The organism is Exiguobacterium alkaliphilum (assembly GCF_018138125.1).
Lineage (GTDB): Bacteria > Bacillota > Bacilli > Exiguobacteriales > Exiguobacteriaceae > Exiguobacterium > Exiguobacterium alkaliphilum.
Genome location: NZ_CP073101.1, coordinates 1,388,125 through 1,503,467 on the forward strand (window position 1 = coordinate 1,388,125; position 115,343 = coordinate 1,503,467).

Here is a 115,343-nt window from a genome sequence, read left to right on the forward strand (position 1 = left end):
GATTATACCGACTTCGACAGGGGCCGCGAAAGCGATAGGCCTCGTACTGCCAGAGCTTCAAGGTAAGTTGAACGGGATGGCGCTCCGGGTGCCGACCCCGAACGTCTCACTCGTCGACCTCGTCGTCGAATTGCGCCGGGACGTGACGGTCGATGAAGTGAACGAAGCGTTCGAACGTGCGGCCCATGGGGAGATGACGGGCATTCTCGGTGTATCGACCGAACCGCTCGTCTCAATCGATTTCAATGGCGATGAGCGCTCGTCCATCATCGATGCGGATTCGACGATGGTGATTGGAGGGAACCATGTCAAAGTACTCGCGTGGTATGACAACGAATGGGGCTATTCATGCCGTGTCGTCGACTTGTTGGACATGGTCGCGAGCTACCTTCAAATCGGGCAACAAGAAACCCACGCCTAAAAAAATATATTTAACGAAAAATATTTTTAAAGAAATGAAACAAATGTCTTGTAACGACGTCCCAAACACGATACACTCTAACTCGTGAACTTCAATTGGTCTGACAAACGCAACTTAAAGGGTTAGGACCTCTCTGGACTAACTTGCCCCCGTGGTTGTGGGCGATTCAGGCACAAAGTGAGTGATCATCAACTACTTTGAGACCATTGATGTAAAGGGGGATCCACTAATATGGATACTATGGGACGTCACATTATTACAGAACTTTGGGAGTGCAATCCCGACAAATTGAACGATATCGACTACATCGAGCGCTTGTTCGTCGATGCAGCACTTCGCTCGGGCGCTGAAGTCCGTGAAGTTGCTTTCCACAAATTCGCGCCGCACGGTGTGAGTGGAGTCGTGATCATCTCAGAATCGCACTTGACGATTCACAGCTTCCCGGAGCATGGCTACGCATCAGTCGATGTGTTCACATGTGGGGACCGCATCGATCCGGCTACAGCGTCGCAGTATATCGCTGAAGGTTTGGACGCGAAAGTGCGTGAAGACGTCAAACTTGATCGTGGAATGGGACCAATCCGTGTTCCTGAAGCGCAAGTGGCAATCAGCAAATAATCAGATTGACCTTTTGAGGCTGGCCGATTTTCGGTCAGCCCTTTTAATTGTTTTGTTAACGCCTTAATTTTGATATGCTTAACGTATATAAATGAGTTGTTGAGGTGGAAAATGGGAGTATTCGATAAGTTTCAAACACATATCCAGACAGATGATTCGCATAAACAGGAAGCGTTGCGCACCCGTTACTATGCCGCGTCTCCGAACGCCGTCATGAAGTGGCTCGAGGAAACAATCAAGAAAGAAGGGCAGACGGTTCGCCGTGTCGATGCAGACCGAGGCGAACTCGCGTTTCAAGGTGACGGATGGGACGCACTCGCGACTGTCATTCAAGTCGACGGGGGACGGACAGCGGTCGACTTCACGTTGAACCGGGATAGCCGCTTCGGTCCAGACCTTCGTCAAATCGTGGTGACGTATTATGAGGCGTTACAACAAAAATTCCCGCTCCGAGCCATCGGAAACAAAACTGTTGAATGATAAGGAGGCTTGAGCATGCGTTGTCCTAAATGTGATCATAACGGAACGAGGGTGCTCGACTCCCGTCCAGTTCAGGATTTTTATTCGATTCGCCGTCGCCGCGAGTGTGAGCAGTGCGGCTATCGGTTCACAACGTTCGAGACGGTTGAACAGACGCCGCTCATCATCGTCAAGAAAGATGGGAATCGAGAAGAGTTCAGTCGCGAGAAAGTGCTTCGCGGGATCATTCGCGCCTGTGAGAAACGTCCGGTCACGCTCGAACAGCTTGAAGGTGTCGTCACGAAAGTCGAACAACAGTTACGTGCGCTCGGCCAGTCCGAGATTCCGAGTGAACAAGTCGGCGAACTCGTCATGAACGAACTCGCCCGCGTCGACGAAGTGGCGTACGTCCGCTTCGCCTCGGTGTATCGCCAATTCAAAGATATTTCCGTGTTCTTTAAAGAACTAGAAGATTTAATGAAGCAAGAAAAATCGACCAACTAAGGGCGGCCTTCTGGTCGCCTTTTTTCAGGGGAGAATCACTATGGAAAAAGAACGGACCATCTTTGGGACCGATGAACTGCTCATCATGAGCACGGGGCTCGTCGATCGCGAGTCCTATCAATCGCTCTATCATCTGTATCAACCGGTCATCGGGGTAAAAGCGCTCGCGCTCTATCAGACGCTTTGGAGTGAACTGAAACCTGGGAAAATGAAATCGAATTATATGTCACACAGCGCCTTATGTGAAATGCTCGAGTATTCGATTAACGAGCTGACGGACAGCCTGTTCCGGCTCGAAGCGATTGGACTCGTGCGAACGTATAAGACGAAAGACGCGCGCGTCACGCAGTACGTGTATCAGTTGCGGGTCCCGCTCGCGCCGCACACGTTCTTGAACGACGGCCTGTTGTCGAGTTTTCTCTTCTATAAGGTAGGTGAGGTCCGCTTCAAACAGTTGCAAGGTCGATTCACGATCGACCCGCTTCCGGCCGGCATCGTCGAAGTGACGAAAGATTTTAACGAGGTGTTCGACGTCAAAGGCGTCAACCATATGGCGTTCACGCAAAAAAACTATGAGAAACCGGATCGTGCGAAAATCGAGATCAACTATACGTTCGATATGGACATCGTCAAAAAGTTGACGAACTTCCCGGTCGGCTTTTTCACGAAAAAGTTGGATGAGACCATCACGAAACTCGCCTACGTCTCTCAAATCGATGAAGAGTTGATGGCCGAAATGTTGAAAGAGTATTTCGTCCATGAAGCGTACCTGCCGCTCAGCGAACAAGAGAAGCGAGACGGCTGTCGCCAGATGGTGCTCCAGCTGAAGAAGAAGCAGACAAGGCATCGAAAAGCGAAGGCGAACGAGTTGACGAAGACCGAACTCGGGGACTTGGACGATCCGAACGTGATGGAGACGGCGCATCCGCATCAATACGTCTCGACGCTTCGGAAGACGCCGCAATTATCGAAGAGCGACGAACAACTCATCATCGAGATGGTCGATACGCTCGGACTCGCCCCAGGCGTCATCAACGCACTGTTCTATTACTGCATCGAAGTGAAGAAGCAGACGCGGCTTAGTGAGAATTACGTGATGCGCATCGCCACGAGCTGGAAGACGGCCGGATATGTGCATGCGAAAGATGCGCTCGACCAAGAAGCGACACAAGACGCGTTGATTGAGAAGAAACAACAGAAGCGCGAGAACGTGCAACGGACGACGGTCGGCTCACGCCGCAAGACGCCGCAGACGGAACTGCCGAAGTGGCTTGAAGAGGACGCGAAAGAGCAACGCTCGTACGACCAGAAACGAAAACAAGAGCTCGAGGCGTCGGTGCCAGATGACGCTGAACTCGTCAAGTTGCTCAATGAGTTGAAAGAGAAAGGATGAGGGACATGGAACGTATCAATCAGACGCTCGCCCAGATGATGAATCGGAAAGAAGTTCGGGAAGCGTACGAGTCGATTCGTCGGCGTACCCTCGACCATCCTGGCGTGATCGCCTTCTTAAAGGCACATCCGGAGCTAGATGAGGCGGCAATCGAGCTCGGCTTCACGAAACTGAGCGAGTATGCCGAACAGATGGACGGAAAGGTGCTCATCGAGGCGAACGCCGTCATTCCGGGCCATCAGCCCGTCCTCTATGTCGACCTCGGACAAGTCGCCATCCGTTACGAGGAAACGGTCAAACATCGTCAAGCGCGTCGGCAAAAAGAGATGGACCGAAAGTTCAAGAGTCTGTTCTTGCCGGAAGAAGTGCGTGAAGCGAGCTTTGAATCGTTCGATTGGTCGGATGACGCCCGTAAAATCGCACTCCGTGAGGCGATGCGGTTCGTCTCCGGGATGAAGACGAGACAGAAAGTGAACGGTCTGTATCTGCACGGCAGCTTCGGCGTCGGGAAGACGTATCTGCTCGCAGCCATCGCCAACGAGTTGAAAGTGGCCGACATCGAGACGATTCTCGTCCACGCCCCTGGCTTCGTTTCGGAAGCGAAACGGAAAATCCGGACCGACTCGTTCGATTCGTTTTTGACGTCGTTCCAACACGTGCCCGTGCTGTTGATTGATGACATCGGGGCCGAGGCGATTAGCCCGTGGGTGCGCGACGAGCTGTTCGGCATCATCTTGCAGTACCGGATGATGCACCGGTTACCGACGCTATACAGTTCGAACTTCAGTGGCGAAGAGCTCGAGACCCATTTCTCGATTGACGGATCCCCGCAAAATAAGATGAAAGCGCAACGGCTCATGCAGCGCATCTCGACGACGACGACACAAATCGAGTTGAAAGGTGAAAATCGTCGCCGGTAAGGATTGTATTTCTCGAACGGGTTGACTATACTAATAGCATATAATGGATGCAATGACAGAGGACATGAGACGTCGTCACGGGTTTCAAAGCGAGGGAAGGTTGGTGAGAGCTTCCTAGACACGCCGAACGTTTTACTCCCTCCGAGCACCGCACGGGTCAATCGTGCGGCGAGTCACACTCGTTATCGTGTGTTCGAGCCAAGCGTCTGCTTGGGAACGAGGGTGGTACCACGAGAATCAAAGCTCGTCCCTTTCATAGGGATGGGCTTTTTTTATTTTTTTTGAAAAGAGAGGGGAAGTTACATGATTCATTTGACATTTCCAGACGGTGCCGTCAAGGAGTTCGAAGCCGGCATCACAGCAGAAGAAGTAGCAGGTTCGATTAGCCCGGGCCTCCGTAAAAAAGCGCTCGCCGCAAAAATTGACGGGGAATTGATCGATTATCGTCGCCCGATCGAACAAGACGGTCGCATCGAACTCGTCATGCCGGACTCCGAGGACGGCCTCGACTTGATGCGCCACTCGACGGCTCACTTGATGGCGCAAGCAATCAAGCGCCTTTACGGTGATGAAGGCTCGATTTACCTCGGGATTGGACCGACAATCGAGAACGGCTTCTATTACGACATCGAGATGGACCGTCGTATCAACGAAGAGGATTTGCCTGAAATCGAGAAGATGATGAAACGCATCGTCGATGAGAACCTCGACATCACACGTGAAGTCGTTTCGCGTGACGAGGCGCTCGCCCGCTATCAGGCACTCGGTGACCCACTCAAAATCGAATTGCTCGAAGACATCCCGGCCGACCAGACGCTCACGATGTATCATCAAGGCGAATTTTTCGACTTGTGCCGTGGACCGCACGTCGCATCGACATCGAAATTGAAAGTGTTCAAATTGATGAGCGTCGCCGGGGCCTACTGGCGTGGCGATTCCGACAACAAAATGTTGCAACGCATCTACGGGACAGCATGGGCGACGAAAGAACAGCTCGCAGAACACTTGCGTCTCCTTGAAGAGGCGAAAGAGCGTGACCATCGTAAACTCGGGAAAGAGCTCGATCTCTTCTTCGTCTCGCAAGAGGTCGGTCAAGGTCTGCCGATGTGGCTCCCGAAAGGCGCCTCGATTCGTCGCACGGTCGAGCGCTATATCGTCGACAAAGAACTCGAACTCGGTTATCAGCACGTCTATACGCCGGTGCTCGGTTCGGTCGATTTGTATAAGACGTCTGGACACTGGGACCACTATCAAGACGACATGTTCCCGAAAATGGAGATGGACAACGAAGAACTCGTCCTGCGTCCGATGAACTGTCCGCACCATATGACAATCTACAAACACGAGCCACGTTCGTACCGTGAACTCCCACTTCGGATCGCCGAACTCGGCGGCATGCACCGTTATGAGATGTCTGGGGCGCTCACAGGCTTGCAGCGCGTCCGTTACATGGTGCTCAATGACGGGCACACGTTCGTCACACCGGAACAGATGAAGCAAGAGTTCAAAGACATCGTCCACTTGATTCAAGAAGTGTACGCTGACTTCGGGATTAAAGATTATCGTTTCCGCTTGTCGTACCGTGACCCGGCGGACAAGGAGAAGTACTTCGACAACGATGCGATTTGGGAGACGGCCCAGCGTCAATTGAAAGAGACGATGGACGAGCTCGGCCTCCCGTATTTCGAGGCCGAAGGCGAAGCGGCGTTCTACGGACCGAAGCTTGACGTCCAAGTCCGGACGGCGCTCGGCAAAGAAGAGACGCTCTCGACGGTGCAACTCGACTTCTTGCTCCCAGAGCGGTTCGACTTGACGTACACAGGACCGGACGGGAAAGACCATCGCCCGATCGTCCTTCACCGTGGGGTCGTCTCGACGATGGAGCGTTTCGTCGCTTACTTGATTGAGGAGTATAAAGGCGCATTCCCGACATGGCTCGCACCGGTTCAAGTGAAATTGATTCCGGTCTCGCATGTCCACGATGACTATGTCGCGGAAGTGAAAGCGGAGCTCGTCAAGCGCGGCGTCCGCGTCGAGACGGATCTCCGTGACGAGAAGCTCGGCTATAAGATTCGCGAAGCACAGATGAAGAAAATCCCGATGACGCTCGTGCTCGGCGATAAAGAGCGCGATGAGCGGGCGGTCAACATTCGCCGTTACGGCCAACAAGAACAAGTTTCGGCTTCACTTGACGAATTTATCGCGTCATTGACTGCGGAAATCGCCAACCGTTCACGTTAACTGAGGAGACCGTCCTTCGACGAAGGATGGTCTCCTTTTCGGTCTAAAGACGGATGCGGAATAGGTGTGAGAACACTTAAGGTAGAAGAAAGGAGTGATCATTTTGAATTTTATGAAACCATTCGTAGCGCTGACGGTCGGTTCGGTCGTCGCGACGAGCATGATACCAAAAGTAAACGCAGAAGCCATCGTGGACGATACAATCGTCACGCTCGGGGAGTCGCTTTCCTCGAACCAGCAGCAGTGGGTGCTCGAACGTGTCGAGGCACCGGCCGGAATCGACCCGATTATCACGACAGTGGCCGATGAAGAGAAGTATTTAGGTGACGCGGTTCCACAAGCCCAGCGCGGGGGTGGCATGTACTCGTCAGCCCGCATCAAATTGATGGAGGAAGGCAGCGGATTGAACATTAAGACAGAGAACGTCACATGGGTGACAGAAGACATGTATGCGAACGCACTCGTCACGGCCGGCGTGACCGATGCGGACATTTACATCACGTCACCGATTCGCGTGACCGGTACGTCCGCTCTCACAGGCATCATGAAGGCGTATGACGTCACCGCCAGTGAGACGGGCATCGAGCTGACAGAAGAACGTAAGGCGCTCGCCCAAGAAGAGCTCGCCGTCACGTCGGAGATCGGCAAAGCGGTCGGACAAGAGGATGTCGCCGGGCTCATGAACGACATCAAGGCGGCGATCGCCAACCAGAAACCAGAGACGAACATCGAGATTCGTGACATCGTCATTCAAGTGCTCAATCAAAACAACGTCCAACTGTCAGACACGCAGTTGAACCAATTGACGGGGCTATTTGAAAACATGCAACAAGCGAACCTTGACTGGGCATCGATCAGTGACGGGTTGAAAGGGGCCGGACAAAACGTTCAAGCGTTCCTCGAGCAAGAAGAAGTGAAAGGCTTCTTCGCCCGGTTGTTCGCCGCACTGAGTAACTTCTTCAAATCGTTGACGAACTAACTATACAAAAAAAGGGCGCGATAGACTGACCTAGCTATATGAGACACTAATAAAAACACCTTATTAGGCTGCCACCACACCATATTTTATCGGTGTGAGGTAGCCTAATTTTTCTTGGATACGCTCTTCGTTATAGTAAGTTAAGTAATGGTCCACCCGCTCACGCACTTCATGGTCACTTAACGAGTTGAACTTGACGTACTGGAACTCCTCAGACTTCAAATTCGAATGAAACGATTCAATCACCGCATTATCCCAACAGTTGCCTCTTCGGGACATGCTGCTCGTCAGATGGTTCCTCTTGACCAAATCTTGAAAGGCATATGATGTATAGACACTTCCTTGATCCGAATGGATGATGATCCCTTCGGGATTGTTCCGACTCTCCAACGCCATCTTTAACGTATCGATGACGAGGGGCGTCTGTTGATGCTCGTATAGCTTATAGGCAACGATTTCATTGTTGAATAGGTCGATGATTGTGGAGAGGTACTTCGTCGTGCTCCCGTATTGGATATAGGTGATGTCCGTCACCCACTTCTTATTTGGTTCACTGGCCGTGAAGTCTCGCTTGAGAAGGTCAGGTGCGATGATGATGCTCTCGCCCTGAGACTTCCATTTCCGTTTAGGCTTGATCCGACACTGGAGATGGTGCTTCTGCATGATTCTTTGTACGGTGTTCCGGTTAGCCGCCAATTCATAGGTTTGCTCTAACAGGGCTTTTATCTTTCGATGTCCATATCGATACTTCGTAAGCTTACACACTTCGATGACTGTTTGCTCCAGCACCGAAGGTTGCTTCACCGGTTCTTTGACCCAACGGTAATAGGTTGCCCGTGGCACGTCTAGGACACGTAGGATGGTCGTGACCGTATATTTGCTCTTCAGGCGCTCTACAGTCTTTAACGCTATTTCTTTTTCAACTCTCTTTCGATCTCCATGAATTTTTTTAAGATGTCGTTCTCCGTCTTCAGGTGGGATAGTTGACGCTCTCTCTTGTCATCCTCACTGGCGGAATCAGGACCGAGTCCGTAGGTGTATTGCTTCCCGATGGGCTGGTCAAATCGATAGATTTCACTGGACCGATACCATCTCATCCATGTGTGGATCTGTGATTCGTTTTTGATCCCGTGTTTCTCCATGATCTCTCTAGTCGTCAACTCACCGCTCAGTTTGTCTTTCACCACTGCCCATTTCACTTCACTTGAATATACGTTTTTGCCCACGCAAAAACACCTCCGATGCTAGCACTTTTTTTAAGTGTACCACTGCGAAGGTGTTTTTATATTGTCTCAAAAATTTAGGTTAGCCCACGAGCCCTTTTTTAATACCAGCGTTTATAAATGTAGTCGCGGGCGCTCTTGTTGTCATCGACGATCTTAAGGGTGATGCGGTTCATCTCTTCTAATAAATCGGTCAGTACGGCTTTTAACTTTTCATCTTCTAACCCATGGTGTCGCATCGTCTCGGTGACGATGCGTTCGACTTGGTCATGATAATCGTGATCGCTGCCTACATCTTTACGCCAATTCATGGCCATCCCTCCCTTTTTTATTTTTATTCCCTCGCAAAAGGTATTGCGAAACGATGGAATGACTGTTATCATCATAAAAGTGTGAGCTACCAATTATTCATGCGCGAATTCTTGACATCTTTTCCTGCTAGTGTTAAGATGACATAGTGATTAAATACAACAAAGCAGAAGCGCCCGCTTCTCACCTCGTCCGAACAGATTCGGTCAGGTCCATCATGTACGTGAAGCAGCCGAGCATTCGTCTCTGTTGACTCCGAAATGATGTGTGGGCGGGAAACTGCCGACGCTTTTTTTATTGCCATGTTGTCTTATCAATCTAAAACTCGTGCATTCGCACGATGGAGGTGCTAACCATTAGCAAAGAGCTCTTTATCAACGAAAACATTCGTGCCCGTGAAGTTCGCCTAATTGGAGCGGACGGTGCACAACTCGGTGTGCAATCGCGCAATGAGGCATTGCGTTTAGCGGAAGAGGCTGAACTTGACCTTGTCTTGGTCGCCGACAAAGCTAACCCACCGGTCGCCAAAATCATGGACTATGGGAAATACCGTTTCGAACTTCAAAAGAAGGAAAAAGAAGCGCGTAAAAACCAAAAAGTCATCCAGATGAAAGAAGTGCGTCTCAGCCCAACGATCGAGGAAAACGATTTCCAGACGAAGTTGCGTAACGCGCGTAAGTTCCTCGAGAACGGAAACAAAGTGAAGGCGTCAATCCGCTTCCGCGGACGTGCCATCACGCACTCTGAAATCGGGAAACGCGTCATGGAGAAATTGGCGGCGGAATGTGCCGATTTGGCAACTGTTGAGCAAAAGCCGAAGATGGAAGGACGCAGCATGTTCTTAGTGCTGGCTCCGAAGAAAGAAGATTAATCATCGAGTCATAGTGGGGAGGAAATACTCATGCCGAAAATGAAATCGCACCGTGGTGCTTCAAAACGTTTCAAACGTACTGCATCAGGTAAACTCAAGCGTTCGCACGCTTACACAAGTCACTTGTTCGCTAACAAATCGACAAAAGCAAAACGTAAGCTCCGTAAAGGCGCTATCGTATCAGCTGGAGACTTCAAACGCATTCGCAACATGATCGCGAAGTAATACAGAAAGAATTTAGGAGGGAAACCATATGCCACGCGTAAAAGGCGGATATACGACTCGTCAACGTCGTAAAAAGCAAATCAAATTGGCCAAAGGTTACTTTGGCTCGAAACACATTCTCTTTAAAGTAGCAAAACAACAAGTCATGAAGTCACTCATGTACGCATACCGTGACCGTCGTCAGAAGAAACGTGATTTCCGTCGTCTTTGGATCACACGTATCAATGCGGCAGCACGTACAAACGGCCTCTCATACAGCCGTATGATGCACGGCCTCAAGCTTGCAGGGATCGACATCAACCGTAAGATGCTTGCTGAGCTTGCTGTGACGGATGCACAAGCGTTCGCGTCACTCGCTGACACAGCTAAATCAAAATTGAACGCTTAAGTTCAAACGAAAGCGCCGAGACCTTATCTCGGCGCTTTCTTTTTTCTCGTGAATTTCTTAAGATGAAGAGAAGGAGGGGAACGCATGGATCAATCGGTTCTGGCCATCGTCGCGTTAGCGCTCATCGTCTTGAACGTCTTCACGTACGTCCAAGCGAAAAACTATACGCACGGCAACGGTGAATTCAACATACTATACGCCTATGCGGGCGGCGCGATTGGTGCGCTGTTCGGGCTTCATTTGACACGGAAAAAGTCCGTTCATGCCCCAAAAAGCGTCCAATTACAAGTATTGATTTTAGCAGTGGGCTGGTCTTTAATGATTTTAGTACTGCTTTAAGTGGAGAATAGGAGGAGCAACCGGTGAACTGGACAACATTATTTGATCAGCAACGTCGTTTGGACGAACGGATCAAAGAAGAACATCAATTATCCGGGAACCAATTTGATGAGCGGTTACTCGCTTTGCTCGTCGAACTGGGGGAACTCGCCAATGAGACCCGTAGTTTTAAATTTTGGTCGACGAAAGGCCCGTCGCCTCAAGACGTGATCTTAGAGGAGTATGTCGACGGCATTCACTTCTTACTGTCGCTCGGCCTCGCCCTCGGATACGAACGGGAGTCGTTCCCGGCCGGTAGCTCGTATCTTGATGCGACTGATGCTTTTTTAGACGTATTCCGAAAAGTGACGAACTTTGGTTTGTCGAAAACGGAAGCGATGTACGAGACGCTGATGGCGGCATATCTCGAACTCGGATATACGTTAGGCTTCAATGAAGAATTGATTATGTTGGCGTATGTCTCGAAAAATAAACAAAACCATGAGCGACAAGATCAAGGCTATTAATCGGACAAGGGAGCGATCTAGAGATGAATGAATCCTTACATATGTTGAAACGATTGACTGATGCGACAGGCGTACCAGGGAACGAAGGGGAAGTGCGAAGTCTCATGCGCGAATACCTCGAACCGCACGTCGAGTCGTTCGAACAAGACGGCCTCGGTAGCTTGTTCGGTCGTGTGACCGGAGACGCCGATGGCCCACGTGTCATGATTGCCGGCCACATGGATGAAGTCGGTTTCATGGTCACACGGATTGAAGAAGGCGGGTTCCTTCGCTTCCAAGCGCTCGGGGGCTGGTGGAATCAAGTGCTCCTCGCCCAGCGGATGGACGTCGTGACGCGCTCTGGGGAAAAGATTCCTGGCGTCATTGGGGCGAAACCACCGCACGTCTTGCCGATGGAAGCCCGGAAGAAACCGGTCGAGATCAAAGACATGTTCTTAGATATCGGGGCGACGTCAAAAGAGCAAGTCGCGGAATGGGGCATTCGTCCGGGTGATACGGTCGTGCCGCATTGCGAGTTCACGGTCATGAAGAATGAAGACTTCTTGATGGCCAAGGCGTGGGATAACCGAATCGGCTGTGCCATCGCCATTGAGGCGGCGAAGCGATTAAAAGAAGATCAGGCCCCAGGTGTCGTCTTCACCGGCGCGACCGTTCAAGAAGAAGTCGGATTGCGTGGTGCCGTCACGGCAGCCAACATGCTCAAGCCGGACGTCGCCATCGCGGTCGACACGGGTATCCCGGGTGACACGCCAGGCATGACGGCTGCCGAAGGATTGTCGAAGCTAGGCGAAGGGGTTCAAGTGATTTTCTTTGATGCGACGACCATCACGAACCCACGACTCATCGACTTGATTGTAGATGTCGCGAAGGAAAACGACATCAAGTATCAACTCGACTTGACGCCAGGCGGCGGAACGGACGCAGGCCGTTTCCACTTATCTGGAATCGGGATGCCTGCGGTCGCGCTCACGGTACCGGTCCGTTACTTGCATACGAACGTCTCGATTATCCATAAAGCGGATTATGAGGCGGCCGTCGAACTCGTCGTCGCACTCACAAAACGGTTGGACGACAAGACGGTCCAATGGCTGAAAGAGGGATAATATGACGAAAATCACGTCAACGAAGAGCGAGACGATTAAACGATTGAAACGCTTGATGACGAAAAAAGGCAGACAAGAGTCCGGCCAGTTCCTTGTCGAAGGCGAGCATTTGGTTGACGAGGCGATTCGTGCAGGTCGGCTCGTGCAGCTCATTGTCGGCGAATCATACACGCCGAAGCGTTCGTGGCGTCTTGATCAGATGCCCGTCCTCGAGCTCTCTGATCACGTGGCGGACATCTTGTCTGAGACGGAGAAGACGCAAGGCGTGTTCGCGGTCGTCAACATGTCTCCGGTCGAACGGAAGATGAAACACGTGCTCGTCCTCGATCGGATTCAAGACCCCGGTAACCTCGGGACGATGATTCGGACGGCAGACGCCGCCGGGTTCGATACGGTATTGCTCGGCAAAGGGACGGTCGACCCCTACAACGCCAAGGCGGTCCGGGCGACGCAAGGTTCACTGTTCCACGTGAACGTGCGCACGGTCGATTTACTTGAGACGTTACCGGAATTGAAAAGTGACGGGTTCCACGTATACGGGACGGCGCTCGAAAAAGCCAAGTCGTACGACCAAATCGATTTTGGGGACCGCGTCGCGCTTGTCATCGGGAACGAAGCTCAAGGCGTTCATGCGGACGTCCTTGCCCTCTGTGACACCCGGGTGCACATTCCGATGCTCGGCGACGCCGAGTCGCTGAACGCGGCGGTCGCGGCTGGGATTCTCATGTACCGGATCGCCTTACGTTAATCTTGTCAGCAATTCTGTTTCATGATAGGTTAATTATATTGAACGATATACGATAGACGTTGAAAGAGCATAGTACGCGAACTACCGAACGAGTACAGGGAGCATCGGCCGTGATTGGAAGCCGACGCCTCGGGCGGCGCCGAATTCACTCTGGAGTCGTGTTGGAGACAACACCGGATTGGCATCTCGATACCGATGCTCTCAAGTGGGCCTTCGGGCCAAGTAGGGTGGTACCGCGATGATTCGTCCCTTCAGTCAATGACTGAAGGGACTTTTTTTGTAGAGGAGGAATTATTAATGAAAGAACAATTACAAGCGTTACAACAGGAAGCCCTTCAAGAGATTGAGGTCGCCTCGACACAAAAGGCGTTGAACGAAGTCCGCATCAAGTACTTAGGAAAGAAAGGACCAATGACCGAGGTGTTACGCGGCATGGGCAAGCTCTCACCGGAAGAACGCCCGGTCGTCGGCGACCTTGCGAACACGGTACGCGCCGCAATCCAAGAAGCGCTCGAGACACGCATCGAGTCGGTGAAGGCGACAGAGCTTGAAGCAAAACTCGCCGCTGAGGCCATCGATGTGACGTTACCAGGACGTACATCGCTCCCGGGGCATACGCATCTACTCCAGCAAATCGTCGACGAGATGGAAGACTTGTTCGTCGGGCTCGGCTATACGATTGCCGAAGGACCAGAAGTCGAGACGGACTTGTATAACTTCGAGATGCTCAATCTTCCAAAAGACCATCCGGCCCGCGACATGCAAGACTCGTTCTACATCACGGACGAGACGTTACTCCGGACGCATACGTCTCCGGTTCAGGCACGGACGATGTTACTCGCAAACGGTGAACCGATTCGCATCATCTGCCCGGGGAAAGTGTATCGTCGGGATGAGGACGACGCGACCCATTCGCACCAATTCTTGCAAATCGAAGGGCTCGTCGTCGATGAACACATCTCGATGGCCGACTTGAAAGGGACGCTCGAGGCGTTCGTCAAACAACTGTTCGGTGAGACGCGTGAGATTCGTCTCCGTCCAAGCTTCTTCCCGTTCACAGAGCCGTCGGTCGAAGTCGATATTTCGTGTTTCAAGTGTGGCGGAAAAGGCTGTAACGTCTGCAAAGGGACTGGCTGGATTGAAATCTTGGGCGCCGGCATGGTACATCCACGCGTGCTCGAAATGGCGGGCTACGATTCGACGAAAATGTCAGGTTTCGCGTTCGGCATCGGTGTCGAGCGGATGGCGATGCTCAAACACGGCGTCGACGACATTCGTCACTTCTATACAAACGACTTACGCTTCATCGAGCAATTCTAAGGGGGACCACACATGTTACTATCAAAAAAATGGTTGAATCAATATATCGACGTCTCGGATTTGAGCGGGCAACAGCTCGCCGATTTGATTACAAAGAATGGGATTGAAGTGGAAGGCGTGACGAATCGGGCCGAGGGATTGAGCGGTCTCGTCGTCGGACGCGTCTTGACGTGCGAAAAGCATCCGGAAGCGGATAAGTTGAACGTGACGACAGTCGACATCGGTGGTGACACGGCTCAAATCGTCTGTGGCGCCCCGAACGTCGCGGCCGGTCAACACGTCATCGTCGCAACGGTCGGCGCGACGCTACCTGGCTTGAAAATCAAGAAGGCCAAACTGCGCGGCGTCGAGTCACACGGAATGATTTGTTCGCTCGAGGAACTCGGATTCGAGAAGAAGCAAATCCGCGAAGACGAACAAGACGGAATCCATACGTTCCGTGAAGCGGTCGAAGTCGGTGCGGACGTCGTCAGTCTCCTTGACCTCGATGATGAGGTGCTCGAACTCGGCTTGACGCCGAACCGTTCGGACTGTCTCAGCCTCTATGGCATCATTCACGAAGTCGCAGCGATTTTGGAGCGTCCGTACACGTTACCGGACACGGACGTCGCGGCAACTGGTCAAAATGACGTCACGGTCTCACTTGAGACAGACAACTGCCCGTATTACGCGACGCGACGCGTGGATGGGGTCAAAATCGAGGACTCGCCGCAATGGTTGAAGAACGTCTTGATCGCAGAGGGCGTGCGCCCGATCAACAACGTCGTCGACGTGACGAACTATGTCATGCTCGAACTCGGTCAGCCGCTCCACGCGTTCGATGCGTCGAAGCTCGGCCGAGCCATCGACGTCCGTCAAGCACACGACGGCGAGACGATTGTGACGCTTGACGATGTGACACGGACGCTCGATGAATCGATGATGGTCATCACGGACGGGAATGCGCCGGTCGCCATCGCCGGTGTCATGGGTGGTGCGAGCACCGAAGTCGACGCGACGACGACGAGTGTCGTGCTCGAATCCGCTTATTTCGTTCCAGCCTCGGTGCGGAAGACGAGTCGTGTGCTCGGGCTTCGTTCCGATTCGAGCGCTCGTTTCGAGAAAGGCGTCGACCCTGAGCGTGTCATGCGTGCGCTCGACCGGGCTGCGCAATTGATTCAGTCGATCAGCGGTGGGACCGTCAGTGACGCCGTGACGTCCGGGGATATCCTGTCGGCCGAACGGACGATTGACGTATCGGTTGCCTACATCAATGAACGTCTCGGTATGGAGCTCGACCGGGAGACGATCGTCTCGATTTTGAACCGCCTCGGCCTCGACGTCGAAGGCGACGAACTGTTGACGGTACGCGTCCCGTCCCGTCGTCCCGACCTCGAGCTACCGGCGGACGTGACAGAAGAAGTTGCTCGTCTGTTCGGTTACGACAGCCTACCGTCGAAACTGCCGGCCTCGACGACGAAAGGTTACTTGCCGCATGTCAACGTCTTGCGCCGTCGTGTGCGCCGCATCCTCCAAGGTGCAGGGCTATCGCAAGCGATTACGTACTCGTTGACGAGTGAGGCACACGCATCACGCTTCGGCGGCGAATCGGCGACAAAAGTACAATTGGCGATGCCGATGAGTGAAGAACGTACCGTGCTTCGGACATCACTCGTCCCAGGACTCCTTGAAGCGGTGCGACATAACACGGCCCGTCAACAAGCGAACGTTGGCTTGTACGAAACGGGACGCGTATATGTGAACGTCGGGGAGACGTTACCGCTCGAGACAGAACGTGTGGCCGCTGTCGTGACAGGCCTTTGGTACGACCATCGTTCGCAAGGCACACGCGTCCCGGTCGACTATTTCGTCGCGAAAGGGATTGTCGACACGTTGGCACAGACGCTTCGCACCGAAGTCACGTATGAAGCCGCTTCGATTCCGGACATGCATCCGGGCCGCACGGCGAACGTCCTCGTCGACGGAGAGGTCGTCGGCTATGTCGGTCAAGTGCATCCAGGTGTATCGAAAGACATCTACGGTTTAAAAGAAGTCTATGTCTTCGAACTCGATGTCCAAGCGTTCGATACGGAAGCGACAGCGATTTATGAAGACGTGCCACGTTACCCGTCCATCACGCGAGACTTGGCACTCGTCTTAAACCGAGACATCCCAGCCGGTCACGTTGAGGCGACGATGAAACAAGCGGCCGGTCCGCTCTTGATTGACCTCGCCTTGTTCGATGTCTATACAGGTGAAAACGTCGGGGAAGACGAGAAATCGCTCGCCTTTTCACTTAAATATCAAGATCCGACGCGCACGCTTCAAGATGAAGAAGTGACAGCGTCGTATGAGGCGATCATCGCCGCCGTCAAAGCGACACACGGCGCCGACGTTCGCGCTTAACGCAAAAACTGCGATTCCTAAGCTTAGGAATCGCAGTTTTTTATTGCACTTCGAGCGCCAAGTCACCGAACTTCGTCCAACCGACGAGGCAAGTCACTTTATAAAGAAGGAACGTGATGACAGCAGGGAGCACGACGCCTGTGCCGACGAAGATGGCGAATGCCTCGGCGCCTTGAGCCGCCAAGATATTGAGTGGGGCGATCATCGAGTTCAAACCGAGACCGGCAATCTCGTACGGGACTTCGAGCGAGAACCAGAGCGTCGCAATCGGGGCGCTGATCATCGCCGCGATAAAGGGTGGCATGACGACGCGCGGATTTTTGACGACGTTCGGGAACTGGACTTTCGGTGTGACGAAGAATGATGCGACCAAACCGCCTGGGTCGGTTTGACGATAAGCCATGAGCGTGAACCCGACGAACTGGGCGGTACATCCAATCAAGGCGGCCGCACTCGCGACAGGGTCGAGTTGAAGCGCGATGGCGAGCGCAGCAGATGATGCCGGCGACATGAGCATGACACTAAAGACGAGCGCGATGACGAGTGATGTGGCAATCGGCGACGTGTTGACCGATGCGGTGATGCTCGCACTGATGGAGTTGATGAGCGGTGTCGTAACGGCAGCTGCACCGACTCCGACGATTCCACCACCGAGAACGGCGGAAACCGGGACGACCATCATGTCAAACTTCGTCTTGCCGAGAACGCGTTTTCCAATCCAGACAGCCGCAGCCGCTGCAATCAAAGCGCTGATCGGTTGACCCGGGACGAGCACGAGTCCACTTTCGGTCGGTTGGAGCGCGGCCCCGCCGACGGTTGCCGCAATCATCGAACTGAATAAAATGAGCGTGTTGCCGCCGAGTTGATAGGCCACACCTGCGCCGAGGGCCGGGGCGAGAAGTGACTTGGCGACTTGCCCGATCGTGACGAGCATGTCGAGCCCTGCCATTTTCCCAATCGTCTCAATCAAGAGTCCGACCCCGAGCGTGACGAGGACGGCGCTTGCCATCCCGGCTGAAATTTTAATCATTCGATCCATTGCGTACTGTTTCACTTCCATCATCTCCTCTGTCTGTTTTCCAATAAAAAAACCTATCCGAATGGGATAGGCGCAAATGGTTCACGGTGAGCGCCTCGTCCGAATCCATCGAAACAAGGGCCCAAAAATTCGTCTCGGTTACGAGTCGATTTTCAGTCCCTTCGTCGAATAATAATCAGCAGGCCGTGTTGTGTCTGTGTATGCATGGCGTTTCGCTCCTCCGTTTTGCTAAGATTTGTCTTAGAGTAACATGACAATTTTCAATAATCAATATTTTCTGAAAATTTATTTAAAAAAATTGGAACGATAAAATAAAAAGAGGTAGCAGCTCCCAAATTGAGAGCGCTACCATTCGCCATACATAGCGTTATGAGGTGCTAGCCGTGAGCAAGCCAACTTGTTCATCAATAAAATTCATCGAGACGGTGTTAAAGATATCCGGCTGATCGACGTTGACGACGTGACCAGAATCCTCGACGACATGAACGTTCGCCGTCGGTTGGTGTTTCGCCGTCCGTTCGACCGCTTCGAGAAACATGTAATCCTCATCACCCATCACATAAAGAATCGGGACGGCCGTTTGAATCGATGAGAAATGTCGAAGCAACGGATTCATGTTCTCGGTCATCTTGAACCAACGAATGAACTCGCGTTGGCATAGGTTAGCCGCATCGCGGACAAACATCATCCGTGACTTCTTATGGCGTTTTTTCGGCAATAAAATCCATGCGAACAGTTGATAGAGCCACATGTACGGCACGAAGCTTTGCACGAGACTACCGAGACGAATCAACAACGTCGATCGAACGTTGAATTTGACGATCGCGCCCCCGAGCACGACCGATGCGATACGTTCCGGGTGATGTTCGAACATCGCTTGAATGACGATCGTTCCAAGCGATAGGCCGACCATATGGCCTTTTTCGATGTTCAAGTGGTCCATCACTTCGACCACGTCTTCGACGACGACGTCGAGCGTATACGCGTTGAGCGGTTGCGTCAACGACTGCTCGGCATCATAAGATCCGCCGTGGCCACGCAAGTCGAGCAACAGGACATTATATTTCTTTTTAAACGGTCGGATTTGACGATACCAGTGAGACAGGCTCCCCCCGGCGCCATGAATGAAGATGACCCAAGGATGATCGTCGCTTAATGTGTACGTTTTATAATGCAACATGAACGCTATCCTCCAAAAATTTTAAGTTCATTAAACCATAAAAATAATATACCATATGTCGCTTGGAAGCACTATCGTTTCAACTCACTCAAGCGTATGGCTTTCTTCGTATTGGCGAAGTGGACTTTGGCGATGCCGTTCAATCGATCGACGCCATCGCGACGGATTAACGTGGCGGCCGCTTGATCGACTTTGGTGCCCGCACCTTTTGGCAAGGTGAGGCCGACAGTTTGACTCAATTTGTCCATTTCCTTCAAAAAGAACGCACGTGCCAAAATCGAGGCGGCTGCCACGGCGACGTGCAGCCCTTCCGCTTTCGTCGAGAAATAGACGTCGTCTTTGACGATGTGACGCTCTTGACTCAGGTGCTTATAATAGACGGCCTTTTCTGCGAACTGATCAATCAAAATCGCATCCGGTTTCTCCTCGAGTTTGTCGAGAAGGGCCGATAAGGCGGCGTTATGGGCGATGGCGGTCATCTTTCCTTGCGTCATCGTCTTTTGCATCTTATTGTACATCGGGTTATGAAGCGTCGCTTTCTGATACGGGATCGTCACGTGCAAATCACGGGCGATGCGTTTAATCTCAGGGTCAGACAACAACTTCGAATCTTTGACGCCTAATTCTTTGACGAGTTCGATTTTTTCTTTTGGGACGTAGGCGGCGACGATGACGAGCGGACCGAAGTAATCGCCTTTACCGACTTCATCACTGCCGACGACCGACCAATCCGAAAATCCTTCCGGTAGCATCGAAGTGGCGGCCACTTTTTTTGCTACTGGCGTTCCCCATTTCGCCGCCTCCGTCTCAGCCGCTTGACCTTGGAACATGACTTTACCCGAATTGTAAACGGTAATCACACAGGAAGGTGTTTTCGCGCTAAATTTCGCATAAGGTGGCGGTTTGACCGCGTGAGGTGCGTAGCGCTCGATCAAGGCGTTCTGCGCCTCGGTCGATAATTGAATGACTTGATTGCCCAACAGGAGCACTTCCTTTCTATCTCGCAAATTAATTTTACATTTTTTTTGTATATTTTGAAACCAGCACACTGGCTTTTCCGTATGAAACAGTGAGACGAGTAAAAGTGAAATGAGGTGAGGCAAAAATGTGGTGGCGCGAGGACACGGAGCAAGGCGAGGCGGAATTCCTCTATAAACAAATTCTCGAGCTCGAATCGAGAATCGCTAAGCTAGTTGCCCATCAAGTACGGGTGCGTCGCCTACTCATGCAAGAGTCGTCAGAAGCGACGACAGAGCAAATCATCACGCTGCAAGCAGAAGTCGATCATTATTTGACGTTGTTGCGGCAAGAGAGAGTAGAAGCTGTCGATCGTTATGATCGATTGACATTCGAGAAGACGTTAGGGCGCGTCCGGCAATCCATGGAACAACCGACCCGTCCGCTCACAGAATGGGATACGATTGAACGGGCGCTCGCGCTTGAAGTCGAGCATCTGCGTCGCGTGCTCGCCTACGAACATGAACGCCGAAGCGAGGAGGGGTGGTAATGGAGTCACTCGATCAATTATATTGGTGGGTCCTCATCATTGCGGGACTCGGAACGTTCGTGTATATGCTATTTTCAGACGCGTTCGACATGTTTGAAGGCTGGTTCAACCCAGCCGTCATCCTTTCGTTCTTGGCACTCGGGGCGGGAATTGGTCTCATTTTAAATGCGCTCGCGCACGTCTCGCCGATGATTGGGCTCGCCGTCGCCCTTGTCGGTTCGTTCGCCTTGACGACGCTTCTTTACTTATTCGTCTTATTGCCGCTCTCGAATGCGGAGGAATCTATCGGGATGACCGATGAGTCACTCATCGGCCTCGTCGGCCGGTTGACCGTCCCTGTGCCCGAAGGTGGATATGGAGAAGTGCTCGTCGAATCGGTGACCGGCTCCGTATTAAAGACGGCGCAAAGCATTGACGGGAAAGCCATCTCGGCAGACCGTCGCGTTGTCATCATTGAAGTAGAACGAAACATTGCGGTCGTCATGGAATACGACGAACCGACAATCCGGAAGGAGAATGGATAGATGGATACAGTCATCCTTGCAAGTATTATCGTCGGGGTTATCATTCTTTCCCTGATTTTTGTATTCGTATTAAAGTACCGTACGGTCGGACCGGATGAGGCGCTAATCGTCACCGGAAGTTACTTAGGAAAGAAAAATGTCCATAGCGACGCCTCGGGCAACCGGGTCAAAATCATCCGTGGTGGCGGTACGTTCGTGTTACCTGTCTTCCAACAGGCAGAACCGCTCAGCCTTCTCTCGAGCAAGCTTGAAGTCACAACACCGGAAGTTTATACGGAACAAGGTGTCCCGGTCATGGCGGACGGAACGGCCATCATTAAAATCGGTGGCTCAATCAGTGAAATCGCCACGGCGGCCGAGCAATTCCTCGGCAAACCAAAAATCGAGCGTGAGAACGAGGCGAAAGAAGTACTCGAAGGTCACCTCCGCTCCATCCTTGGTTCGATGACGGTCGAAGAGATTTACAAGAACCGGGACAAGTTCTCACAAGAAGTCCAACGTGTCGCTTCACAAGACTTAGCGAAGATGGGTCTCGTCATCGTCTCGTTCACGATTAAAGACGTTCGTGACAAGAACGGCTATCTCGAGTCACTCGGAAAACCGCGAATCGCCCAAGTTAAACGGGATGCAGACATCGCGACAGCCGAGGCAGATAAAGAGACGCGCATCAAGCAAGCCGAAGCGATGAAAGACGCGAAGAAAGCCGAGCTCGAGCGGGCCTCAGAAATCGCAGAAGCCGAGAAAGAGAACCAGCTTCGCATCGCGGCGTACCGTCGTGAGCAAGACGTCGCCAAAGCCCGTGCCGACCAAGCGTATGAGCTTGAAGAAGCGCGAGCGAAACAAGAAGTCACCGAGCAACAAATGCAAGTTCAAATCATCGAGCGTCAGAAGCAAATCGAACTCGAAGAAAAAGAAATTATGCGTCGTGAGAAACAATATGACTCGGAAGTGAAGAAAAAAGCCGACGCCGATCGCTATGCGATCGAGCAGTCAGCGGAAGCGGATAAAGCCCGTCAAATTGCCTCAGCCGATGCCGAGAAGTACCGCATCGAGGCCGAAGCGAAAGCCGACGCAGAACGCGTTCGACTCGCCGGTGTCGCCGAAGCCGACTCGGAGCGGGCGAAAGGGGAAGCGGAAGCCGAAATCATCCGCTTGACAGGTCTCGCCGAAGCGGAAGCGAAACAAAAAATCGCCGAAGCATTCGAACAATATGGCCAAGCAGCCATTCTCGATATGGTCGTCAAGATGCTCCCGGATTACGCGAAGCAGATTGCAGCGCCGCTTGGGAACATCGATCACATCACCGTTGTTGATACTGGAAGTGGAAAAGACGGAGGCGCCGGCAAAGTGACCGGTTATGCGACCGACTTGATGGCGTCGCTCCAACAGACGCTTAAAGCCTCGTCAGGAATCGACATGAAAGATCTGCTCGACAACTTCGTCGGAAAGGGCAACGTGCCGACCGGAGAGGTGCCGGAGCGCAAACTCACTGAGACCATTGGCGCGACAGAAGAATAAGACAAAAGGTTGCAGACGAAATCGTCTGCAACCTTTTTTCATGGTTTGTAAGATTTCCCTAACTTTCAAACAGATTAACTTCAAGCCGAGTCGAATTGTGTCGATAAGGGAGATGTCAGACCAATAGAGAGAGGAAGAGTCATATGAAAAAAGGAGTCATACTCGGTTTGATGACCGCAAGCGTCTTGTGGTTGTCGGCCTGTCAATCTGTCATCGACAAACCAGAGGCCGCCATTGAGGAGCGACAGTCAATGGGTGTCGTCTTATCAGACGTCGGTCTCGGGGACCAATCGTTTAGCGACGCCGCCATGCGAGGCATGGGCCAATTGCGAGAAACAGGGGAATGGTACGTCGATTACCGTGAGCTTGAAGAAACAAAAACATATGAAGCTGGTTTTGAACAGCTTGTCGCTGCAGGGCACGATGTCATCATCGGGCTCGGCTTCGCATGCCAAGAAGATTTAGAGAAAGTGGCTGCCAATCATCCAGACCAACAGTTCGCCTTGATTGACGCCGTTTCGACGTTACCGAACGTGATGTCCGTAACGTTTGAAGAAGTAGAAGGGAGCGCGTTGGCCGGTGCGGTGGCAGGTCTTGAGACAGAGACAGGAAAAATCGGATTTGTCGGCGGCGTGGACAACGAGTTGATTCAAAAGTTCTCGACCGGCTTCCTACTCGGAGCGAAAGCGGTAAACGCCGACGTCGAACTCATTGTCGATTATGCGAATGACTTTGCCTCGCCTGAAATCGGAGAGCAGTTGGCCGAGAAACAGATCGAGGCAGGAGCCGACGTCTTATATGCGGCGGCAGGATTGACCGGTGTCGGTGTCTTACAGACCGCGCAAGCGAACGGCGTGAAGGCCATCGGGGTCGATAGCGATCAATCGATGATTGCCCCGGATGCGGTCATCACGTCGATGTTAAAACAAGTGGACTTAGCCATCGTCGCCATCGCGGATAACGTTCAAGAGGAAGCCTTCAGCGAACATCTCACGCTTGGTCTCGAGGAGGGCGGGGTCGGTCTTGCCGCACTTCGTCGTGTCCAGTGGAGCGACGAGGAACGGGAACGCTTTGACGCATTCGAGAAACGGCTACTGGAGGGCAAACAACAATGAGTTTACGAAAACGATTTATTGTGTCAACGGTGTTTACGGTCGTTTTGATCGTCTTGATGATGAGTTACGTCTTGGCGACGTTAAATCGATTGCAAACGTATAACGAACAGTACGGCTCACAAATGATTGAGTTGTCTCAACTCGAGACGTCCCTCCTTCAAGAACAGTCACTTTGGACATCACTTGGCGAGCAGATGAGCCCGGCGACGTTGAATCAGTTAACACGCATCCGCGAAAACAACGTGGCCACGTTTGAGACGCTAGAACGTACGTACTTGATTCCGACCTTCAATGAACATTTGGAGCGGGCGACGGAGAAGTATACACGCATCGGTGAAAACGTCGAGGCCGAGTCGGGTGGGATTGCGGCCCGAATTCAAGCCGCCAAGCTTGAAGGATTGCTGAACGACGTGAATACGCTACTCGTAAAGAATGGTTCGTTCTACGAAGCACTCCAACAGGAGGCGGCAGGGGAGACGAAACGGTTGTTTGTCATTTCCATCGTGCTCACGGCGTTCGTGATTGGCGCGCTCGCGGTGTACAACTTCTTCTTTGCCCGTTCCATCACGCGTCCGCTCGAGCAGACCGTCGAGGCAGCCGAAGCCATCGCTTCTGGTCGACTGATTTCATTGCCCGAGTCGACGAGACGAGACGAGATCGGGCGTCTTGAACGAGCGATGCAACATATGACGGTCTCCCTTCAAACGATGATCGGGTCAATCCGGGTCACCTCGATGCAAGTCAACGCGATGACCGAGACGGCCGCGACCGAGAACGAGGCGGTCGTCAGCACGACGTCAAACATCACGAACGCGGTCGATGAGATGGCGAACGGTGCCCAATCGATTGCGACCGAACTACAGGAGACGCTCGAGTCGGTCGGTATCATGGCGGCCTCGTTCGAGACGAGCCTCCAACAGACGCGCCAGACGACAGAAGAGACGAGCGCGATGACGCGCGAAGTCCAAGACGGGATTGAGACGTTGACCGACCAGGAACGGATCTTGCAACGCTCGAGCGAACGAAATACGACCCTCGTCAAGCGAATGGATGCGTTCGCGCGAAATACGGACGAGATTGAACGGATGGCGAAGCTCGTCGAAGACGTGGCAGCCCAAACGAACTTACTCGCGTTGAACGCGGCGATTGAAGCGGCCCGTGCCGGCGAAGCAGGACGCGGTTTCGCCGTCGTCGCGAGCGAAGTGAAGAAGTTAGCTGAAGAGAGTAACGTGGCGACACGCTCGATCTTTAGTGTCGTCCAATCGATTCATGAAGAAGTGGAGCGATTGAAACAGACGGTCGAAGAAGCGAGTCAAGAACAGACGGCCCAACTCCAAGCGTTCGGCTTGACGAAACAAGCGTTCACGCGGATTCATGATCGGACAGACCATGTCGCCGCATTCGTCCATACGATCGAGCGAGAAATGCTGGCCTCGAGTAGCGAAGTGACGAACGTGTTGAAGCGGGTCGAAGAAGTGAGCGGGGTGACTGAAGAGCTTGCCGCCGGAAATGAAGAAGTGGCCGCCTCGATGAAAGAACAACAGGCGAGCTTTGACCAAATTTTCGCTTTGATGCAAGAACTCGAAGGACAGGCAGCGGCACTTGCCGATCAAGTCCAACATTTTCAAAACGATTGAGACAAGTTTCGGCTTGTCTCTTTTTTTTATGGGAAAACAGGACGAGTCGGACGGTACAACGGACAAGCAAGCGACTGAATCGAGGAGATAGCCCTAGATGAGCGGTAGATGATTCGGGCGCATACTATAGACCAGAAGGTGTCGATAGGAGGAAGCGAGATGGAAAAATGGAAACGTTACGTCATCGGGCTGGTTGTGGCTTTATTCATGGCGGTCGGCTACATGTTCGCGTCGAAACAGCCGGAGACACCGATGGTCGAACAATTCGAACTGAAAGCGGAAGAGTCGGTTCAAGCAGAGCCGGCAACAGGAAGAGTCGTCGTCTATGTGACAGGTGCCGTCGTCTCACCGGATGTATATGAGATGCCGCCTGGGGCAAGGGTCGGTGACGTCCTGACGCTTGCCGTGTTGACTGCTGACGCCGAGCCCGAACAGTTGAACTTGGCCCAACTGCTCGTCGATGGGTCAAAGATCACGGTGCCGAAAAAAGGCGAGCTTCTCGAGGTCGCACCGGAGACGACCGAGACTGAAACGAACGGGGTCCACGTCAACAGTGCGACGAAAGAGGAATTGATGACGGTCCCGGGGATCGGACCGGCTAAAGCCGAGGCGATATTAAATTATTTGAAAGAACATGGTCCGTTCAAGTCCTATGAAGAACTTCGGAACGTGAAAGGTTTCGGTGAGAAGACGTTAGAAAACATGAAGGGCTACCTGCTGGTCCCTTAAGATGCCGATTTTTCCGCTACTTCCAATCAGTGTCCTCATCGCTTGTACCCAAGGCTTCGTCCTCGTCGGCTTCGTGCTGTTCCTCTTTTTGCTTGCGACATGTCGAGGCCAGTCAGTTGGCACGTATATCGGCGCAGGTTGTCTCGCCTTGATCATTTTTTGGCATGACGAGCCACCGGTCATCTCAGGAGGAGAAGACGTGTTGTTCTCAATCGAGAGCCGGCGTGACAATGGTCGTTCCGTCCGATTGTATGGCGAGACGTCAGGGGCGAACGGGGTTTTAGTCGGACGTGATGTGGCGCTCGGCCGTCCGGGAGAGACGTGTCTCGTCACGTTCGAGCCGGATGCGTTCGCACCGCTCCGAAACGTCGGCGGGTTCGATGAAATGGCGTGGGCGACAGGTGCCGGCCTCTCGTTCAAGGGAAGACAAGTCACCGTTCACGCCTGTCGTCCGACGGCAGGCGTGGACGGGGCGATGCTTCGGTTCAAAGAGAGACAATTGGCACGCATCGAGGCGACGTATCGGGCCGATGTTGCGTTGTATATGGAGGCGCTTTTGTTTGGAGAAGGACGATTGTTGGATGAAGAAACCTCGTTTTCGTATCGGGTCACGGGGCTGTTGCATCTGCTCGTCATTTCGGGGTCACACATCGCCATGCTAGTCCTCGCGTTCAAATGGCTCCTTGTGCCATTCCCCTTTCATCGTGAAACAAAAATGATCCTCATTGTATTGATTGTGACCGCATTCGGGTGGCTGACCGGATTCTCTCCGCCTGTCGCGCGCGCCGTCCTCGTCGCCGACATGGTGCTGATTCTTTCCTTGTTCGGCTATTCGGTCCGTGACCCGATGCGTCTCCTCAGCTGGTGTGGGGCGGGACTGCTCGCACTTCAACCTTACTTGTTGTTCAATCTTGGCTTCCAGCTTACCGTTGGGATGACGCTCTTTTTGATTGTGACGCGTGCGCTATGGACGAACGTCCTCAGTCTGGCGATTTACGCGCAATGGGTCGGATTGATTTTGTTATGGCACGTTCAACCGGTCATCTCGATCGCGGCTCCGTTCTATAACGTAATTGTGGCCATTCTCTTCTCGTGGGTGATGATTCCTCTCGGTTTTTTGGCGTATCTCGTACCGTTATATGAACCGTTACTTCATCCGGTACTCGACGGGCTACATGGAACGTTCACGCTACACAATCAGGTCAAACCGTGGCTCCCGCTCCATGAGCTGACCGTTTGGGGCTCGTTCCTTCTCGCCATCGGATTATGGATTGGACTTCTCTTTCTCGAGCGGCGCCAATTGATTGGTTGGGGTGTCGCCTTGCTCACACTCAGTGCTGTCGCCTTGGCGTCCGAATTGAAAGAAGAAGGGCGCGTCACGTTTTTAGACGTCGGGCAAGGAGATGCGATCGTCGTCGAGACGCACGGCCTCACCGGTTTGATTGATGTCGGTGGGGTGTATCATGACCCTTCGGAGAAAAAACGCTCGACGTTTGACCCAGGCGCAGATGTCGTCGCGCCGTACTTATGGAAGCGTGGCGAACGAGAAATCGACTTTTTATTGCTCACCCATGCCGATCACGATCACATTGGCGGGTTGGACGGGTTACTTGATTTGATTCAAGTAAAAGAAGTGTGGTTAGCGGCCGAAGCGGCCGATATGGAGAAACGAGGCGAATTGTTATCTAAACTTGCGCGTAAAAATGTCCCGGTCCGTTTCGTCCGGGCCGGGGACCGTCCCTATCCATGGTTTTGGATCGTCAGTCCTTCGGAGCGTAAGGCAGATGAGAATGCCAATTCTGTCTCGGCCTATTTAACGGTCGGTGGGATGACGTACTTGTTGACGGGTGACTTACCGGAAGCGGGGGAAGCCGCTCTCCCGACTGTCGACGTTGATGTGTTCAAACTCGGCCATCATGGCTCGGACACGTCGTCGAGCGAGGCACTAGTAAACCGGATCGATCCGGAATGGGTCGTGGCGAGCGTCGGCAGGAACAACCGTTACGGGCATCCGCATCCAGACGTCTTGGCGCGACTTGTCGGCAGGCGCGTGCTACGGACGGATGAGGACGGGATGATCGTATGTGAACGTGACGCTTGCCGAGGGATCATGGAAACGAAGGTCAGTCGATGAAATGTATGATAAACTAAAAAACGATTGCTCCCCCGGGGCAATCGTTTCGTAGCTTATAAGCTTAAGAACTTGATGAGGACGCCAATCGCGAATAGCGTGAAGAAAAAGCCGAACGGTACGATGAAGCCGATCGCTGAATCGATGGCATCGTTTCGTTTGCATTGGACATCGTTCTCAAACGGGTTTTCGCTTGGTGGGCGAACAGAGTTAATATGCATAGTGAGTCCCTCCTTGAAATGGTTCCGTCCTAAGTATAGCGAATCGTTGAAGGATAATCTATGTTTTAGATAAGAATAAATTGTGAAAGTGGTGTGTGTTTTGAATGAACCCTGGCTCCATAACGGCAAAGTAGCCAACGTGTACGTCTTGTTCGGGACGGAGAAGTATCTGCTCGATTCGTGGGAGAAAGAAATCGTCAAGGCGGCCAACCCGTCCGGCGACCAGTTCGACGTGATGCGACTCGACTTACAAGAGACGGCGCTCGATACGGCACTCGACGAGGCGGAGACGGTCCCGTTCTTCAGCGATTATCGGACGGTCGTCGTGAAAAACGCCCAGTTTTTGACCGGCGCGAAAGAGAAACAAAAGCAAAATGTCGAACGGTTGACGGAATATTTGTTGCAGCCGGCACCGTACGCCGTGCTCGTCTTCATCATCGAGACAGAAAAACTCGATGAGCGTAAAAAAGTCGTCAAGCGCTTAAAAGAACGGGCCATCGTCCTCGAGGCGAAAAAGCCGAGCCAGACGGAGTTGATGCGTTACGTCGGTGACGAACTGAATCGACGTGGGCAAAAGATGGACCGCTCGACCGTCGAGCGACTTTTGTTCTTATGCCATGATGATTGGGGGAAACTCGTACGCGAGCTCGAGAAGTTGCAACTGTATGCGAGTGATGGTAGCGAGATCCCGCTCGAAATCGTCAACGATCTCGTCCCTCGAACGCTTGAAGACAATGTGTTCCAACTGTCCGAATTTTTAGTCGCCCGGCGTGCCGACGCGGCGCTACGGCTCGTCCGTGATTTAGAGAAACAAGGTCAGGAGTTGATTGGGCTCTTGTCGCTTCTCGCCCGTCAGTACCGGAACATGTATTTGACGAAGCAGCTGACGGAAAAAGGATATGGGGAAAAACAAATCGCGTCAAAGATTGGGGCGCATCCGTACACAGTGAAGCTGGCCGGGCAAGCGAGCCGGAACTTCACGGAGGCGCAGCTCGCCGCGGCGCTGACGATGATTGCCGATGCAGATGAGTCGATGAAGACCGGTCGTGGCGATAAACAAATCGTCTTCGATACGCTCGTCTGTCAGTTGACGCTCGTGTGAGGTGAGAAAATGAGTTTACGACAAGTGGAACTTGAAGATGTGATTCCGCTCAGGCATGAAGTGCTCAGACCGGGTCAGATGCGGGAGACGTGTTATTTTGAAGGGGATGACAACGAGACGACACGCCATTTCGCTTGGGTCGAGGACGGTCAGGTGTTGTCGATCGCGACCGTGATGGAAGCAGGGCGTGACGTCGACGGGAAGACAGTGCCGTACCAACTGCGGGGGATGGCGACCGACCCGGCCTCCGCCGGGCAAGGGATCGGCTCGTCGTTTTTACAGGCGCTGCACGAAACGGTCAACGACTCGTGGTGGTGCAACGCCCGCGAAGTCGCCGTGCGCTTCTATGAACGGAACGGCCTCGTCGTCGTCGGTGAGCCGTTCGAAATTCCCGGGATTGGGACGCATTACGTCATGGTATACGAAAAAACAGCCGGCTCCTGATGGAGGCGGCTGTTCCGGTTTGATCTCTAATTAGAGAGCTGCGATGCGAGCTGCGAGACGTGATTTGTCACGGCCAGCTTTGTTTTGGTGGATAAGACCTTTTGCTGCAGCTTTGTCGATTTTCTTCGTAGCGAGGACGAAAGCTTCTTGAGCAGCTTCTTTGTTTCCTTCGAGTACGAGAGCGTCAACACGTTTTACTGCTGTACGCATTGCTGCTTTCTCTTGCGAGTTTGCGACGCGACGCTTTTCAGAAGTTTTTGCACGTTTGATTGCTGATTTGATGTTTGCCATTGTTTGTCACCTCCTGAAACAAGAAAGTGTATGTTCTCATTACTTCAAGTAATCATTCAACAGAACAAGCACAATTGTAGCAAACGCTTATTTGAAAAGCAACCACTTGATGATTATTCTGAAAACTATATGTGGTATTGTTGTAGTAGGTCGTACACATACACTTAAGATTTTGATATAATGACACGGTATGCATGAGAAGGATAGGTGAACCCATATATGAACAACAAAGAATTAGAGAATCGTCAGAAGAAGATTCGCAACTTTTCCATCATCGCTCACATCGATCATGGAAAGTCGACGCTCGCTGACCGGATTCTTGAGAAGACGGGTGCGCTCACGGCGCGCGAGATGAAAGAACAGACGCTTGATGCGATGGACCTTGAACGTGAGCGCGGTATCACGATCAAGTTAAACGCCGTCAAGTTGAACTATACGGCTAAAGACGGGGAAGAGTATATCCTTCATTTGATCGATACACCGGGCCACGTCGATTTCACGTATGAGGTATCACGCTCGCTCGCGGCGTGTGAAGGGGCCGTCCTCGTCGTGGACGCGGCCCAAGGAATCGAAGCACAGACGCTCGCGAACGTCTACCTCGCATTAGATAACGACCTTGAAATCATCCCGGTCATCAACAAAATTGATTTGCCGTCAGCCGACGTCGAGCGCGTGCGCCAAGAGATTGAGGATGTGATTGGTCTTGACGCGAGTGATGCCGTACCGGCTTCAGCGAAAGCCGGGATCGGGATTGAAGAGATTCTCGAGCAAATTGTCGAGCTCGTCCCTGCACCGACGGGCGATCCGTCCGCGCCGCTTCAAGCCCTCATCTTCGACTCGTACTATGACGCCTATCGCGGTGTCGTCGCCTCGATTCGAATCGTCAACGGTTCGGTCAAAGTCGGAGACAAGGTGCAAATGATGTCGACCGGTAAATCGTTCGAAGTCACAGACCTCGGCGTCTCGACCCCAAAACCGGTGTCGGTGAAAGAGTTGAACGTCGGAGACGTTGGGACATTGTCAGCGTCGATCAAGACGGTCGGCGACGTTCGCGTCGGTGACACGATCACACTCGCGAAAAACCCAGCGACGGATCAACTCCCAGGTTATCGGAAGATGAACCCGATGGTGTACTGCGGTCTTTATCCGATCGATGCGGCGAAGTATAACGATTTACGTGAAGCGCTCGAGCGCCTCCAATTGTCGGATGCGGCACTCGAATTTGAGCCCGAGACGTCACAGGCACTCGGTTTCGGTTTCCGTAGCGGTTTCCTTGGCATGCTCCACATGGAAATCATCCAAGAGCGGATTGAGCGAGAGTTCGGGATTGACTTGATTACGACGGCACCGTCGGTTATTTATCACGTCACGACGACGTCAGGCGACGTCATCCACGTCGATAACCCATCGAAGATGCCAGAACAACAAAAGATCGAGACGATTGAAGAGCCGTACGTCAAAGCGGCCATCATGACGCCGAACGACTATGTCGGCGCCATCATGGAGCTCTGCCAGAAGAAACGTGGGACGTTCATCGATATGCAGTATATCGACACGACACGCGTCAAAATCACGTACGAGATTCCATTGAGTGAAATTGTCTACGACTTCTTCGATCAGTTGAAGTCGAGCACGAAAGGCTATGCCTCGCTCGATTACGAGTTGATCGGCTATCGTCCGTCACGCCTCGTCAAGATGGACATCCTTTTGAACAACGAAGTCGTCGATGCACTCAGCTTTATCGTTCACCGCGATTTCGCGTACGAGCGTGGGAAAGTCATCGTCGAGAAGTTGAAGGCGCTCATCCCGCGGATGCAGTTCGAGGTACCGGTCCAAGCAGCGGTCGGGACGAAGATTGTCGCCCGTTCGACAATCAAGGCGCTCCGCAAGAACGTCCTCGCGAAATGTTACGGCGGGGACATCTCGCGGAAGCGGAAGCTTCTTGAGAAGCAAAAAGAAGGTAAAAAGCGCATGAAGATGGTTGGATCTGTCGAAGTGCCGCAAGAAGCGTTCATGTCTGTCTTGTCGATGGACGAAGAATAACCGTTCGCCCTTATCAAACGATAAGGGCGATTTTTTTGATTTGGCAGGATATGGGGAAGGCGATACGGAATAGTACCCACTTACAGAAAAATAGAGGAGGAGAAGCAGTGCCGACTTATAATTTTTCAGCCGGTCCGGGGATGTTGCCCGCACCGGTGTTGGAAGAAGTACAATCACAACTTCTTTCCTATAAAGAAAGCGGCGTCTCGATCGTCGAGATGAGCCATCGTTCTTCGGCATTCATCGAAGTGGCAAGGGAACTCGAGCACCGGCTTCGCCGTTTGATGCACATTCCAGACACGTACGCCGTCCTGTTCCTTCAAGGTGGGGCGACGCTCCAGTTCTCGATGGTCCCGATGAATCTGGGCAAATCGGGCCGCTTCGCCTATCTCGACAGCGGGACGTGGTCGAAGAAGGCGATTCAAGACGCAAGCCGGTTCGGTGATGTCGTCCTTGCGGGTAGTTCGGCGGCAACAACGTATGGGACGATTCCAGTTTGGCCGGAATCGATTCAAGACGTCGACTATCTTCATTTAACGTTGAACAACACGATTGAAGGTACCCGCTACACCGCGCTTCCTGAGACGAACGTCCCGCTTGTCGCCGACGTCTCGTCCAATATTCTGGCGGAAGCGATTGACGTCGAGCGCTTCGGCCTCATCTACGCCGGTGCCCAGAAGAACATCGGGCCGGCCGGGTTGACGCTCGTCGTCATCCGTCGCGATTTGATTGTCGAACGTGACCTGCCGTCATATCTCGCTTACAGCAAACACGTCGATACGCTCTTGAACACCCCGGCGACGTTCAGTCTCTATGTCGCCGAACGGGTCCTCGCTTGGATTGAAGCGGAGGGGGGCGTTTCGGAGATGGAGCGCCGCAACCGCGAGAAGAGCGAGCGATTGTATCACGCGCTCGATACGTCATCGTTGTTCCGTCCGATTGTGACCGATACGACGTGCCGCTCGTTGACGAACATCCCGTTCACGACGGGGGATGACGTCACGGACGAGGCGTTCCGGAAGTTTGCAGAAATGCGCGGGTTGATTGAACTCGGCGGCCACCGGTCGGTCGGCGGGTTGCGGGCGAGCCTATACAATGCGATGCCGCTCGAAGGCGTCAATCGCTTGATTGAAACGATGCAAGAGTTTGAACAGGGGGGACACGATGTTTCACATTAAAACGTATAATCAAATCGCACAGGAAGGACTCAATCGCTTCGAACCGAGCGAATATGCCCTCAATGCGTCGGAGCAGGCGGACGCCTGGGTCATCCGGAGCCATGACGTGCACGAGGCGGAGATTCCGCCTTACCTGCTCGCTATCGCCCGCGCTGGAGCCGGGGTGAACAACTTGCCGCTCGAACGGCTGGCCCGTCAAGGCGTCGTCGTGTTTCACACCCCGGGAGCGAATGCGAACGCGGTGAAAGAACTCGTGCTCGCGAGCATGCTTTTGTCGGTCCGGCCAATTTTACAAGGCGTGCGTTGGGTCAACGAGCATACGTTCAACAGCCAGACGCTCCTAGAGCGGGCGATGGAAGACGAAAAACGTAAGTTCGTCGGGGCGGAGCTTCGAGGTAAGAAAGTCGGCATCGTCGGCCTCGGGGCAATCGGCTCGGCGCTCGCGAGCGACTTGATTCAGCTCGGTGTCGACGTCGTCGGATACGACCCGCATCTATCGGTCGATGGGGCGTGGAACGTCTCGAAGCAAGTGAAACGGGCGCGGCACGTGAGCGAACTGCTCGCCGATATCGACCTGTTGTCCATCCATATGCCGCTCACGGCAGATACACGTGGCATCATCGACGCCTCATGGTTCAATCAAATGAAGCCGAGAACGACCGTGTTGAACTTTGCGCGCGGTGAGCTCGTGAACGATTCCGACTTGTTGGACGCGCTCGATGGGAACGTCGAGACGTACATCACCGACTTCCCGAAACAACAGCTTCTCGGACATCCGCGGATTGTCGCATTCCCACATCTCGGGGCGTCGACGAAAGAGTCGGAAGTGAACTGTGCCGTCCAGGCGGTCGACACGTTGAAATCGTATTTGGAGACCGGCAACATCCGCCACTCGGCGAACTTTCCGGACACCGAACTGCCGTACATCGGCAAGCGCCGTCTGGCCGTCCTCCATCTAAACGTCCCGAACATGGTCGGCCAAATCGCGAGCCGACTCGCTGAGAACGGAATCAACATCGACAACATGGTGAACCGGAGTCGAGGGGACGTGGCATATACGTTAATTGATATCGATAATCACCAGAACGAGAAACTGTCGGTCCACACGCTTTATGAGATCGAGGACGTCATGCGCGTCCGTGAATTTTGAGGAGGAATGACCATGGTCGTATTCAAACCGTTTGCCCCATACATGCCGAAACATCCCGAGGACGTCGCCGCCGACCCGTACGATATCGTCAGCGTCGAACAGGCGCGTCTTGACGTCGAACAGCGTCCCAATTCGTTCCTCGCGGTCGATAAGCCAGAAGTATTCATGGCGGACATGCCGCTCGAGGCGTGGGGACAACGAGCCCGTCATGAGCTCGAGCGGCTTTACGAGAGCGAGTTGACCGAACGGACGAACGGATTTTACGTGTATCGGCTCACCGATCAAGGGCGTGTCCAGACAGGGCTCGTCGCCACGTTCTCAGTGGCAGATTATGAGGCAGGTCGCATCAAGATTCATGAGCACACGCGTGCCGTGAAAGAACGCGAACGCGTCGAACACGTCTCGGCGACGAAAGCGCACACCGGACCGATTTTGATGAGCCACGCGCCGGATGAAGGGTTGCGTCGCATCCTAGACGACGCGACGACAGGGGAGCCGTTGTTTGCCTTCACGGACAGTCAAGGTGTCGTCCATGAAGGCTACGCCGTGCCATCGAAGCATCAAGCACGCGTCATCATGCTCGGGGCCAACATTCCGGCCATCTATATCGCCGATGGGCATCACCGTGCCAAGGCTGCAGCCGTCGTCGCCCGGAGCCCGCTTCATGAAGGAGAGTCCAAACAAGAACGGGACCACTTCCTCGGCGTCTTGTTCCCGAGCGATGAGCTGACGATTTTGCCGTACCATCGCGTTTTGCAAGATGTGGCACCTGAAGAAGTCGCGGCGCTACTAGACGGCCTCTCCTTTAGTTACGAGATTGAAGCCGCAGAAAATGTATTCGTCCCGACCGAGAGGGCGATGTTCGGTTTGGCTTTTCGAGACAAGCATTACAAGCTGACGAAGCGACAAGACGTCGAGGCGTTAGCCGTCGCGACGCTTCAACGAGACATCCTCGAGCCGTACTTCCGAGTCGAGGATGTCCGGACGGATGAACGCATCGATTTTGTCGGTGGAAAAGACGCGATTGAGCGCCTCGAAGCGTTAGCTAGGCGACAGGACGTCGTCATCCTGACGTGCCACGCCACGGCGATGGAAGAACTGATGCGCGTCGCGGACGAAGCGGGCCAAATGCCGCCGAAATCGACGTGGTTCGAGCCGAAACTGAAGAGCGGGCTATTCATCCATCGCTTTGACTGAACACGCATAGTGGCATCGCGGCGCAAAAAACGTTATAAATGGAAAGAGAAGAAAGGGGTGGCCGCTCATGGCTAAAGCCGTATATCTTCACATTCCATTTTGTGAACATATTTGTTATTACTGCGATTTCAACAAGGTGTTCTTAAAGAACCAACCGGTTGATGACTATTTAGATGCACTTGAACGAGAGATCGAACTATCGCTCGAACAATATCCGACCGATACGATCGAGACGATTTTTATCGGCGGCGGGACACCGACCGCGCTCAATGAGGCGCAGATGAAACGACTCATGGACATGGTCGCACGTCATCTGCTCCCGCTCGCGTCTCCGAATCTTGAATACTCGGTCGAGGCGAACCCGAACTTCGTCAGTACCGAGAAACTCGATACGATGAAGCGAGGCGGCGTCAATCGCCTCAGTTTCGGCGTCCAGACGTTCGATGACGGCGGGTTGGAACGGATCGGCCGGACGCATCGGGCCGATGACGTGTTCCACACCGTCAACGAAGCGGCGAAACGGTTCGATAACATATCCATCGACCTCATGTTCGGGCTCCCGGAACAGACGCTCGAACAAATCGAGCGCGACCTCGACTTGACGTTCCAGCTGCCGATTCAACACGTCTCTTCCTACTCGCTCATTTTAGAGCCACATACCGTGTTCGCGATTCAAGAGCGAAAAGGGAAGCTGCGCCTTCCGGGTGAGGATATCGAAGTCGCGATGTATTTGAAAGTGATGGAGACGCTCGAACGACGCGGGTTGAAACAATATGAGATTTCAAACTATAGCCTCGAAGGACGGGAGAGCCGGCACAACCAAGTGTATTGGCGCAATGAAGAGTATTATGGCTTCGGTGCCGGGGCGCACAGTTATTTGAACGGGGAACGGCGGGCGAACATCGCACCCATCCCGCACTATATTAAAGCGGAAGGGTTACCGGTCCGCAGTACGACGCCGCTCGAGACGGTCGAGAAGATGGAAGAGGAGCTTTTCCTCGGTCTTCGCATGCGTTCCGGTGTAGCGTTCGAGACGTTTGAAGCGAAGTACGGCCAATCGATGGAAGCCGTGTTCGGTCACGTCTTGGCCGACCTCGAGGCGAAGCGGTTAATCGAACGGACGGACACGCACGTCCGGCTGACCGAGTCCGGTCTGCCGCTCGCGAACGAGGCGTTCGCCGCCTTTATCGGCGAGGCCCGTGTCGACTCTGATGCGGTTCAGTAAATTGCGCATACAAAAAGGGAATCCACGATGGATTCCCTTTTACGTTATAAGACGAGGTCGCGATAAATCGGCGTGAGCCGGCTGAACGTGTCCTCGACGAGCGCGAGGAAGGCCGCCTCGTTTTGGAGGATCGACGCATCGGCCGGAAGTTGGCGACCGATTAAAAAGTCGGCTTTTTTCACGTCTTTGAACCGGTGTAAAATTGTGTCGATTGCTTCTTCGGACATGTCGTCGAGCAAGAACGCCTCTTTCTTCATATGGTCGCCGGCGATATGGAAGTCCGGGAACGCCGATTTGACGTCAACCTGCATGAGACGCTCGGCAATCGCCGCCTTGTTTGGCATTTCATAGATGAAAGCGAGCCAGATGAAGACGCGGTCGTCGAACAGGCCGACCTGGAAGTGCGGGTGTTTCTTATAGCCACGTTTGTCGTGACAGATGGCCATCCACGTATCTTTCGGCGGATTGACCGTACGACGCGCATGTTTGGCGACGTGCAAGTAGAGCGGGATTCCGACGTCCGCTTCGAGTTGTGGACCGACTTCCTCATAGATTTGATGGAAGAGCGGTTGGATGGTCGAACGAATCCCTTCCATCCGTACATCGAGACCGTCTTGTGTGAATACGTCAAATTGTTGTGTTGTAAACATTTAATCACCTCACCTCGTATGATACCGAAATGAGTCGTAAGATGCATCGGCGGCGACTTCGGAACAACTGGAAAAAATGAAGCGAATGAATTGACAAATATGGAGAACGTGATAATATTTGAAGTGTGATTAGCACTCAGTAAATATGAGTGCTAATAAAGCGAGGCCAATCATTCAGAGAGGAGTGAAAACGTGCTGACGGAGAGACAATTGCTCATTTTACGAGCCATCATTGATGACTATATTCAGACGGCACAACCGGTCGGATCGCGTACGTTATCGAAACGAGATGATCTTTCGTTCAGTTCGGCGACGATTCGAAACGATATGGCTGATTTGGAAGATTTGGGTCTCATCGAGAAACCGCATACTTCAGCCGGGCGCATTCCTTCTGAGGTCGGCTATCGCTATTATGTCGATCACCTCGTCGAGAAACGAGTGATTGACGAACGGGAGACGCACCATCTCGGTGAACGGTTGCGGGCGTCGGCGCAAGAGTCGGATCTGCTCATTCGTCAAGCCGCTGACCTCCTCTCTGACTTGACCAACTATACGACGGTGGCACTCGGCCCCAATAGCCAAATGAATCGTCTGGCCCGCATCGATTTGATGCCACTCGATGAACGGCGCGGTGTCGTGTTGATTTTGACGGACCAGGGCCACGTCGAACATCGGACGCTTGTCTTCGAATCTCCGATGGCGCCGGACATGGTCGAGGAGACGATTCGGTTTTTAAACGATCGGTTGAAAGGGACACCGATCGGGCAGTTGAAGCAGCGCCTTGGCGAAGAAGTGTCAAAGCTTCAACTCGCGAATCGAGAACAGTATGAGAATATGTTGCAACTGATTCAATCGACTGCCGGACTGCAACATCCGACCTCGCTCTATTTAGGCGGGAAGAAGAACATCTTCAATCAACCGGAGTTTCAATCGCTCGATACGCTCCGCCCGTTCCTCGAATGGATCGATGAACAGGAGCGCTTGACCGATTGGCTCGAATCGTTGCCAAACCGCGAGATTTATGTGAGCATTGGGAGCGAGAACGGGATCCTCGCGCTTCAAAACTGTAGCGTCATCACGTCGGATTATACGCTCGACGGAAAAACGTTCGGAACGATTGCGATGATCGGTCCGACGCGGATGGACTATCGGCACGGCGTCCAAATGATGGGACAGTTGATTGAAGCGCTCAGGCGAACGAAATTAGAAGAGTGACGGAAAGGAGCCTCAACATGACAGTTGACAACCAGAACGGTCCAGACAAGGACGAAGTGCTCGAAGAGAAAGATTTTGAGCCGAAACAAGAAGCGACAGAAGTCGAAGCGGACGAGGTTTCAAATGCTCAGATTGTGGAAGAAACTTCTGAGGGGACGGATTATGAAAAAGAAATCGAAGCACTGCGAGCGAGCGAGCTTCGCATTCGCGCCGATTTTGACAACTTCCGTCGTCGGACGAATGAAGAGAACGCGAAACGCATTAAGTTCGCGTCCCAGTCAGTCATCGAGAAATTGATTCCGCTCATCGATAACTTCGAGCGGGCACTTCAAGTCGAAGCGACGTCTGACGATGCGAAACAGATTCAGGCGGGCGTCGACATGATTCACCGTCAGCTTCTCGATGTGTTGAACGGGGAACAAGTCGAAGCGATCGACGCGGTCGGTCAGCCGTTTGACCCGAATTTTCATCAAGCGGTCATGCAAGAGCCGAGCGACGAGTTCGATTCAGGCGTCGTGACGATGGAGCTTCAAAAAGGGTACACGATGCATGGGCGTGTCATTCGTCCGAGCATGGTAAAAGTCGCAGAATAACATTACTTAACTAGATGGAGGAATCGACAATGGGTAAAATTATCGGAATTGACTTAGGTACAACGAACTCATGTGTAGCAGTGATGGAAGGTGGCGAAGCAGTCGTCATCTCGAACGCGGAAGGGAACCGGACGACACCTTCTGTCGTCGCCTTCAAAGGGGAAGAACGTCAAGTCGGTGAAGTCGCTAAACGTCAAGCGATCACGAACCCGAACACGATCCAATCAATCAAGCGTCACATGGGTACGTCACATACAGTAGAAGTCGATGGCAAGAAGTTCACGCCACAAGAAATCTCGGCCATCATCTTGCAAAAACTCAAAAAAGACGCAGAAGACTACCTCGGTGAGTCTGTCACAGAAGCGGTCATCACGGTGCCTGCCTACTTCAACGACGCCGAACGTCAAGCGACGAAAGACGCTGGGAAAATCGCCGGACTCGAAGTCAAACGAATCATCAACGAGCCGACAGCAGCGGCACTCGCTTACGGCCTCGACAAAGGTGAAGACCATACGATTTTGATTTATGACCTCGGTGGCGGTACGTTCGACGTCTCGATTCTTGAGCTCGGCGACGGCGTCTTCGAAGTTGTGGCGACAGCCGGTGACAACCGTCTCGGTGGCGACGACTTCGACCAAAAAGTCATCGACTACCTCGTCCAAGAGTTCAAAAAAGAGAACGGCATCGACCTCGCCCAAGACAAGATGGCGCTCCAACGCTTGAAAGATGCGGCCGAGAAAGCGAAAAAAGACCTCTCGGGCGTGACAAGCGCGCACATCAGCCTCCCGTTCATCACGGCCGGAGCGGCTGGCCCACTTCACTTGGAGACGACGCTTACGCGTGCGAAATTTGACGAATTGACAGCCGACCTCGTCGAGCGCACGATGGAACCGACGCGTCGCGCCTTGAAAGACTCAGGTCTCACACCGTCTGACCTCGACAAGATTATCCTCGTCGGTGGTTCGACGCGTATTCCTGCAGTCCAAAAAGCGATTCATGATTTCACGAAGAAAGAGCCGTTCAAAGGCGTGAACCCGGATGAAGTCGTTGCCCTCGGAGCTGCGATTCAAGGCGGCGTCCTTGCCGGTGACGTGAAAGATGTTGTCCTTCTCGACGTCACACCACTTTCGCTCGGAATTGAGACGATGGGCGGCGTCATGACGAAGTTGATCGATCGCAACACGACAATCCCGACATCGAAGTCACAAGTGTTCTCGACAGCGGCGGACAACCAGCCAGCCGTCGATATCCACGTTCTTCAAGGGGAGCGTCCGATGGCGCCGGATAACAAGACGCTCGGTCGTTTCCAATTGACGGACATCCCGCCGGCACCACGTGGCGTCCCGCAAATCGAAGTCAAATTCGATATCGACGCGAACGGGATTGTACACGTTTCGGCGAAAGACCTCGGCACGAACAAAGAACAATCGATCACAATTCAATCGTCTTCAGGAATCGATGAGGCTGAAATCGAGCGGATGGTAAAAGAAGCCGAAGCGAACGCCGAAGCGGACAAACAGCGCAAAGAAGAAGCAGAACTCCGTAACGAGACAGACCAGCTCGTCTTCGCGACAGACAAGGCGATTAAAGACCTTGGCGACAAAGTGGATGCGGCCGACAAAGAGCGCGCGGAAGCAGCGAAAGAGAAAGCGAAGTCTGCGCTCGAAGGCACAGACCTTGAAGCAATTCGTACGGCGAAAGACGAATTGTCGAACGTCGTTCAAGAGTTGACGCAAAAAGTATATGCGAGCATGGCTGAAGAGCAAGGTGCTGAAGGCGCCGAGACACAGACGGAAGCGAAAGACGACAACGTCGTCGACGCCGAGTTTGAAGATCTCGACGACCGTAAATAATAAAACGGATGGGAGGGCGCCAAAGCAGGTTTCTGCTTTGGCTCTTTCTATGTTAAGGTAGAATCGGTAAATTCGAACTTTAAAGACGAGATAGGAGAGACTGACGTGGCGAAACGAGATTATTATGAAGTGCTTGGCCTAGATAAATCGGCCTCGGTGCAAGACATTAAACGAGCGTATCGGAAGCTCGCGCGAGAATATCATCCAGACATTAACCAAGAGCCGGATGCAGCAGATAAATTCAAAGAGATCGGCGAGGCGTATGAAGTATTGTCCGATGAGCAGAAACGGGCCCAATACGACCGATTTGGTTTTGAAGGGGCGAGCCAGTTCGGTGGCGGCGACTTCCAAGGTGGATTTGGTGACATTTTCGACATGTTCTTCGGTGGCGGCGGACGCCGTCAAGATCCGAACGCGCCGCGTCGAGGGGAAGACTATCAATATGTCGTCGACCTCGACTTCATGGAAAGCGTGACGGGTAAGACGGAGACGATCGAACTCGAGATTGAAGTCGAATGTGACACGTGTATGGGCAGTGGTGCCAAACCGGGGACGAAACCAGAGACGTGCGGCCGTTGTGGTGGTAGTGGGGTCGAGACAGTTGAACAGAATACGATTCTCGGCCGGATGGTCAACCAACGGCCATGTAGTCAATGTCACGGGACAGGGAAGACGATTAAAGAAAAGTGTCCGACGTGTCACGGTTCAGGCCACGTCAAGAAGACGCAGCGCGTCGAAGTGAAAATTCCAGCGGGGATTGACAACGGCCAACAGATTCGGATGTCTGGAAAAGGCGGTCCTGGTTTTAATGGGGGACCGGCTGGAGATTTATACGTCGTCGTCCGTGTCCGCGGTCATGAGATTTTTGAGCGCGTCGACCAACATATCGCAATGGAGATGCCGGTCACGTTCGCTCAGGCAGCACTTGGCGCTGAAATCGAAGTGCCGACCGTCCACGGAAAAGTCAGCTTGAAAGTCCCGGCCGGCACACAGACCGGATCGAAATTTCGTCTTCGCGGAAAAGGGATGCCGAGCGTTCGTGGCGGTGGTCACGGGGACCAATACGTCACCATCGTCGTCATGACACCGACGAACATGACGGACCGTCAAAAAGAGTTGCTCCGCGAGTTCGAAGAGATTGGCGGCGAAGCGGGCGTCGAAGAACAACACGGGTTGTTCCAAAAAATGAAAAAGTTTTTTAGTCACTAAAAGGAGCGTGTTCAAACGATGAAATGGTCTGAAATTTGTGTCCACACGACACAGCAGGCGGTCGAGGCCGTATCGAATTTATTACATGAAGTGGGGGCACAAGGGGTCGTCATCGAGGACGTCGAAGACTATGACCAGATGATGGCTGAAGACCATTTCGGAGAGATTTGGGACGTCTCGGGACGTGAATCGTATCCGACCTCAGGCGTTTACGTCAAAGCGTACGTGCCGGCGTCGAGCGACTTTCAGGACACGCTCGCCGCGTTCCGAAAGGAAGTCGACCGGCTACGGGACATCTTGGACATCGGTAGCGGAGACGTAACCGTCGCCGAGCTCGACGAAGAGGACTGGGCCCACTCGTGGAAACAATACTATAAGCCCGTCAAAATCTCACAACAGCTCACGATCGTCCCGCTCTGGGAGGACTATGAGCCGCAACCGGAAGAGAACGTCATTCTCCTCGATCCGGGCATGGCCTTCGGGACGGGCACGCATCCGACGACGATGTTATGCATTCAAGCGATCGAGAATTACATTCAGCCGGGTGACCGCTTGATTGACGTCGGGACCGGTTCAGGCGTACTTGCCATCGCGGCGGCGAAACTCGGGGCGTCACACGTCGAGGCGCTCGATTTGGATACCGTCGCCGTCGAATCGGCGCGACAAAACGTCGAGACGAACGGGGTCGAAGCGCTCGTCGCCGTCAACACGGGTGACCTGTTGAAAGGAATGGACGGCACGTATGACCTCGTCGTCGCGAACATCCTCGCGGACGTCATCTTGCTCTTTATCGACGATGCGTACGACCGCGTCGAACAAGGCGGTTACTTCATCACATCCGGCATCATCGGTCAGAAGCGGGCGGAAGTTGCCGAAGCGCTCCAAACGGCCGGCTTTGTCATTGAAGAGACGCGTGTCATGGAAGATTGGGTTGCCATCATCGCGAAGAAGGGGTGAGCGCATGCAACGATACTTTCTGAACAGAGACGCGCTCGCGAATGACCACGTCGTACTACCGGCGGATATCGCCCATCATATCGGGACCGTGCTCCGCGGACAGCCCGGCTATCGGCTCGTCCTTCTCGACGGGGAAGGATACGAGTACGAGGCCGAGGTCGTGACACTCGAGAAGAAGTCAGGGACGGTACGTGTGATCGAGAAACGCCCGGCGACAACGGAACTGCCGATTGAGGTGACGCTCGCCTATGCGCTCCCGAAAGGTGACAAAGTCGAACTCGTCGCCCAAAAGGCGACCGAGCTCGGCGTGCACCAGTTGCTTCTCTTCGAGTCGAAACGGTCGGTCGCGAAGTGGGACGCGAAAAAAGCGCCGAAAAAAGTCGAGCGTCTTCAAAAGATCATGCAGGAGGCGGCCGAACAGTCGTATCGTGCCATCGTCCCGACGTGTTCGTACATCAGTTCACGAGAGTTGTCACGACAGCTCGAGACGTACGATGCCGTCGTGGTCGCCTATGAGGAAGAAGCGAAGCAAGGAGAGAAAGCGGCCTTTGCGACCGTGCTCCAGACACTTCGACCTGGGGCCAAGCTACTGCTCATCGTCGGGCCGGAAGGTGGCTTTGATGAGGGGGAAGTGATCGAGTGGACGGAACGTGGGGCACAGGCCTGTGCGTTCGGACCACGCATCTTGCGTTCTGAGACGGCGCCGCTCTACGCGCTCGCTGCCATCTCTTATGCGCTCGAATTGACGTAAAAAAAGCTCTCGCCGCGTGATATGCTCCCCAATAGGTAGACAGATGAAATAACAAATCTGTTTATTCTTATCGGGGAGTGTTTTTTATGGCGAGAAGTCGGCATTCGATTGAACAAAAACTGAGTGCGCTACGTATGATGGAAGAAGGGACATACACCTGGAAGGAAATCGAGGAGGCCCATCACGTCTCTGAGAATACCCTCCGGGTGTGGAAAGTGAAATTCGATACCGGTGGGATCGATGCGTTGAAGGAGTCGAAGACATGGAAACATTACACCAAGGAACAGAAGATCGCGGCCGTACGTGACTATCTCGATGGGTTCACTAAAATGGAGGTTCTCTCCAAATATCATATTAGTAGTTGGTCGGTTCTATATCGGTGGATCAAGAAGTATACTGGTCATAGCGAGTTAACAGATTCGAGAAAAGGGATGGATCGAGCTATGGCCAAAGGGAGAAAGACAACATTCGAGGAACGCATGGAGATCGTCAGGTATTGCCTGGACAACGGACGGAACTATCAAAGGACGGCCGAGATATTCGCCGTGTCGTACCAGCAGGTCTACGGCTGGACGAAAAAATATGACACCGACGGCGTGCACGGGCTCGAGGACCGGCGCGGACGGACAAAGCAAGAAGAGGAACTGACCAACGAGGAGAAGCTCGAACGTCGCATCCAACAGATTGAACGGGAGAATGAGCGCCTTCGGGCCGAGAATCTGTTCCTAAAAAAGTTAGAGGAGATCGAGAGGAGAGGTTGATCAGCCAGATCCGGCTACAATTGCGGTACATGGCCATCAAGGAAATGTCGACAAGCGACACGTTCCCGGTCGTGCTCCTATGCGAGATCGCGCAGGTCTCACGGGCCGCCTATTATAAATGGTTAAAACGTACCGTCTCGGTACGCGAGGAAGAAAACTCGAGTCTACTGGAGGACATCCGTCTCCTCTACGACCAGGTGAATGGGACCTACGGGTATCGACGGATCACCATGACGGTCAATCGCAGACGACGCCAGCATGGCCTGCCGGCATACAACGAGAAGCGCATCTATCGTCTCATGCGCATCCATGAGATCCGTTCGGTCATCCGCCAGAAACGAAAGCGGTACAAAAAGTCGTCACCGCAGCATGTGGCCGAGAACCTGATGAACCGGGAATTCAGCGCGTCACGACCGGACGAGAAATGGTGCACCGACGTCACCGAGTTCAAATATGGCGCCGGGAGGAAGGCGTATCTGAGCGCGATCATCGACCTGTATGACGGCTCAATCGTCGCCTATCGCATCGGGAAATCCAACAACAACGCGCTCGTCTTCCAGACGATGATGCCAGCGATCGCGGGGCTCCGTACAGGAGCGAGTCCGATGATCCATAGTGACCGAGGATATCAATACACATCGAGAGGGTTCAAACGCATGGTGGAAGACGCGGGGCTGACCCACAGCATGTCCCGGGTCGGACGTTGCATCGACAACGCCCCGATCGAGGGCTTTTGGGGCACCCTGAAAGTCGAGATGTACTACCTGCGTGAGTTCCAGGCCTATAACGAACTCACATCGGCCATCGAGGCCTACATATCGTTCTACAACCATGACCGTTTCCAGAAACGGCTAAACGGCTTGAGCCCTGTCGAATACAGGACTCAAGCCGCCTAGTTTGGTTTTCATTATTTGCCCTGTCTACTTGACGGGGAGCAGTTCAGCGTGCGGCAAGAGCTTTTTTCATTTCTTCGTCAATGTGATTGTCTCTTTTGTGACGTTCCCCGCGAGGTCGACCGCCTCGAACGTGAACGTGTTCTCACCAGAGACGACAGGTAGCGTGAGCGTCTCGGTCCGAGAGAACGGGCGCATCTCATATGGCGCCTTGAGCGTTTGGCTGAACTTCAAGTCTCCGTTGACGAGTAACTTCACTTCGTCAAAGTTGTCTTTCACCGTCACATCCAAGCGGACGGACTGCTGGTTTTTATTAATCGTTCTTGGAAGCTTCCCGAACGAGATCGTCGCTGGTGTCGCATCAACAAAGATCGTTCGTTGGAAGTTCGCGACGTTACCGGCCGCATCTTCAGCGACAAAACGTAACTTGTGCACGCCGTCGGCGAACGTCCGCGTCGTGTTGAAGTCATAGCGCTTCGTCGTCTCGTTCCACGTGAGTGGGACGTCCGTGCCATCGACTTGGAACGATTGAATCGAAGAGGCGTCTTGAATCGAACCGGCGATCGGGATGACCGAAGTTGCGTACGGTGCGAGCGCGAGCGGGGCCGTCAAGAAGACGCCTGGCTTGTCGGCGTCGTTCGAATACGCCACTGCTTTCGTCGTCGCGTTACCGGCATGGTCCGTGACGCGGACGCTGATAGAGTCGCTCTCGGCGAGCGAGGCGAACGTATGCGTCGCTGTCGTGTCAGCAGATGTCGCAACGGCTTTTCCGTTGACGAGGTACTCGACCGAACGGACGCCGGCGAAGTCGTCTTTCGCTTGGACCGTCAAGCTGTCACCTTGCCATTTCGCTGTGAACGTCGGATCCGTGTAGTCGACTTTGACCGGGAAACGAAGCGTCTGTGCTTCTTTTTTCATGTAATCGATGCTCGCTTCAATCTCGTAGAAGTACTTGCCGGCAGGTGCCGGTTTCCCGTTCAACTGGCCGTCCCACTTGTAGGCTGCCGAGTAGTAGTACGGTGTGTTGCGTCCGCCATCAAAGTAATTCTTCCGCAACTCATCGTCTTGGCGGAGGGTACGGACGACGTTTCCGGCTTCATCGACGATGCGGTACTTCACATCTTTCGCGTTTCGGAGCAACGAGAAGACTGGTGTCGCGGCGTCTTTCACGCCGTCACCGTCTGGCGAGAAGGCGATGGCATCAAAGTTTAACGACTTGTCTAACTTAGCGCCTAGGTAGTTCCCGGCCTGGTCGACCATGCCGGCAGTCTCATAGAATGAGCCCGACTCATAAACCGAAGCGTCGAAGATTGGTGCCTTGCCCCAGTCCCCTTCGAAACCGACGAACGGTACGACGAGATCTGGGTTTCCTTCAGACCCGTTCGAATCAGACAGGCGGATGAAGCCGTCGACGAAGTACCCGTTCTCGAACACGTCTTTCGCTGCCACGAGGCCGCTCAACGTTTTCGGATTCAATACTTGTGCTTTCGAGACATCGACAGCGACTTTAACTTCTGTCTTTTGATTCGGTTTCAACTTCACCGAGTTGACTGCCTTCCCGTTGACGGTCACCGTCGCGTTTTGAAGCGGTTGGGCTTCCATCGCGTTTTGGACGAGGCCTGGTGTGCGCTCGATGGCGAGGTCTGTCTGGAGCGATGATGAGACGTCATACGAGACGGCTTCGTTCGACAAGTTCTCGACGACGAGCGTGAACGTCGCTTTGCTGCGGTTCAATTCCTTCAAGGCAACTTTTGCCTCTTTTGACGTCTTTTCATAGACGACGGCTGGGGTCGAGACGGCAGCGTGCAACTGCATCAAGCCGGCTCCACCACGACGTGGCGTGTACGGGATGTTTTGTTTCAACTGTTGATTGTATGGGCCGATATCGGTCACAGCTTTCGACGTGTTGATCAACAAGTTTTTCGCCATCGTGACGCGATCGACGCCGTCGAGGTCGAACTGCTCATCGACACGTTGCAAGACGAGCGCTGCGCCCCCAGCGACGTGTGGGGCCGCCATCGACGTACCGCTCATGAGGCCGTATTGGTTATCGTTGAGCGTCGAGAAGATTTGACCGCCCGGTGCCGCGATTTCTGGTTTGAAATCGAGGTTCGGTGTCACGCCCCACGATGTGAAGTTTGACAACGCGCCAGCCGCGCGGTTGGCGACGCTGATTCGATCACCGTTGAAGCCGATGCGCATCTGTTCGCCAGCGATCAGACGGTCGCGCAAGTCGTTCCCGTCCTTGATGCTGAGTGAAGCCATCGGGATTTTCGGGTTCGACAAGGCCATGCTCACATAGTCGCCGTGACCGACCGTACCGCGGACGATGACACCGGCCGCGCCGTTCGCTTCGGCTGTCTGTTGGATGTTCGAGTAAAAGTAACTACCGTCTCGGACGGCGAGCACGATTTTCCCTTTGACATCTTTGCCGACGTAGTTTGCCGGTTGACCGTCGCCGACGTAGACGATATCGTATTCGCCTTGTGTGAAGGCTGGTCCGTCTTGCTTTTTCCAACCGATTTTATCAGTCTTGTCACCTGAGCGGACCGAGAACGCGTCGAGCTGGATTTGGTCGTTCTCAAGCGAGGCGACCGATGTCGAAGCCGAACTAACGCTCGGTGAACCGACGACGCCCGTGTCCGGGTTGTTGGCGTATGGCAAATCGAATCCGTTCCCAAAGTAAGCCGAGTTCCCTGCCGAGATGGACATGAACACACCGTTATCGACAGCGCGTTGAACGGCTTGTTGTTCCGGGGAATCGGCGCTGACGAATCCAGCGGTCGATCCGAGGCTCATGTTGATGACGTCTGCACCGAGCTTGATGGCGTCATCGATCGCTTTGATGTAAATGTCTCCGTAGGTCGAGGCGTAGTTCGGGTCATTACTGAATACTTTCAATCCAAGAACTTGGGCCTCAGGCGCGACACCTTTCAATCCGCCGGTCTCTTCGTTTCCGTTCGCGGCAACCGTTCCGGAGACGTGCATCCCGTGCATCGATGCACCTGGTGAATCGTCACGGATGTCATCATTCTCGTCATAATAGTTGTATGCATACGGCACCTTATCGTTTATGTACGCGCCGGCCATCCCGAATTCGCTCACGGCCGATGTGACCTCGGATTCAGAGAGCTCGGCTTTTGACTGATCGCTCAATCTGAAGTCGCGATGGTCCGCATCGACACCGGTATCGATGACGGCGACGACCGTCCCTTCTCCTGTATAGCCGTAGTCGCCCCATGTCTGTTGGGACTGGACCATGCCGTTGCTCGTCACCATGTCTGGCTTCACTTCCGGACGTTCGTACTCGTTGACGAGATGGACGGCCGCGACTTCTGGCAACGCCTCGATTTTTTCGATATCGGCTGTCGTCGCGAACGTACTGAATCCGTTGAAGACGGTCGTGAACTCTTCGAGTGGTTCGACTTTGACGCCTTTTTTCGCAATCGCGTCTTTCGCTTTCTTTTGCTCGGCCTTCACGAGACCGTGTGCCCGATCTTTCTCGGCTTTTGAAAGCGCATTAAACTTTTTACCTTTTTGTTTCGCTTGTTCAATGGCCGGGGCGCCGACGAGTTCGACGACGACACGAAGTTTTTCTTGTTTGTCACTGACGGCGACGTTCGCCGTGACCGACGGTTTGGCAAGGACTGGTTCGGCACCGAGACCGAGAAGGCCAGGCGTCAATGCGAGGCAAGTGGCGAGGGATACGTTAACGTAAAATTTAGGTTGTGGCAAAATAAATCCTCCATTCGTTTTCTAAAGATTTAATCCATTTGTGGAAAATCATAGCGGAACAACGATTTAATTTCCTTTTATTTTTTAAAAATCAGGGTAATGAATTTGAACAAATTAAAAAATTCTGACAATTACTTTTGTCCTAACGACTCATAATTGGATGGGTCTTTTTTCGTTTTGAGACATCGATTTATAAATAATGCGGCTGATTGAGACGAGAGCGATACAATTCACTTGAGATTTTTCAAAAAAGTTGATAAAGTCTGGGTATAGAATTCATATAAAACATATCAACATAGTCGGAATAAAGAAGAATGAGGTGGACCAATGGGACTTCAGTTCATGGATATTTTTAAAGAGTGGGCGTCACAATACGATGAGACGGTGAACGGGCACGACGAACAATACAAAGAAGTGTTCGCCGGGTATGACACGATGCTTGACGAGGTCGTTGAGCAGTTAGACGGACGCGTGATGGAGTTTGGTGTCGGGACGGGAAACTTGAGTGCCCGTATTCTTAAACAGCACGAGTTGATTGCGATCGAGCCTTCTGATGAGATGCGTGAGGTAGCGATTCAAAAGCTCGGGATTGAAGTAAAGACGGGTGACTTCTTGAACTATCCGGCCGAGCAACGCGTCGATTCGATTGTATCGTCTTACGCGTTTCACCATTTGACAGACGTCGAGAAACGTCAAGCGATCGAGAGCTATGTCGAGCATCTTGATTCACCAAGGTTCGTCTTGCTCGATACGATGTTTGAGTCAGCTGAAGCACGGGCACAGATTATTAATTGGGCAACGGAACATGGTTACGCTGACTTGGTCGAAGATTTGAACCGCGAGTATTATCCATACACAGACACGATCCGGTCGATTTTAGAAGACAACGGATACGCTGTGCAGATGGAACAAAAAAACAAATTTGTATGGCTCGTCGTGGCCACGAAACAAACAGGAGGAACACAATCATGAAAAGTTATAAAGTCGAAAGCTTTAATTTAGATCATACAAAAGTACAAGCGCCTTACGTCCGTCTAGCCGGAGTGAAGAAAGGCACGGCCGATACGATTTATAAATATGATATCCGTTTCATTCAACCGAACGAGGGGCTCATGCCGATGCGGGCCGTGCACTCGCTCGAGCATTTGATTGCTGAAAACAGCCGTAGCCATTCGAACCAAATTATCGATGTATCGCCAATGGGTTGCCAGACAGGCTTCTACTGGACGATGCTCAACGACGGCGATTACGAAGCGATGCTCGACCTCGTCGAAGCGACATTGCGCGACGCGGCGAATGCGACCGAATTACCGGCGCAAAACCCGATTCAATGCGGAAGCGCGAACCATCATGATTTCGAGGGCGCCAAAAAACTTGCGGCTGATATGCTCGCGAAGCGTGACGAGTGGCACATCATCTTCAAGGACGAGGCGTAAATGATCGTCCGGGATGTGTATGAGCTCATCGGACATACCCCGCTCATCGAGTTGACGACGTTACCTGTCCCGGAAGGCGTCAAAGTGTACGGGAAGATGGAGATGCGAAACCCGGGCGGAAGCGTTAAAGATCGGCTCGGTCTGCAATTGATTGAGCGTGCCATCGAGCGCGGACAACTCAAACGCGGCGGGACTGTCGTCGAACCGACCGCCGGGAATACCGGCATCGGACTCGCGCTCGCTTGTCAAAAGTTCGGGATTAATCTGATGACGGTCACCCCTGAGAAGTTCAGTCAAGAAAAACAGGCGCTCATGCGTCTGCTCGGGGCGACGGTCGTCAACACGCCGACATCACTCGGGATGAAAGGGGCGATTGAACGGGCGAAAGAGCTGGCGGTCGAACACGACGCGTATTTGCCAGAGCAATTCTCGAACCTGGACAATCCGGACGCCTATGTCGAGACGCTCGCTTTGGAATTACTGAACGACATGCCGCAAATTGACGTTTTCATCGCGGGTGCGGGTTCTGGGGGCACGTTCACGGGTGTCGCGAAAACGCTCAGACCGCACGGGACGAAAACGATCGTCGTCGAGCCGGAAGGGTCGATCTTGAACGGTGGGGCTCCTGGCCCGCACAAGACCGAAGGAATCGGTGTCGAATCGTGGCCTGTCTTTCTAGACGAGGCTTACGTCGATGGCATCTATACGATTACAGATGAAGACGCATTCTACTACGTGGCACACATGGCCAAGCGCGAAGGGCTTCTTATCGGAAGTTCGTCCGGGGCGGCCATCGCGGCTTGTGTCCAGGAAGCCAACCAGATGACAGAAGGCGTGATTGTCACGATTTTGCCGGACAGTGTGGAACGATATTTAAGTCAAGGGATAGTCGAGGAGGCAGAACATGCGTACAAAAACAGCGCTCATTCACGGCGGTAAAACGACGGACCCGTTAACAGGGGCCGTCACACCGGCGATTTATCAAACGAGCACATATAAACAAGACGGGATCGGAAATCTGCGGGAGGGATATGAGTACTCGCGTACGGCCAACCCGACGCGCACGGCGCTCGAGACGTTGATTGCCGACATCGAAAAGGGCGCGCGCGGATTCGCGTTCGCATCCGGGATGGCGGCCGTGTCGACGATTTTAATGCTTTTAAAATCTGGGGACCACGTCATCGTCGGTTCTGACGTATATGGAGGAACGTACCGTGTATTCAATCGAGTATTTCAATCACTTGGCCTGGAGGCATCTTTTGTCGATACGGCCGATGAAACGGCAGTCCGCGCCGCGCTTCAGCCGAACACAAAAATGATTTACGTCGAGACGCCAACGAACCCGCTCCTAAATGTCACGGATTTGAAGCAGATGCGTCAAATCGCAGACGAGGCCGGGACGTTGTTCGTCGTCGACAACACGTTCATGACGCCATATTTCCAAAACCCAATCGAGTTTGGAGCGGACTATGTGCTCCATAGTGCGACGAAGTATTTAGGTGGCCATAGCGACGTCGTTGCCGGTCTCGTCGTCTCTCGGACCGAAGAACTCGGTGAGGACTTGGCTTTCTTGCAAAACTCAGTCGGGGCCGTGCTTGGACCGCAAGATAGCTTCCTTGTCGTCCGCGGCATCAAGACACTCGCGGTTCGGATGGAGGAAATCGAATCGAACGCGCTCGCGCTCGTCGACTTCTTGACGAATCACGAAGCGGTTGGACGCGTCTTGCACCCGAGTATCGCAAGTGATGAGGCGAAGCGGGTGCATACGTCACAAGCCCGTGGATTCGGCGGTATGATTGCGTTTGATGTCGGATCGGCCGAAGCGGCAGAACTCATCGTCGCCAAGACACACTACTTTACACTCGCGGAAAGTCTCGGAGCGGTCGAGAGTTTGATTAGTGTCCCGGCTCGGATGACGCATGCGTCAATCCCAGCCGAGCGACGACTAGAGCTCGGCATCACAGACGGCCTCGTGCGCATCTCGGTTGGCCTCGAGGACGTGGCCGATTTGATTGAAGATTTAGAACAAGCGCTCGCATCCGTTGCGACGATTTCGAATTAAAGGAACAGCAAAAAGAGGCGGTGCTTTCGGCACGCCTCTTTTTGTCATCAATATATGAAAGAAATGTGTTGAATGTCGCTAACGCATCGACTACACTGACGTTAATTGTAGAAGAGGGCAGGTGAATATGTTGAATAAAGGAGTCGTGACCACGGTCGGCGCTTACGTCATGTGGGGAGTCCTCCCGATCTATTGGAAGTTTCTACAGGAAATTCCGAGCAGTCAAATTCTTGCTCATCGCATCGTGTGGTCGTTTTTATTCATCTTGCTCGTCTTGAAGTGGACGAAACAGTGGACAGAGTTCAACTATGCGCTCCGCCATCGGGCGACGCGAAACGCCTTCATGTTAAACGGATTTATCGTCAGTGCGAACTGGTTTGTCTACATATGGGCCGTCAATAACGGTTATATCATCGAGGCCTCGCTCGGGTATTACATCAATCCGCTCGTGAGTATGGTGTTAGGGGTGCTAGTTTTTCGGGAATCATTGAACCGGGTCCAGTGGCTCGCCGTCGGGGTGGCCACGGTCGGTGTGCTCGTCTTGACGTTCGGATATGGCTCATTCCCTTGGATTGCCTTTATACTGGCCAGCACGTTCGGGTTTTATGGGATGGTGAAGAAACGACGCCCGCTCGCCTCGACGGTCAGCCTCGGTATCGAGACGCTCGCTGTCGTGCCGGTCGCAGTCCTGTTCCTCGCTTTCGAGACGTCGCGTGAGACGCTCACCTTGACGGCGTCCCCGATCATTTGGGTCGCTCTGCTCGGCACGGGCGTGATGACGGCGTTACCGCTGTTGTTGTTCGGCTACGGGGCGCAACATATCCCGTTCACGCTCGTCGGATTTTTGCAGTTCATCGCACCGACATTGAGCCTTGCGATTGGTGTCTTGTTATATCATGAGCCGTTCACGGCATACCATGTGTTCGCCTTCACGTGCATTTGGCTCGCCATCTTTTTCTTCAGCTGGAACAGTTGGGTCCAAACGAGAAAACGACGTCAACTCGTCTAAATGAAAGCTGTTACAAGCGTACAAAACATGATAATATGTTAGAGGTCAGACCTATATGTCAGACTTAACGATCAAAGGAGGAACTATACGATGGAATTAGCACGTTATATCGACCACACGGCTTTAAAGGCTGAAACGACGAAAGATCAAATTACAAAGCTTTGCGAAGAGGCGCTTGAGTACAAATTTGCGAGCGTCTGTGTCAACCCGACATGGGTAAAGTATGCAGCAGAACAACTCAAGTCAGATGACGACGTGAAAGTATGCACGGTCATCGGCTTCCCACTCGGAGCCAACACGCCAGAAGTGAAGGCGTTTGAGACGAAAGATGCAATCGCGAACGGTGCAGATGAAGTCGATATGGTCATCAACATCGCAGCGTTGAAAGACGGCGACTTGGAGCTTGTCGAGCGCGACATCCGCGCGGTCGTGGAAGCAGCGAACGGTACGCTCGTTAAAGTCATCTTCGAAACGTGCATGCTCACGAAAGAAGAAATCAAGACTGCGGCCGAGTTGTCAGTCAAGGCTGGTGCAGACTTTGTGAAGACGTCGACTGGTTTCTCGACGGGCGGCGCGACGGTTGAAGATATTCGCCTCATGCGCGAAACGGTCGGCCCGGATGTTGGCGTGAAGGCATCGGGTGGCGTACGTGACTTTGAAGGCGCGAAAGCGATGATTGATGCGGGTGCGACGCGCATCGGCGCATCGGCTGGAATCGCCATCGTCACAGGCGGTCGTTCAGATAGCGACTATTAACAACTAGTGGTTGACCGCACGACTTAATTTCACTATAATATGATATGACGTGTGAAACACGTTTCCTTAGTCGTGTAATTCGGAGGGAGGGAAAACTAGTGGAAACTCGTGTCCGTAAAAACGAATCGCTTGAAGACGCTCTTCGTCGTTTCAAACGCGGTGTTTCGAAAGATGGCACTCTTGCCGAAGTTCGCAAACGTCGTCACTACGAAAAGCCAAGCGTAAAACGTAAATTGAAATCAGAAGCTGCGCGTAAGCGTAAGAAATTCTAATTTCAGTTTCATTTGTAGAGAGGGTGTTAGCTCATGAGTCTTCAAGAACGCTTGACGGACGACATGAAGCAAGCCATGCGCGCCAAACAGAAAGATCGTCTCACGACGATCCGGATGGTCAAAGCGTCGCTCCAAAATGAGGCTATCAAATTTGGCCGACAAGATCTTACTGAGGAAGAGGAACTCACGGTGCTCAACCGAGAGATGAAACAGCGCAGAGACTCCCTCCGAGAATTCGAAAGCGCTGGTCGTGAGGACCTTGCTTCTAAAGTTGCTAACGAGATTGTCGTGCTAGAGGCCTATATGCCTGAACAACTCTCTGAAGAAGAGGTCACTGCAATCGTCAAAGCAGCTATCGCCCAGACGAATGCGTCGGCCCCATCTGATATGGGTAAGGTGATGGGCGTCGTCATGCCTCAAGTTAAAGGCAAGGCAGACGGTGGTCTTGTGAACCGAATCGTCAAACAACAATTGACGAATTGAACGAATTGGCAGGGTCTTTTGGAAATTCCAAAAGATTCTGCCTTTTTTTGCGTATTCTGAAACCACATTCAATCTCGTTTCGTATACACTAGAGATAAGAGGTAGCTTTTTATTTGGAAGGGGGTAGCAATACGATGACATTTGGTCTCGGAGTGATTCTGACAGTGTTTTTCGTCGGAGTCGTCCTTCTTGGAATTGAAGTGTTCGTTGCCGGTTTTGGGTTGTTTGGAGTGCTCGGTATAGGTGCGGTCGTCGCCAGTCTGATTATGGCAGGCGCCACGATCGGTCAGTTGTGGCTATCGCTCGGTTTGGCCACGGCCATCGTTGCCGGACTTGGATTTTGGGCGTATCGACGTTTGCAGTCGAATCGGTCGCTCATGTACAAGGGCCTTATTTTGACGGACTCGACGTCGTCAGAAAAAGGTTACTTGTCTCACGCCGACAAACAAAGTTTGCTCGGTAAGGTCGGCGTCACATTGACACCACTTCGTCCAGCGGGTACCGCTGAGATTGAAGGAGAACGAATCGATGTCGTGACAGAGGGTAGCTATCTCGATCAACAAACTAAAATTCAGGTGTATAAAGTGGATTCAGGACGCGTCGTCGTCCGAAGCTTTGTAGAGCCGAAGGAGGATGTAACAGAATGACACCAGAACTATTGACCACGTTACTCATCTCAGGTGGAGGTTTGATTGCCCTAGCGGTATTCTTCACGTTCGTACCGGTAGGATTATGGATTAGCTCGTTCGCAGCAGGCGTTCACGTTTCAATCTTTACGCTCGTCGGGATGCGTCTCCGTCGCGTCGTCCCATCGAAAATCGTCAACCCGCTCATTAAAGCGGTGAAAGCCGGACTCGGTTTGAACACGAACCAACTCGAGAGTCACTTCCTTGCCGGCGGTAACGTCGACCGTGTCGTCAACGCATTGATTGCGGCACACCGCGCCAACATCGAGCTGTCGTTCGAACGAGCGGCAGCGATTGATCTCGCTGGTCGGAACGTGCTTGAAGCGGTCCAAATGTCGGTTAACCCGAAAGTGATTGAAACACCGTTTATCGCTGGTGTGGCGATGGATGGGATCGAAGTAAAGGCGAAAGCCCGCATCACGGTTCGCGCCAACATCGACCGTCTCGTCGGTGGTGCCGGTGAAGAGACGATCATTGCCCGTGTCGGGGAAGGGGTCGTTTCAACGATCGGTTCGCAAAACAATCATAAGCACGTACTTGAAAACCCGGATTTGATTTCACGTACAGTATTGACGAAAGGTCTTGATTCAGGGACGGCGTTCGAGATTCTCTCGATTGATATTGCCGACATTGATATCGGTAAGAACATCGGTGCGGTACTTCAAACAGACCAAGCCGAAGCCGACAAAAAGATTGCCCAAGCGAAGGCGGAAGAGCGCCGTGCGATGGCGATTGCTCGCGAACAAGAGATGAAATCTTCTGTTGAAGAGATGCGCGCGAAAGTTGTCGCAGCTGAAGCCGAAGTCCCACTCGCGATGGCCGAGGCACTCCGCCACGGTAAACTCGGTGTCATGGACTACGTCAACTACTTGAACGTCCAAGCCGATACAGACATGCGTAAAGCGATCGGTCACCCAGTCGAATCTGACAATAGAGAGTAATCGATATGGATGGACTGTGGGTACTCCTACTCGCCGCGTTCGGGATCGCCTCGGCGGTCATGAAGCGGTTAGAGAAATCCTCGTCGACGACGGGAGAGCGTCCCCCAAGTTCGGACTTGAAACGCTATCTCGATACGGTCGGCGATATGATGAAAGAAGTCGAAGGTTCGCTTGAGGAACCGAAGCAAGGACAAGGCCAGGGACAAAAACTGCGACGCCGCGTCGCGGCTCCCGCGGCCCCGGAACAAACGTTAGGTCGTCCGTACGACCCAGACCGTCACGCGCCGAAGTCGCGAGAGCGACAACCGGCCGTCAGTCGGGAGTTTGAACAGACGGTGAAGATTCCGCCAATCACGGAGGCGGAATCGACACGTCCACAACCACAACCACGCATGTCGATGAAGCAAGTGAGACAAGCGGTCGTGTGGAGTGAAATCATTCAGCCACCCGTTTCAAAACGTAAGCGCTGAATGAAGCAGTGACGGGAACCGCCTTGATGTGTTGGTTTAATCCAACAATCAAGTGCGGTTCTTCTCGTTGCTGCTTTTTTGCTCGTGGAAGGGGCGGTCTTTCTTTCACGAACGGCTTGATAGTGCTAAAGTAAAGAGGGAACAATCTATTCAAGAGGGGGAGTATCATCCATTGATTATGACTGATAAAATTCCGTTCGTCATGGAGCATGCGAACGAAGCACAAGCACTCCTTGGACCGAAAGACGAAGTGTTCGAAGCTATCGAATCTGAGCTTTCCGTCGCATTGACACCTCGAGGAGAAGAACTCATCATTCAAGCAGACTCAGCCGATACGTTAGAGCTGACGAAACAAGTCGTCAAGACATTGCAACAGCTCGTAAAGAAAGGCGCACGTTTGAACGAGAGCGATGCGATCAGCGTGATTCAACATATTCAAGTCGGGAAAGGTGACGAGTTGCTCGAACATTACGAACGCGTCGTCTTCACGACGAGCAAAGGGAAGCCGATTCGTGCGAAGACGGTCGGGCAGAGCCGTTACGTTCGCGCCATCGAGCGCCGTGACCTCGTCTTCGGAATCGGTCCGGCCGGTACGGGGAAAACGTATTTGGCGGTCGTCTTAGCCGTCCGTGCTTTGAAGGAAGGTCAAGTGAAACGCATCATCTTGACACGACCTGCCGTTGAAGCCGGAGAGAGCCTAGGCTTTTTACCGGGCGACTTGAAAGAGAAAGTCGATCCGTATTTGCGTCCGCTTTATGACGCCTTATTCGACGTCTATGGCGTCGAACAGACGAATCGCCTGCTCGAGCGCGGGACGATTGAAGTCGCCCCGCTCGCCTATATGCGAGGACGGACGCTCGAGGACGCGTTCGTCATCCTAGACGAGGCACAGAACACGACGAAAGAACAGATGAAGATGTTCCTGACTCGACTCGGTTTCGGGTCGAAGATGGTCGTCACGGGTGACTTGACGCAAGTCGACTTACCGAAAGGGAAAGCGTCCGGCTTACAAGAGGCGCTCCGCCTGTTAGAAGGGGTAGACGGGATTCATTTCGAGCACTTTACCGCTTCGGACGTCGTGCGCCATCCACTCGTCAAGAAAATCATCAACGCCTATAGCACGGATCTTACATGACGAAAGGGGGGGCACTGATGCAACGAGCACGTCATTGGACGGTGGCGGCGATTTCAATCGTCTTCTTCCTCATCCTTGGGGCAATCCTTTACTTTACAGTGCGCCCGACCATCATAAGCGTCGAACCACTCGGGATTGCCGAACAGGATATCCGCTCACCGATCACAATCGAGGACCGCGTGGCGACGGAACGGTTGAGGCAAGAAGCGACGAACGCCGTCGGCAGCCAGTTCTCGCTTCGCCGTGAGTTCGCCGATCAACAGATTGCGAAAGTCGAGCAGCTGTTCGCGGCGTTCGAGAACACGGATGACGAGACAGAATTAGCCGACATTAAAAGTCGTCTCAACTCGACTGATGCGAACGGATTTCTTGGGGACGATGAGTTGAACGCGTTGCTCCAGGCGAGTGAAAACACGCGAAGAACGGTCGAAGATGTCACCGTGACGGCGCTTCAGGAAGTTATGGGGAATCGCATCGAGACGAGTTCCGACTCAATCGCCGATGCACGAGACCGCGCCGGGACGCTCATCGATCAATCACCGCTCTCGCTCGAGTTTCGGACGATTGCCAAAAGCTTGAGCGACCAGCTCATCGTGCCGAACTACGTCTTCGACTCAGAAGCGACGCGGCAAAAGGAACAAGAAGCGGTCGATGCTGTCGACCCGGTCATCATTCAAGAGGGTCAACTGCTCGTCAATCAAGGAGAAGTCGTCACGCGCGAAATTTATCGTAAGCTCGAACTGAGTGGTGCCATTGACCCGAACCGATCATTCGCACCGCTTTTCGGATCATACTTATTGAGCGGCCTGCTGACAGCTGGATTTTTGTTTATGTTGATTCGCTCAAAGATCAATGAGCTATTGCTCCGACCGAAAATCTTGATTACGGTATATGGTCTCTTGTTATTCCAACTTGGACTCTTTTTCGGAGTCGGCTATATCGGCATCGAATTCACAACGTACGCCTATGTGCTCGCGCCGACGGCCTTCGTCGTATTACTGCTCCGGATTTTGGTCGATGAACGCGTCGCCCTCGCATCGGCGTTGATCACGATGATTGCCGGGGCGATTGTCGTCAGTTATGGACAGAATACGAGCTTCATGACGCTCGTTTATTTCGCGACGGGAAGCTTCCTCGCGGTGTTCTTGGTCGAACCGAAGATTCAGCGGAAGCGACTGTTCTTGTCCGGCATCTTGCTCGGGATCATCAATATCATCATGGTGCTCGCCTTGTTGTTCTTACGAAACACGCAAGTGACATGGGAGATGGCGGCTTACTTGTCCGGCTTCGCCGTCGTCGGAGCGCTCTTGTCCATCGTTCTCACGTTCGGCGTCTTGCCGTTCCTCGAACCGTGGTTCGGCGTCTTGTCATCCGGACGCCTCGTCGAACTGATGAGCCCGACTCACCCGCTCTTGCGGAAGTTGTTGATGGAGGCGCCAGGCACGTATCATCACAGCATGATGGTCGCCAATTTGGCCGAGTCGGCGTGTGAGGCGATCGGGGCCGACGGATTGCTCGCCCGCGTGGCGAGTTATTACCACGACCTCGGAAAGACCGAACGACCGCTCCATTTCATCGAGAATCAACAGAACAGCGTCAATCCGCATGACCGACTCACTCCTGAAGAGTCGGCCGATATCATCATGGCCCATCCGTATGACGGGGCCGATCTTCTGCGGCGCTACAAGTTGCCACAAGAGATTATCGACATCGCCGAACAACATCACGGTACCTCGCTGTTGAAGTTCTTTTACGTGAAGGCGAAAGAGACGCGTGACGTATCCGAATCGCGCTTCCGTTATCCGGGTCCGAAACCGCAGACGCGTGAGGCGGCCGTCGTCATGATCGTCGATTCAATCGAGGCCGCGGTCCGGTCTCAAAAACAACCGACGCCCGACCGCATCCGTCAGCTCGTTAATGGCATCATTCGCGATAAGCTGCAAGACGGTCAGTTTGAAGATTGTGATTTGACGACGAAAGAAGTATGGCGTGTCGGCGAGAGTGCCTGTGAGACGTTGACTGGCCTCTTCCATGAACGCATCGAATATCCAGAACTAAAGAAAGAAGGCGACATGCATGCAAATCATCTCGAACGATGAACATGGATTACTGACGAGCGCACAACGTGAACTCGTCGAAGCGATTTTAGTCCACGCCGCAACAGAAGAAGACGTCGAGGAACCGAGTGAACTCTCGGTCACGTTCTTGACGAACGAGTTGATTCAAGAAATCAATCGGGATTGGCGCGGCAAAGATGCCCCGACGGATGTGATCAGTTTCGCGTTCGATGAGATGGGGGAAGAAGAGATGGATTTCATGCTCGACGAAGACGAGCCGCGCCTCCTCGGCGACCTCGTCATCTCGGTCGAGCGTTGTCGGGAACAAGCGGCGGACTACGGCCACTCATTCGAACGAGAACTCGGTTTCTTGGCAATCCACGGCTTCTTACATCTCCTCGGGTACGACCATATGACGCCGGAAGACGAGGCGGAAATGACGGCTCGGCAAGAAGAAGTGCTCGCCCATTTTGAGTTGAAGCGAGGCGAGGTGTGAGACCGTTTTGGTTCGCCGTGCAAGGGATTGTGCACGCGGCGCGGACCGAGCGGAATATGCGGATTCACCTCATCGCGAGCCTCCTCGTCGTTGTGTTCGCGATATGGCTCGACACGACGACGATGGAGAACTTGTTGTTATTTGGTTGGATCATTCTCGTCATTTCGTTAGAATTACTCAATACGGCCGTCGAACGGACGGTCGATCTTGTGACGCGCGACGTGAGGCCACTCGCCAAACAAGCGAAAGATGTGGCCGCTGGTGCCGTGCTCGTCGCCTCAGTCGGTGCGGCCGTAACGGCCCTCGTCATCTATTTACCGTATCTTCTCGCGCTCGTGTGAACGGGCGCGTCCTTATTCAAGACAATATGAAAGCAGGTGCACTATGTATCAAGAAGATTTTAAATCAGGATTCGTCTCGATTATCGGTCGCCCGAACGTCGGGAAATCTACATTTTTAAACCGCGTGATTGGCCAAAAGATTGCCATCATGTCGGATAAGCCACAGACGACGCGCAACAAAGTCCAAGGGGTGTACACGACCGACGACGCTCAAATCATTTTCATCGACACGCCAGGGATTCATAAACCGAAACACCGCCTCGGTGATTTCATGATGAAAGTCGCGACGAACGCCTTGCGTGAAGTCGATGCGATTCTTTTCATGGTCAACGTGACGGAACCGCGTGGCGCGGGCGATGATTTCATTATCGAAAAGTTGAAAGGGCTCGACACGCCGATCATCCTCGTCATGAACAAAATCGATATGATTCATCCGGATGAGATTCCAGCCGTGATTGAACAATATAAAAACCAGCTCGATTTTGCGGCATATGTCCCAATCTCGGCACTTCAAGGGAACAACGTCGAACCACTTCTTAAAGAGATTAAAAAGTTACTTCCGGAAGGCCCGATGTATTACCCGGCCGACCAAGTGACCGATCACCCGGAACGGTTCATCATCTCTGAACTGATTCGTGAGAAAGTGCTCCATAAGACGCGTGACGAAGTGCCGCACTCGATTGCCGTCGCCATCGAGTCGATTAAAAAACGCGAGAACTCGGAGATGGTCGATGTCGAGGCGGTGATCATGGTCGAGCGCGATTCGCAAAAAGGAATCGTCATCGGCAAAAAAGGTGCGATGCTCCGTGAAATCGGGACCGAAGCCCGTCAGGATATCGAGATGCTCCTCGGGACGAAAGTGTATTTGAACCTTTGGGTGAAAGTACAGAAGGACTGGCGCAACAAGATGGGCCAACTGCGCGACCTCGGTTTCCGCGACGACGAGTATTAAGCGATGTTACAAAAAGTCACGGGGATCGTCATCCGCACGGTCAATTACGGTGAGTCGAACAAAGTCGTGACGTTGTTCACCGAAGAGCTCGGTAAGGTCGCCGTCATGGCACGGGGGGCGAAGAAGCCAGGCAGTCGCCTTCATTCGTCGAGTCAACCGTTCGTCGAAGCCGTCTATATCTTTCCGGCGAGTCGTGGCCTTGGCCAATTGAAATCGTCGGATGTAATCACGTCGTACCCAGAAATTCGAAAAGACGTCGAGCGGATGGCGTATGCGATGTATTGGCTCGAACTCGTCGACCGGACCGTCGAGGACCGCGTGCCGAACCGTCCGCTCTACCGCATCTTGAACGAGGCGCTTCAGGCGCTCAATGCCGGGATGGACGCGGAGGTGATCACGCACCACTTTGAGCTGCGTATTCTTCACTTGCTCGGTGTCGCCCCGGTATTGACCGGATGCATCCGCTGTAACGACGTGACCGACCCGATGTACTTTTCGGTGACGGCGGGTGGCTTCCTGTGCGCACGTCATAACGAGGAAGGCTCGATTCGTTTGAGCGAACGGTTGGCGAAACTGCTGTATTGGATGAGCCGTCATGAGCTTTCCGAGTTCAGCAACGTTCCGCTCACGAAAGAGACGCGGCTACTTCTCAGGCAACTGTTCGACGCCTATATGGATTCATACAGCGGACTCCGTCTCAAGACGAAGCGCGTGCTCGATCAAATGCAACGACTTCATTTGAACGATGATTGACTTTTTCGACAAGATTCGATACCATAATCTACGATTAGACAAATGAATGTAGCGTGCGCAATGAAGGAAATGAGTAGCTTTTTAACGATGGGGACAGCGAGTTCGGGCAGGTGGGAGCCGAGCGCCATGTGAAAAGTGAATGGCGGTTCTGGAGCGCCCACAATCCAAAGAGTGGCCTCGTTTCGAGGCAAGTAGGGTGGAACCGCGGGTAATCCCGTCCCTATGTGCATGGCACATAGGGGCGTTTTTTGTCGTTTCAATACTTTTGGAGGTGTCACAACATGAAACATAAGACAGTACAAGAAATCATTTTGACGTTGCAAAACTTCTGGGCGTCAAAAGGTTGCCTGACGATGCAGGCATATGACGTGGAAAAAGGAGCCGGGACGATGAACCCGATGACGTTCCTCCGGAGTCTCGGACCGGAGCCGTGGAACGTCTGCTATACGGAGCCGTCGCGCCGCCCGGCAGATGGCCGATACGGAGAGAACCCGAACCGTCTCTATCAACACCATCAGTTCCAAGTCATCATGAAGCCGTCTCCGGACAACATTCAAGAACTGTACTTGGAGAGCCTTGAACTCATCGGAATCAACCCGCTCGAGCACGATATCCGTTTCGTCGAAGATAACTGGGAGAACCCGACGTTCGGTGCGGCCGGACTCGGTTGGGAAGTGTGGCTCAACGGGATGGAAATCACGCAGTTCACGTACTTCCAACAAGTCGGAGGCATCGAGTGTGATCCGATCGCTGTCGAAATCACGTATGGTCTCGAGCGTCTCGCCTCGTACATCCAGGAAGTCGAGAGCGTGTTCGACCTCGTCTGGACAGATGGATTCAAATACGGGGACATCTTCTACCAGCCGGAGTTCGAGCATTCGAAATATACGTTCGAGCTTTCAGATGTCGACATGCTGTTCACGTTGTTCGACACGTATGAAAAAGAAGCGAAACGTGCCCTTGACGAGAACCTCGTCTTCCCGGCTTACGACTACATCCTCAAATGTTCGCACACGTTCAACTTACTCGATGCGAAAGGCGCCATCTCGGTGACCGAACGTACCGGATTCATTCAACGTGTACGCAACATGTCGCGCGCGTGCGCGGCGAAGTTTATCGAAGAACGGGAACGTCTCGGTTTCCCGCTTCTTAATCAAGAGAAAGCAGGTGCCCTTGATGCGTGACCTTTTATTAGAAATCGGACTTGAAGAATTGCCAGCCCAATACGTTCTCCGCTCGGAGCAACAGCTAGCGGAGCGCGTCACCACGTTCTTGAACGACGCCCGCGTCAACTTTGGGACGGTCGACGTCTATTCGACGCCACGCCGTCTCGCCGTCCTCGTCAAAGACGTCGAAGAGACACAACAAGATTTGACGGAGACGTTACGTGGACCAGCGAAGAAAATCGCCCAAGATGCTGAAGGGAACTGGTCGAAAGCCGCGGCCGGATTCGCGCGCGGTCGAGGCCTCTCGGTCGAGGACCTCTATTTCGCGGAAGAGAAAGGCGTCGAGTACGTCTTTGCGGATCGTCACGAGGCGGGCCAAGCGACGATGTCACTCCTGTCTGGCCTTGAACACGTCGTGCGCGGCATGACGTTCCCAAAAAACATGAAATGGGGGACGAGCAGTCTCCGTTATATGCGCCCGATTCGCTGGATGATCGCCTTGTTCGGAACAGAGCGCATCGATTTCGAGATTGAAGGGGTCAAAACAGGCAATGTGACGCGCGGTCACCGCTTCTTAAGCACGGGTGACGTCACGATCGCTTCGCCCGACGCGTACGTGTCGACGCTCGAACAAGCGTACGTCATCGCTTCATATGAGGCGCGTAAAGACCAAATCACGGCTCAAATCGAGGCGCTCGCCTCTGAACAAGGCTGGACGGTACCGCTCGACGCATCATTGCTTGAAGAAGTGACGAACCTCGTCGAGTGGCCGACAGCGCTATTCGGTGAGTATGATGCGAGTTATCTTGAACTCCCAGAAGAAGTATTGATCACGACGATGAAAGAACATCAACGCTACTTCCCAGTCTACGTCGGGGACACGCTCAAGCATTATTTCGTCACTGTCCGGAACGGGAACGCCGAGCACCTCGAGAACGTCTCCCGCGGAAACGAGAAAGTCATCCGTGCTCGTCTCGCCGATGCCGTCTTCTTCTACGAGGAAGACAAGAAGACGAAGCTTGACGATCAACTGCCGCGTCTCGACCGGATCGTGTTCCATGAGAAACTCGGCACGACCGGTGACAAAGTTCGTCGCGTGGAACGGCTAGCCGAGACGCTCGCGCCGCTCTTTAAAGCGGACGAAACGAAAGTCGCGCGTGCGGCACACATCCATAAGTTCGACCTCGTCAGTCAAATGGTGTACGAGTTCACGGAACTGCAAGGCATCATGGGCGAGAAATATGCCCTCATGCAAGGCGAAGACCGCGAAGTCGCTGCGGCCATCCGTGAACATTACATGCCACGGTTTGCCGGCGATGCGTCACCAACGACTGCGACCGGGGCAACGCTCGCGCTCGCAGACAAGCTCGATTCGATTGCCGCCTTCTTTGGAATCGGCATGATCCCGAGCGGTTCACAAGACCCGTTCGCTCTTCGCCGACAAGCGCAAGGTGTCGTTCAAATCCTTGGGGATTGGGACGTCGACATGACGATTGATGAGATTTTGTCACAAGTTGTCGATTCTCAGCTAGAAGCAGGACTTTACGATGCCGATAAAGAACAAGTCAAAGCGCAATTGAAAGACTTCTTCATGCTTCGCTTGAAATATCGTCTGCAAGAGCGCCAAGTCCGTTACGATGTCATCGATGCGATTCTTACGACAGGACTTTCGGTCACACGTCTCGATGCCCGTGCCGAAGCGGTGCAACAGTTCGTGTCGCGTGACGAGGCGAAACCGTTGATTGAACAATTGACACGGGTCGGCAACATCGCGAAGAAAGGTGAACACGGACCGATTGACGTCTCCTTGTTCGAGAACGACGAAGAACGTATGCTCCATGACGCTGCCGAGACGACGGTGCATCAGTTGAATGATGCGGTCGAGGCAGGGGACTACGAACGCGCGCTCACGGCACTTCGCATCTTGGAGCAACCGATTAGCGCTTACTTTGAAAATACGATGGTCATGAGTGACGTGGAGGCAGTCCGCTTGAACCGTCTTCACGAGATGAAACGTCTGGCGTCGGCAATCGAGCGCGTCGCCGACTTCAATGCACTCGTGCTTTGACCAAAATAGAGGGGGTTGGCCATGCAACTGAATGAACGCCAACAGAAGATTGTCGAAATCGTGAAAGGGAACGGACCGATCACGGGTGAACAGATTGCACAAGAACTATCGCTCACCCGGGCGACGCTCCGTCCCGACCTTGCGATTTTGACGATGACGGGCATATTAGAGGCGAGACCGCGCGTCGGGTACACGTTCGTCGGCAAACGCAACTCATCGATGCTGCGTGAGAAGCTCGATTCGTTGACCGTCGGCGACTTTATGTCGTCAGCAAAAGTCGTCAGTGACGAGATGACCGTATACGATGCGGTCGTGACCCTATTTTTAGAAGACGTCGGTTCTTTGTTCGTCGTCGGAAAAGATAGTGAACTCGTCGGCGTCTTGTCCCGGAAAGACTTGCTCCGGGCCGCGATTGGGAATCAAGACCTAGACCAATTGCCTGTCAATGTCATCATGACACGGATGCCGAACATTACCGTCTGCGAGAAAAGTGAGACGTTGATTCGGGCCGGGATGAAGTTGATTGAAAAACAAATCGACGCGATGCCGGTCGTCGAAGAAAAAGACGGCAAACTGATCGTGCTCGGACGGATGACGAAGACGAATATGACAAAAGTGTTGATCGCACTCGCCAACGATGAGTCGTTCTGAGGAGGAAGCTAATTTGACAAAGAAACAACTCGTGTTTGTCGTAAGTGACTCGGTCGGTGAGACGTGTGAACTCGTCGTTCGGGCTGCGAGCATCCAGTTCCATGAAAATGCGATTGAGGCGCTTCGTATCCCGTTCGTCGAGGATGAACAGACGATTCATGACGTCGTCACGCAAGCCCGGGCGCAAACGGCGGTCATCGCGTTTACGCTCGTCAACGAAGAACATCGCGCCTTGCTCGTCTCACTCGGGGAGCGGTACGGCGTGAAGACGGTCGACTTGCTCGGTGACTTGCTCGACGTCTTGTCGGGTGAACTTCAAGAGAGCCCTCGTGAAAAGCCAGGACTCATCTATCGCCTTGACGACGATTATTTCCGTAAAATCGAGGCGATGGAGTTCGCGGTGAAGTATGATGACGGTCGGGACCCGCGTGGACTGAAGAAAGCCGACATCGTGCTCGTCGGGGTCTCGCGGACATCGAAAACGCCGCTGTCCCAGTACTTGGCTTTGAAACGGTTTAAAGTGGCGAACGTCCCGCTCGTCCCGGAATCGCGGCCGCCAGAAGAATTGTTCGATTTGCCGCCGGAACGCTGCGTCGGGCTGATCATTTCGCCGGACAAGCTGATCTCGATTCGAATGGAACGCTTGAAATCACTCGGTTTGAAGCCGGAGGCGGACTATGCGCAACTCGAGCGCATCAATCGTGAGCTCGAGTACGCGAGAGGGATTTATGAACGGATCGGTTGTGAGGTGATCGACGTGACGAATAAGGCCGTCGAAGAGACGGCCGGTATCATTTTGCGTCATCTCGGTCATTCGTGACGCATTACGAGCACTCGTGTTAGTAATCGGAGTTGCGAACGGGTATAATAGAGTACTGACATTACAGTGAAACGGAACGTGAAGCGCGTTCCGTTTCGTTGCGAGTTTGGATGTAGGGAGTGGTGGAGTTGCCACGGATACCGGATGAAGTCATTGCGGAAGTGAAACAGGCAACAGATATCGTCGATTTGATAAGCGAACGGGTCGAATTGAAGAAACAAGGACATCGCCTCGTCGGGCTCTGTCCGTTTCATTCCGAGAATAGTCCCTCTTTTTCGGTGTCCCCGGAAAAAGGGATGTATCATTGTTTCGGTTGCGGTGCAGGCGGTAACGTCTTCACGTTCGTCATGGAGACGGAAGGTCTATCGTTCCCGGAAACGGTTGAACGGTTGGCCACACGGGCCAACATCACCGTCGAAGGTGGTGTTCCCGGAGACGAGGAACTATCGCACGACCAACAGATTCGTAAACAGATGCGTGACGCCCATCGTGTCGTCGCAGAACTGTATCATGAAGTGCTCATGAAGACAGAAGCAGGAGACGTCGGTTTGACTTATTTGACGAATCGCGGGCTCCATGAGGAGACCATCGCCGCATATAAGATTGGCTATGCGCCGGACCAGCGGCGATTTACTGTTGATTCACTTGAACGGCGAGGCTTCGACCTCGAAGTGATGGTCGAGGCCGGCTTGATTTCAAAGTCTAGAGCCGGTGAATACTTTGATCGGTTTGAAGGTCGGGTCGTCTTTCCGATTGCGGATCGAGACGGCACCATCGTCGGCTTCAGCGGCCGATCGATTGACGAACGAAAGCCAAAGTACGTGAACACGTCCGACACCCCGTTGTTCAATAAGAGTGAACTGTTATTCGGCTTTCCCCAAGCGCGTGCGACGATGCGAAAACAGAAGCGTGTCTTCTTAGTCGAAGGCAACGTGGATGTGCTCCAAGTCGCCCAAGCGGGAACGAAAGAAGTGGTCGCGTCGCTCGGAACGGCGTTCTCGTCCGGACACGCCCGTGCGCTAGCACGGATGGTGGACGAGGTCATCGTCTGTTACGACGGTGACCATGCCGGGCAAGAGGCGACGCTCAAAGTCGTCCGCTTGCTCGAGACGTATCCGCTCGACGTCCAAGTGCTCCTCTTACCGGAAAAAACGGACCCGGACGACTACATTCGAACGAACGGGACCGAACAATGGCAACGGTTCGTCGACTCGGAACGTCTGTCTGTCCTCGATTTCATGAACCGCACACTCCGTCGCGGGAAAAACTTGAATCGAGAAGGAGAACGGATTCGGTTTATTGAATCTATGCTTGAGGAAATCAGTAAAAGTGACAACTCGATTCGGCGCGATTTATACGTGAAAAAATTGGCCGATGAGTTCGAGATTCCCGTTAACACGCTATTGTCACGGATGCCGGCGACGGGGAAAAAAGAGCAAGTGCCGGAGCGCGTGGCAGAACCTGAACCGGTGCGGCGACGTGCCTCGAAGGCGGCTGAGCCACGCTACTTGAAGGCGGAAAAGTTGCTGTTGCGCGCGTTGCTCAGCGGGCCGGATCGCGTGCGTTACGTACGAGACCGACTCGGGTTGGCGTATCAGGACGAGGTTCACCGGATGTTGGCGACAGCGCTTTATGAGGTCGTTTCGGAGGAGATGACGCTCGAGGAGTTCGAACAAGTCGTCCCAGCCTTCATGGAGCGACGTTGCAACGAGCGTCCGGATTACGCGACACGATACGCGGAAGTTCGACTCATGGCTGCGCCTGATGAGCTTAGCGAAGAGGTTTTAGATGAATACATTAAGGTCATAAACAGTTATGAGGAACAGCGTCAAATCGAACGGGCGAAAAGGGATATCGCGCAAGATGCCGAAAGTATTGTAGACCAGGCATCGAAATTGCAAGAGCTCATTAACCGCAGTCGCCGTCTACGCGAACGATGAACGCGAAGGAAGTTTGGAAGGAGTTGAACTGCTAGATGGCAGAGAAGAAAAAAGAGGACTTATTTAACGCCATAGAGGAACTCGAGAAGTTAGGGAAGAAAAAAGGCGTCGTCTCGATGCAGGAGATTCAAGATCGTCTCAGCCACTTTGAAGTGGACTCGGACTTCGTCGACAACTTCATCGAAGACTTAGAAGGCAAAGATATCCGTGTCACAGAAGATGCGGCCGATGCGGAAGAGACACCCGCGAAAAAAGAAGATGACGAAGTCGATTTGAACGACTTGTCGGTCCCGCCCGGCATTAAAATCAATGACCCGGTCCGCATGTACTTGAAAGAGATTGGCCGCGTGGACCTTCTCAGCGCGAAAGATGAGACGGAGCTTGCGAAGCGGATCGAGCAAGGGGATGAAGAAGCGAAGAAGCGGCTTGCTGAAGCCAACCTTCGTCTCGTCGTCTCGATCGCGAAACGTTACGTCGGTCGCGGGATGCTCTTCCTCGATTTGATTCAAGAAGGGAACATGGGTCTGATTAAAGCCGTCGAGAAATTCGACTACATGAAAGGGTTCAAGTTCTCGACGTACGCGACGTGGTGGATTCGTCAAGCGATTACACGCGCCATCGCCGACCAAGCCCGGACGATTCGGATTCCGGTCCATATGGTCGAGACGATCAACAAATTGATTCGCGTTCAACGTCAGTTGTTGCAAGACCTCGGCCGTGAGCCTTCTCCTGAGGAGATTGCCAAGGAGATGGAACTGACGCCGGAGAAAGTTCGTGAAATCTTGAAGATTGCCCAAGAGCCGGTATCGCTTGAGACGCCGATTGGGGAAGAAGACGATTCACATCTCGGCGACTTCATCGAAGACCAAGACGCGATGGCACCTCAAGACGCGGCGGCTTATGAGTTGCTCAAAGAACAGCTCGAAGACGTGCTCGATACGCTCACGGACCGGGAAGAGAACGTCCTTCGTCTTCGTTTCGGACTCGATGATGGTCGGACCCGTACGCTCGAAGAAGTCGGGAAAGTATTCGGCGTCACACGCGAGCGGATTCGTCAAATCGAGGCGAAAGCGTTACGTAAGCTGCGTCACCCGAGTCGTTCGAAACGTTTGAAAGATTTCCTTGATTGATTAGACATTTGAATAAAGTGTGAAGTTTTAGAAGAAAGGGAGGAAAATGAGTGATTTTCCTTCCTTCTTTATTGTTTTTTGAGTAAAATAGTGATGGGTAGAAATTTGGAATGAACATGAGGGGGAAATACAATGCGTAATCCATTGTTGCCATTTGCCGCGATCGCAATCGTTGCCATCATCGCCATGGTCTCATTATCTTATTTTGGCGTGAATCAAGCGCAACAAGCAGCGGAAGGTCCGGCTATGACTGAAATGAATCCGGAAGAGTTGTATGCTGCGAAAGGGTGTACCGGTTGCCACGGTGGTAACTTAGAAGGTGGCGTCGGCCCGGCCCTTACAGGTGTAGGGGAGCGCTTGTCGGCTGAAGAGATTGCCAACATTATCGTAAACGGTCAAGGTTCAATGCCAGGTGGCCTCGCGTCGGCAGAAGAGGCGGAAGTCCTCGCGACGTGGTTGCTCGAGCAATAAGACGGACGTACTCTCACGCATGAGGGTACGTTTTTTTGTTGTCCGCATCACGAAATTTCGTTAACCTAAGATAGAAGTAGTCAAAAAGGAGTTGTCTTCATGCAAGAACAAGTAACGTTAGACCGTCGACTCAAACAAGTCGTCGATTTCATTCCGCACGGTAGCGTGCTCGCCGATATCGGTTCCGACCATGCCTATGTCCCGTGTTATCTCGTTCAAAATGGGATCGTCGACCGTGCGATCGCCGGTGAAGTGAATCGCGGACCGATGGAAGCGGCAGAGGCTCAAGTCGCTTTGATTGGGGCGACGGACAAAATCGACGTCCGACTCGGAGACGGGCTTGCCGTCCTAAATGAGGATGAGGCGACATGTATCTCGATTTGTGGGATGGGTGGCAGTTTGATTCGCTCGATTCTAGAAGCTGGGAAAAATAAGCTCGGAGCGGTCGAGCGACTCGTCTTGCAACCGAACGTTGACGGGGAGCATGTACGGGAATGGTTGCTTGCCTCAGGATATGTATTGATTGATGAGCAAATCGTTGAGGAGAACGATAAAGTGTATGAAATTCTTGTCGGCGAGCGTGGGAGCGAAACCCGGTACAGCCAAAACGAAGACGTACGAAAATGGCAACTGCTTTTCGGTCCTTATCTCTTAGAGCGTCGCCCCGACGCGTTTAAACTCAAATGGCGTCGTGAGGCCGACAAGTTGGACTACGTGCTCGGACAGATGCGTTCTGGCGAACAGACGGAGGCGCTCCTTGAAAAGCAACGGACGTTTACGCTACTACGTGACAAGATGAGAGAGGTGAGTGGATAATGGCAAACGGCAATCATATCATCCAACTGTTCGAATCGTTCGCCCCGAAGCACTTGGCCGTCGAAGGGGATAAGATTGGTCTTCAAATCGGTTCGCTTGATAAAGAAGTCCGAAAAGTGATGGTCACGCTCGATGTGCTCGAACCGGTCGTCGATGAGGCGATTGAGCACGAGATCGACTTGATTATCGCTCACCATCCGCCAATCTTTAGCCCGCTCGGCCAAGTGAATGACCGAAGCGCCGCCGGCCGGATCGTCATGAAATGTGTGAAGCATGACATCGCCGTGTATGTGGCCCATACGAACCTCGACGTGTGCGCCGGCGGGGTCAACGACTGGATGAGCGACGCGCTCGGCCTAATCGAGACGAGCGTCCTCATTCCAATATATGAAGAGCCCGTGTATAAGCTCGCCGTCTTCGTCCCGAAGACGCACGAAGCGGTCGTGTCTGAGGCGTTGGCAAGGGCAGGGGCCGGTCACATCGGTGACTATCGTGACTGTCAGTTCAAAGTGGACGGCATCGGCCAGTTCAAACCGCTCGACCACGCGGACCCGTATCTCGGTCAAGTCGGCAAGACGGAAACGGTCGAAGAAGTGAAGATTGAGACCATCATGACAGAAAGTCAAAAGAAACACGTCTTGCGTGCGATGAAACAAGCGCATCCGTACGAAGAAGTGGCCCACGATGTGATTCGTGACGAAATCGCTGGGCCGGTCCATGGCCTCGGCCGCATCGGACGCTTGGCGAGTCCGCTCACGCTCGAACAGTTCGCCCTCCACGTCAAATCGAGCTTCGGAGTTGAAGGTGTCCGAGTCGTCGGTGAGCCGGGCCGGATGATTGAAAAGGTCGCCGTCCTCGGCGGGGACGGAAACAAATACGTGTCGGCCGCGCACTTTAAAGGTGCGGACGCCTACGTGACCGGTGACCTTTATTTCCACGTGGCCCACGATGCGATGGCGTTCGGGCTCGCCGTCGTCGACCCAGGGCATCACGTCGAGAGCGTCATGAAACAAGGTGTCGTCGACGTGTTGCGTCAACGGTTCAATCAAGCGAAACTCGACGTTGAGTTGATCGTATCGACGACGAATACGAACCCGTTTCGTTTCCAATAATAAACAATCCCCGGCCTGTTCTAGGCCGGGGATTGTCGTCACTTGCGGAGCGCCTTCACTTTAGGAAGGATGCTTCGTAGTTCAAGGAATGGCGTTTTATCATGCGTGCTCAAGTCAGCAGGATCATATTGCGTCAAGAAGTCGATGACTTTTTTCGTGATCGGTGTCGGTGTCGAGGCACCGGAAGTGACAGCGACCGTCTCGACTCCTTCGAGCCAGGCGAGGTCGAGTTCGCTCAAGTCACCGATTCGATACGCGTTCGTCCCGGCAATCTCTTTTGAGACTTGGGCGAGCCGGTTCGAGTTGTTCGATTTCGGATCACCGACGACGATTAACAAATCGCAGTCCCCGGCCTGTTCGGCGACGGCTTCTTGACGAACTTGCGTCGCGTTGCAAATTTCGTTATGCACTTCGACGTGCGGGTAACGTTCTTGGATTTGTTCAATCAACGCCGAGACGTCCCATTGGCTCATCGTCGTCTGGTTCGTGACGAGAATGTTCGACTCGAACAAGCGGGCCGGCAACGCCTCGAGGTCATGCTCGTACTGGACGAGGTGGACTTTATCCGGGGCGACACCCATCGCGCCTTCCGGTTCCGGGTGACCGTGTTTCCCGATATAGATGACTTCATAGCCGACAGCCGTCTTCTCGCGAATCAAATCGTGTGTGACGAGCACGTCCGGACAAGAAGCGTCGACAATCGTCAACCCTTTTTCGATGGCCCGCTTGCGTACGAGCGGTGAGATTCCGTGGGCGGTGAAGACGACCGTTCCTTCATCAATCGTCTCGAGTGCTTGCATGCGGTCGTCACCATCGACTGTTTTGACGCCGAGGTCTTCGAACGCTTGTGTGACGTGGCGGTTGTGAACGATCATACCGAGTATATGGATTGGCCGTGGTAAATCTGGGTTGGCCACAGCCTCGTTGGCGAGTTTCATGGCGTCGACGACACCGTAACAGTATCCGCGCGGGCTGATCTTTTTAATTTTCATTATGCGATGAACGCTCCTTTCGCGATGCTTTCATACGTCTTAGTCTAACATTGTTTCGAAAATACGAAAAGAATTGCGTGTATTCATGCTATAATTTGAAGGTTAGAAAGGAGGGACACCGTGGAACGTTTGAAATCATTGTTAGAAGTACGTAAGTCATACTTCTTTCAAATCACGTTTATCATCTTCATCATCTTAGGGCTCGTCATCTCCTCTTTAGCGTTTTCGGCCGATCGTGTGACGGTGTCCCGTGCCGAAGAGCTGGCGAAAGATCAGTTCGATTATGCGATTGACGGCAGTATCGAAAATATGGAGACGCGGCTCGGGAAACTATACGAGGACCTCGTCTACCTTGGTGCGTATCTCGGCAACGAGCCGTGGATCGAGGAACGGATTCGCACCGGCTATTTGAATCAGCGAACGGGCTTCACCTCGATCTTCTATTATGACTTGCGAGAAGACGCGTTCACGTGGTACTCACAACGCCAAGTGCCGGCGATGACGCTGAAGTCAGACCCGAAATTCACGAACGTCATCACGTCAGGCGGTAACGAAATTTATATGAGTGACCCGATTTCCATCTCTGGAGATGTCGGGACGTATTTGTATGTCCCGGTTTTGGAAGACAATCGCCCGGTCGGTCTGTTCGGGGGCAGCATCAGCGTCCTCAACTCGGACTTGTATCGGCGCGTCCTGGAGTCGGCGAATGACAATATGATTTTGTATCTATTGAACGAGCGCGGGGAAGTCTTGTCGACGTCGTTCAACCTCGTCACCGATGCCGAGCGGCGCTTGTCGCGGTCGGTCATCGAATCGGCGAAAGACAAGGACGTACGCTCCATCATGAGCACGGACACGGACGTCTATATGTATGAACCGGACGCCCGGGTCAACGGTTGGAGCGTGCTCGCCAAACATAGCACCGATTCCGTCTATGAAGCGGTCTATGCGACGCGTTGGCAATATTTATTGATCACGCTTGTCACGTTCTTTTTAAGTATCCTCGTCGGATTGCTTCTATCTAAGACATTGACGAGCCCGCTCACAGAGCTCGTGCAGAACATTAAACGGCAACAGTCCCTCGAGCCGATTCAACTCGAACGGACCGGTTCCAAAGAAGTCCAGACGCTACTCGACACGTATAACGATTATTCGAGACGGATGGAAACGTCCCGGCGCGAGCAGTTGAGTCAGCAACAACTGTTGCTCCAACAAGAGAAGCTCGCCTCGCTCGGCCAGCTCGCCGCCGGGATTGCCCACGAGATTCGAAACCCGCTCACGCCTGTCCAAATCACGCTTCAAATGGTGAAAGAAGGGCACAGCAGTCAAGAGATGCTCGACTTGGCCTTATCGGAGCTCAACCGGGCCAATCACTTGATTACGACGATGCTCACGCTCGCGAAGCCGGACCAGTCAAAACGAGATGAAGAGTGGATTGACATGGCTGAATTTGCAGCGCGACTCGAGTTTTTACTCGATGCCGAGTGTTATAAACGGGTGACGAAATGGGAACTGATCGTCCCGAACGAGATGCCACCGTTTTATTGCTCGAACGATATGCTCGTTCAAATCATCTACAACTTGTTCAAAAACGCGGTCGAGGCCGTCGATTCAAAAGGTGCGGACGGTAGCGTCACCGTGACGATTCTTTTCACGGAACGTGACTATCGCTTTTTAATTGAGGATAACGGCGTCGGTATGACGAAAGCACAAGTCCAGGCCGTCGGTTCGCCGTTTTATACGACGAAAGATAACGGGAACGGGCTCGGCTTGTATATGATTCGGGAATACTTGAAAGCCGTGAATGGACGAATGGAAATTGAAAGTGTCGAAGGAGAAGGTACGGCCATGATGATTAAAATCCCAAGGCGGTCCGACGTATGAAGGGATTCCGACACTATTGGCTATGGCTCCCGGTCGTATGGGCGATGACGATTTTACTCATCACATCGATTCAACTACCGGAACAAAAAACGAAAGATAATGAAGTCGGTTTCGTCTTTGTGAGCGACAAGCACGAACATGCGAACAAGTTGCTCGCCGCTTTCGTCAGGACGGCCAATCAAAAAGGGTTCATTCCCGTCCCGACGACGAGTGAAGATTCCCGTGTGCTAGAAAAAGAGAAACTCGATTCTTTGATTGATCGAGGCGTCGAGGCCATCTTTGTGACGACGCTCGATGAGACGTTCATCCGACCCTCTTTGGAGCGAGCGGAACGCGAAGGAATCCCGATTATCGCCATCGACCGGATGATTGACCATGATAGCGTACTCACATCGGTCGTCTCGGACAACGTTGAAATCGGTCGGATGGCGGCGAACCATATCGTCGCGAAACATGCCGACCTGAATCGTCCGATTCGGGTCGTTGAGGTGAGGGGGACGGCCAAGGTGCGCTCAACGATTGACCGAAGCCTCGGTTTGACGGAGTACGACCGGGCTCATGACGAGCTCGAAGTCGTTGCCTCGCTCACGGGCAACTTCGACACGTTCCAAGCCGAGATTGAAATGTCACGCTGGTTAAAAGAAGACATCCCGTTCGATGCCGTCTTCTCGCACAATGATGACAATACGTTCGGCGTCGTCCGTGCCCTTGAGAGCAGAGGGTTGCTCGAGAAGACGATCGTCTCGGTCGACGGTGTGACAGAGATTTATCCGCTCATCCATAGCGGCAAGGTGGATGCGACCGTCGTCCAGTCCCCGAACGAGATGATTGAAGTCGGATTCAAAGCACTCGAACAGCATTTGAGCGGGAAAAAGATTTCCCGGCATTACTACTCATCGAGCTATTTATATGAAGGTCTCATAAAAGATTAATTGACAAATGATTAGATTCCGCTATGCTAGGAAAAGTGGAAAGAAACAGGAGGTGTATCGATTGAACAGCTTCCAACAGTTCAAATTGTTACCGTTTATCGTCGATGCCTTGACAGAAAAGCGCATCACCAAACCGACCGACATCCAAGCCCGGATCATTCCGGCTGCTATGAACGGTCGCGACATCATCGGAAAATCACAGACCGGTACAGGGAAGACGCTCGCGTTTCTCTTGCCGATTTTAGAAGCCATCAACCCGGAAGAGCAGTCGGTCCAAGCGATCGTCGTCGCGCCGACACGTGAACTTGCATGGCAAATTCATGAGGAGTTGAAATCGCTCCTCGTCAAACAACCGGAATTTATCAAAACAAGTTTGATTGTCGGTGGGACCGACCGTGAACGTCAAATCGATCGCATGAAAAACCCACCACAACTCATCATCGGGACACCAGGTCGTATCCTCGACTTGATGAAAGTCCAGGCGCTCTTCCCGCACAAAGTCACACACTTTGTCGTCGATGAGGCCGATCAAATGCTCGACATGGGCTTCTTGCCTGAGGTCGACCGCATCGCGCAGGCGTTGCCGGAAAAACTTCAGACGATGGTCTTCTCGGCCACGATTCCAGAGAAGCTCGAGCCGTTCTTGAAGAAATATTTGCATGACCCGCGTTACGCGGAAGCGAGTGCGGAGCACCGTGTCGTGCCGAAAATCAAGCACCACACGATTCCAGTGCGTCACCGTGACCGTAAAGAATTGACGGTCGAAGTCGCCAAAGCGATCAATCCGTTCGTCTGTCTCGTGTTCACGAACACGAAACAAGAAGCGGACGAGCTCGAGACGACGTTCCGCGAGGCGGGACTCAACGTCGGGACGCTCCACGGAGACATGCAAGCCCGTCGCCGGAAGCAAGCGATTAAAGATATTAACGACGCGAAGTATCAATACGTCATCGCGACCGACTTGGCTGCGCGTGGTATCGATATTAAAGGTGTGTCGCACGTCATCAACTTCGGGATCCCGAAAGATCTCGACTTCTACACGCACCGTGTCGGCCGGACGGGCCGTGCCGGGGCGACGGGTGAGGCGTACACGCTGTACGAAGACCACGAGAACGGTCCAATCAACCGTCTTGAAGAGCGTGGATTCACGTTCACGCACGTCGACGTGCGCAACGGGTCACTCCAACCAATCAAGACGCGCAAACGTCGTACGACCGACCGGAAGATGAAAGTTTCGCAGACGGCCCACAGCCGCATGGCCGGGGAAATTAAAAAGGCGAAGAAGAAAGTCAAACCGGGCTACAAGAAAAAGTTCAAGTACAAGTTGAAAGAGACGGCCTCACGCGAGCATATGCAGAGTCAACGCAAAGAGCGTCGTGAAATCCGTAAGAAAAACAAACGTTAATCCGTTAGCAGAATCGACTTCTTGGAGTCGGTTCTGCTTTTTGTGTACACTGAAGAGAGAAGATAGGAAGGGAAGATGATGACATTGAAAATTGGTTCACACGTTTCGGTTTCAGGAAAGAAGATGCTTCTTGCAGGGAGTGAGGAGGCGGTCTCTTACGGGGCGACGACGATGATGGTCTACACCGGCGCGCCTCAGAATACACGTCGGAAGCCGATTGAAGATTTGAATATTGAAGCGGCACTCGCCCACATGGCCGCGCATAACATCGAGGAGATTGTCGTCCATGCACCGTACATTATCAACTTGGGCAATACGACGAAACCGGAGACGTTCGAACTCGCCGTGTCGTTTCTTGCCGCCGAGATTAAGCGGGCGGAGGCGCTCCAAGTCGCACGCCACGTCGTCCTTCACCCGGGTGCTCACGTCGGGGCAGGGGAAGACATCGGGCTCGCTCGCATCATCGAAGGGTTAAACGAGGTGCTCACGGGTGATGAGACCGTCAAAATCGCGCTTGAGACGATGGCCGGAAAAGGGAGCGAACTCGGGAAAACGTTCGAAGAGCTCGCGACAATCATTGACGGCGTGACACATAACGACCGTCTCTCGGTCTGTCTCGATACGTGCCACGTCCATGATGCCGGATACGACTTAGTAAACGACCTCGATGGCGTCATCGATCAATTCGATCGGATTGTCGGTCTCGAGTGTCTCGGCGTCATTCATGTGAATGATTCGAAGAACGTGCGCGGGGCGAAGAAAGACCGACACGAAAACATCGGTTACGGGGAAATCGGATTTGATACGTTGAACCGCATCATCCATCATGAAGCGTTCGCGCACCTTCCGAAAATATTGGAGACGCCTTATATCCCGATTAATGACAAGACGAAAGTCGCGCCATACAAGCAAGAGATTGCGATGTTCCACGCATCTGAATTCGATGCGGAGTGGCGGGAGCGGTTCACGCTCGCGCATCAATAACCGATGAATCGGCTTCGAATCGACCCAGGCGCGTTTGACGCCTGGTCCGCGCTGCCGGTCTATTTTCAAGAGCAGAGTCCATTCTATGTCGAAGGCGATGTCGCGACCCCGACCGCGTTTATCGAACTTATCGGTCACGGCATCGTTGCCGAGGCGGAGGTGCTGCTCGTCGAGACGACGCAGCGGCCCGACGACCGCTATTGGCTCGAACCGTCCGTTGCGACTGGGGTGTACAGCCTTGTCGACTTGCTCGCCCTCGATTTTCATCATCCATTACTTCGGCTCGGCACATATGACGAGGCGACGGATTATGACACGTTGAAGCGCCTTTGGGACGAGGGGTATCGTGTCCCGTCGAGACGGTGGAGCCGTTCTGCGTATGAGGCACATCTCGCCCGCGAACGACAATTTGAGCATCGGGTGTCACCGACGACCGTATGCGCCTATTGTGCCTTGGATTTATCAGACTTTTACGGGCCGCTCGCCAATCGATTGATGGAATACCACATCGATGCCGACGAGGAGATGTGGGTCTGCCCGACATGCCATAAAGCGTTACACTACAAATGAAAAGGAACGATGTCCACACGGACATCGTTCCTTTTTGTTAAAATGGCCAGTTGGCGACCGCGAACTGATACACTTTCATGCCGAGAAACACGCCGAAGATCCCGATGACCCCTGGGAGAACCGGTGGAGCTGGGAGCGGTAATTTCAAGGCCGTGAAAATCATGCCACAAATAAGGCCGGCGAGTAACGATAATAGGATTTCTTGCATCGTGATTCCTCCGTATAATGAAATGAAAACGTTTTATTGATATTAACCGAGTTCATTATACACCGTTCTTTTCGCTTTGAGAAGTCTAACATCAGTCATCTGTCATTTTTTCGTTCTCCGCTTTCAAACGAAGGACTTCACGTTCGGCCCAATTCGACGGCTCCCGTTCGAACACGCTCGGGATGTTGTTCCATCGCCCCCCCGTGTACTGGTGGATGATGATTTGGGACTGGATGCGTTCTTGACCTGGCTCCTGTTTGATATAGACATAACTGCCGTCGGCGCGTTGGCTCCGGGCTTTGACGTTATCGACGAGTTGGAGCGCCAGCATATCTTTGATGTACGATTTATGGCCTGAGTCAAGAATCGGGAATAAAATCTCGATGCGCTTCTTCATGTTGCGCGTCATCCAATCTGCCGATGAGCAGTAGAGATCTTCTTTCCCGTTCTGATAAAAATAGAAGATGCGAGAATGTTCAAGGTAGCGGTCGATGATGGAGATGACCCGGATGTTCTCGGAGATGCCTTTGATACCGGGACGAAGGCAGCAAATCCCGCGGATGATCAAGTCAATCTTCACACCGGCTTGCGAGGCATCATAAAGCTTCATGATGATCGCCTTGTCTGTGATTGAGTTCATCTTAGCGACGATACGTCCGTTCCCATACTTCTCATGTAGTTTGATCTCATCCTCGATTTTCTGTAAAAAGAAATCGAGCATATCATCTGGGGACGTCTCGAACTTGTGCCATGATGGGCGTTCTCCGTATCCAGATAGCCAGTTGAAGAAGTTCGTCGCGTCCTCGGCGAGCTCTTCGTTCGTCGTCAATAAGCCGATGTCGGTGTAGAGTTTCGCCGTCGAATCGTTATAGTTGCCGGTACCGAGGTGGACGAACCGTTGCAAGACCCCACCTTCAAGAATGCGGACGACGAGCGTGATCTTCGAGTGTGTCTTCAACTCTTTATAGCCATAGATGACGTGGGCCCCCGCTTTCTCGAGCTGTTTTGCCCATTGGATGTTCTTCTCCTCATCGAACCGGGCCTTGAGTTCGACGAGGACGGTCACCTGCTTCCCGCTCTCGGCCGCATCGGTCAACGCCTTGATGATGGGCGAGTCGCCGGAGACGCGATAGAGCGTCTGTTTGATGGCCAAGACGTTCGGGTCTTTCGCGGCCTGGGCGATGAAACGGACGACCGGGTCGAACGAATGATACGGATGATGCAGCAAATAGTCTTGTTTCAACAGGCTTTGGAACAAGTCTTTGCCGGACTCAAGCCCTTCTGGGATGAACGGAATCAACGTCTCGTTAATCATGTCGTCATATTCGGTCCCGATTTTATTGTAGACGCCGAACAAGAACGTCATATCGATTGGACCGTCTACGATGAAGATATCGCGGTCGTGTAAATCGAGCACATCCTGAAGCATGAACAACAGCTCTTTACTGAGCGAGCGCTGTTGTACTTCAAGTCGGATCGCGACCCCATACCGGCGCTTCTTTAGCTCTTTCTCGATTTGTTTAAGTACGTCACGACTGCCTTCTTCGTGGAACGGCATATCGGCGTTCCGCGTGATTCGAAACGGCATCGTCGATTCGACCTCATAGCCTTTAAACAGCGAATCGACAAATTGGATGATGATATCCTCGAGCAAGATGAGGTCGGCATGGTCTTCGTCTTCGGTCGGTAGTTCGAGATAGCGTGGCAAGACGGCCGGCACTTGGACGAGGGCGAGCCGTTTCTTGCCCTCCTCTTTAGACGCGATCTCGACGGCAATGTTGAGTGATTTCGACAACAGCATCGGGAACGGACGATACGCATCGACGGCAATCGGGGTGAGGACCGGGAAGACGTGGGTCCGGAAATATTGCTTGATGAAATCGAGTTGTGTCTTATTCAAATGTTTTGGACGCAAGAAACGGACGTCCTCGCTCGCGAGTTGTTTCGTCACTTTCTTGTACGTCGCATATTGTAGTTCGACGAGTTCCTGCGCTTTAATCGAAATCGCCTTAATCTGTTGCTTCGGTGTCAGTCCAGCCTTGTCTTCCGGTCGGTTGAAACCGGCGAGCACTTCGTCCTTCAAACCGCCGAATCGCACCATATAAAACTCATCGAGGTTCGACGAGAAGATGCCGAGAAACTTGAGCCGCTCCATGAGCGGGTTGCGGTCATCAATCGCTTCTTGGAGCACGCGTTCGTTAAAACTGAGCCAACTCAGCTCACGGTTGTTGAAATGTTCAGTTGTATAGATGGTCATGATGTCCCTCTCTCTTCTACACGTAGTTCGATGGCCTGGTCGATGGCGCGTTCGAGGTGTTTCTTATGTCGAACCCCGCGTTGCAGTTCAAAGCGGGCGGTGTCAGTCGTTTGTAAGTGGAAGACGAGCCCGTCCTCATTTGTCGCGACATCGAGATGATCGATGATTTGCCGCTCCGTCAAGTCGAGGGCGTCGACAAGTTTGACGATTGAGCCGAGCAGTTCAAGGCTTTTCAACATCTTCGAATCAAACCATTCGGGAAAGCCTTCGATATGTTGGTCGAGCAGTCGTCGCGATTTGTACGACGAGACGAGGGCGAGGGCGAGACGGTCCTCGTTATTGAGCCCTTTGAAGTCGTTCGTTGTAATCAAGTGGAACGTATGGTCGCTCTTGTTGTTGTGGTCGATGTATTCACCGACGTACGCAAGGCGGCAAGCGCCTTCTAACAGTCCGGGCTCATACGGTTTCGGTTTGATCGCTTTCGTCTCAATCAATCCGGTATAGATTTGGCGGGCCAGATGGATGAGGTGGCGGTGACGCTCCGGATTGACGTCATACTGTTGCTCGAAATGCCGGAAGCTTTCCTCTTTCACATCGGCAAACCGGACCTCATCGTTCGCCTTCAAATAATATTCGTAGAACAGGCCTTCGCGGAGACCGTTATTGCTCATCGTGAACTCGGGTACTTTCAAATAGCGGGCGAGTTCGCCGATCGCCGTCACGGCAGGGGCGATGATATCGACCCGGTCTTTCGATAGGCCATCGAGCCGCCCGAGTTGCTTACTCGATTGGCCGACGAGTTCATCGACGACTTCCTCGAGCCGATCGGCATCGATCGTGTACTGATGAATCCCTTCAAGCGGAAAGTGAGACAGCGATTGTTCGACCCGGACCAAGTTTCGCGCCGTCCCGCCGACACCGACGAGCGGGACGCCGTGCGGTTCGAGCCAGTCGAGGTCTTTGAATGATTTTTTCAAGAAAGAGATGAGTTGCTTCCGCTCCTCTTTCGTCATCACTTCACCTTTCATGAAGTCGTTCGTGAGCGTAACGGCACCGAACGGGAAACTGTGATAGAAGACGAGCTCTCGGTCTTTGAAGTATGTCACTTCCATCGAACCGCCCCCGATGTCGACCGAGTACCCGTCCTCGATATACGTCGAGTTGACGATGGCCGAATAGCCGTAGAACGCCTCCTCATAATCGCTCAACAACCGAATCTCCATTCCGGTCGCTTGACGGACTTCGGCTAAAATCGCATCGGAGTTACTTGCGTTTCGAATCGCGGCAGTTGCCACAGGTAGCGTCTCCAAAACATCGTGGTGGTCATTCAAGCTGATAAAATGTTGTAACGTCTCAATCAACGAGCTAATTCCTTCAGCGGAAAGTTCATTGTCTTCGGTGATGTGGCTCGAGAGGCGAGCGACTTCCTTCACGTTCAGACGTTCAAAATACTGACCGTGACCGTTCACCTCAAAGATGACGTTTCGAATCGAGTTCGACCCGATGTCAATGACTGCTAATTTTTTTTCCACGGTGCATCCCCCTCTTTGCGTTACTTTCAGTTTACACCGAATTGATTGTAAACTCATCTTGATTTCAATAGGACGGACCCGTATCGTTCTACGTTATTTTTCTCAAACTTGAAGCAATCCGAAATGTTCTGTATAATACAGACGCCAAGAAGTAGAAATGATTACGATTTAATTAATGAGAGAAGGTTAACGATTATGACGACATCTGTCGTGAAACTAAATCACGTGTCCTATTACTATGATGGCACGGCCGCGCTCCGAGACGTTTCCATCGAGATTGAGCAAGGGGACTTCGTTGCCATCGTCGGCGAGAATGGGTCGGGTAAATCGACGCTCATCCGGTCGATCTTAGGATTGTTGACGCCCCAAAGCGGTTCGGTCGAACTGTTCGGCCGGCCCCAATCCCAGTTTAAAGATAAGTCCCGTATCAGTTACGTTTCCCAAAAAGCAGCCTCTTTTAACTCGGGCTTTCCGGTGACGGTCGAAGAAGTTGTCGCCATGGGGCGGTATGGGAGAATCGGCCTGTTTAAACGATTGAATATGGAAGATCAGGCCGCGATTCAAAACGCTCTCGAGACCGTCAATATGTGGCAATATCGAGACCGTAAAATCGGGAGTCTGTCGGGTGGTCAACAACAGCGTGTGTTCATCGCCCGTGCTATTGTCAATCAACCGGATTTGTTGATTCTCGATGAGCCGACGGTCGGTGTCGACCAAAAACATTTGCGCGATTTTTACGAGGTGCTTCACTTGTTGCGTGAGCATACGTCGTGCACGTTCATCCTCGTCACCCATGATTTGAACGTCGTGACCGATCTCGTCACGAAAGTCGTCCATCTCGATCGGGGCCGGCTGGCGTGTAACTGCGGTTTGAAAGAATATAGCGAACTGAGTGAGTTGACGGCCATCAAGCCGTATCCCGTCAAATTGCTCGTTCATGAAGGTTCCTCATGATCTCGGATTTACTCACGTATGGGTTTTTACGTTATGCGTTCATCGCGGCAGTCGTCATCGGGTTTACGGCCCCGCTCATCGGCTCGTTTGTCGTCGTTCGGCGGATGAGCTTGATTGCTGATGCTTTGTCGCACGTGACGCTCGCTGGGATTTCCTTCAGTCTGTTCCTCGGGCAATACGTGTTATTATTCTCGGACTTGAATCCGCTCTATCTTGGGACGCTCGTCTCGGTGCTAGCGGCACTCGGGCTCGATTGGCTCCGCAACAAATACGTCCACTTCCAGGAGCTGTCCATCCCGATCATGATGTCGGCTGGGATGGGGTTGAGCGCGATTTTCATCTCGCTCTCTCGCGGCTTTTCGGTCGATTTGTCGACGCTGTTGTTCGGCTCGATTTCGGCGGTCAGTCCGTCTGACATCGTCTTGATTGTCGGTGTGGCGGTCATCACGGTCGTCGTCATCACCGTGTTTTATAAACAACTGTTGTTCTTATCGTTCGATGAGGAGCAGGCGAAAGTGTCGGGATTGCCGAGCACGCTGTTGCATCTCGTGTTCATGTTCGTCGTCGCCCTCGTCATCGCGGTCAGTATGCGAATCGTCGGGACGTTGCTCGTCTCGAGCTTGATCACACTTCCGGTTGCGGCTGCGCTCCGGTTCACGAAGAGTTTCAAACAGACGATTGTATGGGCCATCATCTTCGGTGAAGTGGCCACAATCGGAGGGCTCGTCCTCGCCTATGAACTTGATGTGGCACCCGGTGGCGTGATTGTCCTTTTGGCCGTGGGTATTTTAGCTGTCGTCATGGGACTTGAAAAGATTGGGTCGTTGCGGAAGAAGGAGGCTACGTATGAATGAGACAGAACAACTGAATCGATTGCAATCCTCATCGTTGAAAGTGACGCCGAAGCGGGTTGAGATGTATGCGTACTTGGCTCAGGAGGAACGTTACGTCAGCGCCAAAGACGTGTTGGACTATATGCGCGCGAAGCACCCGACGATGAGTTTTGACACGGTATATCGCAACTTGAAGTCGTTCGCCGAAGAAGGGCTTCTTGAGGCGACTGAATTAAGCGGAGAGAAGGCGTTTCGAGTCACATGTAGCGCCGGGCATCACCATCACCATTTGATTTGCCGTGGGTGCGGCAAGACGAAACTGCTCGACCTCTGTCCGATGCGTTACGTCGAGGCGCTCGACCCGGACTTCGAAGTGATTGATCATAAATTCGAGATTTATGGGTATTGTAAACAGTGTAAGGCCTTAAAGGATTGACGACGTCAATCCTTTTTTTGCTACATCGTGAAGGGGGAGCGAGAGATGATTTATACGGCAAACGAGATTAAACGAGCGGATGCGACCGCCAAGCAGCAAGGTATGCCTGAGACTGTGTTGATGGAGCGCGCGGCTTCAGCCGTGGCGCATCGACTTCAGCTTCCGGATGAGGCGTCTGTGCTCGTCGTATGCGGGACTGGAAACAACGGCGGCGACGGTTGGGTGGTGGCGCGTGAACTGGCACAGCGCGGACATGACGTCTTCGTCTGGTCGCCTCTTGGTGCGCCGAAAACAGACGCTACCTCGATGCATGCGGCATACGCCGAGCAGTACGTCACAATCGTTGACACGCCGCCATCGACCGACTGGATTGTGGACGCTTTATATGGGATTGGGTTGAGCGGCGCTGTTACTGGAAAGGGTCGCGACGTCATTTCGTGGCTGATGAGCCAACCTGCAAACATCGTCTCGATCGATGTGCCGTCCGGCGTCCCAAGTGACACCGCACACGATTTCGATGGCCACGCCGTAACCGCGACGATGACGTACACGTTGCATGGGTTCAAGCGTTCGGCTTTCTTGCCGAAGACGGCACCGTATTACGGGGAAGTGGAGCGGGTCGATATCGGTTTGCCGCATACGTCAAGTTGGCGCGTCTTGACCGAAGCCGACTTTGATGACAGTCTGTTGACGCGGGAACGGTTCAGCCATAAGACGACGTATGGGCGCGGACTATTGATTGGCGGAAGCGAGCATTTGATTGGCGCGCCGTTTTTAGCGGGAAGGGCGGCACTGCGAACCGGAATCGGTTTGCTCGAGATGATTGTGCCAGAGCAGGCATCACCGCTTAAGGCCGGTCTTCCGGAAGCGATGTATTCGAGCGCAGACGCCATCGCAAATAAAGACGTGGACGCGATTGCGATTGGTCCTGGCATGGTCGAGGGCGAAACGCTCGTTCGTATATGGGAATCCGTTCGTAAAAAAACGATGCCTTTAGTCGTGGACGCCGGCGCGCTATCACACGCACATCTCGACGCAGCCGGAACTTTGATTCTGACCCCGCACCCTGGAGAGCTCGCGCGGATGACGGGGCAGACGGTCGAGGAGATTGAGGCGGACCGTTTCGGAGTGGCACGTGCGTTCGCGATGCGACACGGTATCCACTTGATTTTAAAAGGGACGCACACCCTCATCGTCACACCTGAAGGGACGGGCGCCGTCAATACGGTCGAAGCGTCGGCCCTCGCCAAAGGTGGGAGCGGGGACGTCCTGACAGGGATGCTCCTTGCCATGTGGGCCAGGTGCCGACGCATCGAGACTCCACACAATCCGAATGAGCAAGCGGTGCTCTGGCATGCCCTCGCAGCGAAAAAAATGAGTGAATCGATGCATCCGGCGAGCGTGCTCGCGAGCGATGTCGTCGAGGCGATTGGGCGCATACAAAAAGAGGAATCCTGAGATTCCTCTTTTTTAGCGGGTGGAGATGGAACGGTTCGCCTCGAAACGGTTCACATAGTGGAGCGCTTCTTTCCAAGAGGCAATCCGTTTCACGCCATGCGGCAACGGTTTTCGATTATACGGCGCATCGAACAACAGCACCGGAATCTCGGTCTGCTCATGAATCGAGATGGCGTTCTCGTACCGGTCTTCCATGAAGAGGTCGAGCGACAGATCTTGGACGACCCCGACCTTGTCGTGACTTCCTGTCATGATCAGTGAATCGAGCGGCAGCGCCTGCTGTTTAATCCAGTCCTCGGTCACAGAGCGGACGGCCTCGCTTCGCGCCGTCACGTAGTGGAGGCGATGCGTCTTTCGCATATGCCATAAAACGTCACTCACTTCCGTATGCGGCAGCGAGCGGCGATAAATTTCTTCTTCGTGCCCGTGTTCAATCATGAACTTCCAAAAATCATGTTGCGTCATCGTCGTATACGTGTGCAACTCATATTCGGTCGCGCGTTGATAATCAATCGTGTAACCGAGCGCGTCGTTCATGTAGTGAAAACAACTTTGCGGGTCCGTGACGGTCCCGTCGAGGTCGATTCCGATATGCATGTTGATCCCTCCTTGTTCACAGAGTCTATTTTAACAAAAACCCGCTCGGTTGCAACCGAGCGGGAGACAGGTTATTTCGATTGATTGGCGAGTTCTTGTTCTTCGAGTTCACGTGCGGCGAGTTTTTCGGCGACGATGGCATCGATTTCTTTTTTCAACTCTTCGACCATGGTCGCTTCCGGCACTTTCCGGATGATCTTCCCGTGACGGAAGAGGAGTCCTTCGTTGCGGGCACCGGCGATACCGATATCGGCTTCACGAGCTTCCCCTGGGCCGTTGACCGCGCAACCGAGTACGGCGACTTTGATGTTGACGTTAATGTTTTGAATGTATTCTTCGACCTCTTTGGCGATTGAAATCAAGTCGATCTCAATCCGGCCGCACGTCGGGCACGAGATGAGTGTCGCGGCGTTCGCAGCGAGTCCGAACGACTTGAGCACTTCTTTCGCGACTTTCACTTCTTCGACCGGGTCGTCTGAAAGTGAGACGCGCACCGTCGAACCGATTCCGAGTGAGAGAATCGCACCTAAACCGGCGGCTGACTTGAGTGAGCCGGAGAAGAGCGGGCCCGACTCGGTAATGCCGACGTGGAGCGGATAGTCAAACGTCTTCGCCGCGAGCGTGTACGCCTCGAGCGCGAGGTTCACGTCTGACGCTTTGAGCGAGATAATCGTGTTATAGAAACCGAGGTCTTCGAGGATCTTCACGTGGTGCATCGCACTCTCGACCATCCCTTGGGCCGTCGGATAACCATATTTCTCGAGGAACTGCTTCTCGAGCGAGCCGGCGTTGACACCGATTCGAATCGGGATGCCTTTCGCTTTCGCCGCGTTGACGACGGCCTCGACTTTTTCACGTCGCCCGATGTTACCCGGGTTGATGCGGATCTTGTCGACACCACTTTCAATCGCTTTCAGTGCCAACTTGTAGTCGAAGTGGATATCGACGACGAGCGGGATGTTGATGCGGCTCTTGATTTCGGCCAACGCATCTGCGGCCCGTTCATCCGGACATGCGACGCGGACGACTTGGCATCCGGCCTCTTCGAGACGTAAAATCTCGGCTACGGTCGCCTCGACGTCATGTGTTTTCGTCGTCGTCATCGATTGAATGATGACTTCATCTGATCCCCCGATGATGAGGTTGCCGACACGAATCGGACGAGTTAGTGAACGGTGTAGTATTTCTGACATATACATGATCTCCTTCTTTTGGAAAGGTTCCAATCGATATAAGATGATAGGTTTCCTATTTATCATAACGAAATGTTTATGAAAAAGCACCCAGCAAGCGTTCATGAGATGTGCTCTTTACAAAAGCTAACGTTATCTTAACAGATACTTCATAATTTTCCACCGTCTTAAGACCGATATAGTAACCGAACCAGCAAGATGGAAAGGTGTGAATCGGATTGCAGTGGATAAGAAGTTGGAGAAAGCCGATATGGAAAATCGAGCGCAAGTTGCAGTGGATGCTCATGCCGAGCGTCATCCTATTATTTCTTATAACGTTCGCATGGTTTGCGTTCGAGGCAGAGAAACAGCTCTCGCTAGAAATCGAGAAACGGTTGAACCGAGAGGCGACGGTCGTCCGGGAATCCGTGAAAGTGACGTATGGAGCCTATGTGGCGAATAAGCAAGCGCTTGAGCGTTCGCTAAAATCGACTTATATGCAACAAGCCTCTCTCTTATCCGCGGACGGACTCGAGGCGAGTCAATATCTCGTTCGGGAAGGAGACCTGGCTCTATTGACAGGAAAGCCACTTCGAACGCTTGACACTGAAACGGTGCCAGACGGTGACACGAACCCTCGCTTCATCGAGAGTGCGGACACATTTATTTCGGTCATTGCCATCCCAGAACTACGAGCGGATTATCTCCTCGTTGTTTCGAAAGAATCCGTGCTCGGTGCGATGTGGGCGCTCCGAAAACAGATCATCGTAATGATTGGTGGATCTGTCATCGTCATCATGTTGTTGTTCAGCCACCTGATTCGTCGCGAATTACGGCCGGTCACCCTTTTTTCTGAACGACTACGCGATGCGGTGAATACGAGAACGTTCGACCCTGTAAACTTGTATGCTAAGTCATCTGAAATGTTGCACCTCGAGCGAGAATACAATACGTTGATTGAGTTATGGAACACTTCGATTCACATTTTGACGAAGACATCGATGGCACTTGAGTCGAGTTTACCTACGTTCACGAAACAGCTTGAACGAAACGCCGAACAGTTAATCGGGTTTCGAGAAGTGGCCACTTCATTAGAAGAGACGAGTGCGTCCTATCAGTTTTACACGAACGAGACGACGCATCGTTTTACCGACGTCACACGTCAGATTGACGAGTTAAATCAAGACATTCAACACGTTGACGAACAAGCGGAGGTACTGGTGAAGTTGTTGATGAACGAACGTTCGTCCTTCCATTCCTTGCACGGTGAGAGTCAGCAGTTCAAACAGAAAGCAGATGCAATTCAAAAGCGGTTGCTCGAAAGCGAAATCGTGTCAAAACAGGCCGAACACGCGTTGCGGACGATTGTATCGATGGCGGCGGCGACGAAAATGTTGGCGCTCAATGCATCGATTGAAGCGGCTCGCGCGGGCGAGCACGGGAAAGGGTTCGCTGTCGTCGCGAGCGAAGTGGGGCAACTGGCGAAAGTGACGAACGATGCCTCGATTTCAGCGGTTTCGGCAATCGAAGCAATGCGATTCGAGCGAGATGAGACACTAGGGGACTTAGAGCGATTCAATGCAGACATCGGGGATTTAGGGGATCAATTGACAAGACTGGAGTCAGGGATTGAGATGATTGACGCTAGTGTCCGGCGTCAGGTCGAATCGTATCAAGCGATTGGCGAGATGACGAGAGCGACGGGAGAGGAGCTGTCACAGATGGCGCGGGCGGTTGAGCCGCTCGAAGAAGTCGGGCAGGCACTTGAAGAGAAATTACAAAGTTTTTATAACGGAGTCGACGTGTTTTCCGACGCACAGACGACGTTACACGTCGCAGGTGTAGAACTTCGTGCGCAGAGTCAACACGTCCATGACGTCCTCCATACGCTGCAACCGATACAAAAAGACAACCGAGACCGTTAACGGGATCTCGGTTGTCTTTTGTTTGGGACAGGTGCACGAAGTAGCGGCCATGTGACATAGACGACGAGAATGAGCAGTCCGCCAGTGAACCAATCAGGTACGGCATGATAGAGCAGAATCACGATGAACATCGGGACGATCGTCATGGCGACTGTATACGGCCAAGCTTGTCGATACGGCCAAGCCTTCTGTTGGCGCATTCTCGTGACGAGCTGGACGTAAAGCGAGACGAACGCGACCGTCATCATATAGAAGAAAAAGATGGCGAAGCCGTGTAAGAACAGCCACATCGGCGCGAAGAAATCAGGCTGTAATATGATGTAATCGACGAGCGTGACGAGAACGGTGAAGCCGATACTCGCGAGCATGTAAGCGTGGAGCGGGGCGAGACGTAGTCTGAGCGCTCGTTTCGTCGGAACGAGACTATGGCGTAAAAAAGCGGCAGTCGAGGTAAGCATAAGTTGAAACTCCTATCTGTTATAATACAATTTTAAAAAATAGATAAAAACAAGTACAGTGGTTTAATAAAACCTTAACATTAAACGTGTTTACATTCGGCGGGTGAAGAAGGCATAATGAGTAGGGCATTAATAACCAAGCAAACACAACCAATTCACAATCAAAAGGAGTACAAAAATCGTGGAATACAATTTGCAAGAAATGTTATTCATGTTTTTTGGAGGTTTAGGGATCTTCCTCTTCGGAATCAAATCGATGGGAGACGGCCTTCAAAAGTCAGCAGGAAATCGTCTGCGCGACATCCTTGATAAGTATACAACGAATCCATTTCTCGGGGTACTCGCCGGGATTATCGTAACGGTCTTGATTCAATCGTCGTCAGGTACGACCGTCATCACGGTCGGACTCGTCAGCGCCGGCTTCATGACGCTCCGTCAAGCGATCGGGGTCATCATGGGGGCGAACATCGGGACGACCGTCACGGCGTTCATCATCGGTTTCGATGTCGGTGCATACGCACTTCCGATGATTGCAGTCGGTGCCGTCTTCTTATTCTTCTTTAAGAAAGAAAAGTTCCAACATCTTGGACAAGTCGTGTTCGGACTCGGTGCACTTTTCTACGGTCTTGAACTCATGGGTGACGGGATGCGTCCACTCCGTTCAAGCGAATACTTTATCGATTTGACACAATCGATGAGTGAAAACCCGTTCCTCGGCGTCATCGTCGGTACGGTATTCACGGTTCTCGTTCAGTCGTCTTCTGCGACGATCGGGATTTTGCAAGAGCTTTACGCGGGTGGATCAATCGAACTCGATGCAGCCCTCCCGGTATTGTTCGGTGACAACATCGGAACGACGATTACGGCTATCCTTGCCTCAATCGGTGCTTCAGTGGCGGCACGCCGCACAGCAGCGGCACACGTTATCTTTAACTTGATTGGTACAGTGATCTTCTTGGTCATCTTGCCACTCTTCACACAATATATTTTCTGGATCACAGACCTTCTCGCCATCGAGTCGAAAATGCAAATCGCATTCGCTCACGGTACGTTCAACGTAGCGAACACGTTCATCCAGTTCTGGTTCATCGGAGCGATTGCTTGGATGGTGACGAAACTCGTACCGGGCGAAGATTCAATCGTCGATACGAAGGCACAGCATTTAGACCCAATCTTCATCCAACAATCACCTTCTATCGCTGTCGAACAAGCGAAATACGAAGTGATTCGCATGGGTGACTTCGCGAAGCTTGGCTTGGACGAGGCACGCAATTACATGGCGACTGGCGACAAGAAACACTCTGAAAAGTCAGCGCACATTGAAGAAGCGCTCAACTCGCTCAACGCGAAAATCACAGATTATCTCGTCAAACTCGCTGCGGTCGATTTGACAGAGCAAGAATCAAAAGAACACAAAACGTTGATGCACGCGATCAATGACATCGAGCGAATCGGTGACCATGTCGAAAACATCATCGAATTGATTGACTACAAGACGGCGACTCGCGTGACACTCTCGGAAGACGCGCAAAAAGAGTTGACGGAAATGTACGACTTGACGCGCGCAACACTTGAAAAGTCGCTTCAAACACTCGCTAGCGGGGATATGAACGAAGCCCGACAAGTAATCGAGATGGAAGCGAAACTCGATATGCTCGAGCGTCAGTTCCGTAAAAATCACGTCGTCCGTCTCAATACGGGTGAATGTGACGGCCAAGCCGGCATGTTCTTCGTCGATATGCTCTCGAACTTGGAGCGCATCGGTGACCATGCGATGAACATCACAGAAATCACGCTTGAAGATGCCAACAACGAAATGACTGTCTAACGCCGAACCTTCGTCCACGCACTCGTGGACGAAGGTTTTTTTTCGAGTTCTCTTGATTTCATTGACAGTGGGTCTATCATTCAGTATATTATTACTGTATAACAACATGGCGGTGTAGCTCAGCTGGCTAGAGCGTACGGTTCATACCCGTGAGGTCGTGGGTTCGACTCCCTCCGCCGCTATTCATAAGGACCCTTAGCTCAGCTGGTTAGAGCAGACGGCTCATAGTGCGATACGTTGACGTACAAGATAGGCAGAAATGCATATCGAAAATCGTCGAGTTGATCCTTTTATTAAAATCGACTTAACTTGCATCACGATAAGATAACGAACTTAGTTATCCACTGACGATTACAGTGAAAATACCCTAATACTCCGACTTGCGTGGAGATCTGATACGATCGAAATGTAAGAAGCTCGGTGAAGACGCCAAAAATGACAGTCCTGGTTCCTTAATTAAAATGTTGTTATACAGGACGGGTAAGAAGTAGGCGGGGGGCTATAAACACTATACGGTGAGAATTGGTTTAAAAACCTAGACGAACTTGCGAAATGAAAACGTTGGGCTGACTTTCTGGTAACAGATTGGACATAGAATCGGCGGATACTTTTTATGAGTGAAGATATCTGCATTTATCGAATTAATAACGATAATTTATGGGAGTAAAACTTTAATCGAGTTCCCTTCGGTTCGTAACGTATAGCAAGCACCTAAGTAGTGATATGCATAGCTAGTGATGTAGGAACGTATGATATCCTCAGTTGATATTTCAAACCCGTATCAGGGGTCAATAAGCGGTAGGAAATGACCGTTGAATGAGGAAGTCGGAATCCCCATAGTAGTGATGAAGGCTTCGAAAGTTGCTGGAACGAAGGGGGAAAGTCAAATTGTACTTTGATAATTTAATGTGTGTAAACGCTAAGAAACGGTTGTAAACCACAAAATGTTTGATGAACAGTAGGGAGGACGTGATATACCCTTGTCTACTACAATCAATGAACTTAGCGAGGCTGATCTTAGGAGCATGAAAGATGATCTCTACGAGGCTAGTAAGAATGGAAAAAGAAATTTCTCCAATCTATACGAGCTTATCACTTGCAGAGAGAACATCATTCATGCGATCAGAAAAGTCAAAAGCAACAGTGGCTTTAAGACCAAAGGTGTAGACGACGTAACAGGACAGGAATTTCTGAATGGGGACGCAGACGAGATGTTTAAACTTATTAAACAAAATCTCGAAACCTACAAACCTCAGGACGTAAGAAGAGTCCTAATACCAAAAGCAAACGGCAAAACCCGTCCATTAGGGATATCTACTATCATGGATCGCGTTATCCAAACAGCTGTTGCCAACATCATAGAACCGATATGTGAGGCACAATTTTTCGAACACAGCTACGGGTTCCGACCTCAACGAGGTATTGAACACGTAATGGCGAGATTCTCTTATCTTACAACTAGGGATCAACGCCATTGGGTCGTGGAAGGTGACATCAAAGGTTACTTTGACAACATCGACCACAAAATTCTTATCAATAAACTCTATAAAATGGGGATTAGAGATAAGCGAGTCCTAGCTATAATTAAGAAGATGTTAAAAGCTGGTATTAGAGGAATAACAGCAGAAAATGTAATAGGTACTCCCCAGGGAAGTACAATATCTACGCTACTAGCAAATGTATATCTGAATGACTTCGATCACTGGGTGTCCAAACAGTGGGATAACTTCGAAACTAAATATAAATTTAGCCGAAAAGACCACAAGATGAACTCCTTAAAACAACGATCGAATCTAAAGCAGGGTTACCTGATTAGATACGCTGACGACTGGGTTATCCTAACCAGCTCGGAAGACGAGGCAATCAGATGGAAAAAGTCGTGCACGAAGTACCTCAAGGACAAACTCAAAATTGAATTGAGCGAAGAAAAGACAAAGATAACCGATCTTAGAAAAGATCGAGCCACTTTCGTCGGCATAGACTTCATAAAACAACCCGGAAAGAATGGGAACTTCACACTACGGTCATATCCTAACCCTGAAAGGTTAAGAGAAAAACGTAAAAAGCTTTTTGAAGCTCTCAAAGAAATCCGAAAAGCTAGTAGACGCAATGAAACTGACATGGGTGTAGCTATACTAAAGTATAACGCCGTCGCAAGGGGATTAAACAACTTTTACCGTTACTGTACTATGTACAGCATCGCTCTATCCAGAATGGAGTGGTCAATGAAAGACGCTCGACTTAAAACTAAGAAAAAGCGCAACGGTAATTGGTCTCCAGTAAAACACTGCTCCAACCTAATCTTCGAAAGCAAGAAATACGGAGATACGAAAACAATAGCTTGGAAACTTCAAGATACTACTATTGGATTAGTTAAGTTAGGTGTCGGAAACTATAAAATCCCTAAGGCGAAAGCACAATGGGAAAATAAATATAGTGCCAAAGGCAGGGAGAAAATGGCTCAGGCCACTGGTGAGAAACAAACTTCCAAAGTTCGTAACCCATTTTTAACATTAGCGAACCTACCGGATTTGATTGCAAGGAATACCGGAACGAAATATACTCTCGAATACTTTATCAATCGTCCTATGGTGTTTAACATTGATAAATATAAATGTAGACACTGTAAGAAGACGTTAACAGGAGACGGAGATGTTGAGATACATCACTTAAATCCTAACCTACCTGATGACGAGATAAATAAAGTACGCAACCTTGTAACGCTATGCAAGACATGTCACATAGAAGAACATAGGATACAGAGAGAGTCGAAGAAGGTGAAGAAAAGAAATCCGAAATCAAGGGGCTCGACATTGAAATCCCGAAGGGTCAGTAAATGCCCTGAAAAAGATATCTTACTACAACTAATTCGTACTGAACCTTATACCAAAATTGGAAAAAGGTTCGATGTTTCGGGGAACGCCGTTAAGAAATGGGCTATAAGCTACGGGATACACGAAGAAAGAATGTTTCAACACAAAGCTAAAGGTAACTAACACACATTAAATATCAACTTAAACAATTGATGGGTCGCTGTATGCGGTGAAAGTCGCACGTACAGTGATAAGCGGGGGAAAACAAGTAGCCTTACGGGTAATGCCGAAGGTAAACGTTACCTATCGCAACACCGTCCGGTCGTAGGTTCAAGTCCTACAGGGTCCATTGTTGACAGCTTTCTTATATGAAAGCTGTTTTTTTTGTTTTCAAAGTCGAAGACGTGGGTAAATATTCGTTAGCATTTTGTTTTTTGAAAAATATGAAATGAGGCGAATGAGATGGAACGAAATCATACGATGATGCAATTCTTTGAGTGGCATGTCCCGGCTGACCAGAAGCATTGGAAACGGTTGAAAGAACGGGCCGAGGAATTGAAAGAAGCTGGCATTACAGCGTTCTGGTTGCCCCCGGTCACGAAAGGTCAGAGTAATGAGGACACAGGGTATGGCATTTATGATTTGTATGATTTGGGCGAGTTTGATCAAAAAGGAACGGTCGCCACGAAATATGGAACAAAACAAGAGCTGCTCGAAGCGACGGAACACGTCCAGTCGCTCGGGATGCAAGTGTATATGGATGTCGTCTTGAACCATAAGGCTGGGGCGGATGCGACAGAGAAGTTTGACGTGCTCGAAGTCGACCCGGAAGACCGGACGAAAGTCTTGTCTGAAGAGCCGTTCGAGATCGAGGGGTGGACGAAATTCGACTACGAGGCACGCAACAACAAATACTCTTCATTCAAGTGGAACTTCCATCATTTCAACGGGACGGACTACGACGCGGCGACGGAACATAGTGGCATCTTCTTCATTCTCGGGGAAAACAAGAAGTGGAACGATAACGTCGATGACGAGTTCGGGGTATACGATTACTTGATGTTTGCCAATATCGACTATCACCATCCGGAAGTGCGAGAAGAAGTGCTCCATTGGGGCAAATGGTTCATCGAAGAGACGAAATGTGACGGCTTCCGGCTCGATGCGATCAAACATATCAACTATGATTTCGTTAAAGAGTTCAGCCAGACGATGAAAGATGAGAAAGGGGAAAACTTCTACCTCGTCGGTGAGTTCTGGAAGTCCGAGCTCGAAGATTGCCGTGCTTTCCTCGACAACATCGATTATCAGGTCGACTTGTTCGATGTGCCGCTTCATTACAACTTACAGCGCGCGTCCGTCGAAGGGGAATCGTTCGACATGCGGACAATTTTTGACGATACGCTCGTCCAGTCACACCCACTCCACTCGGTCACGTTTGTTGATAACCACGATTCCCAGCCGGCCGAAGCGCTCGAATCATGGGTCGAGGATTGGTTCAAACAAATCGCATACGGTCTAATCTTGCTTCGTCAAGACGGTTACCCGTGCGTGTTTTATGGCGATTACTACGGCATCAACGGACCACATCCGTCCGATGGGAAGAAAGAAGCGATCGACCCGCTCCTTTACGCCCGTCGTGAGAAAGCGTATGGCCAACAAGACGACTATTTCGATAACGAGCATGTCATCGGCTGGGTCCGACATGGTGTGGAAGAAATCGAGCGCTCCGGCTGCGCCGTCATCATCTCGAACTCGGAAGAGGCTGAGAAGCAGATGTTCGTCGGGGAACATCGCGCCGGAGAGAAATGGGTCGACTTGACGAATACGGTCGACGCGGTTGTCGAGATTGATGAAGACGGAAATGGGGTATTTAAAGTGGCGGCAGGGTCAATCTCGGTATGGGCGTTGCCGGAAGCGGACGTCGAGTAAAGCATTACAATTGAGAATGCCGTCACAAATCTGTTACATTTAGAACGAACGTTGTTCACACCAAATTTAAGGGGGATTTTAGTTATGGCTAAATTTGAATTACCACAACTTGATTACGCATACGATGCACTCGAACCACACATTGACGCACGCACGATGGAAATCCACCACTCGAAGCACCACAACACGTATGTCACGAACGTAAACAATGCACTCGAAGGAAAAGACGTGGAGTATTCTTCACTCGAAGAATTGCTTCAAAACCTCGATTCACTTCCTGCTGACATTCAAACGGCCGTCCGCAACAACGGTGGCGGACATTGGAACCACTCGTTCTTCTGGAAATTGCTCAAGAAAAATGAGAACGGGGCGCCATCTGGCGAACTCGCGTCAGCAATCGACGAAGCGTTCGGCAGCTTCGACGCGTTTAAAGATGAGTTCGCGAAAGCGGCAGCTGGTCGCTTCGGGTCAGGCTGGGCTTGGCTCGTCGTGAAAAACGGCAAGCTCGAAGTCACATCGACACCGAACCAAGATTCACCGATCATGGAAGGCGTTCAGCCGATTCTCGGACTCGACGTTTGGGAGCACGCGTACTACTTAAACTACCAAAACCGTCGTCCAGATTACATCCAAGCATTCTTCCACGTCATCGACTGGGATTATGTGGCGAAGCTCTACGCAGACGCGAAATAACCAGATTTCCCGAGATTCTGTCGAATCTCGGGATTTTTTATACATTTAATTATTTTGTAAACAAATTATGATATAGTGAAAAACGAGTCGAAAATAGAAGTTAACACAGCACCTATACTTATAGAAGAAATTGATTGAGGAAGGAGACAACGGAATTGGCCAGAAACCGCGTGAACGTACCGAAAAAACGGCGCAACCACCTTCCGTTACGCTTGAATTTACTATTCTTTATCGTATTCATCTTGTTCGCGACACTCATCTTCCGATTAGGCGTCGTCCAAATCGTCAACGGGGAATTGATTGCCCGTGAAGTCCAGAAGACGGAATCGAGTAAAATCAAATACGAGGTGCCGCGCGGAAAGATTTATGATCGAAACGGGCAAGTGCTCGCGGATACGATTTCGAACTACTCCGTCATGTATCGTCGCTCGCAAGTGACGAAAGCGGATGAACGGCTCGATGTCGCCCTCAAACTTGCAGAGATTTTGGACGTACCCGAAAAAGATCGCAAAGTGACAGAGCGTGACCGCAAGGATTATTGGATCGCCATCGATCCAGAGCGGTCCCAGGAACGAGTCCAAACGCTACTCGCCGACTTGTCCGAGGAAGAGCGGGCGGCGTTATCGAATCAGGACGTCGACCAATTATTGCTCGATTCAATCACGGATGAAGAGATTACGTTTGATGATGCGACAGAAGAGATTATCGCCATCAAACATAACATGGAGTCGGGCTACGCTCTCGACCCGCAGCTGATTAAAGTCGGGGCCTCACCGAAAGAGATGGCCTTGATTGAAGAGAACTTGGAACTGTTGCCTGGTGTCAGCGTCGAACCGTATTACGAGCGGGAATATCCGTTCGGACAGACGTTCCAAAGTTTCCTTGGGAGTTATCGTCAAATCCCTGCTGAGCAGCGGGCCTCGTATCAAGCGAGAGGGTATGGCTTGAACGATCGGGTTGGGACGTCTTATCTCGAGCAACAGTACGAAGACGTGTTGCGCGGGACGCCGGCCTATGACGTCTTCACGACGTATAAAGGGCAACCTGTCGGAGAGCCGACGCGCGTGAGCGGGAATCCCGGAAAAGACATCGTCTTGTCGACTGACATCGAGTTCCAAAAGGAAGTCGATGAGATTTTGAAGAAAGCGATTCGGGCAGGCCGTTCAGGAAGTCCGAACTTCGATCGTGCCTTTGTCGTCGTAATGAATCCGCAGACGGGTGAACTGCTTGCCTTGTCCGGACAAGAACTCGACTTAGAGACGAATGAATTCAAAGATGTCTCGACAGGTACCGTGCTCCGCGCGAGCCAAATCGGTTCAACGATTAAAGGCGCGACCGTCGCGTTCGGTCTCGAAGAAGGGGTCATTCGCCCAGGCGAATACATTTATGACACCCCGATTCGGATTGGGTCGTCGTTAAAATCTTCATATCGTAACATGGGGAACATTAACGACCTCGACGCGCTCGCCTTGTCGTCGAACATCTACATGTTCCAAATCGCTCTTCGTCTCGCGGACTACTATTCGACGGGACAAATCGTCGGAGACAACGTCACGCAGGCGTTTAACACGATGGAACACTATTATAAACAGTTCGGTCTCGGTATCGAGACTGGAATTGACTTGCCGTTCGAGTCGACTGGTTTCAGAAGTGTGCCGGACCGTGTCACGCTCCTGATGGATATGTCGATCGGGCAGTACATCTCGTACACACCGATTCAGTTGGCCCAGTACACGTCAGCGCTTGCAAATGGCGGCTATCGGGTTCAACCGCACTTGTTGAAAGAAATTATCGAGCCGGGATCGCTCGATGAAGCGAACAAGCAAGTCGTCAGCACGTTCCAACCGAACGCGCTCAACAAAGTCAACGTTCGAGACGAATATATCGAACGTGTGCGTCAAGGGTATCGCCAAGGTGTCGAGAGCGGTACGTCGCGTATCCTGCAGCAGACGGGGATGACGGCGGCCGGAAAGACCGGGACGGCGCAAGCCATCGCCGAAGGACCGGATGGACAGGCGAAACGGAATGCGAACGGAGAACCGATTAAGACGTTCAACTCGAACCATGTCGGGTGGGCCCCGTACGATAATCCTGAAATCGCTTGGGCCATCATCATGCCAGGTCTTGAAGGGGAAGGCGTCAACACGCGCGTCGCCCACGATATCATGAAGGCCTATTTCAATCTTGAAGATGTACAAGCGCAACTCCAGTAAAGGAGCCACTTCGGTGGCTTCTTTTTTTGTCTTTACAATTCTTTTACGTTCCGTTCATTTCTCGTTAATAGTAGTTTATTAGGATGTTAATTGTAGGACAGAACAACAGAGCTACAACCAAATTCAAAGGAAACTCAAGGAGGACGTCAGAAATGTCTTGGATGAAAAAATCGGCACTACTCGCTTCAATCACTTCGGTGGCACTTGTAGGTGCAGCATGTGGGAACAATGAAGAAGGAAATGGCGCAGCCGAAGGTGACGCACTTTCAGGAAAAGTCGTCATGGACGGATCGTCAACCGTATTCCCGATCATGGAAGCTGTCGCTGAAGAATTCTCGGCAGAGCAACCAGACGTTGAAGTGACGGTCGGTGTGTCTGGGACGGGTGGCGGATTCAAACGCTTCGTAACAGGCGAGACAGACTTCTCGAACGCATCACGTGAAATCAAAGAAGAAGAAGCGGCGGAAGCGGAAGCGAACGGCGTGGAGTTTACACAACTATCGGTCGCACTTGATGGACTTTCACTCGTCGTCAACCCTGAGAACGACTGGGCACAAGACATCACAATCGATGAGTTAAACAAAATGTGGACAGACACGAATGTGAAGACGTGGCAAGACGTTCGTTCGGACTGGCCGGATGAAGAAATCACATTCTTCGCACCAGGTAAAGATTCTGGAACGTTCGACTTCTTTAACGAAGCGGTGCTTGACGACACAGACATCCGTCAAGACGCACAGTTGTCAGAAGATGATAACGTCCTCGTCACTGGGGTAGCTGGAACGAAAGGTGCAATCGGGTTCTTCGGTTACGCGTACTACATCGAGAACGAAGGCACGCTTCGCGCGTTGGCGGTCGAAGGGGTAGAGCCGAACCAAGAGACAATCAACGACTTGTCTTACCCGCTCTCACGTGAGATTTACACGTACGTTAACAACGCGTCATTGAACGAAAAACCACAAGTTGCAGCGTTCGCACGATTCTTGAACGAGAACGCGGCCGAGTTGTCGGAAGAAGTTGGCTACGTCGGAATGGAACAGGCACGTTACGACGAGAACGCCGGTATCATCGACGAGCTCGCCGGAGAATAAGTAGGCAATCGGTGGAAGGCGAGAGTCGATCTCGCCTTCTCGCCGTGCTTTCTAGTATGAAGAGGTAGGGAGCGATACACGAGATGAATCAACCAAACAAAGATTTTTCGATTCGAGAGATGATCGAATCCAATAAACAAAAAAAATACAGTACGACGAACGTTTTTGATAAAGTCATGCCGTTCTTACTATTCTTGAGCGCATTCGTGTCGGTCATTACGACCATCGGCATCGCCTTGACGCTCGGATTTGAACTGTTCAAGTTTTTCGAACGTGTCCCGGTCAGCGAGTTCCTCGGGTCGACCGAATGGTATCCGCTAAGTGCCGATCCACGCTTTGGCGTCTGGGCGCTCGTCGCCGGTACGTTGAAGATCACCGTCATTGCGATGATCGTCGCGGTACCGCTCGGCCTTGCTTCTGCGGTTTATTTAAGCGAATATGCTTCCGAGCGAGCCCGTACGATTTTAAAGCCAATCCTTGAAGTACTCGCAGGGGTTCCGACCATCGTCTTTGGATTTTTCGCCTTGTCATTCGTCACGCCAATCTTGCAGGCGCTCATCCCGGGCTTAAAGATTTATAACGCCCTCAGCCCAGGGATTGTCGTCGGAATCATGATTATCCCGATGATTGCCTCGATTTCGGAAGACGCGATGAGCGCCGTACCGAAAAAGATTCGTGACGGTGCGCTCGGACTCGGTGCGACGCGACTTGAAGTGGCCGTAAAAATCGTCATGCCAGCCGCCCTCTCAGGTATCATCGCCTCGATCGTGCTCGGTATGAGCCGTGCCATCGGAGAAACGATGATCGTAACAATCGCCGGTGGATCGCAGCCGAACTTCGAGTTCAACCCGCTCAACGCGATTCAAACGATGACCGCCTATATCGTTCAAATCGCCAAAGGTGACGCCGGATATGGCACGATTGAATATTACAGTATCTATGCGGTCGGTGCGTTATTGTTCGTCTTCACGCTCGTGATGAACTTGTTCGCCAACTGGGTGACGCGCCGCTTCAGAGAGGAGTACTAATATGGCATTGCCGAACAGTGAGTTCAAGAATGGAAAGAACTATATCGACCATGAGACGGTTTCCCGTCGCATCAAGAGTCGGTTACGATTAAATGAGATTTTTAAATATGTATTTTTGGCGGGTCTCGTGTTCGCCTTACTCGTCTTGTCGACGCTCATCTATGACGTCGTGACAAAAGGTGGCGGTTGGGTCAACCTCGACTTCCTACGGAACTTCCCGTCACGCCGTGCGGCCCAGGCCGGCCTCTACCCGGCGTTGATTGGTACGCTTTGGCTCATGATGCTCATCGTACCGATGGTGTTCATCGTCGGGGTCGGTGCAGCGATTTATCTAGAAGAATACGCCCCTAAAAATCGGGTCACGTCGTTCATCGAAGTGAACATCTCGAACTTGGCCGGTGTCCCGTCAATCGTCTTCGGTTTGCTCGGTCTCACGTTCTTTGTCCGGACGGCGGGCTTTGGGAACTCGGTCTTGACCGGGGCGTTGACGCTCGGGCTGATGAGTTTACCGATCGTCATCGTCGCGTCGCAAGAAGCGCTACGTTCCGTCAAGATGGAACTACGTCACGCCTCGCTCGCGCTCGGTGCCTCGAAGTGGCAAACGACGTTCAACGTCGTGTTGCCGTCGGCACTCCCGGGGATCATCACCGGTATCATTTTGGCCGTGTCCCGTGCAATCGGTGAGACGGCACCGCTGATCATGATTGGGGCGGCGACGTTCATTTCAACGACACCGAACAATATTTTCTCTGACTTCACGGCACTGCCGATTCAAATCTATAACTGGACGAGCCGTCCGCAAGCTGAATTCCAAAACTTGGCCGCAGCCGGAATCATCGTCTTGATGACCGTGCTCATCACGATGAACTCGGCCGCAATCTATATCCGGAACAAGTATACGAACCGACATTGATGTCGAAGCAGTAACGAGGAGGACTCTCGAGATGATGAAACAAAAAGAACAAAAAGGAGCTCACAACGTGAACACTACGACGATTCAACCGACTGAGACGGTGATGCAAAAGGACAGCGCCTACGTCGTGAATAACCTCAACTTATGGTATGGGGACGACCAAGCGTTAATCGACGTCAACCTAGACATTAAAAAGAATGAAGTGACGGCCATCATCGGCCCGTCCGGTTGCGGGAAATCGACGTTCATTAAAACGTTGAACCGGATGGTCGAGCTCATCCCGTCTGTTCGGACGAACGGGGAGATTCTATATCATGGCCGCAACATCTTCGATCGCGACTATCGGGTCGAAGACCTCCGTACATCGGTCGGAATGGTGTTCCAACAGCCGAACCCGTTCCCGAAGTCGGTCTATGACAACGTCGCTTACGGGCCACGGACACACGGCATCAAAAACAAGAAAGTACTCGATGAGATTGTCGAACGTTCGCTCCGAGGAGCAGCGATTTGGGACGAAGTGAAGGATCGCTTGAACGAGAACGCCTACGGTCTCTCAGGCGGTCAGCAACAGCGTCTCTGTATTGCCCGGACACTCGCGATTGAACCGGACGTCATCCTCATGGACGAACCAACGTCGGCACTCGACCCGATTTCGACACTCAAAGTCGAAGAGCTCGTCCAAGAGTTGAAAGAAAAGTATTCAATCATCATCGTTACGCACAACATGCAACAAGCGGCGCGCGTGTCAGACAAGACGGCATTCTTCTTGAACGGGGAAGTCGTCGAATTTGATGCGACCGACAAAATCTTCTCGAATCCAACGGACAAGCGGACTGAAGATTACATCTCAGGCCGGTTCGGTTAAAAAGGGGAGACAATCATGGCACAAAATCGCACATTTTTTGATACGAAGTTGATTGATTTAGAAGACAAAGTAGTGAAGCTCGCCAATCTGACGATGCGTCAGACGGCGACAGCCATCGAAGTACTCGAAAAACATGATCTCACGCTCGCCCAGACCGTCATCGACAACGACAATGAGCTCGATGACCTCGAACTTGAAATCAATGATGAGGCCATCCTGCTGATTGCGAAGCAACAACCGGTCGCGACCGATCTTCGTCGCTTGATCGTCACGATGAAGTCGGCGACCGACCTTGAGCGCATCGCGGATTACGCGACGAACATCGCGAAAGCCGTCACACGCATTGAGCACGTCCCGTACGTCCTCGATATCCGACCGCTCAAACAGATGGCCGAACAATTGATCGATATGCTTGAACTCGCGACACGCGCTTATCGCAAAGGGGAAGTGAGCCGGGTCCGTGAATTGAACGAGATGGATAAGGTGATTGATGACTTGAATTTGCAAGTCATCAAGCAATACATCGGTAATCTTCCGAACATGACGGTCGGCACGAACGATGTTTATGAGTTTTCGAACATTGCTCGCTACCTTGAACGGATGGGTGACCACGTCACCAATTTCGGAGAACATTTGATATTCCTTGAAAAAGGGAAACATTATGATTTAAATCAGTGACAAAAGTGGTAAAGGACAACAGACATGTTGTTCTTTACTTTTTTTGTGCAGGAAATCACGGAACAAAGACGAATAGTAAACTACATGCATTTTTTTTAGGAAGGGAGCCACATATAGATGGAAGAGAAAATCGTGTCCTTGAAGGAAAAAGGGCTTACGTTAAAACAGATTGCAGAACAATTAGACATGCCAATCGGAAAAGTCCAATATGCTTGGCGAAAATGGCGTGCCCAACATGGGGACGTCACAGCAGCTACGGCCGCACCGACACGAAAGGCCGAAGGGAAGAAACAGATGAAATCTAGCAAGAAGGCAACTAAATCAAAATCAACGAAGCAAGTTTCTACAACGCTTCAGTCTGACACGTCACACCAATCACCGCTCCTCGAACAGGCGCCTGACGGCTTTTGGAAACTTCCAGACCGTTACGATGTCGACTTAATGCATGCCGTCGTTCAATCGCCGAACTCGGTTTACGTCTATTGGGAAGTGTCGGATACTGTGAAAGAGACGCTAGCGATGCAGTTCATGCGCCCGTGGGAGGACTTGCCGAAAGCGTTCCGAATCTTAGACGTCACGCTCCTCGACTATACGAGCGGGCACGCGAACCGTTCATACACGTTCGAGTTGCCGGAAATGACGAATAGCTGGTTCGTGCGTCCGCTCGACCCGAACACGACATACGTGTTCGAATTTGGCATCCGGACGATGGAAGGCGAATTCTTACCGCTCGTGGCCTCGACTCCGCTCGACACACCTCGGGCAGAACCGGCTGGAGTCGGGCGATTCGCCGAACCGGTCCGCCGTTGGCAATACGGTGAAGTCGAATCACCGGAACTACTCGACACGTTACCTAAATACGCTGCATACCGATTCGTGCGCTAAGGAGGACTTTTTAGATGAAACCAGGTTATTTTTCACTCGTCCTTCATGCCCACCTTCCGTACGTCCGGCATGAAGAAGAACACCGTTTAGAAGAGAGATGGGTGTACGAAGCCATCTCCGAGACATATATCCCGATTTTATGGCAAGTCGATCGCTTAAAGCGGCCGCTCAATTGGACGGTCAGTATCTCACCGCCAGTCGTGGAGATGCTCGCCGACCCGCTCGTCCAAGACCGATACGTCGCCCATTTAGATGAGATGCTCGAACTGATTGCGCTTGAACTGTCCGGGGAACGAAGCGAGGCGGAAGTCGGCACGCTCCATTTCTACGAGCGTCGCTACCAAGATTTGAAGAACACGTTCCTGCATTGGGATAAAAACTTGAACCAGGCGTTCCGTACATATCGTGAGCACGGATACATCGACATGGTGACGTGTACGGCGACACATGGTTTCAACCCGCATCTGTTCACCGACCAAGCCGCCCGAACCGAGATTCGCAGTGGTCTGAACTGCTTCGAGCGTCATTACGGATTCCGTCCGACCGGCATTTGGTTGCCAGAATGTGCCTACACGCCTGGAGTCGATCGCATCTTGTACGAGGAAGGGGTACGCTATACGTTCGTCGATGAACACGCCCTCCTTGATGCCGACCCGACACCGAGCAAAGGCATCGGGGCACCGGTCTATTCACCGCATGGGGTGGCGCTCTTCCCACGCGACCAAATCATCTCCGGTAAAATTTGGAGTTCGATGATCGGATACCCGGGTCACCCGGACTATCGTGAATTTTATCGCGACCTCGCCTATGACCGCGATTGGGATTACATCCAGTCGTTCATGCATCCGGAAGGGATCCGGTTCGATACCGGCTTGAAGATGCATCGCATCACCGGCGATACAGACGAGAAGGATTATTACGTCCGTGATTGGGCGGAACATCAAATCGCAAACCATGCGACCGACTTCGCCGAGACGCTCGAAGCGCATCTCGAGGCGCACGGTGCTCAAACGTTCCCACCGTTTCTCGTCACGGCACCATTTGACGCGGAGCTGTTCGGGCACTGGTGGTTCGAAGGACCTGAGTTTTTAGGGCAAGTCGCAGAGCGGCTTGAACAGTTCGGGATTGAGACGATCACGCCGGCGTTGTTCCTCGAACGTCATTTCCAAGACCTTGAGACGGTCCACGTATCGATGAACACGTGGGGACGTAAAGGCTATGGGGACGTCTGGATCAACGAGCGCAACGAATGGATGTTACGGCACCTTCACATGATGGAAACGCAACTCGTCAAAGACGTGGCCGATTATCGAGGTACGTCACCGCTCGCCGACCGCGCGCTGAAACAATTGATTCGGCATTATGTGCTTGCCGTCTCGAGCGACTGGGCGTTCATCTTGGACGGACAGACGACGGCACAGTATGCAGCGGATCGTTTCCGTGAACATACCCGCCTCTTCGCTGAACTTGAGACTGCCCTCTATGAGAATAAGCTGACAGACGAGGTGCTCGACGCACACTTCCGTGCGTATCCGTTCTTGCAGGACGAAGACCTTGAAGTCGACACGTTCCTCTCGCCACACGACTACTATGTGACGAAAGAACGTGAGGCGGAAGCTGACGCGATTCTCGTCTTGACTCCAGAATATACGGGCAACGTCGTCGGTGGCCTCGGACAACGCGTCGTCGAAGAAGTGGAGGCGCGAGCGAAACAAGGTGAAACGATGTATGTCCTTACCCCTTATAAAGAAGGGTTGCTCGAGTACGAACGTCATGACAACGTCCACGTCTATCGCGTCCGCTTGACGAGCCCGTTTTTAGAGCATGTGATGAATCAAGTCGCCGCACAAAACGTCGGTTACGTGAAGCTCGTCCATGAACTCGTTAACGCGGTCCGTTTCAAAGCCGTTCATCATTTTGATTGGATGACGATTCCAGCGGCACGTTCACTTGCGAAATCGCTGGCTGTTCCGTTATACTCAACTATGTTGTCATTTGAAACGACGCGCAATCCCCATGGTCATGGTGGCTTGTTCGATGCGATTCATCGAATTGAGAACAGTGTCCTTGCCGAGGCGGACACCGTCTATGTCGGTGCCGACGTCTCAATCGATGAGCTCGCTTCGCGCTATGCGGTCAAAGATAACGTCACAAACTGCTTGTCGCTCGATGCCTCGCCGTACAAGCAGAACGTTTGAAAAAGTACGTGAAAACACCTTGCTTTTTCAATAAAAAATTGGTAGGATAATTGAGTATGCTTAGACTGTAAAGCAAAAGCACTTGATACAACATCAGTAAGATGGGAGTGAACGAAATGCGCGTTAAAATCACACTAGCTTGCACAGAAACAGGCGATCGCACGTACATCACGAAGAAAAACAAACGTAACAACCCTGAGCGCCTCGAATTGCGCAAATACAACCCACGTCTCCGCCGTCACACGCTTTATCGCGAAGTGAAATAATGAGACTGGCCGTCACTCATGTGGCGGCCTTTTTTTTCGAAAGGAGCGAGTGATATGGATGCGAAACAAGCACTCAGACGAGCGGTACATGCTCGGATTGCTGAATTAGCTAATCGCGATGAGGCCGATGCCGCCATCGTACATAACGTGATGAGACTACCGGAGTGGATCGAGGCGAAGGCGGTTGCCCTCACCCTCTCGTTCGGACTTGAGGTCGACACACGGCCATTGATTGAAGCAGCTTGGCAGGCAGGAAAAACGGTACTCGTGCCGAAAGTAACGACAGAGGGGCTCACGTTCCATCGAATCGAGTCTTATGATGACCTCGAACCTGGGGTCATGGGGATATTAGAGCCGACGACCCAACAAGTCGACGGTGACGTCGACTTATGCGTCGTCCCGGGGCGTGTGTTCAACCGCTCTGGCTACCGAATCGGATGGGGCGGGGGATATTACGACCGCTTTCTGGCGTCGTATGCCGGCCAAACGCTATCCCTTGCCTACAGCGTCCAAGTGTTAGACGACATACCAATTGAAGCGCATGACATTCCGGTCGGAGTGATCGTGTCGGAAAGGGAATTGATTCGATGTTAGCCATATTTCTCGTAACCTGCTTGGTCGCCTATGCCGGATACCGGCTGAAGTCGCTCACGTTATCCGGTGCCGTATTGACAGTCGTAACGGGGACGGTGATTGGCTATGGTTTCGGCTGGTTCGGTCTCTATTTACTAGGCGTGTTCTTCTCGACATCTTCGCTCGCCTCGAAGTATCGTGCCGTCGACAAGGCGCCGGTCGATGAAATCGTTGAAAAATCCGGTCCCCGTGACTACGTCCAAGTGCTCGCAAACGGCGGAATTGGCATGTTAACCGCGCTCGCGATGGCATACACGTCGAATGAGGCATGGCTCTATGCCTACATTGTTTCGATTGCCGCAGCGACGAGTGACACGTGGGGCTCTGAGTTCGGTGTGCTCGCAAAGCGAAAGCCGCGCTCCATCCTCACGTTTCGACCGGTCGAACCGGGGACGAGCGGCGGTGTGTCACTATATGGGACGGTCATGTCAATTGTTGGAGCCGCCACAATCGTGTTGGCGACCTATCCGTTTATGACGATCGATTTCGAAGTGACGCTCGCGTTAATCGCACTCGGGTTGATTGGTAGCGTCGTGGATACGTTGCTCGGCGCGACCGTCCAACGGAAGTACCAATGCCGAGTATGTGGAAAGCAGACCGAGAAGCAGATGCACCACGGCGAAGCGACCGAATACATCAAAGGTTGGCAATGGCTCGGGAACGATGCGGTCAACTTCGCTTCGATTACGGCCGCCGCCTTGATTTGTTTTTTCGTCTTCGGATAAGGGTAGTACAGTGAATGAAGATGTTTCAAACGAATGTGAATTTCGTCACAATATCGCCAAAGTGAAAACGGTTTCTATTGTAGTGAGGTTTTGTGAATGATGTTACAATCTTTGTGTAACAGATATTACTAAAACATGAAACAGACTGTTCGAAGGGTGGAGAATCAACATGGAAACATTAAATCATGCAAAAGTAACACGCGTCGCGCTCGTCGGTGCCGGTGCAGTCGGTGCGAGCTTCGCATACCAATTGACGACAGCGAGCCTTTGTGAAGAACTCGTAATCATCGATATTAACAAAGCCAAAGCAGAAGGGGAAGCCATGGATTTGAATCACGGCGTCTCGTTCGCTTCTTCACCGATGCGTGTATGGGCCGGGGATTATGCGGACTGTGGGGCGGCAGATATCGTCGTAATCACGGCAGGGGCACCGCAAAAGCCGGGTGAAACGCGTCTTGACCTCGTCGAGAAGAACGCGAAAATCATGAAGTCGATGATTGGGGAAATCATGGCATCAGGATTTGACGGGATGATCATCATCGCATCGAACCCGGTCGACATCATGACCCACTTGGCATGGAAATATTCTGGACTTCCGAAACATCGCGTCTTCGGATCAGGCACGGTGCTCGACACGTCACGTCTCCGTTACATGCTCGGCGATTACTTCAACGTCGACCCGCGCAACTGTCACGCGTACATCATGGGTGAGCACGGGGACACGGAGTTCGCGGCATGGAGTAACGCCCGAATCTACGGCAAGTCGGTCGAGCAGTTGCTTGAAGAGAACGACGAATACACATGGGAAGACCTTGAAGATATTTATGTCAACGTCCGTGATGCGGCTTATCATATCATCGAGCGTAAAGGCGCGACGTATTATGCGATTGGTCTCGGACTGCTTCGCCTCGTCAAAGCGGTGCTCCGGAACGAGAACACGCTTCTCACGGTCGGGGCCTACTTGGACGGTGAGTACGGTCTACATGACATTCATATCGGCGTCCCGGCCATCATCAACCGCCAAGGGGTGCGCCAAGTCGTCGAAATCGAATTGTCTGAAGAAGAGAAACAAAAGATGCACCATTCAGCAGACGTCTTGATGAAGACGATGCAGCCCGTGCTATAAGTGAACGAGAGAGTGCAGCCGGCTTCGTGCCGGCTGTTTTTTTGACGGGCATATAAGGGAGGTCTCCTTTTTGTCGCCGCTTCAGAATTGGATTACAATTATAGGGAAGGGAGGGGATTTCAGATGACGAGCTCATTTTGGGAAGACATCTATCAGAACGTGTTGGCGGGGGGACGCGTCGAAGGGATCCTCGAGCCGTCTCGGGCGCTACTCTTGTTTGACACGAAAGCGGGAGACGTCTATCACCTGTACATAAGGACCGATAAGGCGTGGGCTAACCACGTCGGGATGGACATCGAGGCGATTATGAATTCGTTCCGCCTTGCCCGTCTAGGGAAGAGTAAGTTACGCATCCATCTGTATGGGGAGCCGCTCGTCGACGAAGAGCGAGTCGCGTCGCTCACGTTCAAGATTCCGGCGAAAGTGACGATTGAGCGGCATATCACGTCAGAAGACAGCGGGGAGGCCGACTATCGTCCGCTCGCGCTCGCGCTTGATCAGGAGCGCAAAGCGGAATTGAAACGACGGTTCGCGTTTGGGAAGCCGCAGGCGGTGTATGTATTTATGTTTGTGACGTTTTTCATCATGTGGCTTGCCGAGTCGGTCGGGTCGACGCTCGACCCGAACACGCTCATTCGATTCGGGGCGAAAGTGAATCCGTTGATTGACGAAGGGGAGTGGTGGCGTCTTCTGACGCCAATGTTCCTCCACATCGGTTGGTTCCATTTCGGCATCAACATGTTCGCGCTCTGGTCGCTCGGGCCGCTCGTGGAACGGATGTACGGGTCGCCGCGCTTCGTCATCATTTATCTGTTGGCAGGCATCATCGCGTCGACGGCGTCGTATGCGTTCAGTGATGCCATCTCGGCAGGTGCGTCGGGTGCGCTGTTTGGACTCGTCGGCGCCTTGCTCTACTTTGGGATTCGGGATCGATCACTTTTTATGAAGACACTCGGTCCGCCGTTATTCATTATGTTAGGATTGAATGTAGGACTTGCGTTCGTACTCGGGGCAAGCCTCGACCATTCCGCCCACGCCGGCGGTCTCGTCGGCGGCTTCTTGATGGCGGGTGTCGTCGGTCTCCCGGACGAGACGCGATACATGCGACGCGTCGTGTTCCTCGTTAGCGCAGTCGCGCTTACTGTCGCCAGTTTCCTGTATGGCTATTATCGATGACAAAGGGGTAATCAAATGATTGATACGTTGAAACAACTTGTAGAAATACCGAGTCCGTCGGGGATGACCGATGAAGCGATTGAGTTTGTCGAGCAACAGCTCGCGAAGCTCGACGTAAAGACGAAACGTCTGAATAAAGGGGCGCTCCTTGCCACGTTCGACGGAAAGGTGGGCCCGGCCCGCTTGCTGACGGCACACGTCGACACACTCGGGGCGATGGTGAAAGAGATTTTACCGAGCGGCCGCCTTCGCCTCACGCAAGTCGGCGGTTATGCGTGGACGGCGATTGAAGGGGAGAACTGTCTTGTGCACCGCGAGTCGAATGAAGCGGTCGAAGGGACGATTTTGGTCCATCAATCGAGTGTCCACGTCTATCGAGATACGAATAGCGCCGAACGCTCTGCCTCGAACATCGAGGTCCGGCTCGATGCTGACGTTCATTCTGAGCAAGATGTGCGAGCGCTCGGCATTGAAGTCGGAGATTTCGTCTCGTTCGATCCCCGTTTCAAGCAAACGGACACAGGATACATCAAGTCACGTCATCTCGACGATAAGGCATCGGTGGCGATTTTGCTCGATTTGGCCCGTGACCTCGTTGCCGCCGAGTTGCCGCATCCGGTCCACTACTTGATCTCGAACTATGAGGAAGTCGGCTTTGGCGGCAACGCCGGGATTCCGGACGATGTCGTCGAATATATCGCCGTCGATATGGGGGCGCTTGGAGACGGTCAACACTCGGACGAGTATACGGTCTCGATTTGTGCCAAAGACTCGTCTGGTCCGTACGATTTAAAGTTACGTCGCCAATTCACTTCGATTTGCAGAGACGAAGGCATCGCATTCAAAATCGACGTCTATCCTTTTTATGGTTCGGATGCATCAGCGGCAGTCAGTGCCGGCCATGACGTTCGGCACGCCCTCGTCGGCCCGGGAATCGAGTCGAGCCATAGTTACGAACGGACACACGTTTCTTCGCTCGAGGCGACACGTAAGCTGTTGCATCGATACGTACTCTCGCGAATGGAGGGGCATGTATGAAAAACTTCTATGACGTGCAACAGTTTTTGAAAGGATTTGGGACCATCATTTACATTGGTGAGCGGGATGCTGAAATCAGCTTGATGATGATGGAACTAGATGAACTTCATGCGGGTGGCATCATCGAGCAGCGCGATTATGACACGGCAAAGATCATTTTGACACATGAATTAAAAAATTCGATAGATTGACAGAAAAACCCCTTGTGCAAATGTTTGCACAAGGGGTTCGATAGTGTAAACTATTGAATGAAAGCGATTTATTTGACATGAGGAGTGATGGATATGAAATGGTTATTAGGAATCGACATCGGTGGTACGACGGTGAAAATGGCCGTCCTTGATATGAATGGCATCATTTCGGACAAGTGGGAGATTACGACAGATATTCGTGAGAACGGGGTACATATTCCAAAAGATATCGCGACTTCTTTCAATGCTTATCTTGTAGAATCAGGAAAGTCTAAAGAGGACTTTGCCGGGGCCGGCATCGGGGCACCAGGATTCATCAACTTCTCGGAGGGGATTGTCGAGTATTCACCGAACATCGGATGGAAAAACTTTGCGCTCGTCAGCGAGTTCGAGAAAGCGGTCGGATTGCCGGCTGTTCTCGAGAACGATGCGAACGCGGCCGCGCTCGGCGAGATGTGGAAAGGTGCCGGAGAAGGGGCGTCGGAGCTCCTTGCCGTCACGCTCGGTACAGGCGTCGGAGGCGGTGTCATCACGAATGGAAACATTGTCCACGGGGCAGCGGGAATGGCCGGGGAAATTGGACATATCACCGTCGAGCGTGATACGGCGAAAGCGGTCAAGTGTGGATGTG

General features: G+C 52.4%; 110 protein-coding genes and 1 tRNA gene (2 of these 111 only partly in view). 95 read left to right on the plus strand and 16 right to left on the minus strand.

All coding sequences use genetic code 11. The features are described 5' to 3' along the window. The 8 genes from KB235_RS07145 to KB235_RS07180 all read left to right on the plus strand — a co-directional run. Positions 1-421: the 3' end of a glyceraldehyde-3-phosphate dehydrogenase gene (locus KB235_RS07145; protein WP_211780851.1), read on the plus strand. 611 nt of this gene lie to the left of the window's left edge; the window shows 421 of its 1,032 coding nt (coding positions 612-1,032); its start codon lies off the left edge, out of view; the stop codon is at positions 419-421. A 231-nt stretch (positions 422-652) separates the two neighbouring features. Beyond that, a complete protein-coding gene (gene speD / locus KB235_RS07150; protein ID WP_024371390.1) occupies positions 653-1,039 on the plus strand; it encodes an adenosylmethionine decarboxylase in 387 nt (128 codons plus the stop codon). Positions 1,040-1,150: 111 nt separating this feature from the next. Further along, positions 1,151-1,519, plus strand: a complete 369-nt coding sequence (locus KB235_RS07155) for a hypothetical protein (RefSeq protein ID WP_211780852.1) — start codon at positions 1,151-1,153, stop codon at positions 1,517-1,519. Between the two features lie 15 nt (positions 1,520-1,534). Further along, positions 1,535-2,002 (plus strand): transcriptional regulator NrdR, encoded by a 468-nt coding sequence (gene nrdR, locus KB235_RS07160; RefSeq protein ID WP_024371392.1) that lies wholly within the window; start codon positions 1,535-1,537, stop codon positions 2,000-2,002. Between the two features lie 40 nt (positions 2,003-2,042). Beyond that, positions 2,043-3,395, plus strand: a complete 1,353-nt coding sequence (locus tag KB235_RS07165; RefSeq protein WP_211780853.1) for a DnaD domain protein — start codon at positions 2,043-2,045, stop codon at positions 3,393-3,395. Between the two features lie 5 nt (positions 3,396-3,400). Then, positions 3,401-4,315, plus strand: coding sequence for a primosomal protein DnaI (dnaI, locus tag KB235_RS07170; protein WP_034809344.1), 915 nt, complete (start codon positions 3,401-3,403; stop codon positions 4,313-4,315). Positions 4,316-4,618: 303 nt separating this feature from the next. Next, entirely contained in the window at positions 4,619-6,556 is a 1,938-nt protein-coding gene (gene thrS / locus KB235_RS07175; protein WP_034809348.1) for a threonine--tRNA ligase, read from the plus strand. 112 nt (positions 6,557-6,668) lie between these two features. Beyond that, positions 6,669-7,535: a DUF1002 domain-containing protein gene (locus KB235_RS07180; RefSeq protein ID WP_211780925.1), complete on the plus strand. Its 867-nt coding sequence runs from the start codon at positions 6,669-6,671 to the stop codon at positions 7,533-7,535. A 63-nt stretch (positions 7,536-7,598) separates the two neighbouring features. Here KB235_RS07180 and KB235_RS07185 read toward each other — a convergent pair. Further along, positions 7,599-8,761 (minus strand): IS3 family transposase gene (locus KB235_RS07185; RefSeq protein WP_211780854.1). Its coding sequence is split into 2 segments (ribosomal slippage): positions 7,599-8,485 and positions 8,485-8,761, totalling 1,164 coding nucleotides; the frame shifts between segments, so codons are not numbered across the junction. Positions 8,762-8,859: 98 nt separating this feature from the next. Next, positions 8,860-9,069 carry a hypothetical protein gene (locus KB235_RS07190; protein ID WP_034809352.1) on the minus strand — a complete coding sequence of 70 codons (210 nt, stop codon included), beginning with the start codon at positions 9,067-9,069 and terminating at the stop codon, positions 8,860-8,862. Between the two features lie 338 nt (positions 9,070-9,407). Between KB235_RS07190 and infC the strand changes: the two genes are divergently transcribed. From infC to pheT, 9 genes are all read left to right on the plus strand, one after another. Continuing rightward, positions 9,408-9,938, plus strand: a complete 531-nt coding sequence (gene infC / locus KB235_RS07195; protein WP_034809354.1) for a translation initiation factor IF-3 — start codon at positions 9,408-9,410, stop codon at positions 9,936-9,938. Between the two features lie 30 nt (positions 9,939-9,968). Next, positions 9,969-10,163 carry a 50S ribosomal protein L35 gene (gene rpmI, locus KB235_RS07200; protein ID WP_012726697.1) on the plus strand — a complete coding sequence of 65 codons (195 nt, stop codon included), beginning with the start codon at positions 9,969-9,971 and terminating at the stop codon, positions 10,161-10,163. A 28-nt stretch (positions 10,164-10,191) separates the two neighbouring features. Beyond that, the gene (rplT, locus tag KB235_RS07205; RefSeq protein ID WP_021065642.1) at positions 10,192-10,551 is read left to right on the plus strand and encodes a 50S ribosomal protein L20; all 360 of its coding nucleotides are present in this window, start codon (positions 10,192-10,194) and stop codon (positions 10,549-10,551) included. Positions 10,552-10,635: 84 nt separating this feature from the next. Beyond that, the gene (locus KB235_RS07210) at positions 10,636-10,890 is read left to right on the plus strand and encodes a hypothetical protein (protein ID WP_034809355.1); all 255 of its coding nucleotides are present in this window, start codon (positions 10,636-10,638) and stop codon (positions 10,888-10,890) included. A gap of 23 nt (positions 10,891-10,913) precedes the next feature. Further along, the gene (locus tag KB235_RS07215) at positions 10,914-11,396 is read left to right on the plus strand and encodes a dUTP diphosphatase (RefSeq protein WP_034809356.1); all 483 of its coding nucleotides are present in this window, start codon (positions 10,914-10,916) and stop codon (positions 11,394-11,396) included. A 23-nt stretch (positions 11,397-11,419) separates the two neighbouring features. Then, on the plus strand, positions 11,420-12,499 hold the full coding sequence (locus KB235_RS07220; protein WP_034809358.1) for a M42 family metallopeptidase: 1,080 nt from the start codon (positions 11,420-11,422) through the stop codon (positions 12,497-12,499). A 1-nt stretch (position 12,500) separates the two neighbouring features. Beyond that, on the plus strand, positions 12,501-13,247 hold the full coding sequence (locus KB235_RS07225; protein ID WP_034814797.1) for a TrmH family RNA methyltransferase: 747 nt from the start codon (positions 12,501-12,503) through the stop codon (positions 13,245-13,247). A 297-nt stretch (positions 13,248-13,544) separates the two neighbouring features. Then, positions 13,545-14,567 carry a phenylalanine--tRNA ligase subunit alpha gene (gene pheS, locus KB235_RS07230; RefSeq protein ID WP_034814798.1) on the plus strand — a complete coding sequence of 341 codons (1,023 nt, stop codon included), beginning with the start codon at positions 13,545-13,547 and terminating at the stop codon, positions 14,565-14,567. A 12-nt stretch (positions 14,568-14,579) separates the two neighbouring features. After that, positions 14,580-16,952, plus strand: a complete 2,373-nt coding sequence (gene pheT, locus KB235_RS07235; RefSeq protein WP_211780855.1) for a phenylalanine--tRNA ligase subunit beta — start codon at positions 14,580-14,582, stop codon at positions 16,950-16,952. A 40-nt stretch (positions 16,953-16,992) separates the two neighbouring features. Here pheT and KB235_RS07240 read toward each other — a convergent pair whose 3' ends face one another. The 3 genes from KB235_RS07240 to rnhC form a co-directional block, all read right to left on the minus strand. Beyond that, a complete protein-coding gene (locus KB235_RS07240; RefSeq protein WP_211780856.1) occupies positions 16,993-18,015 on the minus strand; it encodes a PTS sugar transporter subunit IIC in 1,023 nt (340 codons plus the stop codon). 343 nt (positions 18,016-18,358) lie between these two features. Continuing rightward, positions 18,359-19,171 (minus strand): alpha/beta fold hydrolase, encoded by an 813-nt coding sequence (locus KB235_RS07245; RefSeq protein WP_034814801.1) that lies wholly within the window; start codon positions 19,169-19,171, stop codon positions 18,359-18,361. Positions 19,172-19,242: 71 nt separating this feature from the next. Then, entirely contained in the window at positions 19,243-20,151 is a 909-nt protein-coding gene (gene rnhC, locus KB235_RS07250; RefSeq protein WP_211780857.1) for a ribonuclease HIII, read from the minus strand. Between the two features lie 125 nt (positions 20,152-20,276). Here rnhC and KB235_RS07255 point away from each other — a divergent pair, with 125 nt between their 5' ends. From KB235_RS07255 to KB235_RS07285, 7 genes are all read left to right on the plus strand, one after another. Then, complete coding sequence (locus KB235_RS07255; protein ID WP_211780858.1) at positions 20,277-20,678, plus strand: hypothetical protein; 402 nt, start codon at positions 20,277-20,279, stop codon at positions 20,676-20,678. Continuing rightward, positions 20,678-21,202: an NfeD family protein gene (locus KB235_RS07260; RefSeq protein ID WP_211780859.1), complete on the plus strand. Its 525-nt coding sequence runs from the start codon at positions 20,678-20,680 to the stop codon at positions 21,200-21,202. Before KB235_RS07255 ends, KB235_RS07260 begins: the two co-directional genes overlap by 1 nt. Beyond that, positions 21,203-22,720: a flotillin lipid rafts scaffold protein FloT gene (locus KB235_RS07265; RefSeq protein WP_211780860.1), complete on the plus strand. Its 1,518-nt coding sequence runs from the start codon at positions 21,203-21,205 to the stop codon at positions 22,718-22,720. It abuts the gene before it with no gap. A 143-nt stretch (positions 22,721-22,863) separates the two neighbouring features. Then, a complete protein-coding gene (locus KB235_RS07270) occupies positions 22,864-23,835 on the plus strand; it encodes a BMP family lipoprotein (RefSeq protein WP_034809373.1) in 972 nt (323 codons plus the stop codon). Beyond that, positions 23,832-25,472, plus strand: coding sequence for a methyl-accepting chemotaxis protein (locus tag KB235_RS07275; protein ID WP_211780861.1), 1,641 nt, complete (start codon positions 23,832-23,834; stop codon positions 25,470-25,472). The genes KB235_RS07270 and KB235_RS07275 overlap by 4 nt, the downstream gene beginning before the upstream one ends. A gap of 159 nt (positions 25,473-25,631) precedes the next feature. Then, a complete protein-coding gene (locus KB235_RS07280; RefSeq protein ID WP_211780862.1) occupies positions 25,632-26,201 on the plus strand; it encodes a ComEA family DNA-binding protein in 570 nt (189 codons plus the stop codon). Position 26,202: 1 nt separating this feature from the next. Beyond that, on the plus strand, positions 26,203-28,335 hold the full coding sequence (locus KB235_RS07285) for a DNA internalization-related competence protein ComEC/Rec2 (protein WP_211780863.1): 2,133 nt from the start codon (positions 26,203-26,205) through the stop codon (positions 28,333-28,335). A 53-nt stretch (positions 28,336-28,388) separates the two neighbouring features. On the opposite strand, the gene KB235_RS07290 is transcribed toward KB235_RS07285, so the two are convergent. Continuing rightward, complete coding sequence (locus tag KB235_RS07290) at positions 28,389-28,553, minus strand: YqzM family protein (RefSeq protein WP_024371416.1); 165 nt, start codon at positions 28,551-28,553, stop codon at positions 28,389-28,391. Positions 28,554-28,644: 91 nt separating this feature from the next. Here KB235_RS07290 and holA point away from each other — a divergent pair, with 91 nt between their 5' ends. Together holA and KB235_RS07300 are read left to right on the plus strand one after the other, a co-directional pair. Then, positions 28,645-29,655, plus strand: a complete 1,011-nt coding sequence (holA, locus tag KB235_RS07295) for a DNA polymerase III subunit delta (protein ID WP_235193477.1) — start codon at positions 28,645-28,647, stop codon at positions 29,653-29,655. Positions 29,656-29,664: 9 nt separating this feature from the next. Then, the gene (locus KB235_RS07300; RefSeq protein ID WP_034809385.1) at positions 29,665-30,099 is read left to right on the plus strand and encodes a GNAT family N-acetyltransferase; all 435 of its coding nucleotides are present in this window, start codon (positions 29,665-29,667) and stop codon (positions 30,097-30,099) included. A gap of 30 nt (positions 30,100-30,129) precedes the next feature. Here the strand turns inward: KB235_RS07300 and rpsT are convergent, their stop codons facing one another. Continuing rightward, on the minus strand, positions 30,130-30,390 hold the full coding sequence (rpsT, locus tag KB235_RS07305) for a 30S ribosomal protein S20 (protein ID WP_021065661.1): 261 nt from the start codon (positions 30,388-30,390) through the stop codon (positions 30,130-30,132). Positions 30,391-30,609: 219 nt separating this feature from the next. Here rpsT and lepA point away from each other — a divergent pair, with 219 nt between their 5' ends. From lepA to hemW, 5 genes are all read left to right on the plus strand, one after another. Further along, positions 30,610-32,433: a translation elongation factor 4 gene (gene lepA, locus KB235_RS07310; RefSeq protein WP_034809388.1), complete on the plus strand. Its 1,824-nt coding sequence runs from the start codon at positions 30,610-30,612 to the stop codon at positions 32,431-32,433. 107 nt (positions 32,434-32,540) lie between these two features. After that, positions 32,541-33,611 carry a 3-phosphoserine/phosphohydroxythreonine transaminase gene (gene serC, locus KB235_RS07315; RefSeq protein ID WP_276514429.1) on the plus strand — a complete coding sequence of 357 codons (1,071 nt, stop codon included), beginning with the start codon at positions 32,541-32,543 and terminating at the stop codon, positions 33,609-33,611. After that, positions 33,598-34,761 carry a phosphoglycerate dehydrogenase gene (locus KB235_RS07320; protein ID WP_211780864.1) on the plus strand — a complete coding sequence of 388 codons (1,164 nt, stop codon included), beginning with the start codon at positions 33,598-33,600 and terminating at the stop codon, positions 34,759-34,761. Before serC ends, KB235_RS07320 begins: the two co-directional genes overlap by 14 nt. 12 nt (positions 34,762-34,773) lie before the next feature. Next, on the plus strand, positions 34,774-35,958 hold the full coding sequence (locus tag KB235_RS07325) for a DUF1015 domain-containing protein (protein ID WP_211780865.1): 1,185 nt from the start codon (positions 34,774-34,776) through the stop codon (positions 35,956-35,958). A 67-nt stretch (positions 35,959-36,025) separates the two neighbouring features. After that, a complete protein-coding gene (hemW, locus tag KB235_RS07330; protein ID WP_211780866.1) occupies positions 36,026-37,183 on the plus strand; it encodes a radical SAM family heme chaperone HemW in 1,158 nt (385 codons plus the stop codon). A gap of 44 nt (positions 37,184-37,227) precedes the next feature. Here hemW and KB235_RS07335 read toward each other — a convergent pair whose 3' ends face one another. Beyond that, positions 37,228-37,833 carry a DUF1054 domain-containing protein gene (locus KB235_RS07335; RefSeq protein WP_211780867.1) on the minus strand — a complete coding sequence of 202 codons (606 nt, stop codon included), beginning with the start codon at positions 37,831-37,833 and terminating at the stop codon, positions 37,228-37,230. 192 nt (positions 37,834-38,025) lie between these two features. Between KB235_RS07335 and hrcA the strand changes: the two genes are divergently transcribed. The 7 genes from hrcA (at position 38,026) to KB235_RS07370 (ending at position 46,068) form a co-directional block, all read left to right on the plus strand. Further along, positions 38,026-39,048 carry a heat-inducible transcriptional repressor HrcA gene (gene hrcA / locus KB235_RS07340; RefSeq protein WP_034814824.1) on the plus strand — a complete coding sequence of 341 codons (1,023 nt, stop codon included), beginning with the start codon at positions 38,026-38,028 and terminating at the stop codon, positions 39,046-39,048. Positions 39,049-39,065: 17 nt separating this feature from the next. Continuing rightward, on the plus strand, positions 39,066-39,641 hold the full coding sequence (gene grpE / locus KB235_RS07345) for a nucleotide exchange factor GrpE (RefSeq protein WP_051622730.1): 576 nt from the start codon (positions 39,066-39,068) through the stop codon (positions 39,639-39,641). 29 nt (positions 39,642-39,670) lie between these two features. Beyond that, positions 39,671-41,494: a molecular chaperone DnaK gene (gene dnaK, locus KB235_RS07350; RefSeq protein ID WP_211780868.1), complete on the plus strand. Its 1,824-nt coding sequence runs from the start codon at positions 39,671-39,673 to the stop codon at positions 41,492-41,494. Positions 41,495-41,599: 105 nt separating this feature from the next. Further along, a complete protein-coding gene (dnaJ, locus tag KB235_RS07355; RefSeq protein ID WP_211780869.1) occupies positions 41,600-42,703 on the plus strand; it encodes a molecular chaperone DnaJ in 1,104 nt (367 codons plus the stop codon). An 18-nt stretch (positions 42,704-42,721) separates the two neighbouring features. After that, positions 42,722-43,660 carry a 50S ribosomal protein L11 methyltransferase gene (gene prmA / locus KB235_RS07360; protein ID WP_211780870.1) on the plus strand — a complete coding sequence of 313 codons (939 nt, stop codon included), beginning with the start codon at positions 42,722-42,724 and terminating at the stop codon, positions 43,658-43,660. A gap of 4 nt (positions 43,661-43,664) precedes the next feature. Next, positions 43,665-44,411 carry a 16S rRNA (uracil(1498)-N(3))-methyltransferase gene (locus KB235_RS07365; protein ID WP_034814832.1) on the plus strand — a complete coding sequence of 249 codons (747 nt, stop codon included), beginning with the start codon at positions 43,665-43,667 and terminating at the stop codon, positions 44,409-44,411. A gap of 86 nt (positions 44,412-44,497) precedes the next feature. Continuing rightward, positions 44,498-46,068 (plus strand): IS3 family transposase gene (locus tag KB235_RS07370; RefSeq protein WP_211779505.1). Its coding sequence is split into 2 segments (ribosomal slippage): positions 44,498-45,137 and positions 45,137-46,068, totalling 1,572 coding nucleotides; the frame shifts between segments, so codons are not numbered across the junction. A gap of 66 nt (positions 46,069-46,134) precedes the next feature. Here the strand turns inward: KB235_RS07370 and KB235_RS07375 are convergent. Beyond that, positions 46,135-49,800: a S8 family serine peptidase gene (locus KB235_RS07375; RefSeq protein WP_211780871.1), complete on the minus strand. Its 3,666-nt coding sequence runs from the start codon at positions 49,798-49,800 to the stop codon at positions 46,135-46,137. A gap of 327 nt (positions 49,801-50,127) precedes the next feature. Here KB235_RS07375 and KB235_RS07380 point away from each other — a divergent pair, with 327 nt between their 5' ends. From KB235_RS07380 to KB235_RS07505, 26 genes are all read left to right on the plus strand, one after another. After that, a complete protein-coding gene (locus tag KB235_RS07380; RefSeq protein WP_211780872.1) occupies positions 50,128-50,772 on the plus strand; it encodes a class I SAM-dependent methyltransferase in 645 nt (214 codons plus the stop codon). Further along, positions 50,769-51,236, plus strand: a complete 468-nt coding sequence (locus tag KB235_RS07385; protein ID WP_021065678.1) for an S-ribosylhomocysteine lyase — start codon at positions 50,769-50,771, stop codon at positions 51,234-51,236. Before KB235_RS07380 ends, KB235_RS07385 begins: the two co-directional genes overlap by 4 nt. Then, positions 51,237-52,175, plus strand: a complete 939-nt coding sequence (locus KB235_RS07390; RefSeq protein WP_211780873.1) for a PLP-dependent cysteine synthase family protein — start codon at positions 51,237-51,239, stop codon at positions 52,173-52,175. Next, a complete protein-coding gene (locus KB235_RS07395) occupies positions 52,141-53,298 on the plus strand; it encodes a bifunctional cystathionine gamma-lyase/homocysteine desulfhydrase (protein WP_211780874.1) in 1,158 nt (385 codons plus the stop codon). Before KB235_RS07390 ends, KB235_RS07395 begins: the two co-directional genes overlap by 35 nt. Positions 53,299-53,425: 127 nt before the next feature. After that, complete coding sequence (gene rarD, locus KB235_RS07400) at positions 53,426-54,307, plus strand: EamA family transporter RarD (protein ID WP_034814842.1); 882 nt, start codon at positions 53,426-53,428, stop codon at positions 54,305-54,307. 90 nt (positions 54,308-54,397) lie between these two features. Next, positions 54,398-55,063 carry a deoxyribose-phosphate aldolase gene (gene deoC, locus KB235_RS07405; protein ID WP_034814844.1) on the plus strand — a complete coding sequence of 222 codons (666 nt, stop codon included), beginning with the start codon at positions 54,398-54,400 and terminating at the stop codon, positions 55,061-55,063. Positions 55,064-55,140: 77 nt separating this feature from the next. Further along, positions 55,141-55,335, plus strand: coding sequence for a 30S ribosomal protein S21 (rpsU, locus tag KB235_RS07410; protein ID WP_029334745.1), 195 nt, complete (start codon positions 55,141-55,143; stop codon positions 55,333-55,335). Positions 55,336-55,368: 33 nt separating this feature from the next. After that, positions 55,369-55,818 (plus strand): GatB/YqeY domain-containing protein, encoded by a 450-nt coding sequence (locus tag KB235_RS07415; protein WP_211780875.1) that lies wholly within the window; start codon positions 55,369-55,371, stop codon positions 55,816-55,818. 134 nt (positions 55,819-55,952) lie between these two features. Then, complete coding sequence (locus KB235_RS07420; protein WP_024371438.1) at positions 55,953-56,465, plus strand: NfeD family protein; 513 nt, start codon at positions 55,953-55,955, stop codon at positions 56,463-56,465. After that, a complete protein-coding gene (floA, locus tag KB235_RS07425) occupies positions 56,462-57,445 on the plus strand; it encodes a flotillin-like protein FloA (RefSeq protein ID WP_034809426.1) in 984 nt (327 codons plus the stop codon). The genes KB235_RS07420 and floA overlap by 4 nt, the downstream gene beginning before the upstream one ends. A 5-nt stretch (positions 57,446-57,450) precedes the next feature. Then, positions 57,451-57,915 carry a hypothetical protein gene (locus KB235_RS07430; RefSeq protein ID WP_034809429.1) on the plus strand — a complete coding sequence of 155 codons (465 nt, stop codon included), beginning with the start codon at positions 57,451-57,453 and terminating at the stop codon, positions 57,913-57,915. 178 nt (positions 57,916-58,093) lie between these two features. Then, a complete protein-coding gene (locus KB235_RS07435) occupies positions 58,094-59,050 on the plus strand; it encodes a PhoH family protein (RefSeq protein WP_034809432.1) in 957 nt (318 codons plus the stop codon). A gap of 17 nt (positions 59,051-59,067) precedes the next feature. Then, positions 59,068-61,149, plus strand: a complete 2,082-nt coding sequence (locus tag KB235_RS07440; RefSeq protein WP_246514386.1) for an HD family phosphohydrolase — start codon at positions 59,068-59,070, stop codon at positions 61,147-61,149. Then, on the plus strand, positions 61,127-61,603 hold the full coding sequence (gene ybeY / locus KB235_RS07445; protein WP_034809436.1) for an rRNA maturation RNase YbeY: 477 nt from the start codon (positions 61,127-61,129) through the stop codon (positions 61,601-61,603). The genes KB235_RS07440 and ybeY overlap by 23 nt, the downstream gene beginning before the upstream one ends. Next, positions 61,600-61,944, plus strand: a complete 345-nt coding sequence (locus tag KB235_RS07450; protein ID WP_034809437.1) for a diacylglycerol kinase family protein — start codon at positions 61,600-61,602, stop codon at positions 61,942-61,944. The genes ybeY and KB235_RS07450 overlap by 4 nt, the downstream gene beginning before the upstream one ends. Positions 61,945-61,987: 43 nt before the next feature. Then, on the plus strand, positions 61,988-62,896 hold the full coding sequence (era, locus tag KB235_RS07455) for a GTPase Era (RefSeq protein WP_034809438.1): 909 nt from the start codon (positions 61,988-61,990) through the stop codon (positions 62,894-62,896). Between the two features lie 3 nt (positions 62,897-62,899). Further along, positions 62,900-63,649, plus strand: a complete 750-nt coding sequence (gene recO, locus KB235_RS07460; RefSeq protein ID WP_034809439.1) for a DNA repair protein RecO — start codon at positions 62,900-62,902, stop codon at positions 63,647-63,649. A gap of 281 nt (positions 63,650-63,930) precedes the next feature. Then, positions 63,931-64,833: a glycine--tRNA ligase subunit alpha gene (glyQ, locus tag KB235_RS07465; protein ID WP_034809440.1), complete on the plus strand. Its 903-nt coding sequence runs from the start codon at positions 63,931-63,933 to the stop codon at positions 64,831-64,833. Beyond that, positions 64,826-66,883: a glycine--tRNA ligase subunit beta gene (gene glyS, locus KB235_RS07470; RefSeq protein ID WP_211779279.1), complete on the plus strand. Its 2,058-nt coding sequence runs from the start codon at positions 64,826-64,828 to the stop codon at positions 66,881-66,883. The genes glyQ and glyS overlap by 8 nt, the downstream gene beginning before the upstream one ends. A 21-nt stretch (positions 66,884-66,904) precedes the next feature. Then, positions 66,905-67,534 (plus strand): transcriptional regulator CcpN, encoded by a 630-nt coding sequence (ccpN, locus tag KB235_RS07475; RefSeq protein WP_034809442.1) that lies wholly within the window; start codon positions 66,905-66,907, stop codon positions 67,532-67,534. Continuing rightward, a complete protein-coding gene (locus KB235_RS07480; protein ID WP_211779280.1) occupies positions 67,521-68,354 on the plus strand; it encodes a pyruvate, water dikinase regulatory protein in 834 nt (277 codons plus the stop codon). The genes ccpN and KB235_RS07480 overlap by 14 nt, the downstream gene beginning before the upstream one ends. 122 nt (positions 68,355-68,476) lie before the next feature. Continuing rightward, positions 68,477-70,294 (plus strand): DNA primase, encoded by a 1,818-nt coding sequence (dnaG, locus tag KB235_RS07485; RefSeq protein ID WP_246514411.1) that lies wholly within the window; start codon positions 68,477-68,479, stop codon positions 70,292-70,294. A gap of 35 nt (positions 70,295-70,329) precedes the next feature. Then, positions 70,330-71,424 (plus strand): RNA polymerase sigma factor RpoD, encoded by a 1,095-nt coding sequence (gene rpoD, locus KB235_RS07490; protein ID WP_034809447.1) that lies wholly within the window; start codon positions 70,330-70,332, stop codon positions 71,422-71,424. A 132-nt stretch (positions 71,425-71,556) separates the two neighbouring features. Continuing rightward, positions 71,557-71,895 (plus strand): cytochrome c550, encoded by a 339-nt coding sequence (cccA, locus tag KB235_RS07495; protein WP_034809449.1) that lies wholly within the window; start codon positions 71,557-71,559, stop codon positions 71,893-71,895. A 99-nt stretch (positions 71,896-71,994) separates the two neighbouring features. After that, positions 71,995-72,711 (plus strand): tRNA (adenine(22)-N(1))-methyltransferase, encoded by a 717-nt coding sequence (locus KB235_RS07500; protein WP_034814856.1) that lies wholly within the window; start codon positions 71,995-71,997, stop codon positions 72,709-72,711. Then, positions 72,711-73,823: a Nif3-like dinuclear metal center hexameric protein gene (locus KB235_RS07505; RefSeq protein WP_211779282.1), complete on the plus strand. Its 1,113-nt coding sequence runs from the start codon at positions 72,711-72,713 to the stop codon at positions 73,821-73,823. The genes KB235_RS07500 and KB235_RS07505 overlap by 1 nt, the downstream gene beginning before the upstream one ends. A 38-nt stretch (positions 73,824-73,861) precedes the next feature. Here the strand turns inward: KB235_RS07505 and KB235_RS07510 are convergent, their stop codons facing one another. After that, positions 73,862-74,815, minus strand: a complete 954-nt coding sequence (locus KB235_RS07510; RefSeq protein WP_034809456.1) for a 4-hydroxy-3-methylbut-2-enyl diphosphate reductase — start codon at positions 74,813-74,815, stop codon at positions 73,862-73,864. Between the two features lie 120 nt (positions 74,816-74,935). Between KB235_RS07510 and KB235_RS07515 the strand changes: the two genes are divergently transcribed. From KB235_RS07515 to KB235_RS07535, 5 genes are all read left to right on the plus strand, one after another. Continuing rightward, complete coding sequence (locus KB235_RS07515) at positions 74,936-76,699, plus strand: sensor histidine kinase (protein ID WP_211779283.1); 1,764 nt, start codon at positions 74,936-74,938, stop codon at positions 76,697-76,699. Then, on the plus strand, positions 76,696-77,631 hold the full coding sequence (locus KB235_RS07520; RefSeq protein WP_034809462.1) for a sugar ABC transporter substrate-binding protein: 936 nt from the start codon (positions 76,696-76,698) through the stop codon (positions 77,629-77,631). The genes KB235_RS07515 and KB235_RS07520 overlap by 4 nt, the downstream gene beginning before the upstream one ends. Positions 77,632-77,692: 61 nt before the next feature. Beyond that, the gene (locus tag KB235_RS07525; RefSeq protein ID WP_034809465.1) at positions 77,693-79,036 is read left to right on the plus strand and encodes a DEAD/DEAH box helicase; all 1,344 of its coding nucleotides are present in this window, start codon (positions 77,693-77,695) and stop codon (positions 79,034-79,036) included. Positions 79,037-79,111: 75 nt separating this feature from the next. Beyond that, positions 79,112-80,020 (plus strand): deoxyribonuclease IV, encoded by a 909-nt coding sequence (locus tag KB235_RS07530; RefSeq protein WP_246514136.1) that lies wholly within the window; start codon positions 79,112-79,114, stop codon positions 80,018-80,020. A 3-nt stretch (positions 80,021-80,023) separates the two neighbouring features. Next, entirely contained in the window at positions 80,024-80,590 is a 567-nt protein-coding gene (locus KB235_RS07535; RefSeq protein WP_034809470.1) for a hypothetical protein, read from the plus strand. A 37-nt stretch (positions 80,591-80,627) separates the two neighbouring features. Here the strand turns inward: KB235_RS07535 and KB235_RS07540 are convergent, their stop codons facing one another. The 3 genes from KB235_RS07540 to KB235_RS07550 form a co-directional block, all read right to left on the minus strand. Then, positions 80,628-80,798 (minus strand): DUF1427 family protein, encoded by a 171-nt coding sequence (locus KB235_RS07540; RefSeq protein WP_034809473.1) that lies wholly within the window; start codon positions 80,796-80,798, stop codon positions 80,628-80,630. A gap of 91 nt (positions 80,799-80,889) precedes the next feature. Then, entirely contained in the window at positions 80,890-83,055 is a 2,166-nt protein-coding gene (locus KB235_RS07545; protein ID WP_034814862.1) for an RNA degradosome polyphosphate kinase, read from the minus strand. Beyond that, the gene (locus KB235_RS07550; RefSeq protein WP_211779284.1) at positions 83,052-84,587 is read right to left on the minus strand and encodes a Ppx/GppA family phosphatase; all 1,536 of its coding nucleotides are present in this window, start codon (positions 84,585-84,587) and stop codon (positions 83,052-83,054) included. The genes KB235_RS07545 and KB235_RS07550 overlap by 4 nt, the downstream gene beginning before the upstream one ends. 195 nt (positions 84,588-84,782) lie before the next feature. Here KB235_RS07550 and KB235_RS07555 point away from each other — a divergent pair, with 195 nt between their 5' ends. Genes KB235_RS07555 through KB235_RS07570 form a run of 4 tightly spaced genes read left to right on the plus strand, consistent with a single transcriptional unit; the run spans position 84,783 to position 88,268 of the window. Further along, a complete protein-coding gene (locus KB235_RS07555; RefSeq protein ID WP_051622732.1) occupies positions 84,783-85,541 on the plus strand; it encodes a metal ABC transporter ATP-binding protein in 759 nt (252 codons plus the stop codon). Continuing rightward, positions 85,538-86,395, plus strand: a complete 858-nt coding sequence (locus KB235_RS07560) for a metal ABC transporter permease (RefSeq protein ID WP_034809480.1) — start codon at positions 85,538-85,540, stop codon at positions 86,393-86,395. The genes KB235_RS07555 and KB235_RS07560 overlap by 4 nt, the downstream gene beginning before the upstream one ends. Next, positions 86,388-86,810 (plus strand): Fur family transcriptional regulator, encoded by a 423-nt coding sequence (locus tag KB235_RS07565; protein WP_211779285.1) that lies wholly within the window; start codon positions 86,388-86,390, stop codon positions 86,808-86,810. The genes KB235_RS07560 and KB235_RS07565 overlap by 8 nt, the downstream gene beginning before the upstream one ends. A gap of 45 nt (positions 86,811-86,855) precedes the next feature. Continuing rightward, positions 86,856-88,268: an NAD(P)H-hydrate dehydratase gene (locus KB235_RS07570; protein WP_211779286.1), complete on the plus strand. Its 1,413-nt coding sequence runs from the start codon at positions 86,856-86,858 to the stop codon at positions 88,266-88,268. A 12-nt stretch (positions 88,269-88,280) separates the two neighbouring features. Here the strand turns inward: KB235_RS07570 and KB235_RS07575 are convergent, their stop codons facing one another. After that, positions 88,281-88,865, minus strand: coding sequence for a hypothetical protein (locus KB235_RS07575; RefSeq protein WP_235193393.1), 585 nt, complete (start codon positions 88,863-88,865; stop codon positions 88,281-88,283). 71 nt (positions 88,866-88,936) lie between these two features. Further along, positions 88,937-90,058 (minus strand): flavodoxin-dependent (E)-4-hydroxy-3-methylbut-2-enyl-diphosphate synthase, encoded by a 1,122-nt coding sequence (gene ispG / locus KB235_RS07580; protein ID WP_034805838.1) that lies wholly within the window; start codon positions 90,056-90,058, stop codon positions 88,937-88,939. A 218-nt stretch (positions 90,059-90,276) separates the two neighbouring features. Here ispG and KB235_RS07585 point away from each other — a divergent pair, with 218 nt between their 5' ends. Continuing rightward, positions 90,277-91,962 carry a methyl-accepting chemotaxis protein gene (locus tag KB235_RS07585; protein WP_246514138.1) on the plus strand — a complete coding sequence of 562 codons (1,686 nt, stop codon included), beginning with the start codon at positions 90,277-90,279 and terminating at the stop codon, positions 91,960-91,962. On the opposite strand, the gene KB235_RS07590 is transcribed toward KB235_RS07585, so the two are convergent. After that, the gene (locus tag KB235_RS07590) at positions 91,959-92,420 is read right to left on the minus strand and encodes a hypothetical protein (protein ID WP_246514140.1); all 462 of its coding nucleotides are present in this window, start codon (positions 92,418-92,420) and stop codon (positions 91,959-91,961) included. The two genes, KB235_RS07585 and KB235_RS07590, sit on opposite strands and share 4 nt — an antisense overlap. Before the next feature lie 181 nt (positions 92,421-92,601). Between KB235_RS07590 and KB235_RS07595 the strand changes: the two genes are divergently transcribed. The 21 genes from KB235_RS07595 to KB235_RS07695 all read left to right on the plus strand — a co-directional run. After that, the gene (locus KB235_RS07595; protein WP_034818076.1) at positions 92,602-94,248 is read left to right on the plus strand and encodes a Na/Pi cotransporter family protein; all 1,647 of its coding nucleotides are present in this window, start codon (positions 92,602-92,604) and stop codon (positions 94,246-94,248) included. Between the two features lie 108 nt (positions 94,249-94,356). After that, positions 94,357-94,430, plus strand: a tRNA-Met gene (locus KB235_RS07600). Between the two features lie 798 nt (positions 94,431-95,228). Continuing rightward, complete coding sequence (gene ltrA, locus KB235_RS07605; protein WP_211779287.1) at positions 95,229-97,244, plus strand: group II intron reverse transcriptase/maturase; 2,016 nt, start codon at positions 95,229-95,231, stop codon at positions 97,242-97,244. 279 nt (positions 97,245-97,523) lie between these two features. Next, positions 97,524-98,993, plus strand: a complete 1,470-nt coding sequence (locus KB235_RS07610) for an alpha-amylase (RefSeq protein ID WP_211779288.1) — start codon at positions 97,524-97,526, stop codon at positions 98,991-98,993. A gap of 84 nt (positions 98,994-99,077) precedes the next feature. Beyond that, positions 99,078-99,686 carry a superoxide dismutase gene (locus tag KB235_RS07615; protein WP_034818078.1) on the plus strand — a complete coding sequence of 203 codons (609 nt, stop codon included), beginning with the start codon at positions 99,078-99,080 and terminating at the stop codon, positions 99,684-99,686. A 155-nt stretch (positions 99,687-99,841) separates the two neighbouring features. Beyond that, positions 99,842-101,899 carry a peptidoglycan D,D-transpeptidase FtsI family protein gene (locus tag KB235_RS07620; protein WP_034818079.1) on the plus strand — a complete coding sequence of 686 codons (2,058 nt, stop codon included), beginning with the start codon at positions 99,842-99,844 and terminating at the stop codon, positions 101,897-101,899. 152 nt (positions 101,900-102,051) lie between these two features. After that, a complete protein-coding gene (locus KB235_RS07625) occupies positions 102,052-102,990 on the plus strand; it encodes a PstS family phosphate ABC transporter substrate-binding protein (RefSeq protein ID WP_034818080.1) in 939 nt (312 codons plus the stop codon). Between the two features lie 83 nt (positions 102,991-103,073). Continuing rightward, positions 103,074-104,018 carry a phosphate ABC transporter permease subunit PstC gene (pstC, locus tag KB235_RS07630; protein WP_211779289.1) on the plus strand — a complete coding sequence of 315 codons (945 nt, stop codon included), beginning with the start codon at positions 103,074-103,076 and terminating at the stop codon, positions 104,016-104,018. 1 nt (position 104,019) lies between these two features. Further along, entirely contained in the window at positions 104,020-104,931 is a 912-nt protein-coding gene (gene pstA / locus KB235_RS07635; protein WP_034818081.1) for a phosphate ABC transporter permease PstA, read from the plus strand. A 103-nt stretch (positions 104,932-105,034) separates the two neighbouring features. Continuing rightward, a complete protein-coding gene (pstB, locus tag KB235_RS07640) occupies positions 105,035-105,796 on the plus strand; it encodes a phosphate ABC transporter ATP-binding protein PstB (RefSeq protein ID WP_051690389.1) in 762 nt (253 codons plus the stop codon). Between the two features lie 15 nt (positions 105,797-105,811). Next, positions 105,812-106,474, plus strand: a complete 663-nt coding sequence (phoU, locus tag KB235_RS07645) for a phosphate signaling complex protein PhoU (protein WP_211779290.1) — start codon at positions 105,812-105,814, stop codon at positions 106,472-106,474. Between the two features lie 117 nt (positions 106,475-106,591). After that, the gene (locus tag KB235_RS07650; protein ID WP_034818083.1) at positions 106,592-107,359 is read left to right on the plus strand and encodes a DUF4912 domain-containing protein; all 768 of its coding nucleotides are present in this window, start codon (positions 106,592-106,594) and stop codon (positions 107,357-107,359) included. Between the two features lie 14 nt (positions 107,360-107,373). Then, positions 107,374-109,557 (plus strand): 1,4-alpha-glucan branching protein domain-containing protein, encoded by a 2,184-nt coding sequence (locus tag KB235_RS07655; RefSeq protein ID WP_034818084.1) that lies wholly within the window; start codon positions 107,374-107,376, stop codon positions 109,555-109,557. 101 nt (positions 109,558-109,658) lie between these two features. After that, positions 109,659-109,823, plus strand: a complete 165-nt coding sequence (gene rpmG / locus KB235_RS07660) for a 50S ribosomal protein L33 (protein ID WP_255344260.1) — start codon at positions 109,659-109,661, stop codon at positions 109,821-109,823. A 54-nt stretch (positions 109,824-109,877) separates the two neighbouring features. Next, entirely contained in the window at positions 109,878-110,417 is a 540-nt protein-coding gene (locus KB235_RS07665) for a 5-formyltetrahydrofolate cyclo-ligase (RefSeq protein WP_034805870.1), read from the plus strand. Next, a complete protein-coding gene (locus KB235_RS07670) occupies positions 110,411-111,181 on the plus strand; it encodes a DUF92 domain-containing protein (RefSeq protein WP_211779291.1) in 771 nt (256 codons plus the stop codon). The genes KB235_RS07665 and KB235_RS07670 overlap by 7 nt, the downstream gene beginning before the upstream one ends. Before the next feature lie 169 nt (positions 111,182-111,350). Beyond that, entirely contained in the window at positions 111,351-112,307 is a 957-nt protein-coding gene (locus KB235_RS07675; RefSeq protein ID WP_034818087.1) for an L-lactate dehydrogenase, read from the plus strand. 123 nt (positions 112,308-112,430) lie between these two features. Next, the gene (locus KB235_RS07680; RefSeq protein ID WP_211779292.1) at positions 112,431-113,483 is read left to right on the plus strand and encodes a rhomboid family intramembrane serine protease; all 1,053 of its coding nucleotides are present in this window, start codon (positions 112,431-112,433) and stop codon (positions 113,481-113,483) included. A gap of 15 nt (positions 113,484-113,498) precedes the next feature. Continuing rightward, complete coding sequence (locus tag KB235_RS07685) at positions 113,499-114,521, plus strand: M42 family metallopeptidase (RefSeq protein WP_211779293.1); 1,023 nt, start codon at positions 113,499-113,501, stop codon at positions 114,519-114,521. Next, positions 114,518-114,712: a YqgQ family protein gene (locus KB235_RS07690; RefSeq protein WP_034805884.1), complete on the plus strand. Its 195-nt coding sequence runs from the start codon at positions 114,518-114,520 to the stop codon at positions 114,710-114,712. The genes KB235_RS07685 and KB235_RS07690 overlap by 4 nt, the downstream gene beginning before the upstream one ends. Before the next feature lie 87 nt (positions 114,713-114,799). Then, a protein-coding gene (locus tag KB235_RS07695) for an ROK family glucokinase (RefSeq protein WP_034818091.1) crosses the window boundary here: on the plus strand, positions 114,800-115,343 show its 5' portion. It continues 425 nt past the right edge of the window; 544 of the gene's 969 nt are visible here — the first part of the coding sequence; its start codon is at positions 114,800-114,802; the stop codon falls past the right edge of the window.

Bases quoted from the DNA above. Each gene is read 5' to 3' on its own strand.
- KB235_RS07290 (WP_024371416.1), bottom strand. From the start codon at position 28,553: ATGCATATTAACTCTGTTCGCCCACCAAGCGAAAACCCGTTTGAGAAC.
- KB235_RS07565 (WP_211779285.1), top strand. From the start codon at position 86,388: ATGAATGAGACAGAACAACTGAATCGATTGCAATCCTCATCGTTGAAA.
- KB235_RS07270 (WP_034809373.1), top strand. From the start codon at position 22,864: ATGAAAAAAGGAGTCATACTCGGTTTGATGACCGCAAGCGTCTTGTGG.
- KB235_RS07590 (WP_246514140.1), bottom strand. From the start codon at position 92,420: ATGCTTACCTCGACTGCCGCTTTTTTACGCCATAGTCTCGTTCCGACG.
- KB235_RS07545 (WP_034814862.1), bottom strand. From the start codon at position 83,055: ATGACCATCTATACAACTGAACATTTCAACAACCGTGAGCTGAGTTGG.
- KB235_RS07225 (WP_034814797.1), top strand. From the start codon at position 12,501: ATGACGAAAATCACGTCAACGAAGAGCGAGACGATTAAACGATTGAAA.
- recO (WP_034809439.1), top strand. From the start codon at position 62,900: ATGTTACAAAAAGTCACGGGGATCGTCATCCGCACGGTCAATTACGGT.
- KB235_RS07285 (WP_211780863.1), top strand. From the start codon at position 26,203: ATGCCGATTTTTCCGCTACTTCCAATCAGTGTCCTCATCGCTTGTACC.
- pheT (WP_211780855.1), top strand. From the start codon at position 14,580: ATGTTACTATCAAAAAAATGGTTGAATCAATATATCGACGTCTCGGAT.
- prmA (WP_211780870.1), top strand. From the start codon at position 42,722: ATGAAATGGTCTGAAATTTGTGTCCACACGACACAGCAGGCGGTCGAG.
- infC (WP_034809354.1), top strand. From the start codon at position 9,408: ATGGAGGTGCTAACCATTAGCAAAGAGCTCTTTATCAACGAAAACATT.
- KB235_RS07265 (WP_211780860.1), top strand. From the start codon at position 21,203: ATGGATACAGTCATCCTTGCAAGTATTATCGTCGGGGTTATCATTCTT.
- KB235_RS07520 (WP_034809462.1), top strand. From the start codon at position 76,696: ATGAAGGGATTCCGACACTATTGGCTATGGCTCCCGGTCGTATGGGCG.
- KB235_RS07300 (WP_034809385.1), top strand. From the start codon at position 29,665: ATGAGTTTACGACAAGTGGAACTTGAAGATGTGATTCCGCTCAGGCAT.
- KB235_RS07480 (WP_211779280.1), top strand. From the start codon at position 67,521: ATGAGTCGTTCTGAGGAGGAAGCTAATTTGACAAAGAAACAACTCGTG.
- KB235_RS07665 (WP_034805870.1), top strand. From the start codon at position 109,878: ATGGATGCGAAACAAGCACTCAGACGAGCGGTACATGCTCGGATTGCT.
- ccpN (WP_034809442.1), top strand. From the start codon at position 66,905: ATGCAACTGAATGAACGCCAACAGAAGATTGTCGAAATCGTGAAAGGG.
- KB235_RS07505 (WP_211779282.1), top strand. From the start codon at position 72,711: ATGGCAAACGGCAATCATATCATCCAACTGTTCGAATCGTTCGCCCCG.
- ybeY (WP_034809436.1), top strand. From the start codon at position 61,127: ATGCAAATCATCTCGAACGATGAACATGGATTACTGACGAGCGCACAA.
- KB235_RS07420 (WP_024371438.1), top strand. From the start codon at position 55,953: ATGACATTTGGTCTCGGAGTGATTCTGACAGTGTTTTTCGTCGGAGTC.
- KB235_RS07610 (WP_211779288.1), top strand. From the start codon at position 97,524: ATGGAACGAAATCATACGATGATGCAATTCTTTGAGTGGCATGTCCCG.
- KB235_RS07685 (WP_211779293.1), top strand. From the start codon at position 113,499: ATGATTGATACGTTGAAACAACTTGTAGAAATACCGAGTCCGTCGGGG.
- KB235_RS07260 (WP_211780859.1), top strand. From the start codon at position 20,678: ATGGAGTCACTCGATCAATTATATTGGTGGGTCCTCATCATTGCGGGA.
- nrdR (WP_024371392.1), top strand. From the start codon at position 1,535: ATGCGTTGTCCTAAATGTGATCATAACGGAACGAGGGTGCTCGACTCC.
- KB235_RS07280 (WP_211780862.1), top strand. From the start codon at position 25,632: ATGGAAAAATGGAAACGTTACGTCATCGGGCTGGTTGTGGCTTTATTC.
- KB235_RS07320 (WP_211780864.1), top strand. From the start codon at position 33,598: ATGTTTCACATTAAAACGTATAATCAAATCGCACAGGAAGGACTCAAT.
- rpmI (WP_012726697.1), top strand. From the start codon at position 9,969: ATGCCGAAAATGAAATCGCACCGTGGTGCTTCAAAACGTTTCAAACGT.
- KB235_RS07535 (WP_034809470.1), top strand. From the start codon at position 80,024: ATGAATCGGCTTCGAATCGACCCAGGCGCGTTTGACGCCTGGTCCGCG.
- KB235_RS07335 (WP_211780867.1), bottom strand. From the start codon at position 37,833: ATGTTTACAACACAACAATTTGACGTATTCACACAAGACGGTCTCGAT.
- KB235_RS07530 (WP_246514136.1), top strand. From the start codon at position 79,112: ATGATGACATTGAAAATTGGTTCACACGTTTCGGTTTCAGGAAAGAAG.
- KB235_RS07560 (WP_034809480.1), top strand. From the start codon at position 85,538: ATGATCTCGGATTTACTCACGTATGGGTTTTTACGTTATGCGTTCATC.
- speD (WP_024371390.1), top strand. From the start codon at position 653: ATGGATACTATGGGACGTCACATTATTACAGAACTTTGGGAGTGCAAT.
- KB235_RS07220 (WP_034809358.1), top strand. From the start codon at position 11,420: ATGAATGAATCCTTACATATGTTGAAACGATTGACTGATGCGACAGGC.
- thrS (WP_034809348.1), top strand. From the start codon at position 4,619: ATGATTCATTTGACATTTCCAGACGGTGCCGTCAAGGAGTTCGAAGCC.
- rpsT (WP_021065661.1), bottom strand. From the start codon at position 30,390: ATGGCAAACATCAAATCAGCAATCAAACGTGCAAAAACTTCTGAAAAG.
- KB235_RS07575 (WP_235193393.1), bottom strand. From the start codon at position 88,865: ATGCATATCGGAATCGACCTCGACGGGACCGTCACGGACCCGCAAAGT.
- KB235_RS07500 (WP_034814856.1), top strand. From the start codon at position 71,995: ATGCAAGAACAAGTAACGTTAGACCGTCGACTCAAACAAGTCGTCGAT.
- KB235_RS07165 (WP_211780853.1), top strand. From the start codon at position 2,043: ATGGAAAAAGAACGGACCATCTTTGGGACCGATGAACTGCTCATCATG.
- hemW (WP_211780866.1), top strand. From the start codon at position 36,026: ATGGCTAAAGCCGTATATCTTCACATTCCATTTTGTGAACATATTTGT.
- rpoD (WP_034809447.1), top strand. From the start codon at position 70,330: ATGGCAGAGAAGAAAAAAGAGGACTTATTTAACGCCATAGAGGAACTC.
- lepA (WP_034809388.1), top strand. From the start codon at position 30,610: ATGAACAACAAAGAATTAGAGAATCGTCAGAAGAAGATTCGCAACTTT.
- KB235_RS07675 (WP_034818087.1), top strand. From the start codon at position 111,351: ATGGAAACATTAAATCATGCAAAAGTAACACGCGTCGCGCTCGTCGGT.
- KB235_RS07385 (WP_021065678.1), top strand. From the start codon at position 50,769: ATGAAAAGTTATAAAGTCGAAAGCTTTAATTTAGATCATACAAAAGTA.
- KB235_RS07540 (WP_034809473.1), bottom strand. From the start codon at position 80,798: ATGCAAGAAATCCTATTATCGTTACTCGCCGGCCTTATTTGTGGCATG.
- pstB (WP_051690389.1), top strand. From the start codon at position 105,035: ATGCAAAAGGACAGCGCCTACGTCGTGAATAACCTCAACTTATGGTAT.
- pheS (WP_034814798.1), top strand. From the start codon at position 13,545: ATGAAAGAACAATTACAAGCGTTACAACAGGAAGCCCTTCAAGAGATT.
- KB235_RS07395 (WP_211780874.1), top strand. From the start codon at position 52,141: ATGCGTACAAAAACAGCGCTCATTCACGGCGGTAAAACGACGGACCCG.
- KB235_RS07510 (WP_034809456.1), bottom strand. From the start codon at position 74,815: ATGAAAATTAAAAAGATCAGCCCGCGCGGATACTGTTACGGTGTCGTC.
- KB235_RS07325 (WP_211780865.1), top strand. From the start codon at position 34,774: ATGGTCGTATTCAAACCGTTTGCCCCATACATGCCGAAACATCCCGAG.
- rplT (WP_021065642.1), top strand. From the start codon at position 10,192: ATGCCACGCGTAAAAGGCGGATATACGACTCGTCAACGTCGTAAAAAG.
- phoU (WP_211779290.1), top strand. From the start codon at position 105,812: ATGGCACAAAATCGCACATTTTTTGATACGAAGTTGATTGATTTAGAA.
- floA (WP_034809426.1), top strand. From the start codon at position 56,462: ATGACACCAGAACTATTGACCACGTTACTCATCTCAGGTGGAGGTTTG.
- KB235_RS07680 (WP_211779292.1), top strand. From the start codon at position 112,431: ATGACGAGCTCATTTTGGGAAGACATCTATCAGAACGTGTTGGCGGGG.
- pstA (WP_034818081.1), top strand. From the start codon at position 104,020: ATGGCATTGCCGAACAGTGAGTTCAAGAATGGAAAGAACTATATCGAC.
- rarD (WP_034814842.1), top strand. From the start codon at position 53,426: ATGTTGAATAAAGGAGTCGTGACCACGGTCGGCGCTTACGTCATGTGG.
- KB235_RS07440 (WP_246514386.1), top strand. From the start codon at position 59,068: ATGCAACGAGCACGTCATTGGACGGTGGCGGCGATTTCAATCGTCTTC.
- dnaK (WP_211780868.1), top strand. From the start codon at position 39,671: ATGGGTAAAATTATCGGAATTGACTTAGGTACAACGAACTCATGTGTA.
- glyS (WP_211779279.1), top strand. From the start codon at position 64,826: ATGCGTGACCTTTTATTAGAAATCGGACTTGAAGAATTGCCAGCCCAA.
- KB235_RS07275 (WP_211780861.1), top strand. From the start codon at position 23,832: ATGAGTTTACGAAAACGATTTATTGTGTCAACGGTGTTTACGGTCGTT.
- pstC (WP_211779289.1), top strand. From the start codon at position 103,074: ATGAATCAACCAAACAAAGATTTTTCGATTCGAGAGATGATCGAATCC.
- KB235_RS07365 (WP_034814832.1), top strand. From the start codon at position 43,665: ATGCAACGATACTTTCTGAACAGAGACGCGCTCGCGAATGACCACGTC.
- grpE (WP_051622730.1), top strand. From the start codon at position 39,066: ATGACAGTTGACAACCAGAACGGTCCAGACAAGGACGAAGTGCTCGAA.
- KB235_RS07240 (WP_211780856.1), bottom strand. From the start codon at position 18,015: ATGATGGAAGTGAAACAGTACGCAATGGATCGAATGATTAAAATTTCA.
- KB235_RS07435 (WP_034809432.1), top strand. From the start codon at position 58,094: ATGACTGATAAAATTCCGTTCGTCATGGAGCATGCGAACGAAGCACAA.
- deoC (WP_034814844.1), top strand. From the start codon at position 54,398: ATGGAATTAGCACGTTATATCGACCACACGGCTTTAAAGGCTGAAACG.
- KB235_RS07190 (WP_034809352.1), bottom strand. From the start codon at position 9,069: ATGAATTGGCGTAAAGATGTAGGCAGCGATCACGATTATCATGACCAA.
- KB235_RS07625 (WP_034818080.1), top strand. From the start codon at position 102,052: ATGTCTTGGATGAAAAAATCGGCACTACTCGCTTCAATCACTTCGGTG.
- KB235_RS07615 (WP_034818078.1), top strand. From the start codon at position 99,078: ATGGCTAAATTTGAATTACCACAACTTGATTACGCATACGATGCACTC.
- rpmG (WP_255344260.1), top strand. From the start codon at position 109,659: ATGGGAGTGAACGAAATGCGCGTTAAAATCACACTAGCTTGCACAGAA.
- KB235_RS07555 (WP_051622732.1), top strand. From the start codon at position 84,783: ATGACGACATCTGTCGTGAAACTAAATCACGTGTCCTATTACTATGAT.
- dnaI (WP_034809344.1), top strand. From the start codon at position 3,401: ATGGAACGTATCAATCAGACGCTCGCCCAGATGATGAATCGGAAAGAA.
- KB235_RS07570 (WP_211779286.1), top strand. From the start codon at position 86,856: ATGATTTATACGGCAAACGAGATTAAACGAGCGGATGCGACCGCCAAG.
- KB235_RS07655 (WP_034818084.1), top strand. From the start codon at position 107,374: ATGAAACCAGGTTATTTTTCACTCGTCCTTCATGCCCACCTTCCGTAC.
- KB235_RS07650 (WP_034818083.1), top strand. From the start codon at position 106,592: ATGGAAGAGAAAATCGTGTCCTTGAAGGAAAAAGGGCTTACGTTAAAA.
- glyQ (WP_034809440.1), top strand. From the start codon at position 63,931: ATGAAACATAAGACAGTACAAGAAATCATTTTGACGTTGCAAAACTTC.
- KB235_RS07415 (WP_211780875.1), top strand. From the start codon at position 55,369: ATGAGTCTTCAAGAACGCTTGACGGACGACATGAAGCAAGCCATGCGC.
- KB235_RS07180 (WP_211780925.1), top strand. From the start codon at position 6,669: ATGAAACCATTCGTAGCGCTGACGGTCGGTTCGGTCGTCGCGACGAGC.
- KB235_RS07210 (WP_034809355.1), top strand. From the start codon at position 10,636: ATGGATCAATCGGTTCTGGCCATCGTCGCGTTAGCGCTCATCGTCTTG.
- KB235_RS07390 (WP_211780873.1), top strand. From the start codon at position 51,237: ATGATCGTCCGGGATGTGTATGAGCTCATCGGACATACCCCGCTCATC.
- KB235_RS07155 (WP_211780852.1), top strand. From the start codon at position 1,151: ATGGGAGTATTCGATAAGTTTCAAACACATATCCAGACAGATGATTCG.
- KB235_RS07245 (WP_034814801.1), bottom strand. From the start codon at position 19,171: ATGTTGCATTATAAAACGTACACATTAAGCGACGATCATCCTTGGGTC.
- KB235_RS07690 (WP_034805884.1), top strand. From the start codon at position 114,518: ATGAAAAACTTCTATGACGTGCAACAGTTTTTGAAAGGATTTGGGACC.
- KB235_RS07255 (WP_211780858.1), top strand. From the start codon at position 20,277: ATGTGGTGGCGCGAGGACACGGAGCAAGGCGAGGCGGAATTCCTCTAT.
- KB235_RS07430 (WP_034809429.1), top strand. From the start codon at position 57,451: ATGGATGGACTGTGGGTACTCCTACTCGCCGCGTTCGGGATCGCCTCG.
- era (WP_034809438.1), top strand. From the start codon at position 61,988: ATGTATCAAGAAGATTTTAAATCAGGATTCGTCTCGATTATCGGTCGC.
- KB235_RS07380 (WP_211780872.1), top strand. From the start codon at position 50,128: ATGGGACTTCAGTTCATGGATATTTTTAAAGAGTGGGCGTCACAATAC.
- cccA (WP_034809449.1), top strand. From the start codon at position 71,557: ATGCGTAATCCATTGTTGCCATTTGCCGCGATCGCAATCGTTGCCATC.
- ispG (WP_034805838.1), bottom strand. From the start codon at position 90,058: ATGTCAGAAATACTACACCGTTCACTAACTCGTCCGATTCGTGTCGGC.
- KB235_RS07670 (WP_211779291.1), top strand. From the start codon at position 110,411: ATGTTAGCCATATTTCTCGTAACCTGCTTGGTCGCCTATGCCGGATAC.